Raw genomic sequence first — 115343 nt, forward strand, 5'->3', positions numbered from 1 at the left:
GAACTGCTGCAGACCCTCGTCCATCAACGCTACAAGCAACGCCGCAGCATCCTCGTCACGTCCAACCGCGTCGTCCAGGACTGGGGGCGCTACCTTCGCGACAGCACCATGGCTTCGACGATCCTTGACCGTCTGCTGCATCGCTCCAAACTCCTCGAGTTTGAAGGCAAGAGCTATCGTCTCCGTGAAGCCGCTGCCAGGCTTGCCGTCACTGAGGAATCCGACGCATAATCCGCTCGTCCTGCCTGGGGGAATTTAGCCGCCCACAAGTGGAGGAGTTTGAACTGCCCATCGGGGACTCTGGCTGGCGACAATTGCATCGGCAAGCGCATCGCGTTGCGCGTTCATGCAACCACCTGCTCGCCCGGGCGGGATGCGCGAACACGCGACTTGATGAGCGCATCGAGTTCGGACTCGATCCATCCGACTGTCAAGGCTTCGGCGGCGTCCGTACGCTTCTCGATCTTCGCGCTAGAGGGGGACACACCGCGCTCCAAGTCCCGGCGGGCGCGTTCCAACAGCGGGCGTGCCTCGCGCAACGAGACGGCCATGCCATATTGAAGTTGTTCGGGATCACGAGCAGCCTTGCGCGACGGGTCGGATTCGTGGCACCCGATCGTCAGCGTTTCACGGCGCCCGTTCAAGCGGTAATCGAAGCGGAAGGAGCGTTTGCCGGTCGGCAACACAGCTACGCAACCTTATAGGCCTTTTCGCGCGGTGCCAGACTGGATAGTTCTCGATCGGTAAGCAAATCAGCCTCACTCTGATTCGCCGTCCGATACCGTCAGCCCGTCTGACGGTATCGTGACCAGCGATTTCATCTGCCTCTAACGGTACCGTCACGACAACCGACACTGCGCGCGCTTGGATAATATCGGCCGAGACAACCTGAAATGTCTCGGCCCTTATGGCGCTTCGGTTAGACGTGAGTTTCGAGACCGCATGAGACGATGTGAGGCGATCCTAAATCACTCCCACTCGATCGTCGCCGGCGGCTTGCCCGAGATGTCGTACACCACACGGTTGATGCCGCGCACCTCATTGATGATGCGGTTCGACACGTGGCCCAGCAACTCGTGCGGCAGGTGCGCCCAGTGCGCCGTCATGAAGTCGAGCGTCTGCACCGCGCGCAGCGCTACGACATACTCGTAGGTGCGGCCATCGCCCATCACACCCACGCTCTTCACCGGCAGGAACACGGCGAACGCCTGGCTCGTGAGTTCGTACCACGACTTGCCCGTTTCCTTGTCGATCGTGTTCCGCAGCGTCTCGATGAAGATCGCATCTGCACGGCGCAGCAGATCCGCAAAATCACGCTTCACTTCGCCGAGAATGCGCACGCCGAGGCCCGGGCCCGGGAACGGATGGCGGTAGACCATTTCGTGCGGCAGGCCGAGCTTCACGCCCAGTTCGCGCACTTCGTCCTTGAAGAGTTCACGCAGCGGTTCGAGCAGCTTGAGATTGAGCGTTTCCGGCAGCCCGCCCACGTTGTGGTGGCTCTTGATCGTGTGCGCGGCCTTCTTGCCCTTGCCGGCCGACTCGATGACGTCCGGATAGATCGTGCCTTGCGCGAGCCATTTGGCGTCGGTGAGCTTGCCCGCTTCCGTCTGGAACACTTCGACGAACTCCGCGCCGATGATCTTGCGCTTCGCTTCCGGATCGGTTACGCCTGCGAGCTTCGACATGAACGCTTCGCTCGCGTCGACATGGATCACCTTCACGCCGAGGTTGTCGGCGAACATCGACATCACCTGCTCGGCTTCGTTCAGACGCAGGAGGCCGTGATCGACGAACACACAGGTCAGCTGGTCGCCAATCGCACGATGCAGCAGTGCCGCCGCGACCGACGAATCCACGCCGCCCGAGAGGCCGAGAATCACATGCTCGTTGCCCACCTGCTTGCGGATCGTCTCGACGGCTTCGTCGATGTAGTGGCCCATCTCCCAGTCGGCCTTCGCGCCGCAGATGCCGAGCACGAAACGCTCGAGCATCGCGCGACCCTGCACCGTGTGCGTGACTTCCGGGTGCCATTGCAGGCCGTAGAAGTGGCGCGCTTCATCGGCCATTGCCGCGATCGGGCACGATTCCGTCGATGCCATCAGCTGGAAGCCCGCCGGCATTTCCGTGACCTTGTCGCCGTGGCTCATCCACACCTTCAGCATGCCGTGGCCTTCGCTCGTGCGGAAGTCTTCGATGCCTTCGAGGAAGCTCGTGTGGTTGCGGGCGCGCACTTCGGCGTAACCGAATTCGCGCAGGTGGCCGCCGTCGACCTTGCCGCCAAGCTGCTCGGCCATCGTCTGCATGCCGTAGCAAATGCCGAGAACTGGCACGCCCAGTTCGAACACGGCTTGCGGTGCGCGCGGCGTATCGGTGTCGGTGACCGAGTTCGGGCCGCCGGAGAGGATGATGCCCTTCGGCGCGAATTCGCGCACGAATGCGTCGTCCACATCATACGGATGGATTTCCGAATAAACGTGGGCTTCGCGCACGCGGCGTGCGATGAGCTGGGTGACTTGCGAGCCGAAGTCGAGGATCAGGATTTTGTCGTGCATGGCTGCGGACGAGACCTAAAAAAGAACGGATACGGAAAGCCGCGCGACAGTTCAAACGCGCGCAGCGTGAATTCATCAGGACCGGAGCGCCGTGCTACGGCGGCACCGGGTGGCGCAAGTTCGGGTGTCTTTCGGGCGCACTGCGTCTGCTGTTTGGGAGGCCGGGTTTGCACGCGGCCTCAGCCACGCAGCGGCGGCCTCGGTGCGTCGGCCGCTTCGTCGCGAGCCGCCTGTCGAGCCTCTTGAGCTTGCACCGGACTGGCGGGCGGCGTAACCGGCGATGGACGGGGCGTAACCGGCGGAACGGCCGCGGGCGTCACGGTCGGGACTTCCACAACGGGTTCGACCGGCGCTGCCGGCCGTTTCGCCTCTTGCGCACCGCCCCACGCCGTTCGCGGAGCCCCGGGCTTCGCGTACGTCACCGGCTCCTCGCGCCGCGCCTTGGCGGTCTTGCGAGCCTCGCGTGCTTCGCGGCGTTGCGCGGCGGCTTCGGCCGGCGTGGTTCTTTCGCGCTTGCGCACCAAACCCGCCAGACGCGCACCGCCCAACCCGAGGACGATCAGCCAGACGCCCACCGCGCCAGCCACCAACTGGCCCAAGCCAGTGAGTTGCGGACTACGCACGCCGATCAGCCAGACCAGCATCAGCACGCCGGCAATCCAGTTGACGTGCCCCACGGTGCGGCCCACAGGCACGGTCATCTCGCCGTGGAAGGCCGCGCGCAGCGCAAGCCACGCGAAACCCAGCAGCACCACGCCAAACGCCTGCCCAACGAGCGCCGGCTGCGTTTGCACCAGTTGCAACGCGTTGTAGACGAGGCTCCAGGGCGTGAGAACGAACAGCACGCCGAATCCGAGCAACGTCAACGCATCGACAATCAGTAGCACGCGCAGCAGCGGCTTCATCGGGGTTTAGTCCACGTGATAGTTGGGCGCTTCCTTCGTGATCTGCACGTCGTGCACGTGCGACTCGTGCAGGCCGGCGCCGGTAATCTGCACAAACTCCGCTTTCGCATGCAGGTCTTCGATCGTACGGCAGCCGCAGTAGCCCATCGAAGCGCGCACGCCACCGATCAGCTGGAACAAGATCGCGTTGATCGGCCCCTTGTAGGCGACTCGGCCTTCGATGCCTTCCGGCACGAGCTTGTCGATGTTCGCCGAGTTGTCCTGGAAGTAGCGGTCCGCGGCGCCGTCCTTCATCGCGCCGACCGAGCCCATGCCGCGATACGACTTGTACTGGCGGCCCTGGTAGAGGAACACGTCGCCCGGCGACTCTTCGGTGCCCGCGAACATGCTGCCCATCATCACGGCGTTCGCGCCGGCTGCCAGCGCTTTCGACACGTCGCCCGAGTAGCGCACGCCGCCGTCGGCGATGCACGGCACGCCCGTCCCCTTGAGCGCTTCCGAGACATTGGAGATCGCGCTGATCTGCGGCACGCCCACGCCGGCCACGATACGCGTCGTGCAGATCGAGCCCGGGCCGATACCGACCTTCACGCCGTCCGCGCCGTACTCGACGAGTGCGCGCGCCGCGTCGGCCGTAGCGATGTTGCCGCCGATCACTTCGACGTGCGGGAAGTTCTTCTTGACCCAGCGAACGCGCTCGAGCACGCCCTTGCTATGGCCGTGCGCCGTATCCACGACGATCACGTCCACGCCGGCTTGCACCAGCAACTCGACGCGTTCTTCGTTGTCCGGACCCACACCGACTGCCGCGCCTGCGCGCAGCTTGCCGTGCTCGTCCTTACAGGCGGCCGGGTGCTCGGTCTGCTTGGTGATGTCCTTGACGGTCATGAGACCGCGCAGCTCGAACGAGTCATTCACGACCAGCACGCGCTCAAGGCGGTGGCTGTGCATGAGCGCCTTGGCTTCGACGAGCGGCGTGCCTTCCTTGACGGTGACGAGACGCTCGCGCGGCGTCATGATCGAGCGCACCGGCTCGTCCAGACGCGTTTCGAAACGCAGGTCGCGGTTCGTGACGATGCCGACGAGTTGTGCGCCTTCGACGACCGGGAAGCCCGAAATGCCATGCTGCTGCGAGAGCGCGATGACGTCGGCGACCTTCATTTGCGGCGGAATCGTGATCGGATCGCGCACGACGCCCGACTCGAAGCGCTTCACCTTCGCGACCTCTCGCGCCTGCTCGGCCGGCGTGAGGTTCTTGTGGACGATGCCGACGCCGCCCTGCTGCGCCATGGCAATTGCCAGACGGCCTTCCGTGACGGTATCCATAGCGGCCGACACGAGCGGAATGTTCAGGGAGATATTGCGGGTCAGCCGGGTCTTCAGGCTGGTGTCGCGCGGGAGAACGTCGGAAAAGGCGGGGACGAGGAGCACGTCATCGAACGTGAGTGCTTTCTGGATCAGACGCATGGCAAATCCTATAGGCGCAAAAGCAGATTATACGCGATAGCGCCCTGGAAATCATCAGCGCTAACAGTAGCTTAGCGCCGTTTTCGGGATTATTTCCACGCTCCGGCCCTGCCGGTGCGAGTCGTGCGGGCAAGGCTCGCCTCCGACCCGAATATCGGACGCCCGATGCAGGATTGAACAAGACGGGTGCGCACGCCTCCAGTTATGCTTCGGGCCGTCCTGTTAATACGGCCCGTCTGGGCCACCCGAAGTTTCTGGAGGCATTACAAATGCAGCGTGGTGTGTTGTACGGCATGCTCGCCGGCGCATTGTGGGGAACGGTGTTCGTCGTGCCCCGGCAACTGGCGGAGTTCTCGCCACTGCTCCTGAGCGCGGGCCGCTACGCGATGTACGGGCTCGTCTCGCTCGCCGCGCTTTTGCCCATGCTGCGCCGCGTCTGGCCGCGCATGACACGTGCCGATCTGGTCGCACTCGTGAAGCTCGCGCTGGTGGGCAACGTGCTCTATTACCTGTTTCTTGCGAGCGCCATCCATCTGGTGGGCATCGCGCCTGCCTCGCTGATCGTCGGCGTGCTGCCCGTCACGGTCACGCTGCTTGGCCGCCGCGACCATGGCGCCGTGCCCCTTTCACGTCTGGTCTGGCCGCTTGCGATGATCGCGGCCGGCATCGTCTGCATCAACGTGGACGTGTTCAGCGCAGCCAGCGAGGCAGGCGGCGCGAGCGTCCTCACGCGCATCGCGGGCATTGGCTGCGCCGTCGGCGCGCTCGTGTGCTGGACCTGGTTCGCGGTCGAGAACGCTCGCTATCTGCAGCGCAATGCGCACTTCAGCGGCAACGAATGGTCGGTGCTCTGGGGCGTGGTCACGGGCGCGCTCGGCGGCCTGCTCTGGCTCGGCATTCTCGTCGTGCCGTCGCACTGGGTGCAGGAAACCGTGGCCGCCGGCCGCTGGACTACGTTCTGGCAGTTGAATCTGGTGCTCGCGATCGGCGCCTCGTGGCTCGGCAACGGCCTCTGGAACGCCGCCGCCAAGCGCTTGCCGCTCACGCTCTCGGGTCAGATGATCGTGTTCGAGACGCTGTTCGCCCTGCTCTACGGCTTTATCTACGATCACCGGCTGCCGCGCGGGCTGGAAATCGCGGCGATCGTGCTGCTGGTGGCAGGCGTGAGCTGGTCGGTGCGCCAGCATTCGGGCGGCCCCGAAGACACCGCGCACGGCGACGGTATCGTGCCGGACGGCGATCTGCCAGGCATCGGCAACGAAAGCCGCCTCGCGCAACCGAACAACGACGCGAAGAAGCGTAGCGGCCGCACGACCACCGCCTGAGCGGGCCGGGCCGCAAAAAACCGAATGGGCGGGACAGCGTGCGCTGTCCCGCCCATTGCATTGGTGCGGCAAATCCTTGGCAACCTGGCTCGACGCTTACCGCGAATCCTTGGGCAGCCACTTGCGCCCTTCGATCGAGCCTTCCTTGCGGGTCTTGTCGACGCGGCGCTGGCGCGCCATCTTCGGGTCGACGATCAGCGGCCGATAGATCTCCACGCGGTCGTGGTCGGCGAGCACGGTGTCGAGCGGCTTGAGCTTGCCGTACACGCCTACCTTGAGCTTCGCCAGATCGATCTCGGGATGACGCGCGAGAATGCCGCTTGCGTCGATGGCCTGCTGGACGGTCGCGCCCGTCGGCAGTTCGATGCTGATGAGCGTCTGCGTATCCGGCAGCGCGTAGCAGACGTCGATGGAAAGATTCGCGCTCATGGCTTGCCGTAGCGCTGGTCGGCGCGCTTCACGAAGGAGTCGACGAAGGTGTTCGCGATGTGATGGAACACCGGCCCGATGAGTTTCTCGAGAATGATGTTTGAAAACTCGTAATGCAGCGCAAACTCGATCTTGCAGGCGTCGGCGCGCAGCGGCGTGAAACGCCAGTAGCCCGTGAACTTGCGGAACGGGCCATCGGCGAATTCCATGTCGATGCGCTCGGGCCGCTTTTGCGAGTTGCGCGTGGCGAAGTGTTGCTTGATGCCCTTGAAGTTGATGTCGATCTTCGCCTCCATGCCGCTCTCGTCCTGACGGCGAATCTCGATGCCGCCGCACCACGGCAGGAAGTTGGGGTAGTCGGCGACGTCGGTGACGAGGTCGAACATTTGTTCCGCCGAATGGCGAATCAACACGGTTTTCTGGACATCCGCCATAAATTGCGCAATGCGTGGCTAGGGTGAAAGCGCCACGGGCTTTCGGGAGCCCGCTTTGCTAAAATCGTAATTTTAAACGAGTTGGGCCAATCCCATTTTCCTATGAGCATCATCGACAACAGAAAAGCGTTCTTCGATTACTTCATCGAAGAGCGCCACGAGGCTGGGCTCGTGCTGGAAGGATGGGAAGTCAAGGCCATGCGCGCCGGGCGAGCCAACATCAAGGAGAGCTACGTCGTGATCAAGGACGGCGAGCTCTACCTGATCGGCACGCACATCAGCCCGCTGCCCGAGGCCTCGACGCACATCCAGCCGGACCCCACGCGCACCCGCAAGCTGCTGCTCCATCGCGAGGAAATCGACAAGCTGATCGGCAAGGTCGAGCAGCGCGGCTTCACGCTCGTGCCGCTGAACTTTCACTACAAGGGCGGCCGCGTGAAGTGTGAGATCGGCCTCGCCAAGGGCAAGAAGCTGCACGACAAGCGCGAAACCGAGAAGAAACGCGACTGGGAGCGCGAAAAGGCGCGCCTGATGCGCTCGCCCACCTGATTCTTCCGGAGAATCGTTTGGATGGAAAACGGGCCGCTCATGCGGCCCGTTGTCATTTGCAGCGGCCTGAGCGCTTATGCGCCCTTCGTCGCCCCGGCCCCACTGATCTGCCCCTCGCGCAGGCCCGCCCGGTTCACGATCGTCAGCGCCGAAGCGATCATCGAGCTCAAGTCGCCCATGTTGCCCGGCACGATCAGCGTATTGCCCTGCTTCGCCAGATTGGCAAAGGCATTCACGTACTGTTCGGCCACCTTGAGGTTGACGGCATCCATCCCGCCCTGCGCCTGGATCGAGTTGCCGATCTTCTGGATGGCCTGTGCGTTCGCCTCGGCCACCGCAAGAATGGCGGCCGCCTGACCCTGCGCCTGGTTGATCGCCGCCTGACGCTCGCCTTCCGACTTCTGGATTGCCGCCTCGCGCGCGCCGGCTGCGAGGTTGATCTGCTCCTGCTTGCGGCCTTCCGAGGCCGCGATGAGCGCGCGCTTTTCCCGCTCGGCGGTGATCTGCGCCTGCATGGCGTGCAGGATTTCCTTCGGCGGCGTGAGATCCTTGATTTCGTAGCGCAGCACCTTCACGCCCCAGTTCGATGCGGCTTCATCGAGCGCCGACACGACGCTATGGTTGATGAAGTCGCGTTCCTCGAAGGTCTTGTCGAGTTCGAGCTTGCCGATCACCGAGCGCAGCGTGGTCTGCGAAAGCTGCGTGATCGCGAACACGAAATTGCTCGAGCCGTACGACGCCTTCATCGGATCGGTCACCTGGAAGTACAGCACGCCATCCACCTGAAGCTGCGTGTTGTCGCGCGTGATGCAGACCTGGCTCGGCACGTCGAGCGGAATCTCCTTGAGCACGTGCTTGTAGGCCACGCGATCCACGAACGGCAGCACGATTGTCAGCCCCGGCGTGAGCGTGGCGTGGTAGCGTCCAAGCCGTTCGAGCACCCAGGCATGCTGCTGAGGCACGATCTTGATGGTCTGCGCGATCAGCACGACGACGATCACGAGCAGAATCAGGCCGACGACTGGGACTTGCATACGGGACCTCCGTTCGCTTCTGTGTGGTGTGTTGGTGTGATTTGAATTCGACCGGTCACGCGTGGCGCGCGTCGTCGCGAGCGGCACCGGGCGCATTGGCTTCGCGCCGCTCGCGCTTCGCCGCCACGACGAGGCAACTGCCGCGCACTGCCTTGATTTCATAGAGGGGCGCATCCTCGGGCTCGCCGGGCGCGAGTTCGACGTCCCATTCGGCGCCGCGATACATCGTGCGCGCGCGGCCGTCGCGCCATGCGGCGACGGCAAGCGTCGCGCCAATATCGAGGTTCACGCCCGGATCGGTCGACGCGTCGGTCATGCGCCGGCGGCGGCCAAAGCGCGAGCGCCGCAGCGTGACCACGGCCGCGAGCCCGACCGCCGCTGCGACGATCAACTGCACGTCGAGCGGCCAGCCAAGCTCATAGCTGAGCGCGCCGGCGAGAAAACCGAGCGCGATCATCAATAAGTAGAAGGTGCCGGTCATCAGCTCGGCGACGATGAGCACGCCGGCGGCAATCCACCAGAACAAACCATGCGGACCCACGACGACCCCCCAAAGTAAAACACCCCGGATAGACCGGGGTGTTATAGCACGAAGCTGACACTTTTTTCCGCCGCGTGTAATCACGCACGGTAAGCAGCATCAAACTCCGCATGCGCCGAAGATTGACACCCTCGGCACGGCGCTTACTTCGCCTGCGACTTCGCCAGCTGCTGCCAGGTTTCGACGACCGAGTCCGGGTTCAGCGAGATCGAAGCGATGCCTTCTTCCGCGAGCCACTGGGCGAAATCCGGGTGATCGGACGGGCCCTGACCGCAGATGCCGACGTACTTGTTCAGACGGCGGCAGGTTTCGATCGCGCGCTTGAGCATGAACTTCACGGCCGGATCGCGCTCGTCGAAGTCGACGGCCAGCAGTTCCATGCCCGAGTCCCGGTCGAGGCCGAGCGTGAGCTGCGTAAGGTCGTTCGAGCCGATCGAGAAACCGTCGAAGTACTGCAGGAACTCTTCGGCGAGAATCGCGTTCGACGGCACTTCGCACATCATGATCAGCTTGAGGTCGTTCACGCCGCGCTTCAGGCCAAACTTCTCGAGCAGGCCAACCACGCGCTCCGCCTGCTTGAGCGTACGCACGAACGGCACCATGATCTCGACGTTCGTGAGACCCATTTCTTCACGCACGCGCTTGAGCGCCAGGCACTCCATCTCGAACGCTTGCGCGAAGTCCTCGGCGATGTAGCGCGAAGCGCCGCGGAAACCCAGCATCGGGTTTTCTTCATCCGGCTCGTAGCGCGAACCGCCGATCAGCTTCTTGTACTCGTTCGACTTGAAGTCCGACAGACGCACGATCACGGGCTTCGGATAGAACGCCGCCGCGATCGTGGCGATACCTTCCGTGAGCTTGTCGACGTAGAACGCGCGCGGCGAGGCGTGCCCGCGTGCAACGCTTTCCACGGCCTTCTTCAGGTCCGCGTCGATGTTCGGGTACTCGAGGATCGCCTTCGGGTGCACACCGATGTTGTTGTTGATGATGAACTCGAGACGCGCGAGGCCAACACCTGCATTCGGCAGTTGCGAGAAGTCGAACGCGAGCTGCGGATTGCCGACGTTCATCATGATCTTGACCGGAATGGCCGGCAGCTCGCCACGCTGGACTTCGCTGACTTCCGTTTCCAGCAGACCGTCGTAGATGCGGCCTTCGTCGCCTTCCGCGCACGAAACCGTCACGAGCGCGCCGTCCTTCAGCACGTCGGTCGCGTCGCCGCAGCCCACCACGGCCGGCACGCCCAGCTCACGCGCGATGATCGCCGCGTGGCAGGTACGGCCGCCACGGTTCGTGACGATCGCCGAAGCGCGCTTCATCACCGGCTCCCAGTTCGGGTCGGTCATGTCGGCGACGAGCACGTCGCCCGGCTGCACGCGTTCCATTTCGGACGGATCGTGAATCACCTTCACGCGGCCTGCACCGATCTTCTGGCCGATAGCGCGGCCCGTTGCGAGCACCTGCGACTGGCCCTTGAGCTTGAAGCGCTGCTCGACCTTGCCGGCGGCCTGGCTCTTCACCGTCTCCGGACGCGCCTGGAGAATGAAGATCTTGCCGTCGAGACCGTCCTTGCCCCACTCGATGTCCATCGGACGCTGGTAGTGCTTCTCGATGATGACGGCGTACTTGGCCAGCTCGATCACATCTTCGTCGGTGATCGAGAAGCGGTTGCGCTGTTCGTGCGAGACGTCGACCGTCTTCACGCGGCCCGGTTCGCCCGGCTGCGTGAACTCCATCTTGATGAGCTTCGAGCCGATCGAGCGGCGGATGATCGGAGCCTTGCCCTGCGCGAGCGTGGTCTTGAAGACGTAGAACTCGTCCGGATTCACGGCGCCCTGCACGACCGTTTCACCGAGGCCATAGCTCGACGTGATGAAGACAGCGTCCTTGAAGCCCGATTCCGTGTCCAGCGTGAACATCACACCGGCGGCGCCGCGGTCCGAACGGACCATGCGCTGCACGCCGGCCGACAGCGCAACTTCGGCGTGGGTGAAGCCCTTGTGGACGCGATAGGAAATGGCGCGGTCGTTGTAGAGCGACGCGAACACGTGCTTGAGGCGATCGAGCACGTCTTCGATGCCGACCACGTTGAGGTAGCTTTCCTGCTGACCGGCAAACGATGCGTCGGGCAGGTCTTCCGCCGTTGCCGACGAACGTACGGCGAACGAGAGCTCAGACGGCGAACCGTTCTGCAGCGTCTCGAAACCGGCGCGGATGTCCGCTTCGAGTTTCGGCTGCAGCGGCGCGTCGATGATCCATTGACGGATCTCCTTGCCAGCTTCGGCCAACGCCTTCACGTCGTCGACGTCGAACGTCTCCAGACGGGCGGCGATCCGTTCGGTCAGGTTGTTATGTTTCAGGAAGTCGCGGAAGGCGACCGCAGTCGTCGCGAAGCCCGTGGGGACTCGCACGCCTGCCTCAGCCAACTGGCTGATCATTTCGCCGAGCGAGGCGTTCTTGCCGCCCACGATCTCGACATCGGTCATCCGCAACTGCTCGAAAGGCACTACATACGCCTGATCCTTGGCAACGGTGTTAGTCATACAAGCCCCTAAGTGTGAAAAAAATTCACGATTGCGCAAGTGGGCTCGAACGCGGTCCACCCATTGGAGGCGGATTCGCGTCTTGCGCAACCTGTTGGAGAAGCAATCGCTCAGGAGCCAAGCGAATTTCCATTCAATGGAAAAGCACGAAGATGCGCGCGATTACATGAAGTTAGACGGAATCGCTGCAAATTGACACCAGAATGCGCCGCGATAGGCGGCTGTTTGGCGCGGTTGCACTGCAATTGCTTATCCAACAGGTTGCCGCTATTCTACCGTGCCGACTCTGGAATTTGTGCCAGTCGGCGAGAATTGCCCCTCGGTCCCGCCGGACGGGGCTTTCCGGGCGCCCAAGCCTGTCCCGAGCGGCCCTGCAGCTCACGTACCCAGCCTCAACCGATGCCGCCTACCGTATTCATCGTCTCCGACGGTACCGGGATCACTGCCGAAACCTTCGCGCATTCGATCCTGTCGCAGTTCGACCAGAAATTCCGCCTCGTGCGCGTGCCCTTTGTCGATTCGTCCGAAAAGGCATACTCGACCGCCGAGAAGATCAACGAAGCCGCCGTGCAGGAAGGCCGCCGTCCGATCGTGTTCACGACCCTCGTGGACAGCAACTCGAACGAGATCGTCAAGCGCGCGAATGCGCTCGTGATGGACATGTTCCAGACCTTCGTGGAACCGCTCGAGCAGGAGCTGGAGCTCAAGTCGAGCCACGCCATGGGTCGCGGCCACCAGAACGCCGACACCGACGAATACAAGAACCGAATCGAGGCGATCAACTTCTCGCTCGCGCACGACGACGGCCAGTCCGACCGCAATCTCGCCGACGCCGACGTGATCCTCGTGGGCGTATCGCGCAGCGGCAAGACGCCTACGAGCCTGTATCTCGCGATGCAGTACGGTGTGAAGGCCGCGAACTACCCGCTCATCCCCGACGATTTCGAGCGCGGCAAGCTGCCGAATGCGCTGCTTTCGCATCGTACGAAGATATTCGGCCTCTCGATCGATCCGCAGCGCCTGACCGAGATCCGCAACGAGCGGCGCCCGGGCAGCAAGTACGCCGCGCTGGAAAATTGCCGCTATGAGGTCAACGAAGCCGAGGCGATGATGCGGCGCGAAGGCATCAAGTGGCTCTCGTCGACGCACAAGTCGATCGAGGAAATCGCCACCACGATCCTGCAGGAAATCCGCATCGACAAGCCGTCGTATTGAAGCACACCGCCTGAAACGAAAAAGCCCGCATCGCGCGGGCTTTTTTATTGCCCACTGGCGCGAGCGTCAACGTGCGTGACGCTGCTGCCGGCATTGCTCGAACACGCACACCGCCGCCGCTGCCGCAACGTTGAGCGACTCCATGCCGCCCGGCTGCGGAATCGTCACGCGCAGCGCGGCCGCGTCGCGCCATACCTGCGAGACGCCCGCGCCCTCGTTGCCGAACACCCACGCGACCTGGCCCGTGAGATCGGCCTCATCGATCGCCTGCGCGCCGTGCGAATCGGTGATGACCACTGGCACGCCGAGCAACTCGACGAGCGCTTCGGCCTCTACATCCTCGTACACCTGCAAGAGAAAATGCGCGCCCATTGCCGAGCGCAGCACCTTCGACGACCACACGTAGGCCGTGCCCGGCGTGCAGAACACCTTGTCGATGCCGGCCGCCGCCGCGCTGCGCAGGATCGACCCGACATTGCCGGCGTCCTGCAATCCGTCGAGGACGAGGCAAGTCGATGCGACACGCTCGGGCAACTGCGCTTCAGGCATATCGACGAGCAGCAGCAGCCCCACGCCGTGCACGACGTTCGAGAGCTGCCCGAAGAGCGCATCGGGCAGCGTGATCACGCGACGCTCTTCCACGCGGGCGACGATGGCCTGCGCTTCTTCATGCGCGAGCGCACCTTCGGTCACCACGCAGTATTCGGGCTGCGTGCCGCCGTCGAGCCACGCGCTCGCGAGATGGAAGCCTTCGAGCAAGGCCTGATGGCTGCGCCGCTGTTGATGCGTCGAGCCGGCGAGCGCCTTCAGGCGCTTGTAGAGCGGATTGTCGCGCGAGGTAATGGCTTTCACGGGCGGCTCAGGCGTGTCAAATGAGGATCGGGAGATAGAAAACGGCGGCGCCGGCACTATGCGAAACGGCGCCGGCTCGCGTGAGACGCAGTTAGCCGCGGCTCAAGAAAGCGGCGCGAAGGCGTCGCCTTCTTCGAGGCTGGCGACGTCGCTGACCACGGTCGATGCACCGGGCAGGACAATGCCGTGCAGCACGTAGGCCTCGCGCACCGGCGCGAACGTGCGCCGGTGATGCTCACAGGGACCATGCGCGCGCAACGCTTCGAGGTGCTGCGGCGTGCCGTAGCCCGCATGGGCGTCGAAACCGTAGTGCGGGTGCCGTTGGTGCAGATCGACCAGCATGCGGTCGCGCGTGACCTTGGCGATGATCGAAGCCGCCGAAATGCTCGGCACGAGCGCGTCGCCGCCGATCACCGCCTCGCTGCGCACAGGCATCACCGGACAGCGATTGCCGTCGATCTTCGCGAGCGTCGGCACGATGCTCAAGCCTTCGACCGCACGCCGCATCGCCAGCATCGTCGCGTGCAGGATGTTGAGCGAGTCGATTTCCTCGACGCTCGCCGACGCGACGCACCACGCGAGCGAGCGTTCGACGATGCGCTCGTAGAGCGATTCGCGCGCCTGCGCCGTCAGCACCTTTGAATCGTTGAGCCCGCGAATCGGCCGGGCCGGATCGAGAATCACGGCCGCCGCGACCACGGGCCCGGCGAGCGGCCCGCGGCCGGCCTCGTCCACGCCGCAGATCACGTCGTCCGGCGATCCGAACACCAGTCCGGCCTGCCGCGCCGCCTTGCGACGCGCGGCAAGCTTGAGCGCCGCCTGCGACGGCGGTTTTTTCTCCGCCGGCGCTGTCGTGCGCCTGGTCGCGCGCTTGATCGTGCCCTCGCTCATGCCCGCCCCTTTCGGCCTTCGACGATGCTCGCGACCACCTCGGCCGCGCGCTCCGCGGTGTTCTGGCGCAGGGTCAGATGCATCTGCGTGAACACCTCGGTCAGCGTGCGCCGGTTTGACTCGTCCTGCAACTGCGTGAGCGTCGCCTCGGCAAGCGCCTCCGGCGTCGCGAAGTGCTGCAGGATTTCCGGCACGACGAAGCGGCCCGCGAGAATGTTCGGCAGTCCCACGTACGGCAGATAGGCCTGGCGGCGCATGATCTGCCCCGTGAGCCAGGGCACCTTGTAGGAGATGACCATCGGCTTCTTGAGCAGCGCCGCTTCGAGCGTGACCGTGCCGCTTTTCACGAGGATCGCGTCGGCGGCCGTCATGGCGAGCTGCGACTGGCCGTCGATGATCGTGAGCCCGAGGCCCTGGTGCGCGTTCGCGAGCTCCTGCAGCTGCGCATGGATGGCCGGCGTTGCCGCCGGCATCACGAAGCGCAGCGCCGGCTCGCGCCGTTGCATGATCTGCATCGCGTCGAAGAAGGTCGGGCCGATCAGGTTGATTTCCGAGCGGCGGCTGCCCGGCAGCACCGCGATCACCGGGCCGCTTTCCGGCAGGCCCAGCGTGCGGCGCGCACCGGGCATGTCCGGTTCGAGCGGAATCTCGTCGGCGAGCGGATGGCCCACGTACGACGCCGCCACCCCGGACTTCTCGAGCAGTGCCGTTTCGAACGGAAACACGCAGAGCATGTGATCCACGGCCTTCTGGATCTTCTTGATACGACCGCCCCGCCACGCCCAGATCGACGGGCAGACGAAGTGGATCGTCGGAATGCCCGCATCGCGCAGCGCGTGCTCGAGGCCGAAGTTGAAGTCAGGCGCATCCACGCCGATGAACGCGTCAGGCGGTTCGGCCAGCAGCTGGTGCTTGAGCTCGTTGCGGATGCGCAGAATCTCAGGAATGTGCCGCAGCGCCTCGACGTAGCCGCGCACCGAGAGCTTTTCCATCGGCCAGTGCGCGTCGAAGCCGGCGGCCGTCATGCGCGGACCGCCGATTCCGTAGTACTGCGTAGTGTCGGGCAAGCGGGCTTTGAGGCCCGCGAGCAGCGATGACGCAAGCAGGTCGCCGGACGGCTCGCCGGCGACCATCGCGAGGCGCAGCGGACGCGTTTGCAGCGCCATCGATCAGCGAATGATGCCGCGTTGCGACTGCTCGACGAAGTCGAGCAGCGCCTTCACGTGCACGTCGCCGTCGCCGCCCGCCTGCGCGAGGTCGGCGAGCTGCACCTTCGCCTCTTCGAGCGAGAGCCCGTTCTTGTAGAGCGTGCGATACGCCGAGCGCAGCGCGGAAATCGCGTCAGCCGAAAAGCCGCGACGGCGCAGACCTTCGACGTTGATGCCGTGCGGCACCGCCTTGTTGCCGGCGGCGATCACGAACGGCGGCACGTCCTGCACGAGCGCCGAGGCGCCGCCGACCATCGAGTGCGCGCCAATGCGCACGAACTGGTGCACGCCGGTCATGCCGCCGACGATCGCGTGGTCTTCGACGAACACGTGGCCCGCGAGCTGCGCGTTGCTCGACATGATGACGTTGTTGCCCAGACGGCAGTCGTGGCCCACGTGCACGTAGGCCATGATCCAGTTGTCGTCGCCGATGATCGTGATGCCGGTGTCCTGCACCGTGCCCGTGTGCAGCGTCGTGAACTCGCGGATGGTGTTGCGGTTGCCGATCGTGAGCTTCGTGGGCTCGCCTTTGTACTTCATGTCCTGCGGACGGCCGCCGATCGACGCGTAGTGGCCGATCGTGTTGTCTTCGCCAATCGTCGTGTGGCCTTCCAGCACGCTATGCGAACCGACCTTCGTGCGTGCACCGATGGTGACGTTCGCACCGATGACCGCGAACGGCCCGATTTCGACCGATTCGTCGATCTGCGCGCCCGACTCGACGACCGCAGTGGGATGGATCCTGCTCATTCGTCCTCGCTCTCCGATTCTGTTTCCGTGCGCTGGCGCCTCGAGGTCAAGGCGCGCTGCGGCATGCGGCGGCGCTTCTTATTGCGCCGCGTCCATTTTCTTGACGGTGCACATGAGTTCCGCCTCGCAGGCCACGGAGCCTTCGACTTCGGCCACCGCCTTGAACTTCCAGATGCCGCGCATGTAGCGCTCGAACGTCACGTTGAGGATGAGCTGGTCGCCCGGCTCGACTACGCGCTTGAAGCGCGCGCCGTCGATGCCCACGAAGTAGTACAGCGTATTCTCGAAGTCCTGCTCTTCCTCCGAGAACGTGAGCAGCGCGGCGGTTTGCGCCAGCGCCTCGAGAATCATCACGCCGGGCATGACCGGACGCTGCGGGAAGTGTCCCGTGAAAAAGGGCTCGTTGACCGTCACGTTCTTCAACGCCTTGATGCTCTTGTGCGGCTCGAGCTCGATGACCCGGTCCACCATCAGGAACGGATAGCGGTGCGGCAGCAGCGTGAGAATCTTGTGGATGTCGAAGTTGAGTTTTTCGATGTTCATGGTGGTTCTGCTCACGCAGGAATTGCGCGTGTGACTTTCGATTTCGATATTCGAGGCGCCGGACCAAACTCGCCCGCGCTGACGCGAAGTATGCGCCACGCCCGGGCTCCCGTGCATGCGTATTGCCCCGGGCGGGTAGCCCCGGGCGGAGGCCCCCTGCGGGGAACCCCCAGGCGAGCGGCTTTGGCCGTCCGCTACGCAAAGCGGCGCGCCGCTCCCGCGACACGCCGCCCGCTACCTCGATACTGCTTTCTTATTCGCCCTGCGGCTTCTGGGCTACCGCCGCTTCGAGCGCCTTGATACGGTCGCGCAGCTTGTCGATGTTACGCAACAGCGCGGCGCTCTTGTTCCAGTCGGCGTGATCGACCGCCGGGAAAGCGCTCGTGTAGATGCCGGCCTTCGGCAACGACTTCGAGACACCCGACTTTGCCGTGACGATCACGTAGTCCCCCAGCGTGACGTGCCCCGCAATGCCCACTGCGCCGCCGATCATGCAATGGCGCCCGATCGTCGTACTGCCCGCAATGCCGGCGCAGCCCGCGATGACCGTGTACGCGCCGATCTTGCAGTTGTGGCCGATCTGCACGAGGTTATCGATCTTCACGCATTCTTCGATGATCGTATCGGCCATCGCGCCGCGGTCGATCGTGGTGTTCGCGCCGACCTCGACGTCCGGCCCGATGGCCACGCCGCCCACTTGCGGAATCTTGACCCAGCTACCCGTGCGCGCGTCACCCTCGCCCGTGAAATCGGGGGCGAAACCAAAGCCGTCCGAGCCGATCACGGCGCCGGCGTGCACAATCGCGCGCTGGCCAAGCTTGCAACTGTGGTAGACAGTCACGCCCGGATACAGGTGCGAGCCCTCGCCCACCTGGGTGCCGCGGCCGATGAAGACGTTCGCGTCGAGCCGCACGTTTTCCCCGATCACAGCGCCCGCTTCGATCGTGACGTTCGGGCCGATTACCGCGCTCGCGGCAACCTGCGCCTTCGCGTCGACGTGAGCGCTGGCGTGGATGCCCGGCTGCGCCTTCGGCGCGGCGAGGTCGATATACGCCTGCGCGACACGCGCGAAGTAAGCATACGGATTCGGTGTGACGATGAAGTTGCGTCCATCGCGCGATGCGAGCTTCTCGAGGTCGCCGGGGCTGATGAGCACCGCGCCCGCGCGGGTCGTCTCGACCTGCGCGAGATACTTCGGATTGGCGAGGAACGCGAGCTGTTGCGGACCGGCCTGGTCGAGCGGCGCCAGCGAACTGACGCGTTGCGTCGCATCGCCCACCACCTCGCCGCCGAACCGCCCGACGATGTCCTCAAGCGTAAATGCCATGCGCGTGCTGCTCCTGCCTTAGTTGCTTTTAGTTGCCTTAGTTGCTGCTACTGCCGCCCGCGCTATTCGCTGCGAGCGCCTTCAGTACCTGGTCGGTGATGTCGATGCGCGGGCTCACGTACACCGCTTCCTGCACGATCAGGTCGTAATGCTGCTGCTCGGCGATCTGCTTGATCACCTTGTTCGCCCGGTCGAGCACCGCCGCCAGTTCCTCATTGCGGCGCTGGTTCAGGTCTTCGCGGAATTCGCGCTGCTTGCGCTGAAAGTCGCTGTCGAGCGCGGAAAGGTCGCGCTGCTTCTGCGCGCGATCGGTCGGCGACATCGACGGGCCGTTCTTGTCGAGCGAATCGGACATCGACTTCAGGCGCTGAGCCATGTCCTGCAGATCCTTGTCGCGCTTGGCGAACTCGGCTTCGAGCTTGGTTTGCGCGGCCTTCGCGGGAACGGACTCGCGCAGGATACGGTCGGAATTCACCGCCGCGATCCTGGCTTCCTGCGCCTGCGCCACACCCATGCCAAAACCGAGGAGCGCCAGCGACACGGTCATCGCCCCGATCGTCCGTCTGGAAAACATACCCGTTAGCAAAGTCATCCTCTCGTTTCCTGGATTCCGGCGCTGTGCGCTGCGCGCGCAACAAACGCCGGGCAAAACATACGTCAGAATGCCGTCCCGATCTGGAACTGGAACTTCTGGTACTGGTCGCCCGTGTGCTTGGTAACCGGGAAGCCCAGGCTCAGCTTGAGCGGCCCGATCGGCGAAATCCACGCGAGACCGAAACCGTAGCTGTAACGCAGGCCGTTGGCGCCAATGCTGTTGCCTTCCGTGCCCCAGACGTTACCACCATCGACGAACGTGAAGACGCGCAGCGTGCGGTCATAGCCCGTGCCCGGCAGCGGGAAGGTCAGCTCGATGTTGCCGACCAGCATCTTCGAACCGCCGATCGGGTCGTTCGTCGTCTTGTCGCGCGGACCCAGCGAGCTCGGCTCGTAGCCACGCACAGAACCGATACCACCGGCGTAGTAGTTCTTGAAGATCGGGTACGGCTTGCCGCTGAGGCCGTTACCGTAGCCGCCCTGGAAGTTCAGCCCCAGCACGAAGCCGCGCGCGAACGAGTAGTAATACTGCGCCTGCACGTCGGCCTTGTAGTACTGCGTGCCGCCAACCGGCGTGCCGTACTCGGCATTCGCCTGCGTGAAGTAGCCCTTGCTCGGCACGAGCGCGCTGTCACGCGCGTCGCGCGACCAGCCCACCGTGAGCGGCACGTTGTTCGACACGCGGCCAAACTGGTTCACGTAGTCGATATAGCTCTGCGGCGTGTTCGAGTCGATGTCGAGCGTGTCCTGCTCGAAGCCGGCGCCGAAGTAGACCGTGTCGACTTCCGAGAACGGAATGCCGAACTTGAGGTCGCCGCCCATCGTGATGATGCGGAAGCTCGAATCGGTCGAGTAGTACAGCGGCTGGTACGTGCGGTAGTAGACGTCGGTAATGCGCTTGATGCCGTCCACCGTGAAGTACGGGTCCACCTGCGTGAGAGCCAGCGTGCGGTACGTCTTCGCGGTGTTCACGTTCAGCGAGAGCGAGGTGCCCGAACCGAACACGTTGTCCTGCGACACGCCCGCCGACAGCACCACCTTGTCCGTGGACGAGAAGCCCGCACCCAGCGTGATCGCGCCGGTCGGCTTTTCAGCGACCTTCACGTTCACGTCCACCTGGTCGGCCGTGCCTTCCACGGGCACCGTGGTCACGTCGACGTCGGTGAAGTAGCCCAGACGGTTGATACGGTCCTTCGAGAGCGCGAGGCGGTTCGAATCGAACCACGAGCTTTCGAGCTGGCGCATTTCGCGGCGCACGACTTCGTCGCGGGTACGCGTGTTGCCCACCACGTTGATGCGGCGCACGTACACGCGGCGGCTCGGATCGACCTGCAGCGTGAGGTTGACCGTGTGATTCGCCTGATCGATCTGCGGCAGCGCATTGACGGTCGCGAACGCGTAACCGTACTCGCCGAGCTTGTCGACGATGGCCTTGGTCGTGGCCTGCAGCTTCTCGGCCGAGAAGGTGTCGCCCGGCTTGATCTTGATGAGCTTCTTGAGCTCGGCCTCGCGGTCGAGCAGGTTGCCCGACAGCTGGATGCCCGACACCTTGTACGGCTCACCTTCGTGAATGCCGATGGTGAGGTACATGTCCTTCTTGTCGGGCGAGATCGAGACCTGCGTCGAGTCGATGTTGAACTCGAGGTAGCCGTGGTTCAGGTAGTACGAGCGCACGTTCTCGAGGTCGCCCGTGAGCTTTTCCTTCGAGTACAGGTCGTTCTTCGTGTACCACGAGAACCAGTTCGGCGTGGACAGCTGCATCTCCGAGAGGAGCGTGCCGCTGCTGTACGTCTTGTTGCCGATGAAGTTGATCTGGCGGATCTTCGCGCTCGGACCTTCGACCACCGAGAACAGCAGACCGACGCGGTTGCGGTCGATCGGCGTGACCGTGGTCGTCACCTCGGCGGCGTAGAAGCCGCGCGTGAGGTACTGGCGTTTGAGTTCCTGCTCGGCCTTGTCGACGAGCGCCTTGTCGTAGTAGCGGCCTTGCGAAAGACCGACTGCGCGCAGCGCCTTCGTGAGGTTGTCCTTGTCGAATTCCTTGATGCCCGCGAAGTCGATCGTGCCGATGGCCGGGCGCTCCTGCACCTGCACCACCACTACGCCGCCTTCGGTGGCGATCTTCACGTCGTTGAAGAAGCCCGTCGCATACAGTGCGCGGATGGCCTCGGACGCCTTGTCATCGGTGAACGTGTCGCCCTGCTTGATCGGCAGGTAGGCGAACACCGTGCCCGGCTCGACGCGTTGCAGCCCTTCGATGCGGATGTCCTGAACCACGAAAGGCGTCGTTGCTGCGTGGGCAACGAGTCCATGTGCGGCGATCGCCGCGGCCGCAACCGTTTTTGGAACCAAGCGATGAGGTCTAAACAACGTGCTTCCCCAATTATGTATAGCTGCATCAGGTCAGGCGGCCCGCCCACGGAAGCCGCCAGACATCTTTAAAAATGGATTAACCGAGCCAGATCGTTGAACAACGCGATCGCCGACAGTGCGACGATGCAGGCAAGTCCCGCGCGCTGCAGCACGAGCTGCCAGCGGTCCGAGACGGCTTTGCCCGTTACGGCTTCAACCGCATAATATAACAGATGCCCCCCGTCCAATACCGGAATTGGGAGCAGATTCAATACGCCGAGACTGATGCTCACGAGGGCGAGGAACGACAGGAACGCTGAAGGACCGAGTCTCGCGCTCTTGCCGGCGTAGTCAGCGATCGTCACCGGACCCGACAGATTCTTCAGCGAGGCTTCGCCCGTGATCATGCGGCCGAACATCCGCAGCGAATACACGGCGATGTCCCACGTGCGATACGCACCGAGCCGCACGCTCTCGAGCGGCCCGTAGCGCACGTCCACGGAAGGCGCCTGCGCCGAGAGCGCCGCACCGATTCGACCGACTTCCTCGCCCGTCTGCGCGTCGCGCTGCAGTGTCGGCGTGACCGTGAGCGTGAGCGTCTGCGGGTTCTGAGCAGCCTCGCCGCGCGCGACCGTGAGCCGCACGGGCTTGCCCGCATGCGCCTTCACCCAGGCGATGAAAGTGCTTGCGCTGTCCACGGCCCGACCATCGACGGCACGCAGTTGATCGCCCGCTTGCAGTCCGGCATGTTGCGCCGCACTACCCGCCTCCACGGCCGCCACCCTGAGCGTGTTGCCGCCCGCCTCGAGGCCGAGCTTCGCCATGAAGTCGTCGTCGAGATCCTTGCTGGTCAGTTGCGAGAGATCGAGCGGGAAATCGTAGGTGCCTTCGCCATCGCGCGCGGCAAGGACGACATGGCCCTGGTCGAACGCCGTGGCGAGCAGTTTCCAGCGCAGGTCAGACCACGAACGCACGGGCTCGGTGCGGCTGCCGTTTGCATCGCTCACCGAAAGAATCGTCTCGCCGCCCTGGAAGCCGGCACGCGCCGCCGCCGATTGCGCGGGCGGCGCCGCGACAATGGCCTTCTGCTCGGTCACGCCGCTCGCGTACACCACCGAAAAGAGCGCGACGGCCAGCACGAAGTTGGCGATCGGGCCCGCCGCGACGATTGCAATGCGCTTGCCGACCGACTGGCGGTTGAACGCGTGCGACAAATCGCTTGCGGGAATCTGGTCGGGCGACTCGCGCTCGTCGAGCATCTTCACGTAGCCGCCGAGGGGCAGCGCCGCGATGGTCCACTCGGTGCCGCTCTTCTTGCTGACCCACTGCACGAGCGGCCGGCCAAAGCCGATCGAGAAACGCAGGACCTTCACGCCGCACAGGCGCGCGACGCTGTAGTGCCCGTATTCGTGCACGACGACCAGCACGCCGATCGCCACAACGAATGCGACCAGTTCGGTAAGCAGGTTCATGAGCGCCTCCTGGGCTGGAAGCAGCGCACCGGTGCGGGATCGGCCCCGAGGTCAGGCTCGCGTGCCTGAGGGGCCGCACGGGCCCTTCCGCAAGCCCCTCGCTGACCTGTCAGGCCGGCACCGGCAGGCTGTCGATGATGGTGTGAGCCGCGCGGCGGGCCGCCGCGTCGGCTTCGAGCACGACTTCGAGACTCGACGCGTTGCGGTTCTCGAGCGCGTTCAGTACGGCATCCACCGTCTGGGCGATGGCCATGAAGCCGATGCGCCGGTTCAAAAATGCTTCGACTGCAACTTCGTTCGCCGCGTTGAGCGCCGCACTCGCCACGCCGCCGGCCGCCAAAGCCTGCATCGCGAGTGCGAGACACGGAAAGCGCGCGTAGTCGGGTTTCTCGAACGTGAGCGTCGCGATTTGTGCGAGATCGAGCTGCGCGACGCCGGAATCGACACGATCCGGGTACGCCAGCGCGTGCGCGATCGGCGTGCGCATGTCGGGGTTGCCTAGTTGCGCGAGCACCGAACCGTCGGCATACGAAACCATCGAGTGGATCACGCTCTGCGGGTGAATCAGCACGTCGATACGATCGCCCGGCAGGTCGAACAGGTAGTGCGCCTCGATCACTTCGAGGCCCTTGTTCATCATCGTGGCCGAATCGACGGAGATCTTGCGGCCCATCGACCAGTTCGGGTGCTTGCAGGCCTCGTCAGGCGTCACGTTCACGAGCGTCGAGGGCTCGCGGGTGCGGAACGGGCCGCCCGAGGCGGTCAGGATGATCTTCGTGACGCCATCGCGCTGCGCGTTTTCGCGCGGGAAGCACTGGAACACGGCGTTGTGCTCGCTGTCGAGCGGCAGCAGCACGGCGCCGCTGTCGCACACGGCGTCGATGAAGATGTCGCCCGACATCACGAGCGCTTCCTTGTTCGCGAGCAGGATCTGCTTGCCGGCCTTGGCCGCTGCGAGCGTGGGCGCGAGACCTGCCGCGCCGACAATCGCCGCGACCACGGTGTCACAGCCATCGCTCTTCGAGACTTCGACGAGCGCCTGCGGCCCGTAGGTCACGACGGTCTTCGAGCCGGCCGCGCGCAGCTTGCGCTCGACCTGTGCGGCGGTGTCGGCGTCGCCGACCACGGCCACTTCGGGGGCGAAGCGCAAGCATTGTTCGACGAGTTTCTCGCCGTTGCGATGCGCCGTGAGCGCATAGACCGAGAAGCGTTGCGGATGACGCGCGACGACGTCGAGCGTGCTGTCTCCAATCGAGCCCGTGGAACCGAGCAGTGTGAGTCGTTTTTGCATATTCAAATCTCTAACCTGGTGTCCTGGCCACGCGCCTTTAGCCGAGCAGCAGCATGGCGAGCGGCAGCACGGGCAGCAGTGCGTCGATGCGGTCGAGGACTCCGCCATGGCCCGGCAGGAGTCCGCTCGAATCCTTCACGCCGGCCTGGCGCTTCATCATCGACTCGAACAGATCGCCGATCACGCTGAACGCGACCAGCACGGTAAGTACGAAAAGCGCACGGCCGAGCCCGATCTGGGCGGCGAGCGCGGAATACAGCGTGGGTTCGAACGCGTGCAGCGCGATCGCCGCGCCTGACACCACCATCACGGCGGCCCAGCCGCCCACGGCGCCCTCCCAGGTCTTGCCGGGGCTGATCGAAAGCGCAAGCTTATGCTTTCCGAATGCCTTACCTGCAAAGTATGCGCCGATATCGGCCAGCCAGACCACGAGCAACAGGGACAAAACGAACGCAACGCCGGCCGTGCGCGCCGCAACGAGGGCGTGCCAGCAGGCCGCGAAAACGACGAGCCCGGCGGCCAGCAGAAAGGCTCGCCAGGCGCCTGCGGCTAGCACCGGCTTGCGCAGCAGCACGTAAGGGCCGGCAATGATCCAGAACACGCCCGCCGCCTGAAAGAGCGGCCGGGGCGCCGGCAGGCGCGTACTGAGCGCCACGGCGGCCGCCGCGATCACGGCGTAGACGATCGAGCCGGTCGCGCCCGCCTTCAGCAGACGCGCCCACTCCCATGCGGCGAAGACGACCACAACGCCGATCAGCGCGCCGAACGCCGCCACAGGCGCGAACAGCGTGATCGGCAGGAAGACTGCCAGCAGGACGAGCGCCGTAATGACGCGGGTCTTCAGCATGAAAGGGAATCGGCGTTCTGGGCGACGACCTGCGCGCTCGTGCGGCCGAAGCGGCGCTCGCGCTCGGCATACGACGCAATGGCGCGGCTGAGCGCTTCGGCGTCGAAATCCGGCCAGAACGTATCGGTGAAATAGAACTCGGCGTAGGCGAGTTGCCAGAGCAGGAAGTTGCTCACCCGCTGCTCGCCGCCCGTGCGAATGAAGAGATCCGGTTCGGGCGCGTAGGCCATGGCCAGATGCTGGGACAGCGTGTCTTCGGTGACGGGAACCGGCGTGCCCGTGGCCGCGGCTTCCTCGACCAGCTTGCGCGTGGCCTGGAGGATATCCCAGCGGCCGCCGTAGTTCGCGGCGATCGTAAGCGTGAGACGGGTGTTGCGCGCGGTTTTGGTTTCCGCGCGGCGAATCAGGTCCTGGATGCGTTCGTTGAACATCGACAGGTCGCCGACCACGCGCAGGCGGATGCCGTTCGCGTGCAGGCGCGCCACCTCGCGCTCAAGCGCGGTGACGAAAAGGCGCATCAGGAACGACACTTCGTCGGTCGGGCGACGCCAGTTCTCGGAACTGAAGGCGAAGAGCGTCACGTATTCGACGCCGCGCTCCACGCACGATTCGACGACCGAACGCACGGCGTCGACGCCGCGCGTGTGGCCCGCGACGCGCGGCAGACGCCGCTGGGTTGCCCAACGGCCATTGCCGTCCATGATGATCGCGATGTGGCGCGGTACGGCCGCCACGTCGGGCACGCGAACGGTTGAGCTGGTATAGGTCATGGCCGTCGGACTGTAACTGCGATAAAAAAGGGAAACCGCCTGAAATCTGGCGAATCTGGAGGCCCTGAGGCCTCAGACCGTCATGATCTCGGCTTCCTTCGTCTGGACGAGCTTTTCGATCTCCGTCACGAAGCGGTCGGTCAGCTTCTGGACTTCGTCGCCGCCGCGGCGCTCGTCGTCTTCGGAAATTTCCTTGTCCTTCACGAGCTTCTTGAGCTGCTCGTTGGCGTCGCGACGCAGGTTGCGCACGGCGACCTTCGCCGTTTCACCTTCGTTCTTGACGACCTTCGTGAGCTCCTTGCGGCGCTCTTCGGTCAGCGCGGGCATCGGCACGCGGATCAGGTCACCGTGCGTGGCCGGGTTCAGGCCGAGATCCGACTCGCGGATCGCCTTTTCGATGACCGGCACCATCTTCTTTTCCCATGCCTGCACGCCGATCGTGCGCGCGTCGACGAGCGTGAGGTTCGCGACCTGTGAGATGGGCACGGGCGAGCCATAGTAGTCGACCTGGATGTGGTCGAGCAAACCGGTATGGGCGCGGCCCGTGCGGATTTTCGCCAGATCGCTCTTGAACGCTTCGATCGAGCGCTGCATTTTCTGCTCGGCGCCCTTCTTGATGTCAGCCACAGCCATTTTGATACCTCCGAACCTTCATAACGGAACGGGCCCGCCGGCGCGCTGATGGGCGGCGCGGCCCGTGTTCGAACCTCTCGTGAGACGAGAGTTTACACGTGGACGAGCGTACCTTCGTCTTCGCCCAGAACAATGCGCTTGAGAGCGCCCGGCTTGACGATGGAAAAAACGCGGATCGGCAGCTTCTGGTCGCGGCACAGCGCGAACGCGGTGGCGTCCATCACCTGCAGGTTGCGACCAATTGCCTCATCGAAGCTGATGGTCGAGTAGCGCGTGGCGGTCGGGTCCTTCTTCGGGTCGGCCGAGTAGACACCGTCGACCTTGGTGGCCTTCAGGACGACTTCGGCGCCGACTTCCGAGCCGCGCAGCGCGGCAGCCGTGTCGGTGGTGAAGAACGGGTTGCCCGTGCCGGCGGCGAAGATCACGACCTTGCCTTCTTCGAGCTGGCGAATCGCGCGGGGGCGGATGTACGGCTCGACGACCTGGTCCATGCGCAGCGCCGACTGCACGCGCGCTTCGATGCCAGCGTGACGCATGGCGTCCTGCAGCGCGAGCGCGTTCATCATCGTAGCCAGCATACCCATGTAGTCGGCCGTTGCGCGGTCCATACCGGCCGCGCCGCCCGCGACGCCGCGGAAAATGTTGCCGCCGCCGATCACGACTGCGAGCTGGGTGCCCAGACGCACCACCTCGGCCACGTCTGCCACCATACGTTCGATCGTGGCGCGATTGATGCCGAAGGCATCATCGCCCATCAGGGCTTCGCCGGAAAGTTTGAGCAGGACGCGTTTATAGGCGGGTGTGGGCATGGAGGTATCCAGGATCGCGCGCAAAGGGCAATAACTTGAAACTGTAGGGGTGAAATACGGCTTCGGGCAAGCGCCGCCAGAAATAGCGAAGATTTCCGACGCCGCGCACAGCGGGGGACTACCATGCGCGTCGCCGCTACGCTGCCCGCCACGGCGGATTGCTCCGCCACGGCTTACAACTCAGCTAACTGCGGTGCTGCAACAACTGCGGTTGCCGCCTGCCGCGCAAGGCGCAGCGAGGCGGGCTTATCCGTCTTTATTGCTGCTTTGCAGCAGCGACTTGCGCGGCCACTTCGGCAGCGAAGTCGTCCTGGCGCTTCTCGATGCCTTCGCCGACCACGAAGAGGGCGAACTTCTGCACCGTCGTGCCAGCAGCCTTGAGCATCTGCTCGATCGTCTGCTTGTCGTTCTTAACGAACGGCTGGTTCAGCAGCGAGACTTCCTTCAGGTACTTCTGGACCGAACCTTCGACCATCTTCGCGACGATCTCAGCCGGCTTGCCCGATTCGGCAGCCTTCTGCTCGGCGATGCTGCGCTCCTTGGCGATCAGGTCGGCCGGCACGTCGTCCGACGACAGCGAGACCGGCTTCATCGCGGCGATGTGCATCGCGACGTCCTTGCCCACTTGCTCGTCCGCGCCCGTGTACTCGACCAGCACGCCGATACGCGTGCCGTGCAGGTACGCAGCCAGCTGGTTGGCGGTTTCGAAACGCGCGAAACGGCGGATCGACAGGTTTTCACCGATCTTGCCGACCAGTGCGAGACGCACTGCGTCGACCGTCGAGCCGTCCAGCGCCAGCGCCGACAGAGCGGCGACGTCAGCCGGGTTTTGCGTGGCGACGAGTTCGGCGATCTTCTTCGAGAAGCCGATGAAGTCATCGTTCTTCGAAACGAAGTCGGTTTCGCAGTTCAGTTCGACGATCGCACCAGCGCCGGCGCCGATGAACGACGAGATCACGCCTTCAGCCGTGACGCGCGAAGCGGCCTTGCTGGCCTTGTTGCCGAGCTTCACGCGCAGCAGTTCTTCGGCACGCGCCAGGTCGCCGTCGGCTTCCGTCAGCGCCTTCTTGCATTCCATCATCGGCGCGTCGGTCTTCGCGCGCAGTTCTGCCACCATGCTTGCGGTAATTGCCGCCATCATTCGCTCCTTGAGTCTGTCTGGTACACGCCGCCCGCCTTTCGACGCGGCCGGCAGAAATTCGTTTCCGTTTCCGCCTGCGGTGAAACGCTTTTTTACAGCTGCTTCTACAGGGCTACGGTGCCGCTCATATGACGCGGCGACGAAAGTCGCGGCTTAAAAAAAAGGGGCCTATGGAAAGCCCCCTTTTCTTGCCGGACACGGGGCAGCTTACGCCTCCGAGTTGACCTCGACGAACTCGTCGTCGCCGTCGTTGCCGCGCGCCGCGACAACCACGTCGTTGACCGCGTTCGCACGGCCTTCGAGGATCGCGTCAGCCACGCCTTGCGTGTAGAGCGCAACGGCCTTGCTCGCGTCGTCGTTGCCCGGGATCACGTAATCGATGCCTTCCGGCGAGTGGTTCGTATCGACCACGGCGATCACGGGGATGCCCAGCTTGTTCGCTTCCGTCACGGCAATCTTGTGGTAGCCGACGTCGACCACGAAGATCGCGTCCGGAATGCCGCCCATGTCCTTCACGCCGCCGATCGACTTTTGCAGCTTGGCGATTTCACGTTCGAACAGGAGCGCTTCCTTCTTGCTCATCTTCTCGAGCTCGCCCGCTTCCACGGCTGCTTCCATGTCCTTCAGGCGCTTGATCGAAACCTTCAGCGTCTTGAAGTTGGTCAGCATGCCGCCGAGCCAGCGTGCGTTCACGAACGGCATGCCAGCGCGTTGCGCTTCTTCAGCGATCGTGTCGCGCGATTGACGCTTCGTGCCGACGAACAGGATCGTGCCGCGGTTCGCTGCCAGTTGACGCACATACTTCAGCGCGTCGTTGTACATCGGCAGCGTCTTTTCGAGGTTGATGATGTGAATCTTGTTGCGATGACCGAAGATGAAGGGGGCCATCTTCGGGTTCCAGAAGCGCGTTTGGTGACCGAAGTGGACACCGGCTTCCAGCATTTGGCGCATGGTAACTGCCATGAGAAATTCTCCGCTAGGGTTGGGTCTGAAGCCGGCTGCCGTATCGGTGCGCCCTCCCATTTCCGGAGATCGACGCGCCCGACACCCTGGGTGCGCCGGCTTGCGAGTGTGCTGCCTGAAGAAGATGCTTCCGAATGTTCTTCGCGCACCCGCCAAAATTTGCTTTTGGCAAAGCGCTCCGCGGCAACGGCGGATTCAGTCACTTCCACGAACTCCGAACGCGAATCCGAAAGATATGGGAAGCGACTTAGCCGAAGAGTATAGCACGCAAACTGCCCCTTACTCAAGACAGCTATTACCCGCGGAATACGGCGCCGGGCAGGCGCGCCGGATCGCGACCTGCCTTTTCAAAAGTCAGCGACCACTGGCATTAGGTGCGATAATTCAATATTCGACTGCATTTTCGGGCGCATACCATGGCCATTTCGATCAAGAACGAACACGACATCGCGCAAATGCGCGTCGCCTGCCGTCTGGCGAGCGAGGTGCTCGACTACATCACGCCGTTCGTCACCGCGGGCGTGACGACGGGTGAACTCGACCGCCTGTGCCACGAATACATGACCAACGTGCAGGGCACAGTGCCCGCGCCGCTGAACTATCAGCCGCCTGGCTACCCGCCCTACCCGAAGGCGATCTGCACTTCTGTGAACGACGTGATCTGTCACGGTATTCCCGGCGACAAGGCGCTGAAGAACGGCGACGCGCTCAATATCGATATCACCGTCATCAAGGAAGGGTATTTCGGCGACACGAGCCGGATGTTCATCGTCGGCGAAGGCTCGATCCTCGCGAAGCGCCTCGTGCAGACCACCTATGAATGCATGTGGCTCGGCATCGACCAGGTGCGTCCCGGCGGCCATCTGGGCGACATCGGCCATGCCATCCAGCGCTACGCCGAAAGCCAGGGCTACAGCGTGGTGCGCGAATACTGCGGCCACGGCATCGGCACGGTGTTCCACGAAGACCCGCAGGTCCTGCACTACGGCCGCCCGGGCACCGGCATCGAGCTCGTGCCGGGCATGATCTTCACGGTCGAGCCGATGGTCAACGCCGGACGCCGCGACATTCGCACCATGCCGGACCAATGGACCGTCAAGACGAAGGACCGCAGCCTCTCGGCACAGTGGGAACACACGGTACTCGTGACGGAAACGGGCTACGAGGTCCTGACGGTCTCGGCGGGTACGCCCGCCAAACCGGCCATCGTCGCGCAGATGGCAGGCACGGCAGCCTGACCGACGAAAAAAGTGCCGGAAAGCGCCACATGGTGCGATCCGGCGCAAAATGGATGTGCTCGTAGCGAACGGCCTGCGCCTCGGGCCAAGCCACCCAACGCGAGCGACGCACTGCACGCGCACACCGCCCGGCGCCAGCAGCACGATGAGGCAGCTTACCGAGCAGCGGACGCACTAACCGACGAACCAACGCGACCCACCGCCGTCGCCAGGCCGGCCGCGCGCACGACCGGCCACCCGCCCAACCACGCCAGACACGACCCGAGCCCATGAGCGTTCCCGCTGTCGCCGTTCCCGATACGTCGTCGCTGAAGTCCGACTACAAGGCCGCCAAGGCCCAGTTGCTCGAGCGTTTCAAGACCGCGACCAATGTCGACTCGCTGATGCGCGCCCTCGCCCGCACCACCGACGACACGTTGCGCAGCGCCTGGAACCTGTGCGAGCTGCCGGCCACGCTGGCACTTGTGGCGGTGGGCGGTTTCGGGCGCGGCGAGCTTGCGCCCTGGTCCGACGTCGACATCCTCGTACTGCTGCCGGACGACGAGGCGCTCGCGCCGCTCGAAGAACGCATCGAGCGTTTTATCGGCCTTGCGTGGGATCTCGGACTCGATATCGGCAGCAGCGTGCGCAGCGTCTCGCAATGCCTCGAGGAAGCCGCCATCGACGTCACCGTGCGCACGTCGCTCCTCGAGGCGCGCCGCATCACGGGCAGCGCGACGCTCTTCGGCGACTTCGCGCAGCGCTATCGCGACGCCATGGACCCGCGTGCGTTCTTCCAGGCGAAAGTGCTCGAAATGCGCCAGCGCCACGCGCGCTTCCAGGACACGCCCTATTCACTCGAACCGAACGTCAAGGAAAGCCCCGGGGGCCTGCGCGATCTGCAGCTGATCCTCTGGATCACCGAGGCCGCCGCCTTCGGCAGCAGCTGGAAAGAGCTGGACCAGCGCGGCCTCATCACCGGGCGCGAAGCGCGCGAGCTGCGCCGCAACGAGGCATTTCTCAAGGCGCTGCGCGCGCGCCTGCATGTGATCGCAGGCCGCCGCCAGGACATCCTCGTGTTCGACCTGCAGACGGCCGTCGCCGAAAGCTTCGGCTACAAGGCGAGCAGCGCGCGGCGCGCGAGCGAGCAGCTCATGCGCCGCTATTACTGGGCGGCGAAAGCGGTCACGCAGCTATCCACCATCCTGATCCAGAACATCGAGGCGCAGCTCTTCCCGAGCACGAGCGGCATCACGCGTACGCTGTCCGAGCACTTCGTCGAGAAGCAGGGGATGCTGGAGATCGTCAGCGACGACGTGTTCGAACGCGAGCCGCACGCGATCCTGGAGGCGTTCCTGCTCTACGAGCAGGTGCCCGGTGTGAAGGGCCTGTCGGCGCGCACGCTGCGCGCGCTCTACAACGCGCGCGAGACCATGGACCAGAGCTGGCGACGCGACCCGGAGAACCGCCGGCTCTTCATGGAGATCCTCAAGCAGCCGGCCGGGATCACGCACGCCATGCGCCTCATGAACCAGACGAGCGTGCTCGGGCGCTATCTGCTGAACTTCCGCCGCATCGTCGGGCAGATGCAGCACGACCTCTATCACGTCTATACGGTCGATCAGCACATCCTGATGGTGCTGCGCAATATGCGCCGCTTCGCCGTGGCCGAGCATGCGCACGAGTATCCGTTCTGCAGCCAGCTGATCGCCAACTTCGAGCGTCCGTGGGTGCTCTACGTCGCGGCGCTGTTCCACGACATCGCCAAGGGCCGCGGCGGCGACCACTCGCAGCTCGGCATGGCCGACGCGCGGCGCTTTTGCCGCGAGCACGACATCACGGGCGACGATGCGGACCTGGTCGTCTGGCTCGTCCAGCAGCATCTGACGATGAGCCAGGTCGCCCAGAAGCAGGACATCACCGACCCCGAGGTCGTGAAGCGCTTCGCCGAACTCGTCGGTACGGAGCGGCGCCTGTCGGCGCTCTACCTGCTGACGGTCGCCGACATTCGCGGCACGAGCCCGAAGGTCTGGAACAACTGGAAAGGCAAGCTGCTCGAAGACCTTTACCGCTCGACGCTCGCTGTGCTCGGCGGCGCCAAGCCTGACGCGCACTCGGAACTCAAGACGCGCCAGGAGCTGGCGCTTGCGCTGCTGCGTCTCGAGACGGTGCCGGAGCACGCCCACCGCGCGCTCTGGGACAAGCTCGACGTCGGCTACTTCCTGCGCCACGACGCCGCCGACATCGCCTGGCAAACGCGTGTGCTCTACCGCCACGTCGAGGCGCCGGAGCCGGTCGTGCGGGCTCGCCCTTCACCGATCGGCGAGGCGCTGCAGGTGCTCGTCTACGCGCAGGACCGCCCCGACCTGTTCGCGACGATGTGCGCGTACTTCGACCGCAGCGGCCTTTCCGTGCTCGACGCACGCGTGAGTACCACGCGCCACGGCTACGCGCTCGACAACTTCATCGTCGCCCACACCGAGGGCGACGTGCATTACCGCGATATCGCGAACCTCGTCGAACAGGAACTCGCGGCGCGCCTGAAGGCGACGGGCAACGCACTGCCCGAGCCGTCGAAGGGCCGTCTCTCGCGCCTCTCACGCACCTTCCCGGTGACGCCGCGCGTCGACCTGCGGGCTGACGAGCGCGGCCAATACTACATCCTGTCCGTGTCGGCGAACGACCGGCCGGGCCTTCTTTATTCCATCGCGCGCGTGCTCGCGGAGCATCATGTCGGCGTCCATGCGGCGCGGATCAATACGCTCGGCGAACGTGTGGAAGACGTGTTTCTGCTCGACGGTTCGGGACTGTCCGACAACCGTCAGCAGATTCACGTCGAAACCGAATTGCTGCGCGCGATCGCAGTGTGAATGACCCAAGCGAAATACCCAGATCCATGCGAGCCAAACTGACAGCCAAACATCCGCGCCCGACCACTCCGGAACGCGCCCCCGTCCGCCGCGGCAGCACGACCGCGCGTAAGCCGGTGCGGCCGGCTGAGGTGCGGCCGGCGGACGCTCGGCCGGCATCGGCCGCAAAGACTTCCGCTGGGAAGCCTGCGCGCACTTCAGCCGGCCGCGCCACCGATACGCGCCCGGCGCGGCCGGCTCGCGAAGGCGGATTCGGCGACGCACGCCCGGCCCGTCGCTCCGGCGACGAGCCGCGTGGATTTGCGCGCGGCCGTGAAGAAGGTGGCGCACGCCCCTTCGCGCGTCGCGCCGAGGGTGATGACCGGCGCCCGCCACGTAGCCGTGACGAAGGCGGTGCACGCCCCTTCGCGCGCCGCCCCGAGGGCGATGACCGCCGTCCTCCGCGCAGCCGTGACGAAGGCGGTGCACGCCCCTTCGCGCGTCGCGCCGAGGGTGATGATCGCCGTCCGCCGCGCAGCCGGGAAGAAGGTGGTGCACGTTCGTTCCCGCGCCGCCCCGAGGGCGATGACCGGCGTCCGCCGCGCAGCCGTGAAGAAGGTGGCGAGCGCCGCTCCGAACGACGCACCGAAGGCGATGACCGCCGCCCGCCGCGCAGCCGCGACGAAGGCAGCGCACGCCCCTTCGCGCGCCGCCCCGAGGGTGATGATCGCCGTCCGCCGCGCAGCCGCGAGGAAGGTGGTGCACGCTCCTTCGCGCGCCGCCCCGAGGGTGAAGACCGCCGCCCGCCTCGCAGCCGTGAAGAAGGTGGCGAGCGCCGATTCGAACGACGCAGCGAAGGCGATGACCGCCGCCCCGCACGCGGCCGCGACGAAGGCGGTGCACGCCCCTTCGCGCGCCGCCCCGAGGGTGATGACCGCCGCCCGCCGCGCAGCCGCGAGGAAGGTGGCGAGCGTCGCTTCGAGCGACGCACCGAAGGCGACGATCGCCGTCCGCCGCGAAGCCGCAGCGAAGGCAGCGAAGGACGCTTCGCCCGCCGCACCGACAGTGACGAGCGCCGCCCCGCACGCGCACACGACGAGGGCACGGAGCGCCGTTTCGCGCGCCCGGTGAAATCCGCATGGAGCGACGACCGTGAAAGCGACGGCCGCAAGACCGCCCGCCCCGTCAAATCGGCCGAAAAGCCCGCACGCCGCACTGATGACGCCGAATCCGCGCCGCGCCGCGCACAGCGGGAAGAAGTCGACGGGGACAACACCCTACGCCTGTCCAAGCGCATGTCCGAACTGGGCCTGTGCTCGCGCCGCGAAGCCGACGAATGGATCGAAAAAGGCTGGGTGTATGTGGACGGTGAAGTCGTCGACACGCTCGGCGCCAAGGTCACACCGAATCAGCGCATCGAAGTCGATCCGGCCGCGCTTGCCGCGCAGGCTCGCCAGGTGACCATCCTGCTGCACAAGCCCGTGGGCTACGTGTCGGGCCAGGCCGAGGACGGCTATGAACCCGCCGCCACGCTCATCACCGGTGAGAATCACTGGGACGGCGACCACTCGGGTATCCGCTTCTCGGCCAAGCATCTGCGCACGCTCGCGCCGGCCGGCCGGCTCGACATCGACTCGACTGGCCTGCTCGTGCTGACCCAGGACGGCCGCGTGGCCAAGCAATTGATCGGCGAGAGCTCGGACATCGACAAGGAGTATCTCGTGCGTGTCACCTACAACGACATCGAGACCGAAATCGATCAGCACTTCCCGCCTGAGTTGCTCGCACAGCTGCGCCACGGCCTGTCGCTCGACGACGTGCCGCTGAAGCCCGCGCAGGTGAGCTGGCAGAACGGCGAGCAGCTGCGTTTCGTGCTGCGCGAAGGCAAGAAGCGCCAGATCCGCCGCATGTGCGAACTGGTCGGCCTCAAGGTCGTGGGCCTCAAGCGCGTGCGCATGGGCCGTGTATTGCTCGGCGCGCTGCCGCAAGGCCAATGGCGCTATCTGGCCGCCGACGAAGCGTTCTAACGCCACATCGGCGCCACGCGCCGCACTGAACGAAAAACGGGAGCCAGATGGCTCCCGTTTTTCTTGATGCTTCGACTTTCAGTCGTCGCGGTTCGGGTCGAGTTCCGGAAACAGAACCTCGGTAAAGCCGAACTTCGAGAAGTCGGTGATGCGCATGGGGTACAGCTTGCCGATCAGGTGATCGCATTCGTGCTGGACGACCCGCGCGTGAAAGCCCTCGGCCACACGCTCGATGGGCGTGCCGTACTGGTCGAAGCCGTCATAGCGGATCATCGAATAGCGGCTCACGGCTCCGCGCATGCCCGGCACCGAAAGACACCCCTCCCAGCCCTCTTCCATGTCGTGCGACAGCGGATGGATGACCGGGTTGATGAGCACCGTTTGCGGCACGGCCGGCGCCTCGGGATAGCGCTCATTCTGTTCGAAACCGAAGATCACCACCTGCAAGTCGACGCCGATCTGCGGGGCGGCAAGTCCTGCACCGTTCGCCGCGTGCATGGTGTCGAACATATCGGCAATGAGTTCGTGCAACTCGGGCGTATCGAAGTGATCGACTGGCCGCGCAATGCCAAGCAGGCGCGGATCACCCATTCTGAGAATTTCGCGAATCATGTCGTTTGCCCCTCCAGGAGCTTGCGCATTCCTTCTTCGTCGAGCACCGGCACGCCGAGTTCCTCGGCTTTCGCGAGCTTGCTGCCCGCGTCGGCGCCCGCCACCACATAGTCGGTCTTCTTCGACACCGAGCCGGCGACCTTCGCCCCGGCTGCTTCCAGCATCTCCTTCGCCTCGTCACGCGAGAGCGTGGGCAGCGTGCCGGTGAGCACCACCGTCTTGCCGGCCAGCACGCCCACCGGCGCCTTCGGCGCAGGCGGACCTTCCACCCATGTTACTTTGCCCGGCGCGCGCAGTTGCTCGATCACCGTGCGGTTGTGCTCTTCCGCAAAAAACTCGTGGATCGCGAGCGCGACGATAGGACCTACATCGTTGACTTCGAGCAATTCGTCGACCGACGCACTCATGATCGGATCGAGCGAGCCAAAGTGCTTGGCAAGATCCTTGGCCGTCGATTCGCCCACGTGCCGGATACCGAGCGCGTAGATGAAGCGCGCAAGCGTCGTGGATTTGGCCTTCTCGAGCGAGTCGAGCAGGTTCTGCGCCGACTTGTCCGCCATGCGATCGAGCTGCGCAAGCGTGCCGAAGCCGAGATTGAACAGATCGGCGGGCGTGCGCACGAGGTTCTGGTCGACCAGCTGGTCGATGATCTTCTCGCCCAGGCCGTCGATATCGAGCGCGCGGCGCTGCGCGAAGTGCCAGAGCGCCTGCTTGCGCTGGGCCGGACAGAACAGGCCGCCCGTGCAGCGTGCGATTGCCTCATCGGGCAGACGCTCGATGCGCGACCCGCAGACCGGGCATTCGGTCGGCATCACGAACTCGTGGGCATCGGCCGGGCGGCGGTCCATGAGCGCACTGACTACCTCGGGAATCACGTCGCCGGCGCGCCGCACGATCACCGTGTCGCCGATGCGGATGTCCTTGCGCCGCACTTCGTCTTCGTTGTGCAGCGTGGCGTTGGTCACCGTCGCGCCGCCGACGAACACCGGCTCGAGCCGCGCGACCGGCGTAATCGCGCCCGTGCGGCCCACCTGAACGTCGATCGCCAGCAGCTTCGTGAGCGCTTCCTGAGCCGGGAACTTGTGCGCGAGCGCGAAGCGCGGCGCACGCGAGACGAAACCGAGCGCGTCCTGCTCGTCGCGGCGATTCACCTTGTAGACCACGCCGTCGATGTCGTACGGCAGGCCATCGCGCTTCTCGCCCACGGCGCGGAAAAATTCCAGCAGACCTTGCGCGCCCTTCACGACCGCTCGCTCGGCATTGACCGGCAGGCCCATCTCCGCGTACCAGTCGAGCAGTTCGCTATGGGTGGCCGGCATCGGCTCGCCTTCGAGCACGCCAATGCCGTAAGCAAAAAACGAGAGCGGCCGCTGCGCCGTGATCTTCGGATCGAGCTGGCGCAGGCTGCCTGCCGCCGCGTTGCGCGGGTTCGCGAATTCCTTGTGGCCGGCGTCGCGCTGACGCTGGTTCATGCGCTCGAAATCGCGGCGAAACATCAGCACCTCGCCGCGCACGTCGAGCACTTTCGGCACACGCTTGCCCTTCAGGCGCAATGGCAGCGAGCGGATTGTGCGCACGTTCTCCGTGACGTTCTCGCCGGTCGCGCCGTCGCCGCGCGTGGACGCCTGGACGAACGCGCCGTCGACGTAGCGCAGCGAGATGGCGAGGCCGTCGAACTTGAGTTCAGCGGCATATTCGACCGCCGTGACTTCGGCGCCCTGGATCTTGCCGAGTGCATCGGCCACGCGCTTGTCGAACGCGACGATGTCCTCGTCGGCAAAGCCGTTGTTGAGCGACAGCATCGGCACGTCGTGGACCACGGGCTCGAAGCCTCCGGCGACTTCGCCACCCACACGCTGAGTGGGCGAATCGGGCGTGATGAGGTCGGGATGCTCGGCCTCGATCTGCTGAAGTTCGCCGAACAGCTTGTCGTATTCCGCGTCGGGCAGCTCCGGCTGGTCGAGCACGTAGTAGGCGTGATTCGCACGCTCGAGTTCGGCGCGCAACCACACCGCGCGCTGCGCAGCGGTGGCTTCTTCGGGAGGACGGGCGGGAGTACGGACCATGCCTTGGGCAACTCGCTGTTGAAAATGATTTCGGACGTCAGATTATCTCAGGAAGCCGCGCGTGTCGCATCGGGCGAGCGGCCATCTACGTGCGCCGCCGAACGGGCCTCGCCAGCGTCCTGGCCGAATGGCCAACACTGCGTGCGTCGCACTGATATCCAAGGCCAGCAGGGCGAGCTTGAATGCACTGCAACACGCGTGCCGATGTCCTCTGCGCTGTACCGCCCGCGCGTAAAAAAGGCGCGGCGCCCTTCCGGCGTCGCGCCTTGTCTGCTGGCCGCTTGCGGGCCTGCGGCGTTACTGGCTGAACAGTCGCCGCGTGGCCGGCGAGCCGGCCGGAATGCCGGCCTGCTCCAGCTTCGCGTAAAGCGTCATGAGTTGCTTGTCGATCGACTGCAGCACCGATTCCGGCAGAGGCCGGCGCTGGTCGTCGACCACGCGTCCGCCAATGCGCTCGGCAAGCGACTTCGCGTAATCGCACATCAGGCGGAACGGCAGGATGTCTTCGTCGGCCACGGGCACGTCGAGGATCAGCGTAATCAGCTCGCCGCCCTTGTAGGTAAGGTCGTCGCGCAGGAAGTTGGTGTCGCCGAACTGCAGCATGAAAACGGGGCTCTGCTTCGCGTCGAGCTTCACGAAACGCGTGCCGTCACGCGAAAGCAGCAAGCCGTCCTGCGCGGCCACGGCCTGCACGTAGTTTGCCGACCACGGCGCGCCATCCGACATCACGTTGACGGAAAGCTGTGCGTCGCATTGCGCCGCGAAGCCGTCCAGCTCGCGCGCCATGGCAACCGTCTCCATCATGTCCGGAAACTCGGGCGCGGCGTCGAGCGCGTCGGCGAATTGCTGCACGCCGGTCACGAATTCCGAGAACTCGAGTTCGTTCAGCGGGCCGTTGCGATTCGCGAGTTGCGCAGCCGCGCGCAGTTCTTCGTAGCGCACGCCGCTTTGGAGCAACTCCCAGCCGTCGCCCCCTTCGGGTTTGCCTTCGATGTGAACCGGCTTGCTGCCCGCGCGGCGCAGGCGCTGCGCAAACGGAATCACGCGCTCGCCCGCCACCGGCGCACCAAGCCGGATCGGCACGATGCAGTCGATCCGACGGTCGACCACAGCAGGCGGTGCCGAAGAGATCGTCGTCGCCGCCGGCATGACCGGCTCAATGCGCTCGGCTTCGTCGGCGTCGTCCTTCGCGGATTGCGGGGTACCCGCACTTACGGCCGGCGCCTTCTCAGCCGCCTCGTCCGCACCGGATTCGGCCTCCGGAAAGCCGTTGGGTGTCGTCGTTTCCGCCTGGATGTCGGCCGGCGTGTCGAGCGGCGCCGCGGTCCCGAAACCCGGCTCCACTCGCTCGGCTTCCGTGCTGCCCGCGAGCGATGGCTCGCGGCGCGACGGAGCATGCGCCGGTTCGATGAACGGACTCTGCTCCTGGAACTCGTCGCGCTGTGGCGCTTCGACCGCCTCTTCGGGCATCGGGCGCGGCATGCGCCGACGCACTCTCGCGCCCTGCCACGCGTTGTACACCACCACGCCCCCGACTACCACGGCGCCCGCGCCGATCAACCCGAGAGTCAACTCGTCCATGCATGCTCCATCAGCAATTCTTATTCGACGGCGCGCTCGTTGCATGCGCCGTTTCTCTGGCGAGCGCATTGCGCGCGGCGGCTGCCTCACTGATGGCGCCGCCGGCCGCGCAGCGCGCGCCGTCCGTTAGACCGTATAAATCGATTAGACCGTATTTTGGGCGAAACCCGCCGCAGTTTCCATGTCGACCGCGACGATGCGCGAAACGCCCTGCTCCTGCATCGTCACGCCAATGAGCTGCTGCGCCATCTCCATGGCGATCTTGTTGTGCGAAATGAACAGGAACTGTGTTTTGTCCGACATCGCGCGCACAAGGTTCGCGAAGCGCTCGGTGTTCGCGTCGTCGAGCGGCGCGTCCACTTCGTCGAGCAAACAGAACGGCGCCGGGTTGAGCTGGAACATCGCGAACACGAGGGCCGTGGCCGTGAGCGCTTTCTCGCCGCCAGATAGCAGGTGAATCGTCGAATTCTTCTTGCCAGGCGGTTGCGCCATCACCTGCACGCCGGCATCGAGAATCTCGTCGCCGGTCATGATGAGCTTCGCCTGCCCGCCACCGAAGAGGCGCGGGAACAGCTCGCCGAAATGACGGTTCACTTCGTCGAACGTGCCCTGCAGCAGCGTGCGCGTTTCCTGGTCGATCTTGCGGATCGCGTCTTCGAGCGTTTCGATCGCGCTCGTGAGGTCGGCCGACTGCGCGTCGAGGAAGGTCTTGCGTTCCTTCGCTGCAGCGAGTTCGTCGAGCGCGGCCATGTTCACGGGCCCAAGCGCCGCGATCGCATTGTTGATGCGCGTGACCTCGCCTTGCAGATACGACGGCTTCATATCGGCCGTGAGCTTTTCCTGCAGCGCGGCCTCGTCGACGCCTGCGGCCTGCAGTTGCTCCACGAACTGCTCACCGTTCAGGCGCGCGGCCTGTTCCTTCAGCTGAAGTTCGGTGATGCGGTCGCGCAATGGCTGCAGCGCGCGCTCCGCGGCGAGGCGCGTTTCATCGGCGGCCCGAAGCTTTGCGGTCAGGTCGTCGAGTTCGGCGCGCGCGGCGCGCAGCGTGTCTTCCTTCTGCGCGCGAATTTCCAGCGCGTCCTGCAGGCCCGTGTGCGCGGTCTGCTCGTTGATCGTTTCCAGTTCGGCGCGCGCGTCTTCGAGCGACGCGGCTACGCGTTCGCTCTGATCGTGCGCGACCTGAATGTTGCGCTTCAACTCTTCGATGCGGTTCGCCATGTTGCGCGCGGCAAAGCGCGCGTCGGCCGCCGCACGTTCGAGGTCGCGCGCCTGGTTGCGAGCCGCGCCGAGTTCCTCGTCGAGCGACTCGAAGGCGAGCTGGTTGTCCTCGAAGCGTGCCTGCAGTTCGGCGAGTTCCACGTCGTGGCGCTCGAAGTTCGCTTCCGATTCGGCCCGCAACGCGCGCTGCTCTTCGATCTGCGTGCGAATCTCGTCGAGCTCTTCGCGGATCTGCGTGCTGCGCGCCGTGTAGCGCTCATGCGCCTGGGTCAGCTTGAGCACATCCATCTGCAGCGCGTGCACGCGCTGGGTCGCGCGCTCGGCCTGCTGGCGCATGTCCGTGAGCACCTGGGCGGCCTGCGTGTGCGCCGCTTCCGCGCGCACGACAGCCGTGCGTGCCTCGTCGGCGAGCAGCGTCTGGGCGCGCACCTGGCGCTCGAGATTTTCGAGTTCCTGCTGGCGCGCGAGCATGCCGGCCTGCTCGGTGTCGGCGGCGTAGAGCTGCACACCCACGCGCGTCACCGTATGGCCAGCCTTCACGACGAACGCGCCGCTGCCTGGCAACTGCGCACGCTGGGCGAGCGCCTCGGCGAGATCGTTCGCGACGTAGGTCGAGCCGAGCCATTCGGTGAGCACCGCGCGCAAGCCCGCATCGTCGATACGCACGAGCGAGAGCAGCGGCGTGAGGCCCGCGGCCGCTGCAGGCGCCTGCCCCGCGGCCGGCGGCGAATAGAACGCGAGCTTGGCAGGCGGAGCATCGCTCGCGAATGCCTTCACCCAGTCGAGGTTCGACACTTCGAGCGCGGCGAGCCGCTCGCGCAACACCGATTCGAGCGCCGTTTCCCAACCGGCTTCGACGTGCAGCTTCTTCCACAGCCGCGGCAACGCGCCCAGTTCGTGACGTTCGAGCCACGGCTGGATCTTGCCTTCCGTCTGCACGTTTTCCTGCAGTTGCTTGAGTGCAGCGAGACGGGCTTCGAACTGGTGGATCTGTGCGTTTTCCGCCTGCACGCGCTCGTGCGCGGCGCGGCGTTCCGCGTCGAGGCGCGGCACCGTTTCCTGCGCGTCGGCGAGGCGCGCCTGCGCTTCGTGAAGGACTTCCTCCTGCTCGGCCAGCTGCATGCGCAGCTCTTCGAGCTGGGCTTCGTCCGGCGCGTCGAGGCCGCCTTCCTCCGACTTCAGACGCTCGTGGCGCTGCTGAAGCTGCTGAAGCATCTGGTCGGCGTTGCGTTGATGCGCGGCTTCGAGCTTGATGGCCTGCTCGGTGCGCGCGATGCCCGCGCGCTCGTCGTTCAGTTGCGCCTGTGCGTCGCGCCAGCGGTTTTCGAGCGCGGGCAGCGCTTCCTGCTTCGCCGCCGCATCTTCCTCGGCCAGCGCCGCCTTTTCCTCGGCGATCGCCAGTTGTTCTTCGGCGTCTTCGATATCGTCCTGCGCTTTCTGCGCCTGGACCTGCCATTGCTCGCGCTGCGCGGTCAGCGCGGCGATCTGCGCCTGCACGCGGTTGCGCGACTCGACGATGAACTTGATCTCGGCTTCGAGACGGCTCACCTCGGCGTTCGCCTCGTAAAGCCCGCCCTGCGCGCCCTGCATGGCGTCGCTTGCCGAGTAGTGAGCCACGCGCAGCGTTTCGAGCTGCGCTTCCACTTCGCGCAACTGCGCGGTATGGCGCTCCAGGTCGATCTGCGCCTGCTCGATCGCGCGTTGCTGACGTTGCTGCTCGCCCGCTGCCTCGTTCTTGCGCAAGAGCCACAGGAGGCGCTGCTTTTCCTCGCCCTCGGACTGCAGCTCGCGAAATTTTGTGGCAACGACCGCCTGACCCTCGAGCTTTTCGAGGTTGTTGGACAGCTCGCGCACGATGTCCTCGACGCGCGTGAGGTTCTCGCGCGTGTCGTGCAGACGGTTCTCGGTCTCGCGGCGGCGTTCCTTGTATTTCGAAACGCCCGCGGCTTCTTCGAGGAACACGCGCAGCTCTTCGGGCTTCGCCTCGATGATCCGCGCGATCATGCCCTGCCCGATGATCGCGTAGGCGCGCGGGCCGAGGCCCGTACCCAGGAAAATGTCCTGGATGTCGCGCCGGCGCGCCGGCAGGTTGTTGATGTAGTAGCTCGACGTGCCGTCGCGCGTGAGCACGCGCTTCACGGCGATCTCGGCATACTGGCCCCACTGCCCGGCGGCGCGGCCGTCCGCGTTGTCGAACACCAGTTCGACGCTCGCGCGGCTGCCGGGCTTGCGCGCGGTGGAACCGTTGAAGATGACGTCCTGCATCGACTCGCCGCGCAACTCGGACGCCCGGGATTCACCCAGCACCCAGCGCACCGCGTCGATGATGTTGGATTTCCCACAGCCGTTTGGCCCGACCACCCCGACGAGTTGGCCCGGAACCTGGAAATGCGTGGGATCGACGAATGATTTGAAGCCAGCGAGTTTAATCGAGGTCAGACGCACGGCGATATCGCTGTTTGAATAGTGGTGAACGGGACCGCCCGTGCCGTACGTCGCTTGCCGCCGCGCATCCGGTATCGATCGCGCGACGGCGGAGTGCGCACTGGGCAGCCGCCACGGCTCGCCGCACGAACGCGCATAGGCGCGTGCGGCCGGCGGGAATCAGCGGCAATCATACCATCGCACGCGCGCCATTCCGCGCGCGGGAAGGCCCTGGGCCCGTGCCGCCGCCTGCGTTGCCATTGCCGTTGCCGCCGCCGCCGTTGCCACCATTGCCATCGTCGCCGCCCGAGCCGTTGCTGTCGGCGTCGTCCGCGTCATCGGTACGGCTGGCGTCGGCGTGGGTCATGACGCTCGCATCGGCGCTCGCGTGCGCACCGCCCTTGCGCGCGTCCTGCGCCCGGTGCACCCAGCTCGACAGCAGGGAAGCTAGCACGATGCAGGCGCCGCCCGCCCATTCGCGCGGGCCCGGCGTCTCGCCGGCGAAGAGCCACGACGTGAGCGCCGTCACGACGATCTCGAACAGCATGATGATCGAGGCGCGGTTGGCCGGCACGCGGGCAAGCCCGTACTGGACGAGCATGTTGTTGCTGCCGAGCACGATGCCGAGCGCGAGCACGAGCAGCACGACGCGTGCGAGATGCTCGCCGGCCGGTGCGGCCGACATCGGCTCGAAACAGGAGGTCAGCAAGCCGAACAGCGCCGCGCCCGCGAAGATCACGGCGGTGCGCATCTCGGGCTTCATGTGCGGAAGCACGCGACTCGTCTTCACGACGAGAACGTTGCTCATCGCGAAACCCATGCCGCCGATGAGCCCCGCCCATTCGGCCGCGTTGGCCGGCAGCGGCACGCCGAGCCGCGGCGACCAGAGCATCAGCACCGCACCGAGCAGCGAAAGCGCCGCAAGCGCGCCGCCCGCCCAGTTCAGGCGCTCATGCAGGATGAAGTGCGCAAAGATCGCCGTCCACGCCGGGGTCAGATAAAAGAGCAGCAGCACGCGCATCACTTCGCCGTGGATCGCGCCCCACACGAAACCGACGTTGGTCACGCCCGCGGCGAGTCCGAGCATCGGCAGCACCCAGTGCCAGCGCACGGTCGCAAGCGAGCGCCAGCGCAGCACCAGCACGAAAAGACAGCCGGCCGCGCTCGTTGCAGCGCTCGAGGCCGTACCGGTGAGCCCGGCGGCCGCCAGCATGCGCAGTGGATACCAGACAAAACCCCATACGGACGCGCCAATCATGATGGCAAGCGTCGGCCAGGCGGCCCGCAAGCCCGTGCTCTGGCTCATTGCTCGCGCTTCCCTTGGCCCGGCCGCGCGTTCGCAGCGCCTGCGCTGTGGTTCGAAACGTCGTTCGAAAACTTCATGCTTTTCCTTTATTTCGTCGCCGGGCAAGCACCGGCGGCGCCAAGGCGGGATCCGGCCGGCGCCCGCACCAGCAGCGGCCCCACGCTATAATCGACCGGTTGCAGCCGCAAGGCCGCGCCGCGCATCCGTGTTTTTACGCCCAGCGCGGTGCAACCGGCTCGCCGGCCCGCTGTGGCCACCCGAATTCTGCGCGCCACGCCATCCGTCTTTCGCCCACGCCTGTCCAGCCCCAAGTGAATCCGCTACTCGACACCCTCCAGTCCTATCCCTTCGAAAAGCTGCGCGTGCTCTTCAAGGACGTCACGCCGAACGCCGGCCTGCGCCACATCAGCTTCGGGATCGGCGAGCCGAAACACCCCACGCCGGCGGTGATCCGCGACGCCATCGTCGCTTCGCTCGACGGCCTCTCGTCGTACCCGGCCACGGCGGGCACCCCGGCACTGCGCGAATCGATCGCGAACTGGGTGAAGGCGCGCTACGGGCTGCCGGCGATCGATGCGAACACGGAAATCCTGCCCGTCTCGGGCTCGCGCGAGGCGCTGTTCGCGCTCGCGCAGGCCGTGATCGACCCGACAGCGGGCGTGAAAGACCCGGCAAAGCGGGCGATCGTACTCTGCCCGAACCCTTTCTACCAGATCTACGAAGGCGCCGCGCTGCTCGGCGGCGGCGAGCCGTACTTCGTAAATAGCGATCCGGACCGCAACTTCGCCTGCGACTATTCGCAGGTTCCCGAAGAAGTCTGGGCGCGCACGCAACTGCTGTACGTGTGCTCGCCCGGCAATCCCACGGGTGCCGTGATCACGCTCGACGACTGGCGCGAGCTGTTCGCGCTCTCCGACCGCTACGGCTTCGTGATCGCCTCGGACGAGTGCTACTCGGAAATCTACTTCGACGAGGCCACGCCGCCGCTCGGCGGTCTCGAAGCGGCGCACAAGCTGGGCCGCGGCTTCGAGCGCCTCGTGATGCTGTCGAGCCTGTCGAAGCGCTCGAACGCGCCGGGCATGCGCTCGGGGTTCGTGGCCGGGGACGCCGCCATCCTCAAGCAGTTCCTGCTGTACCGCACCTATCACGGCGCGGCACTGTCGCCGGTCTGGCAATCCGCCAGCATCGCGGCCTGGGGCGACGAGGCGCACGTGCGCGAAAACCGCGCGAAATACGTGAAGAAGTTCTCGACCGTCACACCCATGCTCGCCGACGTGCTCGACGTGAAATTGCCCGACGCCGCGTTCTATCTCTGGGCCAACGTCGCGCGCACCGGCCTCACGGACACCGCGTTCGCCCAGCGTCTCTACGCCGACTATAATGTGACGGTTCTGCCCGGATCGTTCCTCGCGCGCGAGGCGCATGGCACGAATCCGGGTAAAGACTTCGTGCGCATGGCGCTCGTCGCCGACGTCGAGGAGTGCATCGAGGGCGCGCAGCGCATCGTCGAGTTCTGCCGCTCGCTCAAACCGTAAAGCCTTTTTCGTGCGCGCCGGGGTCCTGCACCTCGCGGCGCGCAACACCGCTTTCAACCATCAATCTCACGAAATCACCACCATGTCGCAACAACTTCAGCAGATCATCGACACCGCCTGGGAAAACCGCGCCGACTTCTCGCCCAAGTCGGCCCCGAACGACGTGCGCGAAGCCGTCGCCCACGTCATCGCCGAGCTGGACAAAGGCGCGCTGCGCTGCGCCGAGAAGAAGGACGGCGACTGGGTCGTCAACCAATGGGTGAAGAAGGCCGTGCTGCTGTCGTTCCGCCTGGAAGACAACGCACCGATGCCCGCCGGCGGCTACAGCCAGTTCTACGACAAGGTGCCCTCGAAGTTCGCCAACTACACGGCCGAAGACTTCGCCGCGGGCGGCTTCCGCGTGGTGCCGCCGGCCATCGCGCGCCGCGGCTCGTTCATCGCGAAGAACGTCGTGCTGATGCCGTCGTACACCAACATCGGCGCGTACGTCGATGAAGGCACGATGGTCGACACGTGGGCCACGGTCGGTTCGTGCGCGCAGATCGGCAAGAACGTGCACCTCTCGGGCGGCGTCGGCATCGGCGGCGTGCTGGAGCCGCTGCAGGCCAACCCGGTCATCATCGAAGACAACTGCTTCATCGGCGCGCGCTCGGAAGTCGTCGAAGGCGTGATCGTCGAAGAAAACTCGGTCATCTCGATGGGCGTGTACCTCGGCCAGTCGACCAAGATTTACGACCGCGAAACCGGTGAAGTCTCGTACGGCCGCATTCCGGCGGGCTCGGTCGTGGTCGCGGGCAACCTGCCCTCGAAGGACGGCTCGCACAGCCTCTACTGCGCCGTGATCGTCAAGAAGGTCGACGCCAAGACGCGCGCCAAGGTCGGCCTGAACGAGCTGCTGCGAGGCGACTGATGGCGAAGTCCGCCAAGACCGTTGTCTACGGCATTCCGAACTGCGACACCGTGAAGAAGGCGCGTGTGTGGCTCGAAGAGCACGGCGTCGAGTTCGAGTTTCACGACTTCAAGAAGGCGGGCGTCTCGAATGCGCTCGTCCAGGACTGGCTCAAGGACGTCTCGCTCGATCAGCTGATCAACAAGCGCGGCACGACCTGGCGCGGCCTGTCGGACGTGCACAAGGCCGAAGCCGACACGACCGCTGGAGCGATTGCGCTGATGATCCACAAGCCGTCGATCATCAAGCGGCCTGTCGTCGTGGTGAACGGCCGCGTGAAGACGCTCGGCTTTTCCGCCGACCAGTATGCGGAGCTGTTCGCTTGAGCGCCGCATGAGACCGGTGCGTCTGAACTGCTTTATGGCAGCTTGGGCGCACACGATCATGACAAGTTGTTGCCGGCCCCTGCTCCATCAGCGGCGCCGGCATTTTTATTGAAAGTGGTCTTTTTATGTCCGCCACCCTCGCCCTTACCGAAGCCCTGATCGCGCGCGCGTCCGTCACGCCCGACGACCAGCACTGCCAGCGCATCATGACCGAACGCCTTGGCGCGCTCGGCTTCGCGTGCGAAACGATCGAATCCAACGGCGTGACCAACCTGTGGGCCGTCAAACGCGGCACCGCGGGCGCGCAAGGTCCGCTGCTCGCCTTCGCGGGCCACACCGACGTCGTGCCCACCGGCCCCATCGAACAATGGAGCTCGCCGCCGTTCCAGCCCTCGCATCGCGACGGCGTTCTCTATGGCCGCGGCGCCGCCGACATGAAGACCTCGCTCGCGGCCTTCGTGGTGGCGAGCGAAGAGTTCGTGGCGGCGCATCCGCAGCATCGCGGCGCCATCGCATTTCTCATCACGAGCGACGAAGAAGGCCCGGCCACCGACGGCACCGTGAAGGTCGTCGAGGCGCTGCAGGCGCGCGGCGAGCGGATGGATTACTGCATCGTGGGCGAACCGACTTCGACGAATACGCTCGGCGACTGCGTGAAGAACGGCCGCCGCGGCTCGATGTCGGGCAAGCTCGTCGTGAAGGGTGTGCAGGGGCATATCGCCTATCCGCATCTCGCGAAGAACCCGGTGCATCTGCTGGCTCCCGCGCTCGCCGAACTCGTCGCCGAAAAATGGGACGACGGCAACGAGTACTTCCCGCCCACCACGTGGCAGGTGTCGAACATGCACAGCGGCACCGGCGCGAGCAACGTGATTCCGGGCCACGCCGATGTGATGTTCAACTTCCGCTTCTCGACCGCGAGCACGGTGGAGGGCCTGCAAAAGCGTGTTCACGCTATCCTCGACAAGCACGGCCTCGAGTACGACCTGCACTGGAGCGTGAGCGGCCTGCCCTTCCTCACGCCGCGCGGCGCACTCTCGAACGCGCTCGAAAAAGCGATCCACGACGAAACCGGCGTCACGACCGAGCTTTCGACCACGGGTGGTACATCCGACGGCCGCTTTATCGCGCGCATGTGCGAGCAAGTCGTGGAGTTCGGGCCGCCGAACGCCAGCATCCACAAGATCGATGAGCACATCGAAGTGAAATTCATCGATCCGCTCAAGAACGTGTACCGCCGCGTGCTCGAACAGCTGATCGCCTGACCGGCCAACAGAATACGCTCTGGAGTCCAGAACATGACCCATCCGCTAACCGCCACCTTCGCCACCGTGCGCGACCTGCTGCGCTACGGTGTCTCGCGCTTTTCGGCCGCGCAACTCGCGTTCGGCCACGGCTCGAACAACGCCTACGACGAAGCCGCGTACCTGATCCTGCACACGCTGCATTTGCCGCTCGACCTGCTCGACCCGTTTCTCGACGCGCGCCTCACGAGCGAGGAGATCGACAAGGTGCTCGCCGTGATCGAGCGCCGCGCGACCGACCGCGTCCCCGCCGCCTATATCACGCAGGAAGCGTGGATGCACGGCCTGCGCTTTTACGTGGATGAGCGCGTCATCGTGCCGCGCTCGTTCATTGGCGAGCTGCTCGCAGACGGCCTGCAGCCCTATGTGGAAGATCCCGAGCAGGTCACCGCGGTGCTGGAGTTGTGCACCGGCTCGGCGAGCCTTGCGATTCTCGCGGCGCACGCGTTTCCGAACGCCGACATCGATGCCGTCGATCTGTCCGCGCCCGCCCTCGAAGTCGCGCGGCGCAACGTGCACGAACACGATCTCGACGAGCGCATCGCCCTCTTCGAAGGCGACCTCTACGCGCCGCTGCCCGAGCGCCGCTACGACGTGATCATCACGAATCCGCCGTACGTCAACGCCGACTCGATGCAGGCGCTGCCGCCCGAGTACCGCCACGAGCCGGAAATGGCGCTCGCGGGCGGCGCGGACGGCATGGACATCGTGCGCCGCATCATCAAGGACGCACGCAACTGGCTCACCGACGACGGCGTGCTGGTGATCGAGATCGGCAACGAGCGCGAGAACGTGGAAGCGGCGTTCGGCGGCCTCGATCTCGTCTGGCTCTCGACGAGCGCCGGCGACGATCAGGTCTTCCTGATCCAGGCTTGCGACCTGCCGGTCTGATCGTCCTGCCCGTCGTATCCGCGCGAGCCGCGGCGCCCGTGCGCCGTGTCTCGCCGCGTGCAGGACCGGGACGATCGCCGTCGTCGCAGCGGGTTCGGTAAGATTGAGCCCTCCGGCCGTGCGCTTCCCGGCGCGGGCCGGTCCTGCGTCCGGCTGAAGGAGCGTCCCACGCATCTATGCGATTCGACTGGTCACACCTCGGCACGCTGCTCGCGATCATCCACCTGCTTGGACTGATCGCGGCGTGCCACGCCATCCTAAACACGCGCACCTCGCAAGGCGCGATTGCCTGGGCCGTCTCGCTCGCGACGATGCCCTACCTCACGCTCGTCCCGTATCTCTTTCTCGGCCGCAGCAAGTTCGCGGGCTATGCGGACGCGAGGCGCCTGCGCAATGAAACCTTGCGCTCGCGCGCCCACGCGCCCGACTGGGACAAGCTCGTCTCCGCGGGCGAATGGCCTGCCGACGAACTCGGCGTACGCGTGATCCGCACATTCGCGCGCCTGGGCGGCATGCCGCTCGTGCCGGGCAACGCCGTGCGCACGCTCGTGAATGGCGAAGCGACCTTCTCCGCCATCTTCGATGCGATCGAGCAAGCCCGGCACTACGTGATCGTGCAGTTCTTCATCGTGCGCGCCGATGCGCTCGGCGACATCCTCAAGGACCTGCTGCTCGACTGCACGAAACGCGGCGTACGCGTGTACTTCCTGTACGACAGCATCGGCTCGTTCGACCTGCCCGCCAGCTACGTGCACGAGTTGCAGGACGGCGGCGTGGAAGTGCACCCGTTCTCCACGAAGCGTCACTTCGTGAATCGCTTCCAGCTCAACTTCCGCAACCACCGCAAGATCGTCGTGGTGGACGGCCAGCATGCGTTCGTGGGCGGCCACAACGTGGGCATCGAATACCTGGGCGCGAATGCGCGCCTTTCACCGTGGCGCGACACGCATATCGAGTTGCGCGGACCGGCGGTCGCCAACGTGCAGTTCGCCTTCACCGAGGACTGGTACTGGGCCACCCAGCAGTTGCCCGGCTGCGAGCCGCCCACGGTCGTGCCGCGGGACGGCGACGACATGTACTGCCTTGTCTTGCCCACGGGGCCGGCGGACCGCCAGGAGACCTGCTCGCTCTTCTTCGTCGAGGCGATCAACGCCGCGAAAAAACGCCTGTGGATCACGACGCCCTACCTCGTGCCCGACGAAGCCGTGTTTTCGGCCCTACGCCTCGCAGCGCTGCGCGGCGTGGACGTGCGCATCATGATCCCGAGCCGGCGCGACCACTACGTGGTATTCGAGGCGTCGATGCTGTACGCCTTCGATGCGGTGCGCGCGGGCATCCGCATCTTTCGCTACAAGCCGGGCTTCTTGCACCAGAAGGTCGTGCTGATCGACGACGTGGCTGCGGCTATCGGCAGCGCGAATCTGGATAACCGGTCGTTTCGCCTGAACTTCGAGATCATGGTGCTGACCGTGCATCGCGGCTTCGCGTCCGAAGTCGAAGCGATGCTGCTGCGCGATTTCAACGAGGCATTCGAGATCGATCGCAGCGAGTATCGCGACGCGCCCGCGTGGCGCAAGATCACGATGCATCTCGCGCGGCTCTTCGCGCCGATTCTCTAGCGCGCCTGCGCCGCCAGGCTGCGCTCAGAGCTGCTTTTCGATGTCCGCTGCAATGGCCTCGGGCTTCGTCATGGGCGCATAGCGCTTCACCACATCGCCGTTGCGATCGACCAGAAACTTCGTGAAATTCCACTTGATGCCGCCGAGCCCGAGCAGCCCCGGCGCCTCGCCCGTGAGCCAGCGATACAGCGGATGCGCGTTCGCCCCTTTCACGTCGATCTTTTCGAACATCGGGAACGTAACCCCGAAGTTCTTTTCGCAGAAGCTGCCGATCTGCGCCGCGTCGCCGGGTTCCTGCTTGCCGAACTGGTTGCACGGAAAGCCGAGCACCGCGAGCCCGCGCGCAGCGTACTGGTCGTAGAGCGTTTGCAGGCCCGCATACTGCGGCGTGAATCCGCATTCGCTCGCGGTATTGACGATCAGGAGCACCTTGCCCGTATAGCGGTCGAGGCTCACCGGCTCGCCGCCGCCGAGCGGTTGCGCCGAAAACGAATAGATCGAAGTCATCTGGCTCTCCCGTGGAAAAGCGCCAGTCTACGTGAGAAAACGCACAATTAGCACTCGACCAGACGGCTAGCCGTTCGGCCAATGCCGGCCGAGGCACGCCACAGTTTAAAATAGCGCTTTCTTTCGTTTTCTTCCCGCCGGCGCCGTCGTGATCCGCTTCAACCAATTCAGTCTTGCCCGCGGCACCAAGCCGCTTTTCGAACAGACCTCGTTCACGCTGAACCCCGGCGAAAAAGTCGGTCTCATCGGCGCGAACGGCGCGGGCAAATCGACCCTGTTCGCCGTGCTGCGCGGCGAGCTGCACGCGGACGCCGGCGACTTCTCGCTGCCGCCGTCCTGGCGCATCGCGCACGTCGCGCAGGAAACCCCGGCGGTCGACCGCACCGCGCTCGACTACGCGCTGGACGGCGACGCCGCGCTGCGCGAAATCGAGGCCCGCATCGCCGCAGCCTCGGCGGCGCACGACGGCGCGGCCGAAGCCGAAGCGCACGGCGCCTTCGCCGACGCTGATGGCTACACCGCTCCCGCGCGAGCCGAAGCGCTGCTGCTCGGCCTCGGCTTCACGCTCGAGCAAACGCGCCAGCCGGTGGCGAGCTTCTCGGGCGGCTGGCGCATGCGCCTGAACCTCGCGCAGGCGCTCATGTGCCGCTCCGACCTGCTGCTGCTCGACGAGCCCACGAACCACCTGGATCTGGACGCGATCGTCTGGCTCGAAGACTGGCTGCACCGCTATCCCGGCACGCTCGTCGTGATCTCGCACGACCGCGAATTCCTCGACTCGATCTGCAACGTCACGCTGCATCTGGAGAACCAGCAGATCAAGCGCTACGGCGGCAATTACTCGCAGTTCGAAATCCTGCGCGCGCAACAACTGGCGCTCCAGCAAAGCGCGTATGAAAAGCAGCAGCGCACCGTCGCCCACCTGCAAAGCTTCATCGACCGCTTCAAGGCCAAGGCCACCAAGGCGCGCCAGGCGCAAAGCCGCGTGAAGGCGCTGGAAAAGATGGAGCTGATCGCACCGGCGCACGCCAGCTCGCCGTTCACGTTCGAATTCCGCACGCCCGACTCCGCGCCCAACCCCATGCTCGTGATGGAAGACGTGCGCTGCGGCTATCGGGCCGAGGACGGCCGCGAAACGCCGATCGTCGAGCGCGTCACGCTGTCGATCCAGAACGGCCAGCGCATCGGCCTGCTCGGTGCGAACGGCCAGGGCAAGTCCACGCTCATCAAGACACTCGCGGGCACGCTCGCAGCGCTCTCCGGCGAGCTGCGCACGGGCAAGGGCCTGCAAATCGGCTACTTCGCGCAGCACCAGCTCGAAACGCTGCGCCCGGACGACACGCCGCTCCAGCATCTCGCCCGTCTCGCGCCCGACACGCGCGAGCAGGAGCTGCGCGACTTCCTCGGCGGCTTCAACTTCCCTGGCGAGATGGCCACGGCGCCCATCGCGCCGTTCTCGGGCGGCGAGAAGGCGCGCCTCGCGCTCGCGCTCATCATCTGGCAAAAGCCCAACCTGCTGCTGCTCGACGAGCCGACCAACCACCTCGACCTCGAAACGCGCCATGCGCTGACCATGGCACTCGCGCAGTTCGAAGGCACGCTGATCCTCGTGTCGCACGACCGGCACTTGCTGCGCGCCACGACCGATCAATTCATGCTGGTGGCGAAGCACCGTCTGCAGCCGTTCGACGGCGACCTCGACGACTACCGCGACTGGCTGCTGCAACACGCGGCCGAGCAACGCGCGGCGCTCAAGGAGGCCGCTTCCGGCACGGCGGATGCGGCAAACGGCGCAAATGCTGCCGATGGCGTCAATCGCAAGGAGCAGCGTCGCCAGGAAGCGGAGCAGCGTCAGAAGGTTGCGCACCTGAAGAAGCCGTTACAGGCGAAAATCGGCAAGATCGAAAAAGAAATGGATACGCTCAATAGCGAAAAGAGCACGCTCGACGCTTTTGTCGCCGACCCGGCGAGCTACGAGCCTCAGCAGAAGAGCCGCCTGACCGATGCGATTCGCCGTCAGGCCGACGTCGCCTCGCGCCTCGAAACGCTCGAAGCCGAATGGCTCGATGCGCACGAGGAACTCGAGCAGCTCGGCTAAGGCTGCGTTTCGTTACCATCGCGCCGCTAACCGCGCTTTTCGCCAAGTCATTTCGCCAGGGAGCCACGAGTGTCGTCACCCGCCGCATTGCAGGGCCTTCGCGTACTGGATCTGACCCGCCTTCTGCCCGGGCCCGTGGCCACCTTGCGGCTCGCGGAAATGGGCGCCGATGTCCTGAAAATCGAGCCGCCCGGTGCGGGCGACGCGGCGCGCGTGATGATGCAAAGCGCGGTGGACGAAGTGGCCGCGCGCCCCGGTGCGTTCTATCGGCTCGTCAATCGCGGCAAGCGCGAAACGCGGGTCGATTTGAAGACCGAGAGCGGCCGCTCGGTGTTGTTCGCGCTCGCGCGCGACGCCGACGTGCTCGTCGAGAGTTTCCGGCCCGGTGTGATGGACCGCCTCGGCGTGGGTTACGAGGCCTTGCGCAAGATCAATCCGAAACTCGTCTACTGTGCGATCACGGGCTACGGTACGACCGGGCCGTTCGCCGGCCATCCGGGCCACGACATCAACTATGTCGCCTATTCGGGCGTGCTCGACCAATTGGCTACGCGCGACGGCGTGCCAGTGCTGCCCAATTTTCAGATCGCCGACCTGCTTGGCGGCGCACTCAGTGCGGTCACACAGATTCTCGCGGCGCTCTGGCATGTGGCGCGCGGTGGCGAGGGCCGTTTCGTCGATGTTTCGATGGCGCACGCGAGCTACGCGCACAACGTGGTCGCCCAGGTTGCGCTCGCCAACGACGACGCCGCGGCGCTGCAGCCGGGCGGCGGTCTGCTCAACGGCGGCGTGCCCTGCTACAACCTCTATCGCACGCAAGACGGGCGGTGGCTCGCCGTCGGCGCGCTCGAACTGAAGTTCTGGCAGACGCTGTGCCACGCCCTTGGCCGCGACGACTGGGCCGAGCGTCACTGGAGTCTCGGTCAGGCGATCGGCGGCGCGGATGCCGCCGCGCTCACGCGCGAGTTGGCGGCCATCATCGAGTCGGAGTCGCTGCAAACCTGGATCGACCGTCTCGAGGCGATCGACACCTGTGTTTCGCCCGTCCTCACGCCAGGCGAGGCTTCGCGCCATCCCCTCTTCAACGCCGAAGTGCTGCAAGCCATGATGGACGAAATGGCGGCGCGGCAAACGCAGCATCCCGCGCCCGGTATGCAGGCGGCGCCTTTTCAGCCAGGCGGTCAGCCGCAAGGCACGCATGCCGCTCAACCTGCCCGGCCGATCCAACCCGCCCAACCCGGCCAGGGTGCCGACACACCGGGTGCGCCTGGCGGCAAAAAACCCTTCACCTACGGACCCTGGGGCTAGCGCGCGGCGTATGCCGCATGACCGGTGAGCACAATGAAAAATGGGCGCTTTGCAGCGCCCATTTTTTGTTTAGCGGCGCGGCAGTGTTTGCCGCGGCGACCGCTCGTCGTCGTACATGACGTACTTGCGGCCTTCCACGTGGTGCGCAATGGTGCTGCGCACTTCGGCCGCCGTCACGTCTTCCGCCACGACGCGGCGCGAAATGCGCCCGTCGCCATCGATCCACTCGACGATGCGGCACGTGCTGCCCCAAGGTTGCATGAGCGGCTCTGACACCCGGCAGCCGCGCACGACGATCGAACGACCGCCGAAGGACGTATCAGTCTGTTTCAAGTCGCTATCCTTTCCGCTCGACACGGGTTGAACACCGCGCCAAGGATAGGGAAATCGCAGTCTGAAATGGTTACAGCCGGAACCAGGGTTGTTACTAATCATTACGCGCCAGTACAGGCCATTTGCACGGCCGCGGCGCGCTCAATCCAGCTCGCGTATCCGGTCGATCGCTTCCTCGAGGCGCTCCACCGCAATCACCTGTAAACCTTCGATCGGCTGTTTCGGCGCATTGGCGCGGGGAATCAGCGCGCATGAAAAACCGAGCTTCGCCGCTTCCTTCAGACGATCCTGGCCGCGCGGCGAGGGTCGGATCTCGCCCGCGAGGCCGACTTCGCCAAAAACGATCAGACCCTTGGGCAACGCCTTGTTACGCATCGAAGAGTGAATGGCGAGCAGCACGGCGAGATCCGCGGCCGGCTCCGTGATCTTCACGCCGCCCACGGCGTTGAGGAACACATCCTGATCGAAGCACGCGATGCCGGCATGGCGATGCAGCACCGCCAGCAGCATGGCAAGCCGGTTTTGTTCGAGGCCGACGGCGAGGCGCCGCGGATTCGGCACGTGCGCCGTGTCGACGAGCGCCTGCACCTCGACGAGCAGCGGCCGCGAGCCTTCCTGGGTCACGAGCACGCAGGAGCCCGGCACGCTCTGCTCGTGCTGCGAGAGAAACAGCGCCGAGGGATTCGCGACGCCGCGCAGGCCCTTCTCGGTCATCGCGAACACGCCCAGTTCGTTGACCGCGCCAAAGCGGTTCTTGAACGCGCGCACCAGCCGGAACGACGAATGCGTATCGCCTTCGAAATACAGCACGGTGTCGACGATGTGCTCCAGCACCCGCGGGCCCGCGAGGTTGCCCTCCTTCGTCACGTGGCCAACCATGATGATCGCCGTGCCCGACTGCTTGGCGATGCGCGTGAGCTGCGCCGCGCACTCGCGCACCTGCGCAACCGAGCCGGGCGCGGAAGTCAGCGCTTCGGAATAGATCGTCTGGATCGAATCGATGACCGCGACGTCGGGCTTCTCAGCTTCGATCGTCGCCTGGATCTTTTCGAGCTGGATCTCGGCGAGCAACTGCAGCTCGCTCGCCATGGAGCCCGGATCGAGCAGCGCCAATCGTTGCGCGCGCAACGCGATCTGCGCCGCCGATTCCTCACCGCTTACATATAGCGCGCGACGCTCGGCCGCGATCTGCGCGAGCGACTGCAAGAGCAGCGTCGATTTGCCGATGCCGGGGTCGCCGCCGATCAGCACCACGCCGCCCGCGACGAGGCCGCCGCCCAGCACGCGGTCGAACTCGCCCACGCCGGTCGTGAAGCGCGGCACGTCGGACGCCTCGATATCGGCAAGACGCCGCACCGGGGCGCTCTTCGCGAGCGACTGGAAGCGGTGACTGCTCGCCGTTTCGGCAACGCCTTCCACGAGCGTGTTCCACGCGCCGCACGCGGGGCACTGGCCCTGCCACTTGGGCGCCTGCCCGCCGCATTCGGTACACGTATACAGTGTCTTGACCTTCGCCATGCTCTTTGCCATGGCGTTATTCGGCCCGCACGGGAACACGCGGCGCAACGGCGCACATCAGCTCGTAGCCGATCGTGCCGCACGCTTTCGCGACGTCGTCGATCGGCAGATTGTTGCCCCACAGTTCCACGCGCGCGCCGACGCCCGCGCTGTGCACAGGCGTGAGATCGACAGTGAGCATGTCCATGGAGACGCGGCCCACCACATGCGTGAGCACGCCGTCGACGATCACGGGCGTGCCTTCGGGCGCGACGCGCGGATAGCCGTCGGCATAACCGCACGCCACCACGCCGATGCGCATGGGCTTGCGCGCCGTGAAGATCGAGCCGTAGCCAACGGTCTGCCCTTCAGCCACATGCTGTGTGGCGATGAGTTCAGACGCGAGCGTCATGGCCGGCTGCAAGCCTGTGCCTTCGAGCGCCGATGAGAAGCCCGAAGGCGAAGCGCCATAAAGAATGATGCCGGGACGCACCCAGTCGAAGTGCGTCGAAGGATGCCAGAGCGTGGCGGCGGAATTGGCGAGGCTGCGCGCGCCGGCAATGCCTTGCGCGCCGCGTTCGAACGTTTCCATCTGCTCGCCGACGCCGCGCGGCGTGTCGGCGTCCGCGAAGTGCGTCATCAGCGTGATCTGGCCGATACCGGCACAGGCACGTGCACGCTCCCATGCGGCGCGGTACTTCTCCGGCGTGTAGCCGAGCCGGTTCATGCCGCTATTCATTTTGAGCTGGACGTTGACCGGCTTCGAGAGACGCGCCATTTCGAGCATGCGCATCTGCTCATCGCTATGCACGACGGTCGTGAGGCTGTAGCGGTCGATCACGTCGATGTCGGTCGGCCGGAAAAAGCCTTCGAGCAGCAGGATCGGACCCGCCCAGCCGAGTTCGCGCAGCTTCACGGCCTCCTCGAGGTCGAGCAGGCCGAAACCGTCGGTTGCGCGCAGGCCGGGGAACGCGCGCGCAAGCCCGTGCCCGTAGGCGTTGGCCTTCACCACGGCCCAGATTTTCGACTTTGGCGCGTACTTGCGGACGACGGCGAGGTTATTGGCGAGTGCGGCGGTGTGAATCGTTGCTGAGAGGGGGCGCGGCATGGGAGATTTTTTCGCAAAGACGCTTTCGAATCAGGAGCTTACAGGGTGTTTTCAGCGCCCCGCAGGCCCGCCTGACGGGCGCTCAAGGATTGTGCTAGTCCGAATACACCTATTTTCGTGATATAAAGCCCTGCGCACAACCCATTTCGAACGTAATAAGCCCGGATGCCTCCCACCCGTCCGGGGCGGACGGACCGCAGCGAGGAAAGCATCGCATCAGATGAAAAAAGGCTTTTACACCATCATGGCCGCGCAGTTTTTTTCGTCGTTGGCCGACAATGCGCTCCTCATCGCTGCAATTGCACTGCTGAAAGATCTCCACGCCCCGAACTGGATGACGCCGCTGCTCAAGCTGTTCTTCGTCCTCTCCTACGTCGTTCTTGCCGCCTTCGTCGGCGCCTTCGCAGATTCCCGCCCCAAGGGCCGCGTGATGTTCATCACGAACACGATCAAGGTCGTGGGGTGCGCCATGATGCTGGCAGGCACCCATCCTTTGCTCGCCTATGGCGTAGTGGGTTTCGGCGCGGCGGCTTATTCGCCCGCCAAGTATGGCATCCTGACAGAACTGCTGCCGCCTGAGCGCCTCGTCGCCGCGAACGGCTGGATCGAGGGCACGACAGTCGGCTCGATCATCCTCGGTACCGTGCTCGGCGGCGCATTGATCAGCCCCCACATCGCCTCGCATGTGCTGCGCCATACGCCCGCCGCGATCAGCACACCCGCGGAAGCCGCGATGGTCGTCATCATGGTGATTTACGTGATCGCCGCCCTCTTCAATCTGCGCATTCCCGACACCGGCGCGCGCTATCCGCGCCAGCAGCATGGTGTCATCCGCCTCATCACCGATTTCGCCGACTGCTTCAACACGCTCTGGCGCGACAAGCTCGGCCAGATCTCGCTCGCGGTCACGACGCTCTTCTGGGGTGCGGGCGCGACGCTGCAATTCATCGTGCTCAAGTGGGCCGAAGTCTCGCTCGGCATGTCACTCTCCGAAGGCGCGGTGCTCCAGGCCGTGGTGGCCGTGGGCGTGGCGGCCGGCGCCATGATCGCGGCCGCGCGCGTGCCGCTCAAGAAGTCGCTCTCGGTGCTGCCGGTCGGCATCATCATGGGTCTTGCGGTCATGCTCATGGCGTTCTACACGCGCCATCTCTTTCCGCCGCATTGGGGGCTGCATATCGGCCACATGCGCGTTCCCGGCTACCTGATTTTTGCGTACATCTTCCTCATGGTCGTGGGCGGCCTTTCAGGCTTCTTCGTCGTGCCGATGAACGCGCTGCTCCAGCACCGCGGCCACGTGCTGCTCTCCGCCGGCCACTCCATCGCCGTGCAGAACTTCAACGAGAACCTCTCGGTGCTCGTGATGCTGTGCCTCTACGCCGTGCTCGTCTGGCTCGACGTGCCGGTGACCATCGTGATCGTGCTGTTCGGCACGTTCGTCTGCCTGATGATGTGGCTCGTGATGCGCCGCCACCAGGCGAATCAACGCTCATTCGACTCGGTCGCGCTGATCGGCGAAAATCACAGGCATTGATGGGCGTGCCTGTGCGCACATAATCCGGCCGCCACGTCTGCTGAATCGATCCTTTCCTGCGCACGCGCGGCACGTCTTGTCGACCCGGCCGCGCGCGACGCGCATCTGACGCTGCCATGACTTCACCGATTTTCAACGTTCTCACGATCGCCGGCTCCGACTCGGGCGGCGGTGCGGGCATTCAGGCCGACCTCAAGGCGTTCTCCGCGCTCGGCGCGTACGGCGCGAGCGTCATCACGGCGCTCACCGCGCAGAACACGCGCGGCGTCACCGCGATCCACGCGCCTGACGCGGCTTTCGTCACCGCGCAACTCGACGCCGTGTTCGACGACATCCGTATCGACGCCGTCAAGATCGGCATGCTCGCCAACGCGCAGATCGTGCGCGCCGTCGCCGACGCGCTGCGCCGCCATCAGCCGCTGCGTGTCGTGCTCGACACCGTGATGATCTCGAAGAGCAATCACGCCCTGCTCGCGCCCGAAGCCGTCGCTGCGCTGCGCGAGGAACTGCTGCCGCTAGCGGGTGTCGTCACACCGAATTTGCCGGAAGCCGCGGCGCTACTCGGCGTGCCGCCCGCCGCAGACGAGGCCGCGATGGTCGAGCAAGGCGAAGCGCTGCGCGCGCTCGGTGCGCAGGCTGTTCTGATGAAAGGCGGGCATCTGGGCAGCGCGGACAGCCCCGACTGGCTCATCGAAGCCGGCGGCTCGCTGCGCCTGGGCGGCCCACGCGTGCCGGTCACGAATACGCACGGCACGGGCTGTACCCTTTCTTCCGCGATTGCCGCATTGTGGCCGCAGCGCGGGGCGCTCGCCCCGGCCGTCGGCGAAGCCAAGCAGTATCTGACGGCGGCGCTCGAAGCCAGTGATCGGCTCGACGTCGGTCATGGCGTCGGACCCGTGCATCACTTCTGGCGCTGGTGGTGAGCGTGCTCTCGCGCGCCTATTGACGTGCAAATGCCGCGGCGCGCGCAGGCCAGTCGTCGGGAACGATGAAGCCGCGCGACTGTTCGCGGTAGCCGCCTGCGCTGTCGGCCGTGAATGCCGCGACCAGCACGGGGTCGTCTGGTCGGGCTAGCGCGTCGACTAGCGCATTGGGATCGATCGAGGGTGCAGCCGCCAGCCTGCGCGGCGCGAGCCACGCGAGCCGCGGTAACACGCTCCAGCCACCGGCCGCCTGTTGCGCGGCGAAGGCCGGCCAGTCCGAGCGCGTCACCCACCAGCCGCGCCCATGATCTGCGGCCAGCTCGGGGGCATCTTCCACTCGTGACGGCGCCGCCTCTCCGGCCCGGTAGAAAAGCCAGCCTTTCACGAACATCTGCGCGAGCCACTGGCCTTCGTAACCCAGCGAGGCGAATTCTTCGCGCGCGCTCAAACGCAGTTGACGGTCGCGCAGATGCGTGAGTTTCAGATCGAAGCGATCGCGCAAATTCGGCCCGACGAATTCGGCGAGCGATGCACGTGCGTCATCGCCCGGCCCTGCGTGCAGGTAGCACTTCACCGCCAGTTCCCAATGCAGGCGCTCTCCGGCGCGCGTGCGCACGAGAAAATCACATTCGCCGAGCGTGAGGCCCGCACGCCGCACCGGCACATTCTGAGCGACGAGCTGTGCCGCAGGGCCGTTCGCGAGAAACCATCCCAGCAAATTTTCGGCATAGCGGCCGAGGCGATGCGTCGGCGCGGCCATGAGCGCTTCATGCAGCCGCGCAGGATCACGATCGAGTTGCGCGAGCCAATCGCGCGTGGCGCGCGCTTCGTCGGCATCGGCGCACCATTGCGCCAATGGCGCGAGCGGTGGTTGCGCACGCAACAGATCGGCGCTGTAGAGCAGCCACGCGAGATCGCGCACGGCTGGATCGGCGAAACGATCGAATACGTCGTGGTTCATGCAAGTACCGGGCACGCGCTCTGATCCGGCATCAGCTTGCGGCCCGCCGTCGCCCCCGGCACATTTGGCGCCGGATACGTGCGCGGGCCGCGCGGCGTTCATCGCTCGCCGCCGGAGGCCGCACGCCAGGTGTCGCGAGCGAGACAGAGGTCGGTCCAGGCCTTCGCCTTGTCGTGCAGGCTGCGCAGCAAATAAGCGGGGTGATAGGTGACGATGACGGGCACGCCCTCGTACTCGTGGACGCGTCCGCGCAGCGATGCGATGCTGCCATCGGTCTTGAGCAGGCTCTGAGCCGCGAAACGCCCGAGCGCGACGATGATCTTCGGCTTCACGAGCGCCACCTGACGCTGCAGATACGGCTCGCAGCGCGCGACCTCGTCGGGCTCCGGATTGCGGTTGCCAGGCGGCCGGCACTTGATGACGTTCGCGATATAGACGTTCTCGCCACGGGCGAGCGAGAGCGCGCGCAGCATGTTGTCGAGCAGCTTGCCGGCCTGGCCGACGAAGGGCTCGCCCTGGCGGTCTTCGTTCTCGCCGGGCGCCTCGCCGATCAACATCCAGTCGGCCTCGCGATCCCCCACGCCGAACACGGTGTTGGTGCGCTTCTCGCATAGACGGCAGCGCGTGCACGAGGCCACGCGTTCGGCGAGCGCGTCCCAGTCGAGCGTCGCGACATCGTTGCGCGGTGCGCCGCCAGCCTCGGCCGGCTCGGCATCGTGTGGCGGCACCGGCTGAGCCACCGAGTCGAACCACGCGAAATCTTCGTCGGTGAGGGGCGGCGGTTCGTCGGATGAATGCGAAGCGGGCTTCGACGGCGAAGCGGCACGCGCGACGGGCTGCGGCGGTTGCGAGTGCTCCGCGGCTGCCGGTTGTGCTTCATGTGGCTGCGGCGCAGCGACCGGACGCGTCGATTGCACGACCGCGACCACCGACACCACCGGCGCTTCGGCTTCGGCTTCGGCTTCGGCGAGCGTCACCGCGGACGACGGCGCAACGGCCTCATCTTCGCGAGCCGCTTCGAGCGGCGCTGCGCCTCGCGCGGCTTTGCGCACCCAGCGCGGTGCGAGCCCAAGCTCCTCCAGCGCGATCTCATCGAGCGACATCCGCGCCCTCCCCTGCAAAAGAAAAACGCATCACGAGTGCGTCCTCGCGGCTGTGATGCCGGGCCGGATAGTAGTTCTTGCGACGGCCGATCGTGACGAAGCCGAACTGTTCGTAGAGCCGGATTGCCCGGTGATTCGAAGGCCGAACTTCGAGCAGCAAGCCTTCGAGACCCTGCGTGCGCGCAATACGCACCGCCTCGCGCAGCATGGCGAGCCCCGCGCCCGCCCCCTGCGCCTGAGGCGCGACACACAGATTCAGCAGATGCATCTCGTCGACCACGGGCATCAGCACGCAATAGCCGATCAGCGTGCCGGTGACGTGGCGCATGCACAGCCCGTAGTAGCCGTTGCGCAGCGAGTCCTCGAAGTTGCCGCGCGACCACGGAAACTCATAAGCGGAACGCTCGACGATTGCGACTTCGTCCAGGTCGCTTTCGGTCATCGGCGACAGGTAGCGGTCGGTCATGAGCACGCCGCTCATTGCGCGCCCTCTCCGCCTGCGCCACCGTGAGCGGCGGCCTTCGCGGCCAGGCGCTCGGCCGTGGTCTGCGCGACCTTGTTGCGCACGTATTCGGGCGCGGCCTGGTCGGCGGGTTGGGTGCGGCCCGCGCGGTACGCGCGCAACGCCGCGTGCGCCAGCGGCAGCGCATGTGGGAGCGCCTCGGCGTCGATCGTGCGCGCGGTGGCGGCGGCCGTCAGGCGCGCGCCAAACGCGGCGGCGGCGTTGCCCGCCAGCGTGAACGGTGTATCGGGCGCGGCGATATGCTCGGGCGAATCGAGCGATGCGGCCTGCAGCGTGCGCCAGTCGCCGGCTGCGGCATCCCACTCGTAGTCGGCCCAGTAGGCTTCGTCCATGCGCGCGTCGAGCGCGGCCAGCACGCGGGTCGCGGCGGGATCGCGCAGCCGCGCGCTCTCGGCGCACACGAGCAGCGTGCCGACCGGCACCACCGGGATATCGAGGCCGAACGCGAGGCCCTGGGCCACGCCCGTCGCCGTGCGCAGCCCCGTGAAGGAGCCCGGGCCCGCGCCGAATGCAATCGCGTCGCAGTCGGCGAGCGTGAGGCCGGCTTCGTCGAACAATTCGCCAATGGCGGGCAGCAGCCGCGTGCTGGAGACGGCGCCCGTGGCTTCGTGGCGAACCCAGACGCTGACTTCGGAGCGCGATGCGGGGGTGGTCTCGCCGCCAGTGGAGGGAGAACGATCTGCGCCGCCAGGGGCGACGCAAAGCAGCGCGACCGAGCAATATTCGGTCGAAGTATCGAGGGCAAGCAGCACGGTTTCGGTCATGAGCGCTATTGTAATGCCCCGCCCCTCCCGCGGGCCCACGGCTCTCGCCAACTGGCGGATGCGCGGGCTTCATGGCCGCTTTGGGCTCATCCGTGCCCGGCGCAAATGGAGGAATCGCTCCAGCTTTTCCGCGGTTTGCGCTGCTACCATCGGCGCGCTGACCTGAACCACTATGCGGAGGAAACAACGATGAGCGACGTGAACACCCAGTTCGCCCAAGCCCAGCAAGACGTGCAGCAGCTGCCGGAGCGTCCCGGCAATCTGACGCTGCTGCGCCTCTATGCACTCTTCAAGCAGGCCACCGAAGGCGACGTGCACGGCGACAAGCCCGGCTTCACCGATATCGTCGGCAAGTACAAGTACAAGTACGAAGCGTGGGCCGCGCTGCAAGGCACCACGCAGGAAACGGCGAGGCAGCAATACGTCGAACTCGTCGAATCGCTCAAGAGCGGCGCCACGAGCTGAACCCGCGCAACTGACAAGGCGCGCGTGACGCGTTGAGGCGCCCCGCCCACTGCGTCACCCTGCCGCACCCGTGCCCTCGCGGTGCGTCGCTCTGGCGCGCCGCAACAAAACGAGATATACTGCGTGCTGCGTTGCGCTCCGGTCGCTCGTTCGATCAGCACAACGCCACGTAGCGTTAAGCTCCAATCCAGTTTAGAACCTGTCCCCCCCTGCCATGGCCCTGTTTTTCGGGCCGTCAATATCAGGCTGGCGGCTGGCCAATCCCGGCCTGAGCCGCACCCAAAACAGCTTCTAACGAAAAATCCGCCATTGTGGGCGGATTGCCCCCGTTTTTCGATTTGTTCGCAAAATCCGACTACTTGGGTATGCCGATTGGCGCCGACGTTCTATTTCCTGTGTAACAAGGATTTTCATGACTTCGAGCAATACCCAAAGCCCCCTGGACGCAATCGCCGATCAGGCCCTCGGTCATTCCGCCGCCGCCGACGCTTCCGTTGAAGCCCCCGCGCAGGCCGGCGATGCTACCGACGGTGCGGCGTTCGCGGCACTCGGTCTGTCGCCGGAGATCGTCTCCGCGCTGATCGCAGCGGGCTACAAGGCTCCGACGCCGGTGCAGGAACGCGCCATTCCTGTCGCCATCGCCGGCCGTGACCTGCTGGTCTCGAGCCCGACCGGTTCGGGCAAAACCGCAGCGTTCATGCTGCCCGCCATCGAGCGCTTCGCGCAGCTCCAGAAGGCCCAGGCCGCGCAGCCGCGCGAGCCGCGCCCGCAAGGCGCAAACGGCCAGCAAGCTGATCGCCGCCAACGCCGTCCGCAACCCGTGGCACGCCCCGGTCTCCTCGTCCTCACGCCTACGCGTGAACTCGCGATGCAGGTGACCACGGCTGCTTCGACGTACGGCAAGCACCTGCGCCGCCTGCGCACGGTCAGCATTCTCGGCGGCGTGGCTTACGGCCAGCAGCTGATGCTGCTCGCGAAGAACCCCGAGATTCTCGTGGCGACCCCGGGCCGTCTGCTCGATCACCTCGAGCGCGGCCGCATCGACCTGTCCGAACTCAAGATGCTCGTGCTCGACGAAGCCGACCGCATGCTCGACATGGGCTTCATCGACGACATCGACACGATCGTCGCCGCCACGCCCGAAACGCGTCAGACGATGCTGTTCTCGGCCACGCTCGACGGCAAGATCGCTTCGATCACTGGCCGCCTGCTGAAGGACCCGGAGCGTATCGAGATCGTGCGCAAGGTCGAAGCGAACTCGAACATCGCGCAGACCGTGCACTACGTCGACGACCGCGATCACAAGGATCGTCTGCTCGACCACCTGCTGCGTGACGAAAGCCTCGACCAGGCCGTCGTGTTCACGGCCACCAAGATGGACGCCGACCAGCTCGCCGGCAAGCTCGCCGACGCCGGCTTCGAAAGCGCCGCGCTGCACGGCGACCTGCCGCAAGGCGCGCGTAACCGCACGATCCGTGCGCTGCGCGAGCGTCGTGTGCGCGTGCTCGTCGCGACGGACGTCGCGGCACGCGGTATCGACATCCCCGGCATCACGCACGTGTTCAACTACGACCTGCCGAAGTTCGCTGAAGACTACGTGCACCGTATCGGCCGTACCGGCCGTGCAGGCCGCTCGGGCACGGCAGTGAGCCTCGTGCATCACGCCGAACAAGGCGCGCTCAAGCGTATCGAGCGCTTCGTGCGCTCGCCGCTGCCGGTGAACGTCGTGGAAGGCTTCGAGCCGCGCAAGGCGCCGCCGGCCAACCGTGGCTTTGGCGGCCGCGGCCGTCCGGGTGGCGGCAATGGCGGTGGCCGTCGCTTCGGCAACGGTAACGGCAAGCCCGGTGGCTACGGCGCCCGTGGCGGCAACGGCGGCAACGGCGGCGATCGCAACGGCAACAGCTGGGGCAACAAGCCGGAAGGCTCGCGCGGCGGCTACGGTGCCCGCGAAGGCGGCTACAACTCGGGTTCGCGTGAAGGCGGCTTCGGCGGCGGCAACCGCGGCGGCGAAGGCAACCGCGGCGGCTACGGCCAGCAACGCGAAGGCTACGGCCGCTCGCGCGAAGGCGGTGGCGGTTACGGCGCGCGCCGTAACGACGGCCCGCGTGGCGCACGTCGCGACAGCTAAATACGTTCAAAACGGCGCGCGGCGCGGCTTTCGAGCCGCCCCGCCGCTGCAGCGAAATACCCAGGACCGGTGCTCAGGCACCGGTCTTTTTTTATCTCCGCGCAGATTTCACAATACGAAAAATTTTTTTGCTTCGTAAAAAATCGTGCTGCGTGGCACAAAGGGACCAATTGCAAGATGGAAAATAGCGTTTCACATCTCAAAACAAATTGCATAACACATTGATTTTATTTAAATAAAAAACCTGGAAAAAGCCCATTGCTCGCCTGTTGCCGGTCGATCGATTTGCCTAGACTCTTATATAAGAGTTCGCGAAACGAAACGCTCAAACGCAAAACCCGGCGCTTTCGTTTCGAGACATCCATCGGTTCAGCGGTTTCGTTTCAGCGATCCACTTATCAGGCAAACGAAGGAGCACACCATGTCGACCCGTCAACAGCAAGCTCAGCAACTCCAACAGCAATGGGAAACCGATCCGCGCTGGGAGGGCATCAAGCGCAACTACACCGCTGACGACGTGGTGCGCCTGCGCGGCTCGATCCAGCCGGAGCACACGCTCGCGAAGCACGGCGCAGAAAAGCTCTGGAAAGGCGTGAACACCGAGCCGTTCATCAACGCACTGGGCGCGCTCACGGGCAATCAGGCCATGCAGCAAGTGAAGGCCGGTCTCAAAGCGATCTATCTCTCGGGCTGGCAGGTCGCGGGCGACGCCAACCTCGCCGGCGAAATGTACCCGGACCAGTCGCTCTACCCGGCCAACTCGGTGCCGCAGGTCGTCAAGCGCATCAACAACACGCTCACGCGCGCCGACCAGATCCAGTGGTCCGAAGGCAAGAACCCCGGCGACGAAGGCTATGTCGATTACTTCCAGCCGATCGTGGCCGACGCTGAAGCCGGCTTCGGCGGCGTGCTCAACGCGTTCGAACTGATGAAGGCGATGATCGAAGCGGGCGCCGCAGGCGTGCACTTCGAAGACCAGCTCGCCTCGGTGAAGAAGTGCGGCCACATGGGCGGCAAGGTGCTGGTGCCGACGCGCGAGAACATCGCGAAGCTCACGGCCGCGCGACTGGCCGCCGACGTCTGCGGCGTGCCGACCGTGCTGCTCGCCCGTACGGACGCGGAAGCCGCCGACCTCGTGACCTCGGACATCGACGACAACGACCGCCCGTTCCTCACCGGCGAGCGCACCGTGGAAGGCTTCTTCCGTACGAAGAACGGCCTGGAGCAGGCCATCTCGCGCGGTCTCGCCTACGCGCCGTACGCCGACATGATCTGGTGCGAAACGGGCAAGCCGGATCTGGAGTTCGCGAAGAAGTTCGCGGAAGCAATCCACAAGCAGTTCCCGGGCAAGCTGCTCTCGTACAACTGCTCGCCATCGTTCAACTGGAAGAAGAACCTCGACGACGCGACGATCGCCAGGTTCCAGCGCGAGCTGGGCGCGATGGGCTACAAGTTCCAGTTCATCACGCTCGCAGGCTTCCACTCGCTCAACTACTCGATGTTCAACCTCGCGCACGGCTATGCACGCCAGAACATGAGCGCGTTCGTGGAACTCCAGCAGGCCGAGTTCGCCGCCGCCGAGAAGGGCTTCACCGCCGTGAAGCACCAGCGCGAAGTGGGCACCGGTTACTTCGACGCCGTGACGCAGACGGTCGAGCGCGAAGCCTCCACCACGGCGCTGCACGGTTCGACGGAAGACGAACAGTTCTTCGACAAGAAGGTGGCGTAAGACCACCGGCAGCAACGGCGGCGCGAGCCGTCGCGCTCGAACAGGCAGCCGGCACGCGTACCTTGGCGGGGCGCGCCGGCCGCCTGCCGGCGCGGCACGAGCGCATGCCGCAGGACGTTCAGGGAGGAAGCGGTAGAGGACACAGGCCGCGCGTGCTGGACAGAATCCGGCCCGTGGCTCGCCCAGCCAACGCACCGGGCGGGCATGGCCTTGTGCTTCATCGCAAATCCGCAGGAAAGCGCCCGCCTCGATCGCCGCGTGTCACCCTGGCGCGCGAGGGGCTAGCGATACACGATCACCGGAATTTTCGTATGGGTAAGCACGCGCTGCGTCTCGCTGCCGATCAGCAGGCTGCCGAGCCCGCGACGCCCGTGCGAGGCCATGAAGATGACATCGCAGCCGCCCGACTCGGCGGCTTCGATGATGCCGAGATACGGCGATGGATGCACGCTCGTCCGGCTGTCGCAGACCACGCCAGCGCTGCGCGCCGCCGCCTCGATTTCGTCCAGATGCACTCGCGCCTCTCGCTCACTGCGCGTCTGGAAGTCGCCGGGCGGCTCGATCACCACATCGGCGTAAGGCGAGTACGGATATTGCGGCAGGCATGCGTAGGCCGTGACGCGCGCGCCCACTGTGCGCGCGAGATCGATCGCGCCGTTGATCGCTTTCTTCGACAGTTCCGAGCCGTCCGTCGGAACGAGGATGTGCTTGAACATGGCGCCCTCCGTGGTCTATCGGATTACGGGCAAGGCTAGGATCAAAGTCAAGGTTCGAAACGCGGGGCAAAGACTCAGCAGGCGTCTCGCGCGGGCGAGCGCCTGGGCCCTCAGGTCGATTGTAGTGCGCGATAAATCGCTGCAAGCCATGCGTGCGGGTCATCCCGGATATCGGAAACACGCACTGCGCCCTATCCCCAGTAACCGGGTTGACCGTAGGTATGCTTGAGATAGTCGAGAAAGAGGCGCACGCGCAGCGGCAAATGGCGGCGCTGCGGAAACACGGCGTGAATGCCGATGGGCGGCGCGGCGAAAGCGTCGAGCACGGTCACGAGCCGGCCCGCCGCGATGTCCTCGCCGACTTCCCACCACGAGCGCCACGCCAGACCGTGGCCCGCGAGACACCACTCATGCAGCACCGCGCCGTCCGAGCACTCCATCGTGCCCGCTACGCGGATCGACACCAGTTTGCCGTCCTGCTGGAATGCCCAGCCGCGCTGCTGATTCAAACTCGCGCCGAAGGCGAGGCAGTTATGGCGCGCGAGGTCGGCGGGCGTTTCGGGCTCGCCGCGGCGCGACAGATACGCGGGCGCAGCCACGCACACGCGCCGGTTTTCACCGAGCTTGAGCGACACGAGGGACGAATCGGGCAATTCGCCCAGGCGCACGGCGCAGTCGAAGCCTTCGTTGACGAGATCGACGAGCCGATCCGAAAGATCGAGCGCGATGCTCACGTCCGGATGCGCGACCGTGAAATCGGGCACGAGCGGCGCGACATGGCGACGCCCAAAACCTGCCGGAGCGGACACGCGCAGGTGCCCGCTCGCCTTCACGCCGCCCTCCGACACACTCGCCTCGGCATTCTGCATGTCGTGAATGATGCGCTGGCAGTCCTCGAGGAACGCCGATCCTTCGAACGTGAGCGTAATGCGCCGCGTGGTGCGCACGAGCAGCTTCACGCCGAGGCGCTCTTCGAGCGCATCGATGCGCCGGCCGATGATGGCGGGCGCCACGCCCTCGGCTTGGGCGGCGGCGGAAAGGCTGCCCTTGGCGGCCACGGTGACGAAGGTCTCGATTTGTTTGAAGCGGTCCATCGGCTGGCACGGCGCGCACTGGGCGACAGAAACAGTGGAAAAGAGAAGACAGACCGACAGATTAGGTGGGTAAAAGTAAAAGATCAAGTGATCAATCCCGCCTTTTTCAGTGATACGACTCATGAATACAATCGACCTCGACCTCTGAAGATGGAGTGCAAGGCTATGTCGGCCACAACGACACCCTCAACGACACGTTTTCCCAAGGCAGTGATCTTCGACGCGTACGGCACGCTTTTCGACGTGCATTCGGTCGTCGCTGCCGCCGAGCAGATGTTCCCCGGCCAGGGCGAAGCGCTCTCGCAGCTGTGGCGCCTCAAGCAGATCGAGTACACGCAGCTGCGCACGCTCTCCGACCCGGCCGGCGCACGCTACCGCCCGTTCTGGGACATCACGCTCGACGCCCTGCGTTACGCCGCGCGCCGCCTGAACCTGTCGCTCACGGGCGCGGGCGAAAAGCGTCTCATGGACGAATACGCGTGCCTGTCGGCTTTCCCCGACGTGCTCCCCGTGCTGCGCCGCCTGCGTGAGCCACGCGAAGACGGCACGCGCATGGGCCTTGCGATCCTCTCGAACGGCAACCCGCAGATGCTCGACATCGCGGTGAAGAGCGCCGGCATGAGCGGTCTCTTCGACCACGTGCTTTCGATCGATGCCGTGCGCGCCTACAAGCCGGCCGCCGCCTCATATTCGCTCGGCACGGCCGCCTTCGACGCCGCACCGCGCGAGCTGGTGTTCGTGTCGTCGAACGGCTGGGACGCTGCGGGCGCCGGCTGGTTCGGCTACACCACGTTCTGGATCAACCGCCAGCGCTTGCCCGCCGAAGAGCTCGGCGTGGCGCCGCATGGCACCGGCGGCGGCATGACAGAACTCGCCGCCTTTCTCGAAACCGCTGCTCCCGAGAGGCAAAGCCGCCCTCGCCCCAGCCCGGGCGCGTGACGGACGAGCCGCTCGCCGCAGCCACAACAACCACACATTCACAATCTGACCGACCAAGGAGCAAGAAAATGGCGAACACGTTGCAACTGCCGCAAGGCATGCAGATCACAGCTGACATCCAGCCCGGCTTCGAAACGATCCTCACGCCCGAAGCGCTCGAACTCGTCGCGAAGCTGCACCGCGCGTTCGAGCCGCGCCGCCAGGAACTGCTGAAGGCACGCGTCGAGCGCACGAAGCGCCTCGACGCCGGCGAGCGCCCCGACTTTCTTGCCGACACGAAATCGATCCGCGAAGGCGACTGGAAGATCGCAGCGCTGCCGAAGGATCTCGAATGCCGCCGTGTGGAAATCACGGGCCCGGTCGAGCGCAAGATGATCATCAACGCGCTGAACTCGGGCGCGGACTCGTACATGACCGACTTCGAGGACTCGAACTCGCCGAACTGGGAAAACCAGATCGTCGGCCAGCTCAACCTCAAGGACGCAGTGCGCCGCACGATCTCGCTGGAACAGAACGGCAAGACCTACAAGCTCAACGACAAGACCGCCACGTTGATCGTGCGCCCGCGCGGCTGGCACCTCGACGAAAAGCACGTGACGGTAGACGGTCAGCGCGTGTCGGGAGGCATCTTCGATTTCGCGCTCTACCTCTTCCACAACGCGAAGGAACTGATCTCGCGCGGCAGCGGCCCGTACTTCTATCTGCCGAAGATGGAAAGCCACCTCGAAGCGCGCCTGTGGAACGACATCTTCGTCGCGGCGCAGGAAGGCGTGGGCATCCCGCGCGGCACGATCCGCGCGACGGTGCTGGTCGAGACGATCCTCGCCGCGTTCGAGATGGACGAAATCCTCTATGAACTGCGCGAGCACAGCTCGGGCCTGAACGCCGGCCGCTGGGACTATATCTTCTCGGCGATCAAGAAGTTCAAGAACGACAAGGACTTCTGTCTTGCCGACCGCGCGCAGATCACGATGACCGTGCCGTTCATGCGCGCCTACGCGCTCGAACTGCTCAAGACCTGCCACAAGCGCAACGCACCGGCGATCGGCGGCATGAGCGCACTCATCCCGATCAAGAACGACGCGGCCGCGAACGACAAGGCCATGGGCGGCGTGCGCTCGGACAAGGCGCGTGACGCGACGGATGGCTACGACGGCGGCTGGGTTGCCCACCCGGGCCTCGTGCCCATCGCGATGGAAGAGTTCGTGAAGGTGCTCGGCGACAAGCCGAACCAGATCAGCAAGCAGCGCGCAGACGTCAACGTCGCCGGCAAGGATCTGCTCGACTTCCGTCCGGAAGCGCCGATCACCGAGACGGGCCTGCGCAACAACATCAACGTGGGCATCCACTACCTCGGCTCGTGGCTCGCGGGCAATGGCTGCGTGCCGATCCACAACCTGATGGAAGACGCCGCGACCGCCGAAATCTCGCGCTCTCAGGTGTGGCAGTGGATCCGCTCGCCCAAGGGCAAGCTCGAAGACGGCCGCAAGGTCACGGCCGAACTCGTGCGCGAACTGATCCCTCAGGAACTGGACAAGGTGAAGGCGTCGGTCGGCGGCGACACAAAGCCGTACGAGCGCGCCGCGCAGATCTTCGAGCAGATGTCGACGTCGGAAAACTTCGTCGAGTTCCTGACGCTGCCGCTGTACGAAGAGATCTAATCGTTCGGTACGTCTAACGACTAGCCGATGAAAAAGGCCCGGCGGGTGTGAACCCGTCGGGCCTTCGTGTTTGCATGCGCCGTGTCTTGAACGATCAGCGCGCGCGCCGATGCGCGACCCAGTCGCCGCCTGCGATCTCGGGGCGTCCTGCAATGGCGGCCGACGCAACCGGATAGTAGAGGCAAGCGATGCGTTCGCCCTGCACCTCGATATCCACTTCCTGCGAAACGAACAGATTGTCGACACCCGGATAAACCTGCTCGATTTCGTCGAGCACGGCGAGGAGCGCGTCGTCGATCTCGTAGACGTCGCCGACGACCGTCGATTGCGCATCGGGCGACCCGGCCACCATTCCAGGGTAGCTGCCGAAGTCGAAGAGCCGGCCGGCGAGCGTGGTAAGCCCGAGGTGACGTGGGCGTGCGATCGCGTTGCGATCCGCCGCGAGGTTGATGTCGTTGATCTCGCCCGCGCGCAGCGTGCCGTAGACGAACACGTATTTCATGGCTTTTCTCTCCTTCAGGGCGGCTCGCGCCACACGAGCGCGCTGTCGATTCGCCCACATTATGCACGGCCATAAATACGTGCGGCCCAAGCCCTCGGGCGCGAGACGTCTACAATGGGTGCGCTACTTGCCAAACCCGTCGCAAAACTCGACGGCGAACCCGCCGCCCTGCCCGTCATGCCCGAGGATCTGCCCCACTTCACAGCCAGCGACGCACGCAACGTGGCGCAGCCGCGCGCCGAACTCGTCGATATCCCGCCCGAGTTCGCGCCGACACCCACGCATCCTATCCGCGTGCGCTCGCGGCCCATGCCGGCCGGTGTGTGCATCGCCCAGCACACGCATGCGTGGGCGCAGCTCGCCTACTCGTCGCGCGGCGTGCTGCGCATGGCAACGCCCGGCACGACGTGGATGGTGCCGCCCTCGCGCGCGATCTGGGTGCCGCCTCACATCACGCACGAAGTGGCGATCGTCGAGGACGCGTTCCTGCGCACGCTCTACGTAGACGAATCGGTGATTCCGCCCGGCCTCGACGCGTGCCGCGTGGTCGAAGTCTCGGGCCTCCTGCGCGAGACGATCGCGGCACTCGACGAGCGCGGCATCCCCACCGCGCGCGAGCGCCTGCTCGGCGCGCTGGCGCTCGACGAGATCACCCGCTCGGCGCCGCTGCCGCTCGCCGTGCCGATGCCTGAGGAAAAGCGCCTGCGCGCGCTATGCGAAGCGCTGATTGCCGACCCGGCGGGACCCAGCTCGCTCGAATACTGGGCCGCACACGTGGGCGCGAGCACACGCACGATCGCGCGGCTCTTTCGCCAGGAACTTGGGGTGAGCTTTTCGCAGTGGCGCCAGCAGGCGATTCTCGCGCGCGCGATCCCGCTGCTCAATCAAGGACGCCCAATGGCCGTCGTGGCACAGGAACTCGGGTATCAGAGCCAGAGTGCGTTTTCGGCGATGTTTCGCCGCGCCTTCGGCGAGAGTCCGCGTGCCTTCATCGCGCGGGGCACGGGCGATCGCGACGAGGACGAACCCGAAGATTCCGTGGCCGCCGTGCGCGACGACAACGTGGGTTGAGTGAGGGACTGGCCAGGTTCAGACGAGCCGCGTCATGTGGCGAATCGAGCCGAGGCGCGCAAGCCTCGGACCCGCCACGCGATAGCCCATGCGCAGATAGAGACGCGCGGCCGGATTATCGACGAACACGCGCAGTTGCAGCTCGCGCAGGCCGCGCTCGCGGGCCCATTGGTGTGAGATGTCGAGCAAGAACGTGCCGGCACCATTGCCGCGATACCCCTGAGCGATCTGCACGTCGCGAATGTGCAGCGAGTCGCCCTCCTGCGTCACGCGCAGCACGCCAATGGCCTCGCCGTCGAGTTCGAGGATGAAATTCTCCGACTCGCGATAGCTCGCCAGAAAGAGATCACCGCGCCAGACGAGGTGATGCCGCAGGTAGTAGCCACCCATGTTGTTGCGCGTGAGCGTCTCCGCGAACTCGAAATCGTCCATGGTGGCGCGGCGCAGCTGAAACGGCGACGCAATGTCGTTCGGTGCGAACATGTCGGCAAGCGGGGAAACCAGATTTCGACAACGCTACGATAACGCGCGGCCGTCGGCAATCGCAGATTGTCCGTACAGCAAACGAAATGACGCCTGGGGAGAGGATGGGGAAGAAACCGTCTGCGGAAAAAGAAAAAGCCCGTTGGACGTATCCAACGGGCTTCGTTCTGGCGGAGCGGACGGGACTCGAACCCGCGACCCCCGGCGTGACAGGCCGGTATTCTAACCGACTGAACTACCGCTCCAGCTTGCTGCTCACCGGCGGGCGTCGGTCGATTCCCGCTGGCGGCGTCGCCGCATTACTCTTTGGCGCCGCATTTTGATTTGGCGTCCCCTAGGGGATTCGAACCCCTGTACTCACCGTGAAAGGGTGATGTCCTAGGCCTCTAGACGAAGGGGACAACACGGGTATAAGCGTTGACTTACACCTTTGAACTTCAGCAGTTCGCAATCACCGAAGCAACTGCGGAACAGCTTTGAATCTGGCGGAGCGGACGGGACTCGAACCCGCGACCCCCGGCGTGACAGGCCGGTATTCTAACCGACTGAACTACCGCTCCAGCTTACTGCTCACACCGGCGGGCGTCGGTCGATTCCCGCTGGCGGCGTCGCCACATTACTCTTTGGCGCCGCATATTGATTTGGCGTCCCCTAGGGGATTCGAACCCCTGTACTCACCGTGAAAGGGTGATGTCCTAGGCCTCTAGACGAAGGGGACAACACGGGCTTTCGCCTGTAATCGTCACTTTAACTAAAAAGCCCGCTCACAGTTTCTGAACGGGCTCGATCTGGCGGAGCGGACGGGACTCGAACCCGCGACCCCCGGCGTGACAGGCCGGTATTCTAACCGACTGAACTACCGCTCCAGTTCGACACAGTCAGGTGGATGTCGGTTGATTTCCACCTGATGCTTCGCCAATCTCATTGACGACGCTCATGTCTGGCGTCCCCTAGGGGATTCGAACCCCTGTACTCACCGTGAAAGGGTGATGTCCTAGGCCTCTAGACGAAGGGGACATGATCTTTTCAGATAATGCCTTTACCACACTCTACTGCTTACTACTTGTTCTGTTGGTGGAGGTAAGCGGGATCGAACCGCTGACCTCTTGCATGCCATGCAAGCGCTCTCCCAGCTGAGCTATACCCCCTTGCAGAACAGAAGCGAGATTTTAAACATCAATTTCGCTTTCGTCAAGAGCTTTTGAATCGTTTTTTGAAGCGCTTCGAGGTTTCCTTGAAACATCGTTGCCCGATTCTGCGGCTCTTTGCGTGAGATTTGCTGCTTATTTGCCGCTCTCTCGCGCTCCGTATTCAACGGAGCCCGAATACTACAAGAACTGCCGCCCGGCCGCTAGGGTCCGGGCGAAAAATTCTTCAAAATTTTTACTTTGCAGCCGAAATACCCTTCTCGATGCGGCTCACCACCGCATCGCGGCCAAACAGCACGAGCACCGCATCGACCGACGGCGTGTGCGTCGTCCCTGCCACGAGCAAGCGGGCCGGCATTGCGAGCTGCGGCATCTTGAGCTTGTGCGTGGCGAGCGTGGCCTTGAGCGCGGCCGAGACACCCTCCTTCGTCCACTCCGCGCCCTTGAGCGCGACGGCGAGATCGGCGAGCGCGGGGCGCACGGCTTCCGTGATGTGCTGTGCGAGCGCTTCGGCTTCCGGCTGCGGCTCGCGATAGAACATCATCGCGCTCTCGGCGATCTCCTTGATCGTGTTCGCACGGTCCTTGAAAAGCGCGACCACGCCTTCGAGCGACGGCCCCTTGGCGAGCGCCGCTTCGTCCACGCCGAGCGCAGCGAAGAACGGCTTCGAAAGCTCGGCAAGACGCGCGTTGTCCACTTCCTTCAGGTAGTGGTTGTTGAGCCAGTTGAGCTTGTTGTGGTCGTACTGCGCGGGCGACTTGCCGAGATGCTCGAGATCGAACCACTCCACGAACTGCTCGCACGTGAACACTTCGGCGTCGCCGTGCGACCAGCCCAGGCGCGCGAGATAGTTGAGCACCGCTTCGGGCAGATAGCCTACGTCGCGATAACCGATCACGCTCATCGCGCCGTGGCGCTTGCTCATCTTTTCGCCCTGCTCGTTGAGCACGGTAGGCAGGTGCGCGTAGACCGGCGGCTCGCCGCCGAGCGCGCGCAGGATGTTGATCTGGCGCGGCGTGTTGTTCACGTGGTCGTCGCCGCGGATCACGTGCGTGATCTTCATGTCGAGGTCGTCCACGACCACGCAGAAGTTGTAGGTCGGCGTGCCGTCCGGGCGCGCGATCACGAGGTCGTCGAGCTCTTCGTTCGAGATCTCCACGCGGCCCTTGACGGCGTCGTCCCATGCCACCACGCCCGTGAGCGGGTTGCGAAAGCGCAGCACCGGCTCAACGCCTTCCGGCGGGGTGGGCAGCACCTTGCCCGGCTCCGGGCGCCACGTGCCGTCGTAGCGCGGCTTTTCGCCTGCCGCGCGCTGGCGCTCGCGCAGCGCATCGAGCTCTTCCGTCGACATGTAGCACGGGTACACGAGCCCCTGCTCCTGCATCTCTTTGAGCACTTCGCGATAACGGTCCATGCGCTGCATCTGGTAGAACGGACCTTCGTCGAAATTCAGGCCGAGCCATTCCATGCCTTCGAGGATCGCATCGACCGATTCCGACGTCGAACGCTCGAGGTCGGTGTCTTCGATCCGCAGCACGAAGACGCCCTTATTGTGGCGCGCGAACGCCCACGGATAAAGCGCGGAACGGATGTTGCCGAGGTGGATGAAGCCGGTCGGGCTCGGCGCGAAGCGGGTACGGACGACAGAGGTAGTCATGGTCGATTACTCGAAGGCGATGCCATCCGGAGCGCGTCGCTGGCGATAGAAGCAGCGACGGCGGCGGACAGCCAGGGTTCGCGGCGCGTTCGGCCCGCGCGGCTAGCGCGGGAGCGCCGGGGCGCGCGCAGCCTCGCGCACACGAACGGGAATCCGGAAAATTAGAGACGGGATTATACCCGCCATGCACCGCTTCGGCCTGGGGGCGAGGCCCGCAGCGCGCGCGGGCACGCCGCTTCTCTGATGTATGCGTCCGCGCGCTCGCAAACCGTCGACCGCGTTGTCATCTGCCGTCACATCGCGGACACATCGCGTTACATGCACGCCTGCTAAACCGGCCGCGCTTTGCCTTATGATGTCGGCGCGCCGCCACCACGATGCGGCGTCGCGCGCGCAAATACAGATACTCGGCCGCCCGCGCGAGCAGACCGGGGTACCGCGTCGTTCCTTGCCGGACACGCACGCGGACCGCATGGAGAACCTTCTTGAAGCAGTCATCGCCCTCGTTGAGCCGCCGGCACTTTTCGCTTGCGGCCGCCTCCACCGTCCTTGCCGCCTGCACGACCACGGGCACGCAAACGGCGAGCGTCCCGCCGCCCGTCACCACCGCGCCCCTGCCGCCAGTCGCCAGGCCGACGCGCCCGATTCGCGTGGGCCTCGCGCTCGGCGGCGGCGCGGCGCGCGGCTTCGCGCATATCGGCGTGATCAAGGGGCTCGAGGCGCGCAACGTGCAGGTCGACTTCGTTGTCGGCACGAGTGCAGGCTCGGTCGTCGCGGCGCTCTACGCGTCGGGTATGAACGGTTTCGCGCTCAACAAGCTCGCGCTGACGATGGACGAAGCCTCGATCAGCGACTGGGCGATGCCGTTTCGCACGCGCGGCCTCCTGCAAGGCGTGGCGCTCCAGAACTATCTGAACACCACGCTGCATGACCGCCCCATCGAGAAGATGGCGAAGCCGCTCGGCGTCGTCGCGACCGACCTGCGCACGGGCCAGCCCATCCTGTTCCAACGCGGCAACACGGGCATCGCAGTGCGTGCGTCCTGCAGCATTCCGTCGATTTTCGAGCCCGTGAAGATTGCGGGCCATGAATACGTGGACGGTGGCCTCGTGAGTCCGGTGCCGGCCTCGTTCGCACGCCGGATGGGCGCCGACTTCGTGATCGCCGTGGACATCTCCGCGCGTCCGGAAACGGCCTCGACATTGAGCCAGTTCGACGTGCTGATGCAGACCTTCACGATCATGGGCCAGACGATCAAGACCTACGAGCTCGACAAGTACGCCGACGTCGTGATCCGCCCGAACCTCAACGCGATGTCGAGCAGCGACTTCACGCAGCGCAACGCGGCGATCCTCGCGGGCGAAGAAGCGGCGGCGCGCATCATGCCCGAACTCGAGCGCAAGCTCGCCGCGGCGCGCCTGACGGCCTGATCGCTAGACCTGTGCGCCCTCCCAGCGGGCGCACAAACACAAAAAGCCTGCTTCGCAAGAAGCAGGCTTTTTGTTCGCTACAAAACCTCGATCAGTTGCCGCCGTTGGCGTTGAACTGCGCGCTCACGCGCTTGAGGCTTTGCTGCTGGTCCGGCGTGAACGACGTTTCGATACGGCGTGCACCCGTGAAGCGCTTTTCCCAGTAGCCGTCATCAAGGTCGTCGACACGGATCGTGCTGCCGGTGGACGGCGAATGCACGAACTTGTTGTCACCGATGTAGATGCCCACGTGCGAGAACGTGCGGCGCATCGTGTTGAAGAACACGAGGTCGCCTGGCTTCAGGTTGCTCATGCTGACCTTCTCACCCACGCGGCTCATTTCCTCGGCGCGACGCGGGAGCGACATGCCGAGCGTGTCCTGGAACACGTAGCGCACGAAGCCGCTGCAGTCAAGGCCGGAGTCAGGTGTGTTGCCGCCCCAGCGGTAACGCACGCCAATCATATTGAGTGCGCCGACAACCACGTCGCCCGCTTTGCCGGCCATGCCGGAAAGAAACGCCTTGGCGCCGCCTTCGGTCGGGGCCGGAGCCGCTGCCGGGGTCGCCTGGTTGGCATTCTGGAGTGCGCTCTGCACTGCGGGGATGGACTGCGGATTCGCCGAATTGCTCGGCGAAAATGAGGCATTCTGGTTAAAGCTGCTTACTTCGTCGGCGAACGCGCCGGGAGCTGCGGCCATCAGTACGCCGATGAACATCCCGGCGACGACGCGCGTGCAAGCCTGGGTCAAGTATCGGTGCTGCATTGGTCGGTAGAAATTGCCCGTAAATCAGGGAGTTAGTAGAAAAGTTTGGACGATACTAGCCAGTAAGTATTTGTGTGTCAAAACAAATAGAAAAATTCAATCGCGACATTCACCTCATTGGTGAATTTCACCGAAATTCACCCTAAAGTTCCGCCAAAGCCTAGTGATCGAACGCGGCTTTCAACAATTTTCGGGTGTAAGGATGGGCTGGGCTATCGAAGATATTCGAGACCTCTCCCGACTCGACGATCGCCCCGTCCTGCATCACCACCACCCGGTGCGCCATCGCGCCGATCACTTCCAGGTCGTGGCTGATGAACACGTAGCCCAGGTTGTACTTGCGTTGCAGATCCGTCAACAATCTCAACACCTGTTGCTGGATCGAAACGTCGAGCGCGCTGGTCGGTTCGTCGAGCACGATCACGCGCGGCTCCAGCACGAGCGTACGCGCAATGGCGATACGCTGACGCTGGCCGCCCGAAAACTCGTGCGGGTATCGTTGCAAAGCGGTGCGATCGAGGCCCACTTCGCGCAGCACACCGACGACGCGCTTGCGCCGCTCCTCGGTGGAAAGATCGGGCCGATGCAGCGCGAGCCCCTCCCCGACGATGCGCTCGATGGTCTGGCGCGGAGAAAGCGAACTGAACGGGTCCTGAAAGACAACCTGCAGATGCGAGCGCAACGACAGCCTTTCTCGCCCCCGATAACTCGCGATCGGCCGCCCCTGGAACTCGACGATACCGCCTGCCGTTCGCTGCAATCCCAACATCGCCATCGCAAGCGTCGTTTTGCCCGATCCGGACTCGCCGACGATGCCGAGCGTCTCGCCCTGGCGCACCGCAAGGTTCGCGTCATTCACGGCGCGATAACGCCCCTTTTGCCACCAGCCGCGAAAACCCGGCAACTTCGTTGCGAAGTCGACGATCACGTCCTTCGCCTGCAAGAGAACCGGCGCGATCGGCAGGACAGGCAGCACGTGGCGCTCGGGCCGGCTCGCGATGAGCCGTTGCGTGTACGGGTGTTGCGGCGCCTCGAAAATCTGCTCGACGGTGCCCGACTCCACGAGCCTGCCCTTCTCCATCACGGCCACGCGTTGCGCGAAGCGGCGCACGAGGTTCAGGTCGTGCGTGATGAGCAAGACCGACATGCCGCGCCGTGCCGCCTCCTCGCGCTGCAACTCGAGCAGCAGATCGACGATCTGGCCGCGGATCGTCACATCGAGCGCCGTGGTCGGCTCGTCAGCGAGCAACAGGCGCGGACGGCACGCGAGCGCCATCGCGATCATCACGCGCTGGCGCTGGCCGCCAGAGAGCTGATGCGGATAACTCGACACGCGCCGCCGTGCCTCGGTAATGCCCGTGCGCTCGAGCAGCCCCACCGCCTGCTCGTAGGCCGCTTTCTTCGAGACGCCGTCGTGCAGCACGATGGTTTCCGCGATCTGCTCGCCGATCGTGTAGAGCGGATTGAGCGCCGTCATCGGCTCCTGGAAGATCATCGCGACGTCGTTGCCGCGCAGACCGCGCATTGCGCGCTCGCTCTTCGCGAGCAGATCGTCGCCGTCGAGGCGGATGCTTCCGCTGATCTGCGCGTCTTGCAGCAGGCGCAGAACCGCGAGCGCGGTGACGGTCTTACCCGAGCCCGATTCGCCGACGAGCGCCACGCGTTCGCCGCGCCCGATTGCGAGCGTCACGTCATCGACGGCGAGCGTCTCGTCGAAACGCACGCTCAAGTGCTCGATCGAGAGGAGCGGCGCGGTGTTGTCCTGAGGCACGGCGCTCACTGGTTGCCTCCGGCCTTCATGGCGTCGGAAATGCGCGTGTCGAGTGCGTTGCGCAGCGCGTCGCCGATGAAGGTGAGCAGCAGCAGCGTCGCCACGAGCACGCCGAAAGTCGAGAGCGCGATCCACCATGCGTCGAGATTGCGCTTGCCCTGCGCGAGCAGCTCGCCAAGGCTCGGCGTGGGTGCGGGCACGCCAAGGCCGAGGAAGTCGAGACTGGTAAGCGCGAGAATCGCGCCGCTCATGCGAAACGGCAAGAACGTGATGACGGGCGTGAGGCTATTGGGCAGCACGTGATGCCAGATGATCTGCCAGTTCGACAGGCCCATTGCGCGTGCGGCAAGCACATAGTCCTGGTTGCGGTTGCGCAGGAATTCGGCGCGAACGTAGTCGGACAATCCGATCCAGCCGAATAGCGAAAGCAGCACGATCAGCAGCACGAAGCCCGGCTCGAAGATCGCCGCGAAAATGATCAGCAGATAAAGCTCGGGGAGCGAACTCCAGATCTCGATGAGACGCTGTCCAAAGATATCGACCTTGCCGCCGAAGTACCCTTGTACCGCGCCCGCCAGCACGCCGAGGAGCGTGCCGATGGCAGTCAGCACGAGCGCGAACTCCACCGACACGCGAAAGCCATAGAGCAGGCGGGCAAACAGATCGCGGCCGCTCTCGTCGGTGCCGAGCCAGTTCTGGCGCGACGGCGGCGCGGGGTTCGGCACTTTCGCGAAATAGTTGAGTGTGTCGTAGTAGTACGGGTTCGGCGGATAGATCGCGAAGTTGCCCGGCGCGTCGAAGCGGTGGCGAATATACGGATCGAGATAGTCGGCGGGCGTCGGGAAATCGCCGCCGAACGCGGTTTCCGGATAGTCCTTGAACAAGGGGAAATACAGGTGCCCGTCGTAGCGCACGACGATCGGCTTGTCGTTGCACCAGAGCGGACCCGCGAGACTCGCCGCAAACGCGACGAGAAACACGATCAGGCTCCAGTAGCCGAGGCGCTGCTGCTTGAAGCGCAGCCACACGCGGCGGGCGGGCGTGGGCGACTTGAAGGCGCGCACGCTCTCGGTACGCAGTTCGGGCTCGGCGCCGGCGCGGACTCGGTTCAACTCAGCGCTCCAGTTGTTCGAATTGGATGCGGGGATCGACCCACACGTAGCACAGATCGGAAATCAGTTTGGTTAGCAGTCCGATCAACGTGAAGAGGTACAACGTGCCGAGCACGACCGGATAGTCGCGCCGCACGACGGATTCATACGAAAGCAGACCGAGCCCGTCGAGCGAGAACAACGTTTCGATCAGCAGGCTGCCGGTGAAGAACGCGCCGATGAACGCCGCCGGGAACCCCACCACGAGCGGCAGCAGCGCGTTGCGAAATACATGCTTCCAGAGCACGGTGCGCTCCGAGAGCCCTTTCGCGCGCGCGGTCAGCACGTATTGGCGGCGGATCTCTTCGAGAAAGGCGTTCTTGGTCAGCATGGTCGTGACGGCGAAACTTCCCACTACCGACGCCGTCACGGGCAGCGTGATGTGCCAGAGATAATCGAGAATCTTGCCGCCGAGCGAGAGCGTGTCCCAGTTGTCAGACGTGAGATTGCGCAGCGGGAAGAGCTGCAGGAACGAGCCGCCGCCGAACAGCACGAGCAGCAGCACGCCCAGCACGAAGCCCGGAATCGCGTAACCGACGAGCACGACGAGACTCGTCACGAGGTCGAACCGCGAGCCGTTGCGCACCGCCTTCGCGATGCCCAACGGCACCGATATCAGATACGTGAGAAAGAAGGTCCAGAGGCCGATACTGATCGAAACCGGCAGCTTGGAAATAATCAGCGACCACACGCTCTGGTGATGGAAATAGCTCTGCCCGAGATCGAAGCGCGCAAAGCGCCCGAGCATCAGGAAATAGCGTTGCAGCGGCGGCTTGTCGAAGCCGTAAAGCTGCTTGAGCTGCGCGATCTGCTGCGCGTCCACGCCCGAGTGCGCGCGCATGCCGAATGGCATGCCCTGCTCCGCGCCCCGCCGCAATTCGCGTACCGCCTGTTCGACGGGGCCGCCCGGCACGAACTGGATCACACCGAAGGTCAGCGTAAGCACGCCGAGCAACGTCGGGATCATCAGCAGCAGGCGTTTGACGATGTAGCTCCACATGATTTCGATGCTTTCCGTCGTGTCCGTCGTTAATGACCCGCCGCCTGTGGCGCGGACTGCGGCTTGAACCACCACGTCGAGATGATCCAGTCGTTCGCGCCATAGTACAGCGGCAATTTCGCCGGATAGGCCAGCGTGTTCTTGAACGCCACACGGTGCGTCGCGCTGTACCACTGCGGCACCACATAGTAGCCGTGCATCAGCACGCGGTCGAGCGCATGCGTGGCGTCGAGCAGTTGCTGGAGCGTCTGCGCCTGCGTGAGCGCCTTGAGGATCGCATCGACGGCTGGCGACTTCAGGCCGAGCAGATTGCCCGAACCCGGCTCGTCGGCGGCCTTGCTGCCGAAGCGGTCGACCTGTTCCGCGCCCGGCACCTGAACGTCGGGGAACTTGATGGTCGTCATGTCGAAGTCGAAGGCGTCGAGCCGCTTCTGGTAGAGCGCGAAATCGACCGAGCGATAGTTCACCTGGATGCCAAGGCGCCTGAGCGCCTGCGTGTATTGCGCCATGATCGGCGCCCACTGCGCCGAAGCGCTCGTGTCGTCGAGCACCTCGAACGTGAACGGCTCGCCCTTCTCGTTGCGCAGCGCGCCGTCGCGATAGGTCCAGCCGGCTTCAGCGAGCAGCGCGCGCGCCTTGAGCAGATTCGCGCGCAGCGATCCCGGCGGGGTCGTATCGGGCTGCAAGGGCGGCGGCCCGAACACGGCGGGATCGAGCGACTTGCGCCACGGCTCGAGCAAGGCAAGTTCGCCAGGCGATGGCAGCCCCTTTGCCTGCAGCTGCGTGTTCGCGAACCAGCTGTCGATGCGACGATACTGGCTATAGAACAGCATGCGGTTGAGCCACGGGAAGTCGAGCGCGAGATCGAGGGCACGGCGCACGCGCACGTCCTGGAACACGGGCTTGCGCAGATTCATGACGAAGCCCTGCATGCCGGTGCCGTTGTGCTGCGGGAACTCGCGCTTGATCAGTTCGCCGCTGTCGAAGCGCTTGCCGACATCGCGCCGCACCCAGTTGCGCGCAACGTATTCGACGAGCGCGTCGTACTCGCCCGCCTTGAAGGCCTCGAGGCGCGCCACGTCATCCGAATAGAGCTTGTAGGTCACGCGCTCGAAGTTGTTGGTGCCCACGCGCACCGGCAGGTCCTTGCCCCAATAGTTGGGGTCGAGTTTGTAAGTGATCGTGCGGCCGTTCGAGTAGCGGTCGATCACATACGGGCCGCTGCCGATCGGTTGCTCGAACGCGAGCTGATCGAAGGCGATGCGGCTGCCGTCCGGGCGCAAACCCCATTTGTGCGAGAACACCGGCATGCCGCCCGCGATGAGCGGCAGCTCGCGATTATTGCTGCGGAACTCGAAGCGGATCGTCGCGGGATCGACCACCACCGCGCGCGTGATCTCGCTGAAATACGCCTGCATCGAGGGCGCGGCCTGGCGGCTTTTGAGCGTGTCGAGCGAGAACTTCACGTCTTCAGCCGTTACCGGATCGCCGTTCGAAAAACGCGCCTTCGGATTGATGTGGAATGTCACCGAAAGCGCGTCGGGCGCGATGCGGATATCGTCGGCGAGCAAGCCGTAGGCCGAGGCCACTTCGTCGAGGCTCCCCGTCGTGAGGCTCTCGAACAGCATGCCGAGCCCCGGCGCCGCGTTGCCGCGCAGCGTGAACGGGTTGAACTTGTCGAAGCTCGTGAGGCGGTCGGGATTGGCGAGGACGAGCGTGCCACCCTTGGGCGCATCCGGATTCACATAGTCGAAGTGTGCGAATCCCTGCGGATATTTGGGTTCGCCGTACTGCGCAATGGCGTAGACCGCGTGCGCGCCCGGCATGGCCAGCAGCCCGAATCCGAGCGCAAGACACATCGCCGCCAGCCTTTTGCCAAGTGCGAGCCGTGCCGCAGGAACGGTTGCCCCAAGCGCGCCGAGCGCCGTCCTGCCTCGCGTTCCTGTCGTCATAGATCGGTAATTGTCCGGGCTGGCTTGTCAGTTGTGAGAGAATTCTACCCAAACCACGCGGCGCCGCCCCCACAGGCGCTGGCGCATTGACCTGATTTAGGAGAATTCATGGGCTTCCTCGCTGGCAAACGCATCCTGTTGACCGGCCTGTTGTCGAACCGTTCGATCGCGTACGGCATCGCGCAGGCATGCAAGCGCGAAGGCGCGGAACTGGCGTTCACGTACGTCGGCGACCGCTTCAAGGACCGTATCACCGAGTTCGCACAAGAATTCGGCAGCGACCTCGTGTTCCCCTGCGATGTGGCCGACGACGCGCAAATCGAAGCGCTCTTCACGGACCTCAAGAAGCACTGGGATACGCTCGACGGCCTCGTCCACTCGATCGGCTTTGCGCCGCGCGAGGCGATCGCGGGTGACTTCCTCGACGGCATGACGCGCGAGAACTTCCGCATCGCCCACGATATTTCGGCATACAGCTTCCCGGCGCTCGCCAAGGCCGCCAAGCCGATGCTCGCCCAGAACGCTTCACTGCTGACGCTGACCTATCTCGGCGCAGAGCGCGCCATCCCGAACTACAACACGATGGGCGTCGCGAAAGCCGCACTCGAAGCGAGCGTGCGTTATCTCGCGGTGGCGCTCGGTGCGCAAGGCGTACGCGTGAACGGCATCTCCGCCGGCCCGATCAAGACGCTTGCCGCAAGCGGCATCAAGGGCTTTGGCAAGATTCTCGAGTTTGTCGAGAACAACGCCCCGCTGCAGCGTAACGTGACCATCGAGCAGGTCGGCAATTCCGCCGCGTTCCTGCTCTCCGATCTGGCAGCCGGGGTGACCGCCGAGATCATGCACGTCGACTCGGGCTTCAACGCCGTGGTCGGCGGCATGGCCGGCCTCGAGTAAGCCTCTGTTTGCGTTGCGTGCGCGTCGTTGCGCGCGCAACGGCAAGAATGCAAAAGCCGCCCACTGGGCGGCTTTTCTTTTGGCGTGGCGCTTGATGTGCCATGCGCGCCGTGTCACGCGCATCACGCCGGCAACGAGCCTCGCGGCTTAGTGCCAGTGTCCCGGAGGACCACCGTGGTCGCGATCATAGTGGCCGCGGCCCGGGCCGTCATAGCCGCCATGGTGGCGATACCAGTCGTCGCGCCCCCAGTAGCGGCGGCCATCCCAGTAACGGTCACCGTGCCAGCCGATGACGATGGCCGGCGGCGCGGCATAAACAGGAGCCGGCTGATAGACGACCGGCGGCGGAGGCGGCGGCGCGTAGACCGGTTGCGGAGCGACATAAACCGGGGCCGGAATACCGATGTTGACACCAACGCTCACGCCAGCCATAGCAGCGCTCGATGCGCCGATAGCCACGCCCCCGAGCAGCATTGCAACAACACGTGGGAACTTCATGGACTCACCTTTCGGGTTTGATGTTTTGTTGAAGCCAATATAACGCAGGGCTTTCGCCCGCGTATTTCAAACTTGTAATAACTGATGCACAAACCTGGCCTGCGTTCGATGTCGTTACGTCTCGTTACACTGGGCGGCGGATGGCCAACAGCGCCGGGGAGAATAGCACCGCTTGCGAGGGTGTGCAGGAGACTCCGCACGACTCACGAAGCCCATTCCATTTATCGGCGCCTCAATGCAAAACCTTTGCGCTCGAGTGCGCCATCGCAATTTGCCTGGCATTCCTGACGATCCTTGCAGCGCCTCTTCCCTGCCTTCGAGCGACGACTGATTGCCTCCTCACATCGAGCAATTTGCGACCCAAAAAAACAAAAACCCCGCAAGCCGAGACTTGCGGGGTTCCGCCGCCATTACTGGCGGAGACGGAGGGATTCGAACCCTCGATCCAGGTTTTGGCCCAGATGCTCCCTTAGCAGGGGAGTGCCTTCGACCTCTCGGCCACGTCTCCCGAAAACTTCGTTCGCGCCAGGGAGGCAGCGCAACGAAGCCAAGATAATAGCGGGTTAGCGCCTTCCGGTCAATTCATACGACGCTTTTTTGCAAAGTTTTTTCTGCAAGCGCACAACGGACGTCGTGCGCGGCATCGCGGATCAGAATCGAGCGGAAAAACCGCGTCACACCCTCGTCACATAGCGATAACGCAGCGATTTACGCGTGCTCGAGGTCGAACGCCTTGTGCAGCGCGCGCACCGCCAGCTCCATGTACTTCTCGTCGATCAGCACCGAGATCTTGATTTCCGAGGTCGAGATCATCTGGATGTTGATGCCCTCTTCCGAGAGCGTGCGGAACATCTTGCTCGCCACGCCCACGTGCGAGCGCATACCCACGCCGACCACCGAAACCTTCGATACCTTCGCGTCGCCGAGCACCTGCTCCGCGCTCACGTGGCCTTTCACCTGGTTGTTGAGGACGTCGATGGCGCGCTGATAGTCGCCGCGCGGCACCGTGAACGTGAAGTCGGTCTTGCCGGCCACGCTCTGGTTCTGGATGATCATGTCGACGTCGATATTCGCGTCCGCCACCGGGCCGAGGATCTGATACGCAATGCCCGGCTTGTCAGGCACGCCCATGACGATGATGCGGGCCTCGTCGCGCTGGAACGCGATACCCGAGATGACTGCTTTTTCCATGGTCTCGTCTTCTTCAAAAGTAATCAGGGTGCCCGAGGACATTTCCTCGTCGAGGTTCATCATCGGGTCGGTCAGGCTGGAGAGCACACGCGTCTTCACCTGATACTTGCCCGCGAATTCCACCGAGCGGATCTGCAGCACTTTCGAGCCGAGGCTGGCCATTTCCAGCATCTCTTCGAACGTAATGCGGTCGAGACGGCGTGCGTCGTCGACCACACGCGGGTCGGTCGTGTAGACGCCGTCGACGTCCGTATAGATCAGGCATTCGTCGGCCTTCAGCGCCGCGGCGACTGCAACCGCCGACGTGTCCGAGCCGCCGCGGCCGAGCGTGGTGATATGGCCTTCCGGGTCGATGCCCTGGAAGCCCGTGATCACGACCACCTTGCCGTCGTCGAGATCGGCCAGCACGCGCTCGCCGTCGATGTCGTTGATGCGGGCCTTGGTGAACGAGCTGTCGGTTTTGACCGGCACTTGCCAGCCGGTGTAGCTGATGGCGTCGACGCCTGCTTCCTGCAGGGCGATCGACAAAAGGCCGACGCTCACCTGCTCACCGGTCGACGCAATCATGTCGAGCTCGCGCGGGCTGGGCTGCGGCGAAATTTCTTTCGCGAGACCGAGCAGACGATTGGTTTCGCCGGACATCGCCGAAGGCACGACGACCATCTTGTGGCCAGCCTTGTGCCATTTGGCGACGCGCTTGGCGACGTTCTTGATGCGCTCGACCGAGCCCATCGAGGTGCCGCCGTATTTGTGTACGATGAGTGCCATTGTCGTTCTGAACTGGAGATGTTACCGCGCTGGCGCACTGAAGGATTGGGCCGCCCGGACGCTTGGGGCCACGGCGGCGGCTTCAGCGCGTGCAGCACGCGCGGGTTTTGCCTCAGGGGCGCGAAGGCCGGCGCATCGGATCCACATCGTGTCGATACGTATCGATGCGCGCTGGTGCCTTGCACTCGCGCCCTGCCCGCATGCCGCTACGACGTCCCTGCAACCGTCGGATACCGCTCGAAGGAAAAATCGCGCCTTCACAGCACACGCCGCTTTTGACGGCGTCCGTGAACGCGAAAAAGCGGGCTGGACAAACGACTTACACTACCCGATTGACGTCCAAATTACAAGACGGAACAAGCTTGCGGATGCCGAAAAAGGCTTGCGCCGCAAGGATTTGCGGGGGAACGATCGCAATTCCATCGGCGAATTGGACTGGCTTCGAACGCGACTTCAAGCGATCAGCACATCTTCTCGCCATTCGATGCGGCGCCAGGCATCACCAGGCTCGACCGGTGTCGCGCCGAACGCTGAACGGTTCACGCCGATACGGGGCACGAACAGCAGCGTCTCACCCACGAAGAGCAGCGGCACGTCGCGCTCCCATGCAGGGACGCCGCGCGTCTGGAACAGGTTCTTGAGCGTGCGGCTCACGTTCGCGGCTTCGTCGCGCAAGCGCTCGCCGCCGCTGCGCTCGCGCGCGATGAGCGGCGCGCTCGCGAGCACGTGCTCGGGAACGGCGTCGGCATCGTCGGGGCCGGCGGGCGCGAAAACGTAGGTCCCGCTCCATGTTGGCAGGCGCCAGATTTCCTCTCCGCGCCAGGTCAACGACACCGGCGCGCGCGAACGAGCGGCGCCCTCGCCTGCGCGCTCGTCGCGCGAAGATGAGGCGTCCCACGAGACGATGCCGCGATACGCGCGCAAGCGACGTCCGGCGTGATCGACGCGCAATGCGTGATCGCTCACATCATCGAGCGCAACCTCGCGCAACTGCCGCAACATATCCGCAAGCCGCGCCGCCGATGCCGCCGGCATGCCAAGTGAACGCATCCAGTAACGCAGCACATTGAGCGCACGCGCATCGTCGAGCGCGAGCAGCGCGGTGTGTGAGAGCGCGCGATCGCCCTCGCGTCCAACATCGCGCAAATCGATGCGCGCGAGATCGTCGAGCAGACGCTGCGAAGCAGCCGCATGCGACGCCGTGCGTGCGAGCGCATCGCGATAACCGGGGAAATGGGCGGAGAGCGCCGGCATCACGTCGTGACGCAAGGCATTGCGTGCGTAGCGCGTGTCGTCGTTCGATTCGTCGTCGATCCAGTGCAGCCCGTGCGCGCGCGCATAGCGCTCCAGTTGCGTGCGCAACAGCGCGAGCAGTGGCCGCATGCGCGCCACGCCATTCGCGCTCGCACGTGCCGGCGCCATCGCCGCGAGCCCTGCGAGCCCGGCGCCGCGCAGCAACTGCAGCAGCACCGTTTCCGCCTGATCGTCCGCATGCTGCGCGAGCCACAGCGCCTGCACGCCGTGCGCCGCGCACATCGCGTCGAGCGCGCGGTAGCGGGCGTCGCGGGCAGCCGCCTCGACGCCGGCCGCGTCGTCGCGCGCCAATTCCACACGCATCGCGTCGAACGTCACGCCGTACGCGCGCGCAGTCGCCTCGCAATGGGCGAGCCACGCATCGGCATTCGGGCTCAGGCCGTGATGCACATGCAGTGCGACGAGACGCGCCGGCCCGGCCACCCGCACCGCGGCGTCCAGCAGCACGGACGAGTCGAGCCCGCCGCTATACGCGATCGCGATGCGTGCGTCGTCGGCAAGCGTGGAAAGCACAACGCCGAGCGCATCGAGAACGATGCGCCCGGCGTCGGATTCGGGAAGGTCGGTCACAGCACGACCGCAGACGTGGAGGAGCGTTGACGTCGCGCGCCTTACGCGCCCGGCGTCGTTTCCTTGAACTTGCCGTAGGCCATCAGGCGCTCGAAACGGCGCTGCTTCAGGTCGGCGATGCTCATGCCCTGGAACTGGCGCAGCGAGTCGGCAAGCGCGCGGCGCAGCAGCGCAGCCATGCCCTTCGGATCGCGATGCGCGCCGCCGAGCGGCTCGTTCACGATCTTGTCGATGAGGCCCAGCGCCTTCAGGCGGTGCGCCGTGAGGCCCAGCGCTTCCGCGGCTTCCGGCGCCTTCGCGGCGCTCTTCCAGAGAATCGACGCGCAGCCTTCCGGCGAAATCACCGAGTAGGTCGAGAACTGCAGCATCATGACGGTATCGGCCACGGCCACGGCGAGCGCGCCGCCCGAACCGCCTTCACCGATGATCGTCGTGATGATCGGCGTCTTGAGTTCGGCCATCACATAGAGATTGCGGCCGATGGCTTCCGACTGGCCGCGCTCTTCCGCGCCGATGCCCGGGTACGCACCCGGCGTGTCGACGAACGTGAAGATGGGCAGGCCGAACTTCTCGGCGAGACGCATCAGGCGCTCGGCCTTGCGATAGCCTTCCGGACGCGGCATGCCGAAGTTGCGCGCGGCGCGCTCCTTCGTGTCACGGCCCTTCTGATGGCCGATCACCATGCAGGCCTGGCCGTTGAAGCGCGCAAGGCCGCCGACGACCGAGAGGTCGTCCGCGAACGAGCGATCGCCATGGAGTTCGTGAAAATCGGTAAAAAGCTCGTGCACGTAGTCGAGCGTGTACGGACGCTGCGGATGACGCGCGATCTGCGAAACCTGCCACGGGCTCAGGTTCGCATAGAGGTCCTTCGTGAGCTGCTGGCTCTTCTTCGACAGCCGCTCGATTTCTTCCGAAATATCGACGGCCGAATCGTCCTGAACGAAGCGCAGTTCTTCGATCTTCGCTTCCAGTTCAGCGATCGGCTGTTCGAAATCCAGAAACGTGGTCTTCATGTGTGGGAATCCTTCACTTTGCGGCAGCGCGTATTCTAACCGCGCCAGCCCGCGCCGAAATCGGCTCAGAACTATCGATTTCTTGGATCGATAGAATTTTTCTCAACAACTGACGACTGCCCCGGGCCTCACGACGGCTCGAGGCTGCGCCACATATACCAGGTCGCGACGGTACGCCACGGCTCCCAGTTGGCCGCGACTTCGCGCGCTTCGCTGCGCGTGACCGGCTCGCCACTGAAATAGTTGACGCTGATCGCGCGGATCAGACCGAGGTCGTCGAGCGGCAGCACATTCGGACGCGCGAGATTGAAGATCAGGAACATCTCGGCGGTCCAGCGGCCAATGCCGCGAATCGCTGTGAGCTCCGCGATGACGTCTTCGTCGTCCATCGAGATCCACTTGCCAACGTGCAGCGCACCCGAGACGAAATGCTGCGCGAGATCGAGGATGTATTCCGTCTTGCGTTTCGAGAGGCCGCACGCGGCGAGCTTTTCGTGACCGAGTTTCAGGAACTGCTGCGGCACGAGCTTCGGGCACGCGGCTTCCACACGCTGCCAAAGCGCTTGCGCCGCCGCTGTCGAAATCTGCTGGCCGACCACCGAGCGTGCGAGCGTGACGAACGGATCGTCGCGGCTCAACAAATGCACGGGGCCGAACTTCGGAATCAGCTTCTTGAGAATACGGTCGCGCTTGACGAGGTCCGCGCAGGCCTTATCCCAATAGTCGGGACGCTGCACTTCGAATTCGAGATCGCCCAGCGCATTCGCCGCGGGCTCCACGGCTTCGAGCGCCGCCGGACCATTGGAGAGCACGGCATCGATTGCCGCGCCGTCGAGCACCTCGTGCGATGCGGACGCGCCGTTGGTTTTTCCACGCGCCTTTTTCGCAGACGGTTTTGCCGCTGCCTTGCCGCCCGCTCCATTGAGCGCACGCTTTGCACCTGCGGGTGCACCCGCAGTTCCGCCCGTTAGCGACGCAGACCGCCTGGTCTGCGTCTTCGTGGCCGTTGCCATCCTGCCTCCTGCCTCGCGAATCGATCAGTGGAAACTGGACAGCCCGCTTACACGCGGCGCCACTCGGTCAACCCGCCCGGTTTGTCTTCGAGCGCGACACCGGCATCGAGCAGTTCGGCCCGAATCCGGTCCGCCTCCGCATACTGCTTCGCCTGCTTCGCCGCCGTGCGCGCCGCGATCTTCGCTTCGATCGCTGCCACGTCGAGCGCGCCTGCATCTTGTGCGCCCGCGGCCTGTTGCAGGAACACGCGCGGCTCGCGCACGAGCAGCCCGATCACACGTGCGAGGCGCTGCAACTGACGCGCGAGCACCGCGTCGCGCGTACGGTTCACCTCGCTCGCGAGTTCGAACAGCACGGCGATCGCCACCGGCGTGTTGAAGTCGTCGTTCATCGCCGCACGAAAACGCTGCGCGTACGATTCATTCCAGTCAAGCTCACCCGCGTCCGGCGTCACATCTTTCAACGCCGTGTAAAGACGCGTGAGCGCGTTGCGCGCGTCGTCGAGATGCGCGTCGCTGTGATTCAGCGGCGAGCGGTAATGCGCGCGCGCCATGAAGAAGCGCACCACTTCTGCATCGTACTTCGCCAGCACTTCGCGGATCGTGAAGAAGTTGCCGAGCGACTTCGACATCTTCTCGTTGTCGATATTCACGAAGCCGTTATGCATCCACGTATTGACGAACGTCTTGCCGGTCGCGCCTTCGCTCTGTGCGATCTCGTTCTCGTGGTGCGGAAACTGCAGGTCCTGGCCGCCGCCATGAATGTCGAAGTGCTCGCCGAGCAACGTGCAGCCCATGGCCGAGCATTCGATATGCCAGCCCGGACGCCCGCGACCATACTTCGAGTCCCAGCTCGTGTCGGCCGGCTCTTGCGGTTTTGCCTGTTTCCACAGCACGAAGTCAAGCGGATCCTGCTTGGCATCGTTCGTCGCCACACGTTCGCCCGCGCGCAGGTCTTCGATCGACTTGCCGGAGAGCGCGCCATAGTTCGCGAACTTGCGCACCGCGTAGTTCACGTCGCCGTCCGCACCCTGGTACGCGTAGCCGTTGCGCTCGAGCTTGCCGATCATGTCGAGCATCTGCGGGATGTACTGCGTCGCGCGCGGCTCATGATCGGGCCGCTCGATGCCGAGCGCGTCTGCGTCTTCGTGCAGCGCCGCGATGAAACGGTCGGTAAGTTGCTTGATCGTCTCGCCGTTTTCTACCGCACGACGAATGATCTTGTCGTCGATATCGGTAATGTTGCGCACGTAAGTCACGCTGTAGCCGAGCGCGCGCAGCCAGCGTTGCACGATATCGAACACCACCATCACACGCGCATGGCCAACGTGACAATAGTCGTACACCGTCATCCCGCAGACGTACATACGCACGACGCCGGGCTCGAGTGGCACGAAATTTTGCTTGTCACGCGCGAGCGTGTTGTAGATGCGCAGTGATTCCATAAAGGCGATGGATACGTGGGTCGAAAGAAATCCGCGGCGGCGCCGACCGCAGCCAGCGGGTGACGGCCCGCATTGCTCAGGCTGCTGTCTGTCGGCGTCCGGACTGCAACCAGGTTGCTATCGGGGCGGAGACGACCACGAGTGGCGTTGGAAAGCCCGGCGACTCGCGCAGCGCGCCCGGAATACGAATGAAACGGGCGAGGGACAAAGCGCGCGACGAAACGCACAGACCTTTTGTTAGAATGGCTCGGAGTATAACACCGCGACCTCACCCTATGAAACCTTCCAGCGGCCGCGCGCCCCGTGCTGCGACCCTTGCCGCGTCGGCTCTCTCGAGCGTCGCGATCGTGCTGTGCAGTGTCAGCATCGCGCATGCCGCGCCCCCGGCGACATCCGACGCGACGCCCGGCGCCGACGCCGCGATCAGCCAGCACGACTGGGCTGGCGCGCTCAGCCAGCTCGACGCGCGCATCAAGACGAACCCGCGCGACGTGCAGGCGAAGTTCAAGCGCGCGACGATTCTCGCGCGCCTGAACCGCGACGACGATGCGATCGAGGCGTTCACCGAACTCACGCAGCTCTACCCCGAATTGCCCGAGCCTTACAACAATCTCGCAGCGCTTTACGCGAAGCACGGCCGCTACGACGAAGCGCGCGTCGCGCTCGAAACCGCGGTGAAGGCGAACCCGTCGTACGGACTCGCGTGGGAAAATCTCGGCGACCTTTACCTGCGTCTGGCCGACGCGTCATACCGCCGCGCGCAAACGCTTGGCCATGCAAGCGCCACCACGCAGCAGCGCCAGGCCGACCTCGCGAAGATCATCTCGCCGCCGCCCGCGCAAAAGAAGTCGGCCGCCGCAGCAGCAGAAGGCGCATCGGCAGCGAGCCCGTCGGCCATCGTGCCCGCGCTCAGCAATCCCGCGTACCAGTTCGGCGGTTCGACGGGGTCGCTCGCGATGCCGCCTTTCGTGGCGCCGTCGAACTAACATCTGGCGTGCACCTGCGCGCCGCGACACGTTTTTCCCGCACTTCCGAGGATACTCATGAAATGGTTGATGTTGGCGCTCGGCAGCGCCGCCCTGATCGCGAACGCACCCGCCTTTGCGCAAAACGGCCAGCCGGCCGCCGCGCATCCGCAAGTGCTCTTCAAGACCAGTGAAGGCGACATTCGCGTCGAGCTCTATCCGGAGAAGGCGCCGAAGACCGTCGACAATTTCCTGCAGTATGTGAAGGCCGGGCAATACAACGGCACGATCTTTCATCGCGTGATTCGCGGCTTCATGATCCAGGGCGGCGGCTACACGCAAAGCTTCGTCGAGAAGCCCACGCGCGCACCGATCGCGCTCGAAAGCAAGAACGGCCTGAAGAATCTCACGGGCACGATCGCGATGGCGCGCACGAGCGACCCGAATTCGGCCACCGCGCAGTTCTTCATCAACACGGTCGACAACGCCGGCCTCGACTATCCGAACCCGGACGGCAACGGCTATGCCGTGTTCGGCAAGGTCACGCAAGGTATGGACGTCGTGAAGAAGATCGAAGCGGCGCCCACGGCCTCGCGCGGCCCGATGGCCGACGTGCCGCAAAAGGAAATCGTGATCGAGTCGGCTACCGTCGTCGGCAAGTAAAAACGCCGGCAACGCGCCAGTTAATCATCGACTAACCGGGCGGCAGCGCCGCCCTCACCCGTCGCACGTCGCGGCGCCGGCACACGCGTTGGGCAATACGCCCCGCCTCTTGTCGATGCAGCGACGTTCATTCCCCCTGCCACAGGCAAAGGATCCCATCATGGTCGAACTGCACACGAACCACGGCGTCATCAAGCTCGAACTGAACGCCGAGAAGGCCCCGAAGACGGTCGCCAACTTCCTCAACTATGTGAAGAGCGGCCACTATGACGGCACGGTGTTTCACCGCGTCATCGACGGGTTCATGATCCAGGGCGGCGGCTTCGACGCCGCCATGAAGCAAAAGCCGACCGAAGCGCCGATCGAAAACGAAGCGAACAACGGCCTGAAGAACGAGCGCGGCTCGATCGCCATGGCGCGCACCAACGACCCGCATTCGGCATCGGCACAGTTCTTCATCAACGTCGCCGACAACGACTTCCTGAACCACTCGTCGCCGACGCCGCAAGGCTGGGGCTACGCCGTGTTCGGCAAGGTCGTGGAAGGCCTCGAAGTGGTCGACAAGATCAAGAAGGTCAAGACGGGCTCGAAGGGCTTCCATCAGGACGTGCCCGTTGACGACGTCGTGATCGAGAAGGCTGTCGTCGTCGAATAAGCTTCATACAACTCTCACGCACACCCTTCATCGATGCTGCAGGAAAAGGCTTTACGACACGCTGCCGCGGGCGTGCCCGGCGAGGGCAAGCGCCCGCACGCGGCTCGTCCGTTTCTGTTCATTTCCGATGTGCATCTGAACGAAGGGATTCCGCGTACGGTCGCCGCGTTCGAGCGCTTCATCCGGGTCACGGCCGATCAGGCCGACTCGGTGTTCATACTCGGCGACCTCTTCGAATACTGGATCGGTGACGACATGCTCACCGATCCGTTCCCCGCGCGCATGGCTGCGCTGATGCATACGCTCTCCGAGCGCGGCATCGCGCTCTACATCATGCACGGCAACCGCGACTTTCTGATGGGCAAGCGCTTCATGAAAGCCGCGGGCGCGATCTGGCTGCCCGACCCCATCGCGATCACTGCGTTCGGCACGCGCCTCGCACTCGCGCACGGCGACGCGATGTGCACCGACGATCACGGCTATCAGGTCTTCCGCAAGCTCGCGCGCAACCGGCTCGTGCAGCTGCTGTTTCTTGCGTGGCCGTTTCGCTGGCGGCGAGCGATCGCCGAGCGGGCGCGCCGAGCGAGCGAAAACAAACGCAGCGGCCCACGCCTGCCGAAGTACGACGTCACGGCCAAAGGCGTCGCGTCGCTTTTCAAGCGCGCGCGTGCGAACACGATCGTGCATGGGCACACACACAGGCCGGCGCGCCACCAGGAGCCCGGCGGCACGCGTTGGGTCTTGCCCGACTGGGATCTCGATCACGGCAAGCCGCGCGGCGGCTATCTGCGCGTGGACGCCGAAGGGTTCAGGGTCTTGCCGCTGGACTGAGGTGCGTCGCTTTTGGCGACTGGCTTTTTAGCGCCTCGCCTTTAGCGACTTCCTTGCGCCACGCCTCAAACGCGCGCAGGCGCCTTCTCTTCTTCGCGGCTCGCTGCCTCGGCTTGTGGCCCGCTGCATTCCAGCCCCTCGGACAGACGCCGCAATTCGGCGAGCGCCGCATCGGCGCCATGCAGCGCCTCGAGTCGCGCGCCGAGCCGTTCGAGCGCGACGACGATCGCATCGACGCGCTGCGTCTGTGTCGCCGCGTGGTCGATCAAGCCATGGATCGCGAGCGAAACCGGGTCGTCGGCATTGGGCGTGATGCCATACGCGCAAAAGCCTTCGCGCGCCGAAGCCGGCTTGGCCTGCACCGGTGCGGTCTTCGCGGGCGCGACGACGCGCGCGGGGTTGCCCACCGCCGTCGTGCCTTCCGGCACCGGCTTCACGACCACGGCGTTCGAGCCGATCTTCGCCCCGGCGCCCACCATGAAGCCGCCGAGCACCTTTGCGCCCGCACCGACGATCACGCCCGGACCCAGCGTCGGGTGGCGTTTCGCGCCGCGCGTGAGCGACGTGCCGCCAAGCGTCACGCCCTGATAGATCGTGCAGTCGTCGCCGACCTCGGCCGTCTCGCCGATCACGACGCCCATGCCGTGATCGATGAACACGCGCCTGCCGATGGTCGCGCCCGGATGGATCTCGATGCCCGTCAGAAAACGCGCGATCTGCGAAACGTAGCGCGCGAGCCAGCGGCGCTTCGCGAGCCAGCACGCATGCGCGAAGCGATGCAGCACGAGCGCGTGCAGACCCGGATAACAGGTCAGGACCTCCCACGCGCTGCGGGCGGCGGGATCGCGCTCGCGGATCGTGGCAATGTCTTCGCGAAGTCTCTTGAACATGGCAGTCACGCTAAAAACGGGTGAAACATGGGGATTGGCGGCCGCGCGACGCCGCAGCGTGCGCGCAAGCGGCGCAGCGGCTATTGCAGCCGCGCGCATTTGCTTATGAATTTTTCGCCGGTTTTCAGCCGATTGTAGGCGCAAAGCCGATTCGAGGTCGGAAGCCCCCGTCGGCGGCAAGGTTGGACGCCGGCGCGCGCGCAGCCGCGCTGGCGCAGAGGATCAGCGGTTCTCGCCCTTGCCTTCGCCTTTGCCCTTGAGCATGAGGATGTGCTTGGCGATGCCGCGCACGATATTGACCTCCTCGCGCTCGAGCCCCGAACGGGCGAAGAGCCGCCGCAGCCGCGACATCAGCTTCTTCGGATTGGCGGGGTCGAGGAATTCGAGCGCGATGAGGGCGTTCTCGAGGTGCACATACATGCGCTCGATGTCGTCGCTCGTCGCGAGCGGCGACCCGCCCCCTGGTTGGGCTGTACCGCCCGTACCACCTGCCGCGGGCAAAGCGGCGGCGGGCGCGCTCTCGCCGAGGTACGCGAGGCGCAGCTCGTAGGAGAGCACCTGTACCGCCTGGGCAAGATTGAGCGAGCTATAGGCGGGATTGGCCGGGATATGAGCCAGCGCGCTGCAGCGCTCGACGTCGTCGTTCGACAGGCCCGTGCGCTCGTTGCCGAACACGAGCGCAATGTCGCCGCCGTGCACCGCCTGGCGGCAGGCGTCCTGCACCGCCTGGCGCGGCGCGGCGGGCGGCGGCCCGTACTCGCGCGTGCGCGCCGTGAGCGCGAGCGACCATTGCACGCCCGCCAGCGCGTCGGCAAGCGTCGGCACGATGTGGGCGGCCGCGAGCACGTCGTCGGCGCCGCTCGCCATGGCCACGGCCTCCGGATCGCAGTGGACCTGCGGCACGCGCGGCGCGACCAGCACGAGGCGCGAGAATCCCATGGTCTTCAGCGCGCGCGCTGCCGCGCCGACATTGCCGGGGTGGCTAGGCTCGACGAGCACGAATCGGGTGGACGTGAAGCCGCCGCGCAGCGGCTCATGAGCGTCGCCGGAAGCCGGCGCCGTTGCGTGGGAAATTGCGTGCGAATCAGGTGAATCGGGGTGCGCCAAGATGGTTCTCTAACCGCGAAAAGGATATTGAAATGTCTATGTTAGCGCGCCTCGCGCCGCGGCGAGCGCGCTGGCCGAACGTCATATCCATAGAAATCCCGATATCCTGCCCGAGAGAAGCCATGGAAACGCCGATACTCGGGTAAAATGGCGGTTTCGCGCGCGTCGGGCGAATCGTGCAGCCGTTCTGCTGCCCGCCAGACGCCCGGCAAGTCGCTGGCAAACAGCGCCGCCGCGCTCCGCTCTTATCCAATTCGTCTCCGTTGACGGGACAGGTTCCGCAGGTCCGATCGAGGCCCGCGCCCTGTCCAATCGTTAGACGCTTTTATCTTTTGCACCACCGGCGCGCATTCAGCCTTCGCGAGCGCCGGACAACAAGGATCCTGGCTCATGCATCCCATGCTCAACATCGCTGTCAAGGCCGCGCGCCGCGCCGGACAGATCATCAACCGCGCGTCGCTCGATCTCGACCTCGTGCAGGTCGCGAAGAAGCAGCACAACGATTTCGTCACGGAAGTCGACAAGGCGGCCGAAGCCGCCATCATCGAAACGCTCAAGACCGCCTACCCCGACCACGCCATCCTCGCCGAGGAATCGGGCCAGTCGGATAACGAGTCCGAGTACCAGTGGATTATCGATCCGCTCGACGGCACCACCAACTTCATCCACGGCTTCCAGTACTACTGCGTCTCGATCGCGCTCGCACACAAGGGCCTCGTCACGCAGGCCGTGGTCTATGACCCGACGCGTAACGATCTCTTCACCGCATCGCGTGGCCGCGGCGCGTTCCTGAACGACCGCCGCATCCGCGTGGGCCGCCGCGACCGCCTCGCCGACGGCCTGATCGGCACCGGCTTCCCGTTCCGCGAGAAGGACGGCCTCGACAGCTACTGCGAACTGTTCGCCGAAATGACCAACGCGTGCGCGGGTCTGCGCCGCCCGGGCGCGGCCGCGCTCGATCTGGCCAACGTCGCCGCCGGCCGCATGGACGGCTTCTTCGAGCAGGGCCTCAATCCGTGGGATGTCGCCGCGGGCGGCCTGCTCGTGACGGAAGCCGGCGGTCTGATCGGCAACTACACGGGCGATTCGGACTTCCTGCACGTGGGCGAAGTCGTCGCGGGCAACCCGAAGATCTACGCACAGATGGTGCCGATCCTCTCGAAGTACACGCGCGTCACCAAGGCGGCGTAAGCGCCCATGCGCGTCGCGGTGCACGCGTTGTTCCACCGCGACGCATGCAGAGCGCGCGCCAGGTCAGGCCTGGCCCCCGCATGCGCATCGAGCGGCTTCGGCCGCTTTTTTGTTTCGGCCGTCGCCCTGCTGCAAGAGGACCACGCACGCATCCGATGAAAAAAGGCTTCTACACGATCATCGCCGCGCAGTTCGTGTCGTCGCTCGCCGACAACGCGCTCCTCATCGCGGCGATTGCGCTGCTCACGGTGATTGCTTCGCCCGCCTGGGTCACGCCGCTCCTGCAGATCTTTTTCACGATCTCGTATGTGTTGCTCGCGCCTTTCGTGGGCGCGTTTGCCGACGCCCTGCAAAAGCGCCACGTGATGTTCGTCTCGAACGCGCTCAAGGCGTGCGGCTGTCTGCTGATGATCGCGGGCGTGCATCCGATGATCGCGTATGGCGTGGTCGGCTTCGGCGCGGCGGCTTACTCGCCTGCAAAGTACGGAATCCTGACGGAATTGCTGCCGGCCGAAAAGCTCATCGCCGCCAATGCGTGGCTCGAATCGGCCACGGTGCTTTCCACCATCGTCGGCACGATGATGGGCGGCGCACTCGTTTCGACTTACGCCGACCGTTTCGTCACGCGCCATCCGTGGCCGGCAATCCATTCGGCCGCCGACCTCGCGATGCTCGCCGTGATGATCACGTACGTGTTCGCCGCGATCATCAACATCGGCATTCCCGACACGGGCGCGCGCTACGAGAACCGGCTCAGGGAGCCGGCTCGTCTCATGGGCGATTTCACGCATAGCTTCAACGTGCTCTGGACCGACAAGCTCGCGCAGATCGCACTCTGGGTCACGACCCTGATGTGGGGCGCCGCTGTCACGCTGCAACTGCTCGTGCTCAAGTGGGCCGACGCGAATCTCGGTCTCTCGCTCTCGAAAGCCGCGGTGATGCAGGGTGTGACGGGACTCGGCATCGCGCTCGGCGCGGGAGCGGCCGCCGCATGGGTGTCGCTGCGCGCCTCACTGCGCGTGCTGCCCGTGGGCGTGCTGTGCGGCGCGGTGGCGATAGGCATGGCGTTCTATAGCAAAGGCCTCTTTCCGCAAGGCGTTGGCGTGCGCTTCGGCACGTTCATCGTGCCCTTCTATCTGCTTTTCGCGTACCCGCTGATGGTGCTGCTCGGCGTGCTCGCCGGTTTCTTCATCGTGCCGATGAACGCCCTGCTCCAGCATCGCGGCGCGACGCTGCTTTCGGCGGGCCATTCGATCGCGGTGCAGAATTTCAATCAGAATCTCGCGGTGCTGCTCATGCTCGGCGCGTATGCGCTGCTGCTCACCGCGAAGGTCCCCGTGCAGTGGATCATCGTCGTGTTCGGCCTGTTCGTTTCCACGATGATCTGGCTCGCCATGCGGCACAGTGCGGCAAACGCGCGCACCGTCGACATGCAGGCGCTGGTGGACGAATGACGGAAGCACTGGTGACGGCGTTAGCCGAAAGGCTGACTTTACATGCAATCGGCGCGCGTTAAACTCACGCCCTGAACCCCTAGCAAGACACCGAGGATGGCTACACACACCGCAGGCGCAGCCGACATCGCGCAACACACTCCCATGATGCAGCAGTACCTGCGCATCAAGGCCGATCATCCGGGCACGCTCGTGTTCTACCGGATGGGCGACTTCTACGAGCTCTTCTTCGAAGACGCCGAGAAGGCCGCGCGCCTGCTCGACCTCACGCTCACGCAGCGCGGGGCCTCGGCGGGCAATCCGATCAAGATGGCGGGCGTGCCGCATCACGCGGTCGAGCAATATCTCGCGAAGCTCGTGAAACTGGGCGAGTCGGTCGCGATCTGCGAGCAGATCGGCGACCCGGCCACCTCCAAGGGTCCGGTCGAGCGCAAGGTCGTGCGCGTGGTGACACCCGGCACGCTGACCGACGCAGCCCTCCTTTCCGACAAGAACGACGTCTACCTGATGGCCGTTTGCCCCGGCCACAACCGGCGCGGCGTGACCGTCAACGTGGGCCTCGCGTGGCTCAATCTCGCCAGCGGCGCATTGCGCCTCGCGGAAGTCGCGCCGGAACAGGTCGCCACGGCATTCGAGCGCATTCGGCCCGCGGAAATTCTCGTCGCGGAAATGCCGGCGGAAACCGCCGCCTGGGCGCCACCCGCTGGATCGGGTGCGCTTACACGCGTGCCGGCATGGCACTTCGACGTCGGCTCGGGCAAACAGCGCCTGTGCGACCAACTCGACGTGGCGAGCCTCGACGGCTTCGGCGCGCAAACGCTCACGAGCGCGTGTGGCGCGGCGGGCGCGCTGCTGCTCTATGCGGCGGCCACGCAGGGCCAGCAACTGCGCCACGTGCGCAGCCTGAAGGTCGAAGCCGAATCGGAATACATCGGGCTCGATCCGGCCACGCGCCGCAATCTCGAACTCACGGAAACGTTGCGCGGTACCGAATCGCCCACACTCTGCTCGCTGCTCGACACGTGCAGTACGGCCATGGGCAGCCGCTTGCTGCGTCACTGGCTCCATCACCCGCCGCGCGAAGCCGCGATCGCGCAAATGCGCCAGCAGGCCATCGGCGCATTGCTCGAGGCGCCGCCACAAGCGAGCGTCGATACCTTGCGCAGCGCCTTGCGCCAGATCGCCGACGTAGAACGCATTACCGGGCGCCTCGCGCTGCTTTCCGCGCGCCCGCGCGATCTGTCGAGCCTGCGCGACACCTTTGCGGCCCTGCCCGCGCTACGCGAACAGGTCGCAGCCGCAAGCGGCGCGGCCACGTCGCTTGCGCACATTGCCGAGGCGCTCGAACCGCCCGCCGAGTGCGCGGCGCTCTTGCAGCGCGCGGTCGCGCCGGAACCGGCAGCGATGGTCCGCGACGGCGGCGTGATCGCACGTGGCTACGATGCGGATCTCGACGAACTGCGCGACATCTCCGAGAACTGCGGTCAGTTCCTGCTCGACCTCGAAACGCGCGAGCGTACACGCACCGGCATCGGCAATCTGCGCGTCGAGTACAACAAGGTGCACGGCTTCTATATCGAAGTCACACGCGGCCAGACCGACAAGGTTCCCGACGACTATCGCCGTCGCCAGACGCTCAAGAACGCCGAGCGTTACATCACGCCGGAGCTGAAAACATTCGAGGACAAGGCGCTCTCGGCGCAGGAACGTGCGCTTTCGCGCGAAAAGGCGCTCTACGACGCGCTGCTGCAGTCGCTGCTGCCATTCATTCCCGACTGCCAGCGCGTGGCCGCTGCACTCGCGGAACTCGACCTGCTCGCCGCGTTCGCGGAACGCGCCCGCGCGCTCGACTGGAATGCGCCCACGTTTACGGAAACGCCCGGCATCGAAATCGAGCAAGGCCGTCATCCCGTGGTCGAAGCGCAGGTCGAGCAGTTCATCGCCAACGACTGTCTGCTTTCGGCCGAGCGCAAGCTGCTGCTCATCACCGGCCCGAACATGGGCGGTAAATCGACCTTCATGCGCCAGACCGCGCTCATCGCCTTGCTCGCTTACGTGGGCAGCTACGTGCCGGCAAAGCGCGCCAGCTTCGGGCCGATCGACCGCATCTTCACGCGTATCGGCGCCGCCGACGATCTCGCGGGCGGCCGCTCGACCTTCATGGTCGAGATGACCGAAGCCGCAGCCATTCTCAACGACGCCACGCCGCAAAGCCTCGTGCTCATGGATGAGATCGGGCGCGGCACTTCGACGTTCGACGGACTCGCGCTCGCGTGGGCCATCGCGCGGCATCTGCTCGCGCACAACGGTTGCCACACACTCTTCGCCACGCACTACTTCGAGCTCACGCAACTGCCGGCCGAATTTGCGCAGGCGGCGAACGTGCATCTTTCAGCCGTCGAGCACGGCCATGGCATCGTCTTCCTCCATGCGGTGCAGGAAGGCCCGGCGAACCAGAGCTACGGCCTGCAAGTCGCGCAACTCGCGGGTGTGCCCACGGCCGTGATCCGCGCCGCGCGCAAGCATCTCGTGCATCTGGAACAGCAATCGGCGGGGCAGCCCACGCCGCAGCTCGACCTGTTCGCGGCGCCCGCGGCCGAGTACGAAGACGAGGCGCCATTTGTGGAAGATCGCGCCGCGCCGGTTGAAGAGGATCGTGGCGCGTCGCTCGTCGCACAGCGGCTGCGCGAACTCGATCCAAACGAACTGCGCCCGCGCGACGCGCTCGACCTGTTGTACGAACTGCATGAGCTGGCCACGGCGCCGGACGCCAAACGCTAAGCGTCGCCTCGCGACGCCGCCGCGGCCATCGCAACCAGCGGGCCGCGGCAGTCCCCGCTCGCGCTATCTGAACATGATGCGCCGTGCGTCGTGCGTGTTGATGCTGGCTTCGTCACTGGGTTCGCCGCTCGCGGCGTTCGCACAGGCGCCTCGCTATGCCTTCGCGGTCGTGGCGAACGCGCTCACCTCGCAGTCCGAGGAAGCGTCGGCGCAGCGGCTCATCGATGCCATCGGGCGCGATCCGCAAATCGCTTTCACGGTCTACGACGGCAATCTCAAAGGCGCACACGAAACCTGTGCCGACCACCTTTACGAGCAACGTCACGACATTCTCGATGCGTCACGTGCGCCGCTCGTGTTCGTGCCCGGCGAACGGGACTGGGTCACCTGCGGCATGAACGGCTCGGGCGCCTACGATCCCGCCGAGCGGCTCGACTTCCTGCGCCAGAACTTCTTCTCCGATCCCAACGCGCTCGGCCAAACTCCCTTGACGCTCACGCGCGAGAGCGAAGTCTCACGCTTCCGGCCGTACCGGGAAAACGTGCGCTGGCAACTTGGCGACACCGTGTTCATCGGCCTGAACGTGCCGGACGGCAACAATCACTATCTCAATGCGGGTGGGCGCAATGGCGAGTTCGAAGACCGCGTGATCGCCAACGGCTTCTGGCTCGAACATGCGGCCGAGTTTGCGAAGCGCCGCAACGCGCGCGCGATCGTCATCTTCATGCAAGGCAACGCGATGCCCGAGCACTATGAGCGTCCAGACCGCTTCGCGTGGCTGCGCTTTCATCGTGCACCGCGCGACGGTTACCTCGAATTGCGCCGCAGCCTTGTGAAGCTCGCCGAGATTTTCCGTGGCCAGATAATCGTCGTGAACGCGGACGACTCGAAGCTCGCACATGGCTTCACGATCGACCAGCCGCTGCGTAACGACAAGGGCGCAAAGATAGAGAACGTTACGCGCATCGCGTTCTCACTGCGCGATCCGCTCACGCAATGGCTGCAGGTGGACGCCGACATGGCGCGCCGCACGCCGCTGCGCGTGAGCGTGCGCGATGTACCGAAACATCTGCCGCTGTTGCCCGCGCAGCCGTCGCCGTACACGCCGGGCGTGGGTTCGTCGCCCGCGATGCCGGAAATGCCTGAAGTATCGTCGATGCCGGATGTGACCGAGATTCCCGGCATGCCGCAGTCGCCCGACGTCGCGCCCGTGACGCCTGGCGCATCGGGAACCGCCGTGCCTCCCGGCTTGCCGCCGGCCGGCAACGGCGTGCTGATGCCCGCCTGGCCCACGCAGGGTGGCCAGAATGGCTTAAACGGTCGGAATGATGCGAACGGCCAGAACGGCCTGGGTGGTGGAAACAGCGGCGGAAGCAATGGCAGCAATGGCCAGCCGCCTGACCGGCTGCAGCCGCCCGGCGCACCGGCGTCAGGCGGCTTCGTGCAGTGATCTGCGATTAGTGCAGGGTGGGTTTCGAGGCGCCTTCGTCGTCGCCGTCTTCTTCGTCTTCGTCGATGATTTCGAGGCCGTCCGCGCCATGCGCGTGCTCATGTTCGATTTCGTCTTCGGTGGCCGTGCGCACTTCCTTGACCGTGAGCGCGAAACGCAGCGCCATGCCCGCTAGCGGATGGTTGCCGTCGAGCACGACCTTGTCTTCCGCGACGTCCGTGACCGTATAGATCAGCGTGTCGAGGTCTTCGTCGCCTTCTTCGGGCGTGCCTTCGAACTGCATGCCGACTTCGAGCGGCTCCGGGAAGCGGTTGCGCGGCTCGATCTTCACGAGCTCGGGATCGTATTCCCCGAAAGCGTCCTGCGGCTCAAGCTGGATCTGGGTCTCGAAGCCCGGCTCCTGCCCGTCCAGCACTTCCTCGATCTTGGGGAACGTGCCATCATAGCCGCCGTGCAGATAGACCATCGGCTCGTCGCTTTCCTCAATCAGATTGCCCTGCGCATCCGATAGCTTGTAAGCGACCGACACGACGGTGTCCTTTGCAATTTTCATTCGATCCTCCAGATTACAGACCACATTATACGATGCCGAAGCGGTCCCCAGACCACCCGGTGGACGCGCGCAAGCAGCGCTCCTCCCTCCCCCTGGCATGCCCCGCGCCCGATGTTGCCACGCCGCTTCTGGGCGGCCTGACCCCGGCGCAGTTCATGCGCAAATACTGGCAGAAAAAGCCGCTCTTGATCCGCCAGGCGATTCCCGACATCGAAGCGCCGCTCTCACGTGAAGCCCTCTTCGCGCTCGCAGACAGCGACGATGTCGAGTCGCGTCTCATCACGCATTTTCGCCGCCGCTGGGCGCTCGAACACGGCCCGTTCTCGCCGGACGAACTACCCTCGCCGAAGACCCGCCAGTGGACGCTCCTCGTGCAGGGCGCCGACCTGCACGACGACCGCGCGCGTGCCCTCCTCGAGCGCTTTCGCTTCGCGCCCGACGCTCGGCTCGACGACCTCATGATCTCCTACGCATCGGACGGCGGCGGTGTCGGCCCGCACTTCGATTCGTATGATGTCTTCTTGCTGCAGGTGCACGGCAAGCGCCGCTGGCGCTTTGGCGCACAGCGCGACCTGTCGCTGCAGGAAGGCCTGCCGCTCAAGATTCTCGCGAACTTCCAGCCTGAAGAAGAGTGGGTGCTTGAGCCGGGCGACATGCTGTACCTGCCGCCGCACATTGCGCACGACGGCATCGCCGAAGGCGAATGCATGACCTGCTCGATCGGCTTTCGTTCTCCTTCCACGAACGAATTGACGAGCCAGTTTCTTTACTGGCTCGCCGAGCGCGGCGCCGATAGCGGAAACGGCAAGCCCACGCTTTACCGCGACCCCAACCAGCCGGCCGTGGCGCATCCCGCGCAGCTTCCTCCGGCACTCGTAGAGCGTGTTGGCGACGTGCTTGCTAAAGTGCGCTGGAGCGACGCCGACGTCTCCTCGTTCGTGGGCTCCTGGCTGTCGGAACCGAAAGCAAATGTCGTGTTCGACGCCCCCGAAAAACCGCTCGACGAAGCGCGTTTCGTTGCGCGAGCGGTAAAAGATGGGATAACACTCGACCGCAGGACAATCCTGCTTTACGATTCGCGGTCGTATTACCTGAACGGGGAACAGTACTTGCTCAAAGAGGCAAGAAAGTGGCTGCCGGCACTGGCCGACAGGCGCTCTATGGACGGGAAACGCTTTGTAACACTCTCACACGATTCGTGTGTGACAGCGTTGCTACACGAGTGGTATCGTGCGGGCTGGATTCGGACCGGGGTGCTTGCCTAAGCGCTTCGGACTGTTATACCGTACTAAAATAGTGCTTGTATGAGAAAGACAACGTATTGTCCCCGGATTTGTCGACGGTCGATACGAAAGTGCCTATAATTTCCGGCCAGGCCGTAGGGAAGATTCACGCTCTTGCAGTGCGTCTCCACCAGCGGCTCAGGTCGGTGTTGGGGCACATTTACCGGTATTATTTTGCGCTGTTGCTTACCTTTAACCATAAAAGGACGTGATCATGAAGAAATCCCTCCTCGTAGCATCCCTGCTGGCAGCTGTTGCACTCGCTGCGTGCAACAAGAGCAGCGACCAAGCTGCTGCGCCGGCTAGCGATGCTGCTGCTGCTTCGGCACCGGCTGCTGCTGCTTCGGATTCGGCAGCTGCTGCTTCGGGCGCTGCTGCTGCTGCGAGCGACGCTGCTGCTTCGGCTACCGCCGCTGCTTCGGACGCTGGCGCTGCTGCTTCGGACGCAGGCGCTTCGGCTCCGGCTGCTGCTTCGGGCGCAAGCCAGTAAGTTGCGTTCGCGCGACGCTCACCCGGGGCCTCGGTCCCGGTGGGCATCGCAGCGAATCGCCGTACGGTCTGCTGCTTGCGTCAAACGCGCTACAGACATCCGGCGGGCAAGCAAAAAAGCCACGAACTCACGTTCGTGGCTTTTTTGTTATGCGGCGCGCATGAAGCTGCATGAGACTTAACGCGCTTCGCCAGACTCCCCTGCCTCCTCGCTCTTCTCTTCGAAGAACGCCTGCACCACTTCGATCTCCCGGGTCCGCTTGAACGGCGGCAGGCTTTGCCAGATTCGTCGTCCATACGGTTTGTCGACGAGACGGGTGTCGCAAATCATCAACACGCCGCGGTCGGTTTCCGCGCGAATCAGTCGCCCCGCGCCCTGCTTGAGCGTGATCACCGCCTGCGGAAGCTGATGGACCGCGAACGGGCTTAGACCTTTCTTCGCCAGCGCGTCGAGGCGCGCCGCCAGCACCGGATCGTCGGGCGGCGCGAACGGCAGCTTGTCGATCACCACGAGCGACAGCGCATCGCCGCGCACGTCCACGCCTTCCCAGAAGCTCTGGCTGCCCACGAGGATCGCATTCCCATAGGCTCGGAAGCGCTCGAGCAGTTCCGTGCGGCTCGCGTCGCCCTGCACGAGCAGCGGCGTGTTCCAGCCGCGCGCTTCGATCGTGTCGCGCAGTTTCTGGGCTATGCGGTCAACGGCACGCAACGTCGTGCACAGCATGAAGACACCGCCGCCCGACGCCTCGATCGCCGGCAGCGCCGCGTCGAACACGGCGTCGGTGAACTGCGGCGACGACGGCTGCGGCATGTTGCGCGGCACGTAAAGCAGCCCTTGCGTCGGATAGTCGAACGGGCTCGGCAGCGTCATCGAGCGGCGCGAACTCAGGCCCATCTGCGCCGCGTAGTGCGTGAAGTCGCCACGCACCGAAAGCGTGGCCGAGGTGAAGACCCACGTGCGTGGCACACCGGCACGCTGCTTGGCGAAGATCGGCGCCACGGAGAGCGGGGTTTCGTGCAACTGCACCGTGTGCGAGAACACCTCGACCCAGCGGACTTTCTCGTCAGCGTCGTCCGATGCGTGAGCGTTTTCGTCCTGCCCATCCGCATCGGCCTTGCGTGTTTCACGCGATGGCGCGGCGCCCTGGGGCGCGGTCCAGCCCGCGAGGATGCCCTGGAGCTCGCGCGCGCGGCGCAGGCACGCGCCGATCGATTCGGCACGCTCGGCCTGCCCCGCGAGCGCCGTGGCCAGCACGCCCAGTTCGGTTTGCAGCGCGTCGAGCGCATCGAAGAGCGGGTGATCCTCGGGCAACTGCGTAATCGACAGCCGCAGCGAATCTTCCTTGAACGCGAGCCGCACGTCACGCGCTGCGCGCTCCAGCGCCGCGCCGAGCTTGACCCACTCCACCGCGTCGCGCGCGTGGCTCAGACCTTCGGCCACGCAATCGCGCGCGAGCTCGAGGAACTGCGCGGTCGAGAGCGTTTCGCCGAAAAAGAGCGTTGCCGTTTCGGGCAGCTGGTGCGCTTCGTCGAAGATGATCGTATTCGCGCTCGGCAGCAGTTCGGCCATGCCGGTGTCGCGCAGCATGATGTCGGCGAAGAACAGATGGTGATTCACCACCACGATGTCGGCCTGCTGCGCCTCGCGGCGCGCCTGCATCACGAAGCAGTCCTTGTAATGCGGACACTCCTGGCCAAGACAGTTATCGCGCGTCGATGTGACCATCGACCACACGGCCGCCGTCTCGGGCACGCTCGCGAGCTCGGCTTTGTCGCCCGAGCGCGTGATCTTCGCGAAGCGCACGATTTCCTGCAGATACGCGGTTTCCTGGCGCGACGGCAGCCGGCCGTTGTCGGCCGTGCGCTGCAGGTAGTAGTGGCACAGATAGTTGGCGCGGCCCTTGAGCATCGCAACACTTACGGGCACCGCCAGGGCGTCGCGCACGGTGGGAATATCGCGCGCAAAGAGCTGGTCCTGCAAGTGCTTCGTGCCCGTCGAGACGACCACCTTGCCGCCCCACAGCATGGCTGGCACGAGGTACGCATAGGTCTTGCCCGTGCCCGTGCCCGCCTCGACGATCAGCGTGTTGTCGCCGTTCTCGGCTGCGGCGCGCGCCGCTTCCTCGGCGGCGGGCTGCGCCGGTGCACCACGTTCGACGCGCCGCGCCGGGCGCGACTGGAGTTCGAACGCCGCGGGATCGGGCAGGGATTGCGCGGCAGCTTCCATCGCGGCCGCGACCGCACGCGCCATTTCGATCTGCGCAGCGCGTGGGCGATAGCCGTCGATCTCGCGAGCGAGCAAGCCGTCGGCCGCGAAGAGCTCTTCGAGCTCGGCGGCGCGGCGCGCGCTCAACACGGGTGCAGCGGCTGTTTGTGTCGCACGCGCGTCGGCCTCCGGCGCGCCGCCTTCGCGCGCGGGCCGGGATCGGGAAACGGTCGTTGAATTCAAGGCAAGCGGTTCCTGCTCGGTCCGGAAGGGCGCAACGCGCCGACTGCCGCGCCCCGGCGCCTGCCAGGACCCGGAATCAGGCGTGCCCGTCCGAAGTCTTCGTTGAATCGGGGTCCAGCTGCAGTTGCAGCAGGAGGATGTTGTCCTTGACCTTGAGCTTGCGCTTCTTCAGCCTCTGCAGCTCGAGATCGTCATAGTCCGGGGTGTCGGACATCCTGTCTATCAGGCGGTCCAGATCGCCATGTTCCGATTCCAGTTGCAGAATGCGGTCACGAAGGACCTCGGTCTTGACTTCACGATGCTCGCGCATGCTCGCCTCCTCGACATATGCGGCGCGCGCTTGCGAAGGACGACGCGCCTGAGGTTGCAGTCCGGCTGAAAAAGCGTGCTACTCGTGCTACTGGTCCTGCTGTTCTTCCTGCTGCTGCTTTTCCTGTTGCTTCTGCTGATCTTCTTGTTGCTGCTTTTGCTGCGCCTTCTCGGCCGCCTGTTTCTGACGCTCTTCGACATCGGCCTTGTGCTTCGCCGCGTCTTCCTGCTTCTGCTGGTAGCGCTGGGCCTTATCGGCGCGTTCTTGAGCCTTTTGTTCGCCCTGGCGGCGCGCTTCGTCAAGCTGGTTCTGGTAATTCGCCTGCTTCTGGTCGTACGCCGCCTGGTTCGCGTTGCGCTGCGATTGCTCGCCCTGGCGCTGTGCCTGGGCCAGCGCATGCTGCCGCTGCTTTTCCTCGTACGCCTGCTCGTTCGCCGCACGCTGCGGCGCTTCGGCCTGGCGTTGCGCCTGATCGAGCGCGTGTTGCTGCTGCTTCTGTTCGTACGCCTGTGCGCTTGCCGCTTCGTTGGCGGCGCGCTGCGGCGCATTCGCTTCGTCCTGCGCGCGTTGCAAGGCGGCCTGCTGGTCGCGCTGCTGCGCATGCGCGGCACGTTTTTCGTCGTCGAGCGCCAGTTGCTCGCGGCGGATATCGGCCTGCACGACACGCATCTTGTCGCGCGCGTTGCCGATGCAATGATTCACGAAGAACGTGCTGTAGCAGTTGTGCTGCGCGACTGCATACTGATAGTCGTTCTCCGCGGTACGACGGTCCAGCACCTGCTGCCGTGCGTCGAAGTCGCTCTGCTGCGACTGTGCCGTGCCGGCGACCCCAGCCACGTCAGACGCCGCGAGCGGCGCGTTGCCCGATGCCGACGGCTGCATCGGCACAGTTGGCGCGCCTTGCTGCTGCAGCGGCCCTGTCACTCCGACCGCCTGCGCGAGGGCCGGAACGCTCGCACCGAGGCTCAACGCTACGGCACAAATTGCCCCAAGAGCGGGGAACCGCCGCGTGACGCCATGAGGCGTGCGAAACCGGGCAAGGGGCAAATCAGGAGAGAAGCGGGAGGTCGTCAACGTCTTCTGTGGGCAGCGGAACATGGGGGAAATTCTAACACCCCCCGGGTTGAGCGCTCGGCCATTTATGGCAAAATGCCCCGCTCCACCGGCCGGCGGGCGCACCCGGCAACGTGCCTTTTTGCACACCGGGCGCGCCGGGCGCTCAAGCCCGCGCCGGCCGCCGGAGCGCAACTCCGGACCGCAAACCGATCCTCGCAGGAATATCCAGACCCTATGACGGAAACCGTAGCACTCAAGATCGTCCAGCGTATCGCCACTGAACTGAGCGTGCAGCCGCGCCAGGTCGCAGCCGCCGTGCAGCTTCTCGACGAAGGCTCGACCGTTCCGTTCATCGCCCGTTACCGCAAGGAAGTCACGGACAATCTCGACGATACGCAGCTGCGTACGCTCGAAGAACGCCTGCTCTATCTGCGCGAACTCGAAGACCGCCGCGCGACGATCCTCGCGAGCATCGAGGAACAAGGCAAGCTCACCGACGAACTGCGCAGCGCGATCGAAGCCGCCGACAGCAAGCAGGTTCTCGAAGACCTCTATCTGCCCTACAAGCCCAAGCGCCGTACGCGCGCGCAGATCGCACGCGAAGCCGGCCTGCAGCCGCTCGCCGACGCGCTGCTCGCGAACCCGCTGCTCGACCCGCAAACGGAAGCCGCACAGTACGTCGATGCCGAAAAGGGCGTCGCCGACGTCAAGGCCGCGCTCGACGGCGCACGCGACATCCTCTCCGAACAGTTTGGCGAAACGGCCGAACTGCTGGGCAAACTGCGCGACTGGCTGCACAACCAGGGCGTGGTGATGTCGAGCGTGGTCGAGGGCAAGGAAAACGAGGAAGGCGAGAAGTTCCGCGACTACTACGACTATTCCGAGACGATCAAGACCGTGCCGTCGCACCGTGCGCTCGCGCTGTTCCGCGGCCGCAACGCCGGTGTGCTGATGGTCAAGCTCGGCCTTGGCGGCGAACTGGACACGCAGGTGCCGCATCCGGGCGAAGCGATGATCGCGCGCCACTTCGGCATTGCGAACCAGAATCGCCCGGCCGACAAATGGCTCTCCGATGTCTGCCGCTGGTGCTGGCGCGTGAAGGTGCAGCCGCATATCGAAAACGAGCTGCTGACCAACCTGCGCGAGCAGGCGGAAAACGAAGCGATCCGCGTGTTCGCGCGCAATCTCAAGGATCTGCTGCTTGCCGCGCCGGCCGGCCCCAAGGCCGTGATCGGCCTCGATCCGGGCCTGCGCACCGGCGTGAAGGTCGCCGTGGTCGACCGCACGGGCAAGCTGCTCGCCACCGACACGATCTACCCGCACGAGCCGCGCCGCGACTGGGACGGCTCGCTCGCGAAGCTCGCGCGCATCGCCGCGCAGACGCAAGCGGAACTCATCAGCATCGGCAACGGCACGGCCTCGCGTGAAACCGACAAGCTCGCGAGCGAGCTGATCTCGAAGCATCCCGAACTGAAGCTTCAGAAGATCGTGGTTTCCGAAGCCGGAGCGTCGGTTTATTCGGCGTCCGAACTGGCTGCGAAGGAATTCCCCGAGCTCGACGTGTCGCTGCGCGGCGCCGTTTCCATTGCGCGCCGTTTGCAAGACCCGCTCGCCGAACTCGTGAAGATCGAGCCGAAAGCGATTGGCGTGGGCCAATACCAGCACGACGTGAACCAGCGCGAACTCGCGCGCTCGCTCGACGCCGTGGTCGAGGACTGCGTGAACGCCGTGGGTGTCGATGCGAACACGGCCTCCGTCGCCCTGCTCGCCCGCGTGTCGGGCCTGAACTCGACGCTCGCGCGCAATATCGTCGATTTCCGCGATGCGAACGGCCCGTTCCCCTCGCGTGAGCATCTGAAGAAGGTGCCGCGCCTGGGCGACAAGACCTTCGAGCAGGCCGCCGGCTTCCTGCGCATCAACGGCGGCGACAATCCGCTCGATCGCTCGTCGGTGCACCCGGAAGCGTACCCCGTCGTCGAACGCATGCTCGCGAAGATCAAGCGTACGATCGGCGACGTGCTCGGCAGCCGCGAAGCGCTTTCGGGCCTCGCGCCCACCGAGTTCGTGGATGAACGTTTCGGTCTGCCGACGGTGCGTGACATCCTGAGCGAACTGGAAAAGCCGGGCCGCGATCCGCGCCCCGAGTTCAAAACGGCAACGTTCCGCGATGGCGTCGAGAAAGTGTCCGACCTCGTGCCGGGCATGCTGCTCGAAGGCGTCGTGACGAATGTGGCCGCGTTCGGCGCATTCATCGACGTGGGTGTGCATCAGGACGGGCTCGTGCACGTCTCGGCGATGTCGACGAAGTTCATCAAGGACCCGCACGAAGTCGTCAAGGCAGGCCAGGTCGTGAAGGTGAAGGTGCTCGACGTCGACGTGAAACGTCAGCGCATCGCGCTCACGATGCGTCTGGACGACGAGCCCGCGAGCGCCGGTGCGCCGCGCAGTGGCGGCGGCGGGGGCCAATCGGGCAACCGCGACAATCGCGGCGGCGGTAATCGCGACAACCGCGGCGGCCAGCGTTCGCGCGATGCGGAACCGGCGGGCGCGATGGCGGCGGCATTCGCGAAGCTCAAGCGCTGATGTCGGCATGACGCAATGTGGGGCCGCAACGGCTCACGTTGCGTGCGCAACAAAAAAGGCACCCCACAGGGTGCCTTTTTTACTGGTCGAAACGACGCAATCAGATCTCGATCTTCGTGCCGAGTTCGACCACGCGGTTCGCAGGAATGCTGAAGAAGTCGGTGGGCTTCGCGGCGTTCTGATGCATCCACGCGAACACGCGTTCGCG

Annotated in this window: 98 protein-coding genes and 8 tRNA genes (1 of these 106 running past the window's edge); 36 read left to right on the top strand and 70 right to left on the bottom strand. The window is 65.0% G+C overall.

Annotated features, from left to right (window positions below; all coding sequences use genetic code 11):
* Nucleotides 1–231: ATP-binding protein (locus E1N52_RS06310; RefSeq protein ID WP_165979344.1), on the top strand; the 231-nt coding region annotated here is incomplete at its 5' end.
* Between the two features lie 113 nt (nt 232–344).
* On the opposite strand, the gene E1N52_RS06315 is transcribed toward E1N52_RS06310, so the two are convergent.
* The 4 genes from E1N52_RS06315 to guaB all read right to left on the bottom strand — a co-directional run bounded on the left by E1N52_RS06315 (nt 345) and on the right by guaB (nt 4924).
* Nucleotides 345–686 (bottom strand): Arm DNA-binding domain-containing protein, encoded by a 342-nt coding sequence (locus E1N52_RS06315; protein WP_205965584.1) that lies wholly within the window; start codon nt 684–686, stop codon nt 345–347.
* Nucleotides 687–968: 282 nt separating this feature from the next.
* Nucleotides 969–2552 carry a glutamine-hydrolyzing GMP synthase gene (guaA, locus tag E1N52_RS06320; RefSeq protein WP_133181242.1) on the bottom strand — a complete coding sequence of 528 codons (1584 nt, stop codon included), beginning with the start codon at nt 2550–2552 and terminating at the stop codon, nt 969–971.
* Between the two features lie 179 nt (nt 2553–2731).
* Complete coding sequence (locus tag E1N52_RS06325) at nt 2732–3457, bottom strand: hypothetical protein (RefSeq protein WP_133181244.1); 726 nt, start codon at nt 3455–3457, stop codon at nt 2732–2734.
* A gap of 6 nt (nt 3458–3463) precedes the next feature.
* Nucleotides 3464–4924 (bottom strand): IMP dehydrogenase, encoded by a 1461-nt coding sequence (gene guaB / locus E1N52_RS06330; protein WP_133181245.1) that lies wholly within the window; start codon nt 4922–4924, stop codon nt 3464–3466.
* Between the two features lie 269 nt (nt 4925–5193).
* On the opposite strand from guaB, the gene E1N52_RS06335 reads away from it, so the two are divergent.
* Nucleotides 5194–6249 carry a DMT family transporter gene (locus E1N52_RS06335; RefSeq protein WP_133181247.1) on the top strand — a complete coding sequence of 352 codons (1056 nt, stop codon included), beginning with the start codon at nt 5194–5196 and terminating at the stop codon, nt 6247–6249.
* Nucleotides 6250–6345: 96 nt separating this feature from the next.
* On the opposite strand, the gene E1N52_RS06340 is transcribed toward E1N52_RS06335, so the two are convergent.
* Both E1N52_RS06340 and E1N52_RS06345 read right to left on the bottom strand, forming a co-directional pair.
* Nucleotides 6346–6678: an RnfH family protein gene (locus E1N52_RS06340; protein WP_133181249.1), complete on the bottom strand. Its 333-nt coding sequence runs from the start codon at nt 6676–6678 to the stop codon at nt 6346–6348.
* Complete coding sequence (locus E1N52_RS06345) at nt 6675–7112, bottom strand: type II toxin-antitoxin system RatA family toxin (RefSeq protein WP_133181251.1); 438 nt, start codon at nt 7110–7112, stop codon at nt 6675–6677. Before E1N52_RS06345 ends, E1N52_RS06340 begins: the two co-directional genes overlap by 4 nt.
* A 102-nt stretch (nt 7113–7214) precedes the next feature.
* Here E1N52_RS06345 and smpB point away from each other — a divergent pair, with 102 nt between their 5' ends.
* Nucleotides 7215–7661, top strand: a complete 447-nt coding sequence (gene smpB / locus E1N52_RS06350) for an SsrA-binding protein SmpB (protein WP_069265630.1) — start codon at nt 7215–7217, stop codon at nt 7659–7661.
* Nucleotides 7662–7735: 74 nt separating this feature from the next.
* On the opposite strand, the gene E1N52_RS06355 is transcribed toward smpB, so the two are convergent.
* The 3 genes from E1N52_RS06355 to ppsA all read right to left on the bottom strand — a co-directional run bounded on the left by E1N52_RS06355 (nt 7736) and on the right by ppsA (nt 11779).
* Nucleotides 7736–8695, bottom strand: coding sequence for an SPFH domain-containing protein (locus E1N52_RS06355; RefSeq protein ID WP_133181252.1), 960 nt, complete (start codon nt 8693–8695; stop codon nt 7736–7738).
* 55 nt (nt 8696–8750) lie between these two features.
* Nucleotides 8751–9236, bottom strand: a complete 486-nt coding sequence (locus E1N52_RS06360) for an NfeD family protein (protein WP_133181254.1) — start codon at nt 9234–9236, stop codon at nt 8751–8753.
* A gap of 143 nt (nt 9237–9379) precedes the next feature.
* The gene (ppsA, locus tag E1N52_RS06365) at nt 9380–11779 is read right to left on the bottom strand and encodes a phosphoenolpyruvate synthase (RefSeq protein ID WP_133181256.1); all 2400 of its coding nucleotides are present in this window, start codon (nt 11777–11779) and stop codon (nt 9380–9382) included.
* Nucleotides 11780–12178: 399 nt separating this feature from the next.
* Between ppsA and ppsR the strand changes: the two genes are divergently transcribed.
* Entirely contained in the window at nt 12179–12994 is an 816-nt protein-coding gene (gene ppsR / locus E1N52_RS06370) for a posphoenolpyruvate synthetase regulatory kinase/phosphorylase PpsR (RefSeq protein ID WP_028204047.1), read from the top strand.
* A gap of 66 nt (nt 12995–13060) precedes the next feature.
* On the opposite strand, the gene E1N52_RS06375 is transcribed toward ppsR, so the two are convergent.
* The 16 genes from E1N52_RS06375 to rpsB form a co-directional block, all read right to left on the bottom strand.
* Nucleotides 13061–13846 carry a TrmH family RNA methyltransferase gene (locus E1N52_RS06375; RefSeq protein ID WP_133181258.1) on the bottom strand — a complete coding sequence of 262 codons (786 nt, stop codon included), beginning with the start codon at nt 13844–13846 and terminating at the stop codon, nt 13061–13063.
* Between the two features lie 102 nt (nt 13847–13948).
* The gene (gene rnhB, locus E1N52_RS06380) at nt 13949–14737 is read right to left on the bottom strand and encodes a ribonuclease HII (protein ID WP_133181260.1); all 789 of its coding nucleotides are present in this window, start codon (nt 14735–14737) and stop codon (nt 13949–13951) included.
* Nucleotides 14734–15903 carry a lipid-A-disaccharide synthase gene (gene lpxB, locus E1N52_RS06385; RefSeq protein ID WP_133181262.1) on the bottom strand — a complete coding sequence of 390 codons (1170 nt, stop codon included), beginning with the start codon at nt 15901–15903 and terminating at the stop codon, nt 14734–14736. The genes rnhB and lpxB overlap by 4 nt, the downstream gene beginning before the upstream one ends.
* Nucleotides 15904–15906: 3 nt before the next feature.
* Entirely contained in the window at nt 15907–16695 is a 789-nt protein-coding gene (gene lpxA / locus E1N52_RS06390) for an acyl-ACP--UDP-N-acetylglucosamine O-acyltransferase (RefSeq protein WP_133181263.1), read from the bottom strand.
* 78 nt (nt 16696–16773) lie between these two features.
* Nucleotides 16774–17238 (bottom strand): 3-hydroxyacyl-ACP dehydratase FabZ, encoded by a 465-nt coding sequence (gene fabZ, locus E1N52_RS06395; protein ID WP_028204052.1) that lies wholly within the window; start codon nt 17236–17238, stop codon nt 16774–16776.
* A 253-nt stretch (nt 17239–17491) separates the two neighbouring features.
* Nucleotides 17492–18565: a UDP-3-O-(3-hydroxymyristoyl)glucosamine N-acyltransferase gene (lpxD, locus tag E1N52_RS06400; RefSeq protein WP_133181265.1), complete on the bottom strand. Its 1074-nt coding sequence runs from the start codon at nt 18563–18565 to the stop codon at nt 17492–17494.
* A gap of 37 nt (nt 18566–18602) precedes the next feature.
* Entirely contained in the window at nt 18603–19151 is a 549-nt protein-coding gene (locus E1N52_RS06405; RefSeq protein ID WP_133181681.1) for an OmpH/Skp family outer membrane protein, read from the bottom strand.
* Nucleotides 19152–19222: 71 nt separating this feature from the next.
* Entirely contained in the window at nt 19223–21529 is a 2307-nt protein-coding gene (gene bamA / locus E1N52_RS06410) for an outer membrane protein assembly factor BamA (protein ID WP_133181267.1), read from the bottom strand.
* Between the two features lie 68 nt (nt 21530–21597).
* Nucleotides 21598–22983 (bottom strand): RIP metalloprotease RseP, encoded by a 1386-nt coding sequence (rseP, locus tag E1N52_RS06415; RefSeq protein ID WP_133181269.1) that lies wholly within the window; start codon nt 22981–22983, stop codon nt 21598–21600.
* Between the two features lie 109 nt (nt 22984–23092).
* Nucleotides 23093–24274: a 1-deoxy-D-xylulose-5-phosphate reductoisomerase gene (locus E1N52_RS06420; protein ID WP_133181270.1), complete on the bottom strand. Its 1182-nt coding sequence runs from the start codon at nt 24272–24274 to the stop codon at nt 23093–23095.
* A 37-nt stretch (nt 24275–24311) separates the two neighbouring features.
* Complete coding sequence (locus E1N52_RS06425; protein WP_133181272.1) at nt 24312–25121, bottom strand: phosphatidate cytidylyltransferase; 810 nt, start codon at nt 25119–25121, stop codon at nt 24312–24314.
* A complete protein-coding gene (locus E1N52_RS06430; protein WP_133181274.1) occupies nt 25115–25891 on the bottom strand; it encodes an undecaprenyl pyrophosphate synthase in 777 nt (258 codons plus the stop codon). Before E1N52_RS06430 ends, E1N52_RS06425 begins: the two co-directional genes overlap by 7 nt.
* 72 nt (nt 25892–25963) lie before the next feature.
* Entirely contained in the window at nt 25964–26524 is a 561-nt protein-coding gene (gene frr, locus E1N52_RS06435; protein ID WP_069265618.1) for a ribosome recycling factor, read from the bottom strand.
* A 92-nt stretch (nt 26525–26616) separates the two neighbouring features.
* Nucleotides 26617–27333 (bottom strand): UMP kinase, encoded by a 717-nt coding sequence (gene pyrH / locus E1N52_RS06440; protein ID WP_028204061.1) that lies wholly within the window; start codon nt 27331–27333, stop codon nt 26617–26619.
* Nucleotides 27334–27589: 256 nt separating this feature from the next.
* Nucleotides 27590–28471 carry a translation elongation factor Ts gene (tsf, locus tag E1N52_RS06445; RefSeq protein ID WP_133181276.1) on the bottom strand — a complete coding sequence of 294 codons (882 nt, stop codon included), beginning with the start codon at nt 28469–28471 and terminating at the stop codon, nt 27590–27592.
* 210 nt (nt 28472–28681) lie between these two features.
* Nucleotides 28682–29437 (bottom strand): 30S ribosomal protein S2, encoded by a 756-nt coding sequence (gene rpsB, locus E1N52_RS06450; protein ID WP_133181278.1) that lies wholly within the window; start codon nt 29435–29437, stop codon nt 28682–28684.
* A gap of 416 nt (nt 29438–29853) precedes the next feature.
* On the opposite strand from rpsB, the gene map reads away from it, so the two are divergent.
* Together map and E1N52_RS06460 are read left to right on the top strand one after the other, a co-directional pair.
* Nucleotides 29854–30675 (top strand): type I methionyl aminopeptidase, encoded by an 822-nt coding sequence (gene map, locus E1N52_RS06455; RefSeq protein WP_133181280.1) that lies wholly within the window; start codon nt 29854–29856, stop codon nt 30673–30675.
* Between the two features lie 269 nt (nt 30676–30944).
* Nucleotides 30945–33524, top strand: coding sequence for a [protein-PII] uridylyltransferase (locus tag E1N52_RS06460; protein WP_133181281.1), 2580 nt, complete (start codon nt 30945–30947; stop codon nt 33522–33524).
* A gap of 197 nt (nt 33525–33721) precedes the next feature.
* On the opposite strand, the gene E1N52_RS45425 is transcribed toward E1N52_RS06460, so the two are convergent.
* A complete protein-coding gene (locus E1N52_RS45425; protein ID WP_342777827.1) occupies nt 33722–34597 on the bottom strand; it encodes a hypothetical protein in 876 nt (291 codons plus the stop codon).
* Nucleotides 34598–34630: 33 nt separating this feature from the next.
* On the opposite strand from E1N52_RS45425, the gene E1N52_RS45430 reads away from it, so the two are divergent.
* A complete protein-coding gene (locus E1N52_RS45430) occupies nt 34631–35530 on the top strand; it encodes a pseudouridine synthase (protein WP_342777828.1) in 900 nt (299 codons plus the stop codon).
* 78 nt (nt 35531–35608) lie between these two features.
* Here the strand turns inward: E1N52_RS45430 and def are convergent, their stop codons facing one another.
* The 5 genes from def to E1N52_RS06490 form a co-directional block, all read right to left on the bottom strand.
* On the bottom strand, nt 35609–36142 hold the full coding sequence (gene def / locus E1N52_RS06470) for a peptide deformylase (RefSeq protein ID WP_133181285.1): 534 nt from the start codon (nt 36140–36142) through the stop codon (nt 35609–35611).
* Nucleotides 36139–38208 carry an NAD-dependent DNA ligase LigA gene (gene ligA, locus E1N52_RS06475; protein WP_133181287.1) on the bottom strand — a complete coding sequence of 690 codons (2070 nt, stop codon included), beginning with the start codon at nt 38206–38208 and terminating at the stop codon, nt 36139–36141. Before ligA ends, def begins: the two co-directional genes overlap by 4 nt.
* A gap of 297 nt (nt 38209–38505) precedes the next feature.
* Entirely contained in the window at nt 38506–39789 is a 1284-nt protein-coding gene (locus tag E1N52_RS06480; RefSeq protein WP_133181289.1) for a cell division protein ZipA C-terminal FtsZ-binding domain-containing protein, read from the bottom strand.
* 144 nt (nt 39790–39933) lie between these two features.
* Nucleotides 39934–43452 (bottom strand): chromosome segregation protein SMC, encoded by a 3519-nt coding sequence (gene smc / locus E1N52_RS06485; protein WP_133181291.1) that lies wholly within the window; start codon nt 43450–43452, stop codon nt 39934–39936.
* A 169-nt stretch (nt 43453–43621) separates the two neighbouring features.
* A complete protein-coding gene (locus tag E1N52_RS06490; RefSeq protein ID WP_133181293.1) occupies nt 43622–44737 on the bottom strand; it encodes a DMT family transporter in 1116 nt (371 codons plus the stop codon).
* Nucleotides 44738–45048: 311 nt separating this feature from the next.
* Between E1N52_RS06490 and dapC the strand changes: the two genes are divergently transcribed.
* The 6 genes from dapC to cls all read left to right on the top strand — a co-directional run bounded on the left by dapC (nt 45049) and on the right by cls (nt 51361).
* Nucleotides 45049–46272, top strand: a complete 1224-nt coding sequence (dapC, locus tag E1N52_RS06495) for a succinyldiaminopimelate transaminase (RefSeq protein WP_133181295.1) — start codon at nt 45049–45051, stop codon at nt 46270–46272.
* An 82-nt stretch (nt 46273–46354) separates the two neighbouring features.
* On the top strand, nt 46355–47182 hold the full coding sequence (gene dapD, locus E1N52_RS06500) for a 2,3,4,5-tetrahydropyridine-2,6-dicarboxylate N-succinyltransferase (RefSeq protein ID WP_028204072.1): 828 nt from the start codon (nt 46355–46357) through the stop codon (nt 47180–47182).
* Complete coding sequence (locus E1N52_RS06505; protein WP_028204073.1) at nt 47182–47547, top strand: ArsC family reductase; 366 nt, start codon at nt 47182–47184, stop codon at nt 47545–47547. The genes dapD and E1N52_RS06505 overlap by 1 nt, the downstream gene beginning before the upstream one ends.
* Nucleotides 47548–47672: 125 nt before the next feature.
* Entirely contained in the window at nt 47673–48812 is a 1140-nt protein-coding gene (dapE, locus tag E1N52_RS06510; protein ID WP_133181297.1) for a succinyl-diaminopimelate desuccinylase, read from the top strand.
* 33 nt (nt 48813–48845) lie between these two features.
* Complete coding sequence (gene prmB, locus E1N52_RS06515) at nt 48846–49742, top strand: 50S ribosomal protein L3 N(5)-glutamine methyltransferase (RefSeq protein ID WP_133181299.1); 897 nt, start codon at nt 48846–48848, stop codon at nt 49740–49742.
* A 176-nt stretch (nt 49743–49918) separates the two neighbouring features.
* Complete coding sequence (cls, locus tag E1N52_RS06520; protein ID WP_133181301.1) at nt 49919–51361, top strand: cardiolipin synthase; 1443 nt, start codon at nt 49919–49921, stop codon at nt 51359–51361.
* A gap of 24 nt (nt 51362–51385) precedes the next feature.
* Here cls and E1N52_RS06525 read toward each other — a convergent pair whose 3' ends face one another.
* Nucleotides 51386–51868, bottom strand: coding sequence for a glutathione peroxidase (locus tag E1N52_RS06525; RefSeq protein ID WP_133181303.1), 483 nt, complete (start codon nt 51866–51868; stop codon nt 51386–51388).
* 148 nt (nt 51869–52016) lie between these two features.
* Here E1N52_RS06525 and E1N52_RS06530 point away from each other — a divergent pair, with 148 nt between their 5' ends.
* Nucleotides 52017–53966 carry an ATP-binding cassette domain-containing protein gene (locus E1N52_RS06530; RefSeq protein WP_133181304.1) on the top strand — a complete coding sequence of 650 codons (1950 nt, stop codon included), beginning with the start codon at nt 52017–52019 and terminating at the stop codon, nt 53964–53966.
* A 69-nt stretch (nt 53967–54035) separates the two neighbouring features.
* Nucleotides 54036–55274, top strand: coding sequence for a CaiB/BaiF CoA transferase family protein (locus E1N52_RS06535; RefSeq protein ID WP_133181306.1), 1239 nt, complete (start codon nt 54036–54038; stop codon nt 55272–55274).
* A 69-nt stretch (nt 55275–55343) separates the two neighbouring features.
* Here E1N52_RS06535 and E1N52_RS06540 read toward each other — a convergent pair whose 3' ends face one another.
* From E1N52_RS06540 to alr, 3 genes are all read right to left on the bottom strand, one after another.
* Complete coding sequence (locus tag E1N52_RS06540; protein WP_042265827.1) at nt 55344–55607, bottom strand: DUF2866 domain-containing protein; 264 nt, start codon at nt 55605–55607, stop codon at nt 55344–55346.
* A gap of 141 nt (nt 55608–55748) precedes the next feature.
* A complete protein-coding gene (radA, locus tag E1N52_RS06545) occupies nt 55749–57125 on the bottom strand; it encodes a DNA repair protein RadA (protein ID WP_069265603.1) in 1377 nt (458 codons plus the stop codon).
* Between the two features lie 16 nt (nt 57126–57141).
* Complete coding sequence (gene alr / locus E1N52_RS06550) at nt 57142–58212, bottom strand: alanine racemase (protein WP_133181310.1); 1071 nt, start codon at nt 58210–58212, stop codon at nt 57142–57144.
* Nucleotides 58213–58432: 220 nt separating this feature from the next.
* Between alr and lplT (E1N52_RS06555) the strand changes: the two genes are divergently transcribed.
* Entirely contained in the window at nt 58433–59743 is a 1311-nt protein-coding gene (gene lplT, locus E1N52_RS06555; RefSeq protein WP_133181312.1) for a lysophospholipid transporter LplT, read from the top strand.
* A gap of 116 nt (nt 59744–59859) precedes the next feature.
* On the top strand, nt 59860–60666 hold the full coding sequence (gene thiD / locus E1N52_RS06560) for a bifunctional hydroxymethylpyrimidine kinase/phosphomethylpyrimidine kinase (RefSeq protein WP_133181314.1): 807 nt from the start codon (nt 59860–59862) through the stop codon (nt 60664–60666).
* Between the two features lie 16 nt (nt 60667–60682).
* Here thiD and E1N52_RS06565 read toward each other — a convergent pair whose 3' ends face one another.
* The 4 genes from E1N52_RS06565 to tsaB form a co-directional block, all read right to left on the bottom strand.
* Nucleotides 60683–61627, bottom strand: coding sequence for a DUF1853 family protein (locus tag E1N52_RS06565; RefSeq protein ID WP_133181316.1), 945 nt, complete (start codon nt 61625–61627; stop codon nt 60683–60685).
* A 98-nt stretch (nt 61628–61725) separates the two neighbouring features.
* Nucleotides 61726–62730, bottom strand: a complete 1005-nt coding sequence (locus E1N52_RS06570) for a uracil-DNA glycosylase (protein WP_133181318.1) — start codon at nt 62728–62730, stop codon at nt 61726–61728.
* Complete coding sequence (rimI, locus tag E1N52_RS06575; protein ID WP_069265597.1) at nt 62717–63211, bottom strand: ribosomal protein S18-alanine N-acetyltransferase; 495 nt, start codon at nt 63209–63211, stop codon at nt 62717–62719. Before rimI ends, E1N52_RS06570 begins: the two co-directional genes overlap by 14 nt.
* Entirely contained in the window at nt 63208–64017 is an 810-nt protein-coding gene (gene tsaB / locus E1N52_RS06580; protein ID WP_133181320.1) for a tRNA (adenosine(37)-N6)-threonylcarbamoyltransferase complex dimerization subunit type 1 TsaB, read from the bottom strand. The genes rimI and tsaB overlap by 4 nt, the downstream gene beginning before the upstream one ends.
* Before the next feature lie 189 nt (nt 64018–64206).
* On the opposite strand from tsaB, the gene E1N52_RS06585 reads away from it, so the two are divergent.
* The 3 genes from E1N52_RS06585 to aceA all read left to right on the top strand — a co-directional run bounded on the left by E1N52_RS06585 (nt 64207) and on the right by aceA (nt 68339).
* Nucleotides 64207–64482 (top strand): acyl-CoA-binding protein, encoded by a 276-nt coding sequence (locus E1N52_RS06585; protein ID WP_133181322.1) that lies wholly within the window; start codon nt 64207–64209, stop codon nt 64480–64482.
* 412 nt (nt 64483–64894) lie between these two features.
* Nucleotides 64895–66610 carry a DEAD/DEAH box helicase gene (locus E1N52_RS06590; protein WP_133181324.1) on the top strand — a complete coding sequence of 572 codons (1716 nt, stop codon included), beginning with the start codon at nt 64895–64897 and terminating at the stop codon, nt 66608–66610.
* A 421-nt stretch (nt 66611–67031) separates the two neighbouring features.
* Nucleotides 67032–68339, top strand: a complete 1308-nt coding sequence (gene aceA / locus E1N52_RS06595) for an isocitrate lyase (RefSeq protein ID WP_133181326.1) — start codon at nt 67032–67034, stop codon at nt 68337–68339.
* Nucleotides 68340–68620: 281 nt separating this feature from the next.
* Here the strand turns inward: aceA and E1N52_RS06600 are convergent, their stop codons facing one another.
* A complete protein-coding gene (locus E1N52_RS06600) occupies nt 68621–69055 on the bottom strand; it encodes a universal stress protein (RefSeq protein WP_133181328.1) in 435 nt (144 codons plus the stop codon).
* 191 nt (nt 69056–69246) lie between these two features.
* Nucleotides 69247–70149, bottom strand: coding sequence for a LysR family transcriptional regulator (locus E1N52_RS06605; RefSeq protein ID WP_133181329.1), 903 nt, complete (start codon nt 70147–70149; stop codon nt 69247–69249).
* Nucleotides 70150–70314: 165 nt separating this feature from the next.
* Here E1N52_RS06605 and E1N52_RS06610 point away from each other — a divergent pair, with 165 nt between their 5' ends.
* Together E1N52_RS06610 and aceB are read left to right on the top strand one after the other, a co-directional pair.
* On the top strand, nt 70315–71088 hold the full coding sequence (locus E1N52_RS06610) for a haloacid dehalogenase type II (protein WP_133181331.1): 774 nt from the start codon (nt 70315–70317) through the stop codon (nt 71086–71088).
* A gap of 68 nt (nt 71089–71156) precedes the next feature.
* Nucleotides 71157–72749, top strand: a complete 1593-nt coding sequence (gene aceB, locus E1N52_RS06615) for a malate synthase A (RefSeq protein ID WP_133181333.1) — start codon at nt 71157–71159, stop codon at nt 72747–72749.
* Nucleotides 72750–72843: 94 nt separating this feature from the next.
* On the opposite strand, the gene E1N52_RS06620 is transcribed toward aceB, so the two are convergent.
* The gene (locus E1N52_RS06620; protein ID WP_133181335.1) at nt 72844–73251 is read right to left on the bottom strand and encodes a gamma-glutamylcyclotransferase family protein; all 408 of its coding nucleotides are present in this window, start codon (nt 73249–73251) and stop codon (nt 72844–72846) included.
* A 177-nt stretch (nt 73252–73428) separates the two neighbouring features.
* On the opposite strand from E1N52_RS06620, the gene E1N52_RS06625 reads away from it, so the two are divergent.
* On the top strand, nt 73429–74322 hold the full coding sequence (locus tag E1N52_RS06625) for an AraC family transcriptional regulator (RefSeq protein WP_133181683.1): 894 nt from the start codon (nt 73429–73431) through the stop codon (nt 74320–74322).
* An 18-nt stretch (nt 74323–74340) separates the two neighbouring features.
* Here the strand turns inward: E1N52_RS06625 and E1N52_RS06630 are convergent, their stop codons facing one another.
* The 9 genes from E1N52_RS06630 to gltX all read right to left on the bottom strand — a co-directional run bounded on the left by E1N52_RS06630 (nt 74341) and on the right by gltX (nt 77610).
* Nucleotides 74341–74805 (bottom strand): GNAT family N-acetyltransferase, encoded by a 465-nt coding sequence (locus E1N52_RS06630; RefSeq protein ID WP_133181337.1) that lies wholly within the window; start codon nt 74803–74805, stop codon nt 74341–74343.
* A gap of 168 nt (nt 74806–74973) precedes the next feature.
* A tRNA-Asp gene (locus E1N52_RS06635) sits at nt 74974–75050 on the bottom strand.
* An 80-nt stretch (nt 75051–75130) separates the two neighbouring features.
* Nucleotides 75131–75206 (bottom strand) — tRNA-Glu (locus tag E1N52_RS06640).
* Between the two features lie 82 nt (nt 75207–75288).
* A tRNA-Asp gene (locus E1N52_RS06645) sits at nt 75289–75365 on the bottom strand.
* Nucleotides 75366–75447: 82 nt separating this feature from the next.
* Nucleotides 75448–75523 (bottom strand) — tRNA-Glu (locus E1N52_RS06650).
* 71 nt (nt 75524–75594) lie between these two features.
* A tRNA-Asp gene (locus E1N52_RS06655) sits at nt 75595–75671 on the bottom strand.
* 75 nt (nt 75672–75746) lie between these two features.
* Nucleotides 75747–75822, bottom strand: a tRNA-Glu gene (locus E1N52_RS06660).
* 55 nt (nt 75823–75877) lie between these two features.
* Nucleotides 75878–75953: transfer RNA gene (locus E1N52_RS06665), tRNA-Ala, on the bottom strand.
* Between the two features lie 235 nt (nt 75954–76188).
* Nucleotides 76189–77610, bottom strand: coding sequence for a glutamate--tRNA ligase (gltX, locus tag E1N52_RS06670; protein ID WP_133181339.1), 1422 nt, complete (start codon nt 77608–77610; stop codon nt 76189–76191).
* 485 nt (nt 77611–78095) lie between these two features.
* Between gltX and E1N52_RS06675 the strand changes: the two genes are divergently transcribed.
* The gene (locus tag E1N52_RS06675; RefSeq protein WP_246088979.1) at nt 78096–79040 is read left to right on the top strand and encodes a patatin-like phospholipase family protein; all 945 of its coding nucleotides are present in this window, start codon (nt 78096–78098) and stop codon (nt 79038–79040) included.
* A gap of 91 nt (nt 79041–79131) precedes the next feature.
* Here E1N52_RS06675 and E1N52_RS06680 read toward each other — a convergent pair whose 3' ends face one another.
* From E1N52_RS06680 to E1N52_RS06700, 5 genes are all read right to left on the bottom strand, one after another.
* Entirely contained in the window at nt 79132–79842 is a 711-nt protein-coding gene (locus tag E1N52_RS06680; protein ID WP_133181343.1) for a C40 family peptidase, read from the bottom strand.
* Nucleotides 79843–80002: 160 nt separating this feature from the next.
* A complete protein-coding gene (locus E1N52_RS06685; RefSeq protein ID WP_246088980.1) occupies nt 80003–81622 on the bottom strand; it encodes an ABC transporter ATP-binding protein in 1620 nt (539 codons plus the stop codon).
* Entirely contained in the window at nt 81619–82725 is a 1107-nt protein-coding gene (locus E1N52_RS06690; RefSeq protein ID WP_425468014.1) for an ABC transporter permease, read from the bottom strand. Before E1N52_RS06690 ends, E1N52_RS06685 begins: the two co-directional genes overlap by 4 nt.
* Nucleotide 82726: 1 nt before the next feature.
* Complete coding sequence (locus E1N52_RS06695) at nt 82727–83764, bottom strand: microcin C ABC transporter permease YejB (protein WP_028204101.1); 1038 nt, start codon at nt 83762–83764, stop codon at nt 82727–82729.
* Between the two features lie 29 nt (nt 83765–83793).
* Entirely contained in the window at nt 83794–85716 is a 1923-nt protein-coding gene (locus E1N52_RS06700; RefSeq protein WP_133181347.1) for an extracellular solute-binding protein, read from the bottom strand.
* A 108-nt stretch (nt 85717–85824) separates the two neighbouring features.
* Here E1N52_RS06700 and fabI point away from each other — a divergent pair, with 108 nt between their 5' ends.
* Complete coding sequence (gene fabI, locus E1N52_RS06705) at nt 85825–86613, top strand: enoyl-ACP reductase FabI (RefSeq protein ID WP_133181348.1); 789 nt, start codon at nt 85825–85827, stop codon at nt 86611–86613.
* 147 nt (nt 86614–86760) lie between these two features.
* On the opposite strand, the gene E1N52_RS06710 is transcribed toward fabI, so the two are convergent.
* The 7 genes from E1N52_RS06710 to cysS form a co-directional block, all read right to left on the bottom strand.
* Complete coding sequence (locus tag E1N52_RS06710) at nt 86761–87111, bottom strand: hypothetical protein (RefSeq protein ID WP_133181350.1); 351 nt, start codon at nt 87109–87111, stop codon at nt 86761–86763.
* Nucleotides 87112–87525: 414 nt separating this feature from the next.
* Nucleotides 87526–87619: transfer RNA gene (locus E1N52_RS06715), tRNA-Ser, on the bottom strand.
* Nucleotides 87620–87819: 200 nt separating this feature from the next.
* Nucleotides 87820–89070 carry an aspartate kinase gene (locus E1N52_RS06720; RefSeq protein ID WP_028204105.1) on the bottom strand — a complete coding sequence of 417 codons (1251 nt, stop codon included), beginning with the start codon at nt 89068–89070 and terminating at the stop codon, nt 87820–87822.
* 453 nt (nt 89071–89523) lie between these two features.
* The gene (tilS, locus tag E1N52_RS06725) at nt 89524–90954 is read right to left on the bottom strand and encodes a tRNA lysidine(34) synthetase TilS (RefSeq protein WP_133181352.1); all 1431 of its coding nucleotides are present in this window, start codon (nt 90952–90954) and stop codon (nt 89524–89526) included.
* 41 nt (nt 90955–90995) lie between these two features.
* Nucleotides 90996–91967 carry an acetyl-CoA carboxylase carboxyltransferase subunit alpha gene (locus tag E1N52_RS06730; protein WP_028204107.1) on the bottom strand — a complete coding sequence of 324 codons (972 nt, stop codon included), beginning with the start codon at nt 91965–91967 and terminating at the stop codon, nt 90996–90998.
* A gap of 128 nt (nt 91968–92095) precedes the next feature.
* The gene (locus E1N52_RS06735) at nt 92096–92980 is read right to left on the bottom strand and encodes a DNA-3-methyladenine glycosylase family protein (RefSeq protein ID WP_133181354.1); all 885 of its coding nucleotides are present in this window, start codon (nt 92978–92980) and stop codon (nt 92096–92098) included.
* Nucleotides 92981–93027: 47 nt separating this feature from the next.
* A complete protein-coding gene (gene cysS, locus E1N52_RS06740) occupies nt 93028–94425 on the bottom strand; it encodes a cysteine--tRNA ligase (protein WP_133181356.1) in 1398 nt (465 codons plus the stop codon).
* Nucleotides 94426–94700: 275 nt separating this feature from the next.
* On the opposite strand from cysS, the gene E1N52_RS06745 reads away from it, so the two are divergent.
* The 4 genes from E1N52_RS06745 (at nt 94701) to E1N52_RS06760 (ending at nt 97539) form a co-directional block, all read left to right on the top strand.
* A complete protein-coding gene (locus E1N52_RS06745) occupies nt 94701–95411 on the top strand; it encodes a tetratricopeptide repeat protein (RefSeq protein WP_133181357.1) in 711 nt (236 codons plus the stop codon).
* A 57-nt stretch (nt 95412–95468) separates the two neighbouring features.
* On the top strand, nt 95469–96053 hold the full coding sequence (locus tag E1N52_RS06750; protein WP_133181359.1) for a peptidylprolyl isomerase: 585 nt from the start codon (nt 95469–95471) through the stop codon (nt 96051–96053).
* 160 nt (nt 96054–96213) lie between these two features.
* On the top strand, nt 96214–96708 hold the full coding sequence (locus tag E1N52_RS06755) for a peptidylprolyl isomerase (protein ID WP_133181361.1): 495 nt from the start codon (nt 96214–96216) through the stop codon (nt 96706–96708).
* A 33-nt stretch (nt 96709–96741) separates the two neighbouring features.
* Nucleotides 96742–97539, top strand: coding sequence for a UDP-2,3-diacylglucosamine diphosphatase (locus tag E1N52_RS06760; RefSeq protein ID WP_133181363.1), 798 nt, complete (start codon nt 96742–96744; stop codon nt 97537–97539).
* A gap of 65 nt (nt 97540–97604) precedes the next feature.
* Here E1N52_RS06760 and cysE read toward each other — a convergent pair whose 3' ends face one another.
* Entirely contained in the window at nt 97605–98429 is an 825-nt protein-coding gene (gene cysE / locus E1N52_RS06765; protein ID WP_342777829.1) for a serine O-acetyltransferase, read from the bottom strand.
* A 222-nt stretch (nt 98430–98651) separates the two neighbouring features.
* Nucleotides 98652–99503, bottom strand: a complete 852-nt coding sequence (locus E1N52_RS06770) for an RNA methyltransferase (RefSeq protein WP_133181685.1) — start codon at nt 99501–99503, stop codon at nt 98652–98654.
* Between the two features lie 423 nt (nt 99504–99926).
* On the opposite strand from E1N52_RS06770, the gene E1N52_RS06775 reads away from it, so the two are divergent.
* The 4 genes from E1N52_RS06775 to E1N52_RS06790 all read left to right on the top strand — a co-directional run bounded on the left by E1N52_RS06775 (nt 99927) and on the right by E1N52_RS06790 (nt 106412).
* A complete protein-coding gene (locus tag E1N52_RS06775) occupies nt 99927–100727 on the top strand; it encodes an inositol monophosphatase family protein (RefSeq protein ID WP_133181367.1) in 801 nt (266 codons plus the stop codon).
* A gap of 155 nt (nt 100728–100882) precedes the next feature.
* Complete coding sequence (gene lplT, locus E1N52_RS06780) at nt 100883–102181, top strand: lysophospholipid transporter LplT (RefSeq protein ID WP_133181368.1); 1299 nt, start codon at nt 100883–100885, stop codon at nt 102179–102181.
* Between the two features lie 96 nt (nt 102182–102277).
* A complete protein-coding gene (gene mutS / locus E1N52_RS06785; protein ID WP_133181370.1) occupies nt 102278–104962 on the top strand; it encodes a DNA mismatch repair protein MutS in 2685 nt (894 codons plus the stop codon).
* 73 nt (nt 104963–105035) lie between these two features.
* A complete protein-coding gene (locus E1N52_RS06790) occupies nt 105036–106412 on the top strand; it encodes a hypothetical protein (protein ID WP_205965585.1) in 1377 nt (458 codons plus the stop codon).
* A gap of 7 nt (nt 106413–106419) precedes the next feature.
* Here E1N52_RS06790 and E1N52_RS06795 read toward each other — a convergent pair whose 3' ends face one another.
* A complete protein-coding gene (locus tag E1N52_RS06795; protein WP_133181372.1) occupies nt 106420–106965 on the bottom strand; it encodes an FKBP-type peptidyl-prolyl cis-trans isomerase in 546 nt (181 codons plus the stop codon).
* Between the two features lie 32 nt (nt 106966–106997).
* Here E1N52_RS06795 and E1N52_RS06800 point away from each other — a divergent pair, with 32 nt between their 5' ends.
* Entirely contained in the window at nt 106998–108230 is a 1233-nt protein-coding gene (locus tag E1N52_RS06800; protein ID WP_133181374.1) for a ribosomal protein uL16 3-hydroxylase, read from the top strand.
* A 232-nt stretch (nt 108231–108462) separates the two neighbouring features.
* Entirely contained in the window at nt 108463–108738 is a 276-nt protein-coding gene (locus tag E1N52_RS06810) for a hypothetical protein (protein ID WP_081771656.1), read from the top strand.
* A 177-nt stretch (nt 108739–108915) separates the two neighbouring features.
* Here the strand turns inward: E1N52_RS06810 and yoaA are convergent, their stop codons facing one another.
* The 3 genes from yoaA to E1N52_RS06825 all read right to left on the bottom strand — a co-directional run bounded on the left by yoaA (nt 108916) and on the right by E1N52_RS06825 (nt 112594).
* Nucleotides 108916–111186, bottom strand: coding sequence for a DNA repair helicase YoaA (yoaA, locus tag E1N52_RS06815; RefSeq protein WP_133181376.1), 2271 nt, complete (start codon nt 111184–111186; stop codon nt 108916–108918).
* Between the two features lie 76 nt (nt 111187–111262).
* Nucleotides 111263–111496, bottom strand: a complete 234-nt coding sequence (locus E1N52_RS06820) for a DUF465 domain-containing protein (RefSeq protein ID WP_028204122.1) — start codon at nt 111494–111496, stop codon at nt 111263–111265.
* An 87-nt stretch (nt 111497–111583) separates the two neighbouring features.
* Nucleotides 111584–112594, bottom strand: a complete 1011-nt coding sequence (locus tag E1N52_RS06825) for a colicin transporter (RefSeq protein WP_425468018.1) — start codon at nt 112592–112594, stop codon at nt 111584–111586.
* Nucleotides 112595–112786: 192 nt separating this feature from the next.
* Here E1N52_RS06825 and E1N52_RS06830 point away from each other — a divergent pair, with 192 nt between their 5' ends.
* On the top strand, nt 112787–115135 hold the full coding sequence (locus E1N52_RS06830) for a Tex family protein (protein ID WP_133181378.1): 2349 nt from the start codon (nt 112787–112789) through the stop codon (nt 115133–115135).
* 100 nt (nt 115136–115235) lie between these two features.
* Here E1N52_RS06830 and E1N52_RS06835 read toward each other — a convergent pair whose 3' ends face one another.
* Nucleotides 115236–115343, bottom strand: partial view of a potassium transporter Kup gene (locus tag E1N52_RS06835; protein WP_133181380.1) — the 3' end only. The gene runs 1779 nt beyond the window's last position; only the last 108 of its 1887 coding nucleotides appear in the window; its start codon lies off the right edge, out of view; its stop codon occupies nt 115236–115238.

This window comes from Paraburkholderia guartelaensis, from assembly GCF_004353905.1.
Lineage (GTDB): Bacteria > Pseudomonadota > Gammaproteobacteria > Burkholderiales > Burkholderiaceae > Paraburkholderia > Paraburkholderia guartelaensis.

Bases quoted from the DNA above. Each gene is read 5' to 3' on its own strand.
- guaA (WP_133181242.1), bottom strand. From the start codon at position 2,552: ATGCACGACAAAATCCTGATCCTCGACTTCGGCTCGCAAGTCACCCAG.
- E1N52_RS06325 (WP_133181244.1), bottom strand. From the start codon at position 3,457: ATGAAGCCGCTGCTGCGCGTGCTACTGATTGTCGATGCGTTGACGTTG.
- guaB (WP_133181245.1), bottom strand. From the start codon at position 4,924: ATGCGTCTGATCCAGAAAGCACTCACGTTCGATGACGTGCTCCTCGTC.
- E1N52_RS06335 (WP_133181247.1), top strand. From the start codon at position 5,194: ATGCAGCGTGGTGTGTTGTACGGCATGCTCGCCGGCGCATTGTGGGGA.
- E1N52_RS06340 (WP_133181249.1), bottom strand. From the start codon at position 6,678: ATGAGCGCGAATCTTTCCATCGACGTCTGCTACGCGCTGCCGGATACG.
- E1N52_RS06345 (WP_133181251.1), bottom strand. From the start codon at position 7,112: ATGGCGGATGTCCAGAAAACCGTGTTGATTCGCCATTCGGCGGAACAA.
- smpB (WP_069265630.1), top strand. From the start codon at position 7,215: ATGAGCATCATCGACAACAGAAAAGCGTTCTTCGATTACTTCATCGAA.
- E1N52_RS06355 (WP_133181252.1), bottom strand. From the start codon at position 8,695: ATGCAAGTCCCAGTCGTCGGCCTGATTCTGCTCGTGATCGTCGTCGTG.
- ppsA (WP_133181256.1), bottom strand. From the start codon at position 11,779: ATGACTAACACCGTTGCCAAGGATCAGGCGTATGTAGTGCCTTTCGAG.
- ppsR (WP_028204047.1), top strand. From the start codon at position 12,179: ATGCCGCCTACCGTATTCATCGTCTCCGACGGTACCGGGATCACTGCC.
- rnhB (WP_133181260.1), bottom strand. From the start codon at position 14,737: ATGAGCGAGGGCACGATCAAGCGCGCGACCAGGCGCACGACAGCGCCG.
- lpxB (WP_133181262.1), bottom strand. From the start codon at position 15,903: ATGGCGCTGCAAACGCGTCCGCTGCGCCTCGCGATGGTCGCCGGCGAG.
- lpxA (WP_133181263.1), bottom strand. From the start codon at position 16,695: ATGAGCAGGATCCATCCCACTGCGGTCGTCGAGTCGGGCGCGCAGATC.
- fabZ (WP_028204052.1), bottom strand. From the start codon at position 17,238: ATGAACATCGAAAAACTCAACTTCGACATCCACAAGATTCTCACGCTG.
- lpxD (WP_133181265.1), bottom strand. From the start codon at position 18,565: ATGGCATTTACGCTTGAGGACATCGTCGGGCGGTTCGGCGGCGAGGTG.
- rseP (WP_133181269.1), bottom strand. From the start codon at position 22,983: ATGAACCTGCTTACCGAACTGGTCGCATTCGTTGTGGCGATCGGCGTG.
- E1N52_RS06420 (WP_133181270.1), bottom strand. From the start codon at position 24,274: ATGCAAAAACGACTCACACTGCTCGGTTCCACGGGCTCGATTGGAGAC.
- E1N52_RS06425 (WP_133181272.1), bottom strand. From the start codon at position 25,121: ATGCTGAAGACCCGCGTCATTACGGCGCTCGTCCTGCTGGCAGTCTTC.
- E1N52_RS06430 (WP_133181274.1), bottom strand. From the start codon at position 25,891: ATGACCTATACCAGCTCAACCGTTCGCGTGCCCGACGTGGCGGCCGTA.
- frr (WP_069265618.1), bottom strand. From the start codon at position 26,524: ATGGCTGTGGCTGACATCAAGAAGGGCGCCGAGCAGAAAATGCAGCGC.
- pyrH (WP_028204061.1), bottom strand. From the start codon at position 27,333: ATGCCCACACCCGCCTATAAACGCGTCCTGCTCAAACTTTCCGGCGAA.
- tsf (WP_133181276.1), bottom strand. From the start codon at position 28,471: ATGGCGGCAATTACCGCAAGCATGGTGGCAGAACTGCGCGCGAAGACC.
- rpsB (WP_133181278.1), bottom strand. From the start codon at position 29,437: ATGGCAGTTACCATGCGCCAAATGCTGGAAGCCGGTGTCCACTTCGGT.
- map (WP_133181280.1), top strand. From the start codon at position 29,854: ATGGCCATTTCGATCAAGAACGAACACGACATCGCGCAAATGCGCGTC.
- E1N52_RS06460 (WP_133181281.1), top strand. From the start codon at position 30,945: ATGAGCGTTCCCGCTGTCGCCGTTCCCGATACGTCGTCGCTGAAGTCC.
- def (WP_133181285.1), bottom strand. From the start codon at position 36,142: ATGATTCGCGAAATTCTCAGAATGGGTGATCCGCGCCTGCTTGGCATT.
- ligA (WP_133181287.1), bottom strand. From the start codon at position 38,208: ATGGTCCGTACTCCCGCCCGTCCTCCCGAAGAAGCCACCGCTGCGCAG.
- E1N52_RS06480 (WP_133181289.1), bottom strand. From the start codon at position 39,789: ATGGACGAGTTGACTCTCGGGTTGATCGGCGCGGGCGCCGTGGTAGTC.
- E1N52_RS06490 (WP_133181293.1), bottom strand. From the start codon at position 44,737: ATGAGCCAGAGCACGGGCTTGCGGGCCGCCTGGCCGACGCTTGCCATC.
- dapD (WP_028204072.1), top strand. From the start codon at position 46,355: ATGTCGCAACAACTTCAGCAGATCATCGACACCGCCTGGGAAAACCGC.
- E1N52_RS06505 (WP_028204073.1), top strand. From the start codon at position 47,182: ATGGCGAAGTCCGCCAAGACCGTTGTCTACGGCATTCCGAACTGCGAC.
- dapE (WP_133181297.1), top strand. From the start codon at position 47,673: ATGTCCGCCACCCTCGCCCTTACCGAAGCCCTGATCGCGCGCGCGTCC.
- prmB (WP_133181299.1), top strand. From the start codon at position 48,846: ATGACCCATCCGCTAACCGCCACCTTCGCCACCGTGCGCGACCTGCTG.
- cls (WP_133181301.1), top strand. From the start codon at position 49,919: ATGCGATTCGACTGGTCACACCTCGGCACGCTGCTCGCGATCATCCAC.
- E1N52_RS06525 (WP_133181303.1), bottom strand. From the start codon at position 51,868: ATGACTTCGATCTATTCGTTTTCGGCGCAACCGCTCGGCGGCGGCGAG.
- radA (WP_069265603.1), bottom strand. From the start codon at position 57,125: ATGGCGAAGGTCAAGACACTGTATACGTGTACCGAATGCGGCGGGCAG.
- alr (WP_133181310.1), bottom strand. From the start codon at position 58,212: ATGCCGCGCCCCCTCTCAGCAACGATTCACACCGCCGCACTCGCCAAT.
- lplT (WP_133181312.1), top strand. From the start codon at position 58,433: ATGAAAAAAGGCTTTTACACCATCATGGCCGCGCAGTTTTTTTCGTCG.
- thiD (WP_133181314.1), top strand. From the start codon at position 59,860: ATGACTTCACCGATTTTCAACGTTCTCACGATCGCCGGCTCCGACTCG.
- E1N52_RS06565 (WP_133181316.1), bottom strand. From the start codon at position 61,627: ATGAACCACGACGTATTCGATCGTTTCGCCGATCCAGCCGTGCGCGAT.
- E1N52_RS06570 (WP_133181318.1), bottom strand. From the start codon at position 62,730: ATGTCGCTCGATGAGATCGCGCTGGAGGAGCTTGGGCTCGCACCGCGC.
- rimI (WP_069265597.1), bottom strand. From the start codon at position 63,211: ATGAGCGGCGTGCTCATGACCGACCGCTACCTGTCGCCGATGACCGAA.
- tsaB (WP_133181320.1), bottom strand. From the start codon at position 64,017: ATGACCGAAACCGTGCTGCTTGCCCTCGATACTTCGACCGAATATTGC.
- E1N52_RS06585 (WP_133181322.1), top strand. From the start codon at position 64,207: ATGAGCGACGTGAACACCCAGTTCGCCCAAGCCCAGCAAGACGTGCAG.
- E1N52_RS06590 (WP_133181324.1), top strand. From the start codon at position 64,895: ATGACTTCGAGCAATACCCAAAGCCCCCTGGACGCAATCGCCGATCAG.
- aceA (WP_133181326.1), top strand. From the start codon at position 67,032: ATGTCGACCCGTCAACAGCAAGCTCAGCAACTCCAACAGCAATGGGAA.
- E1N52_RS06600 (WP_133181328.1), bottom strand. From the start codon at position 69,055: ATGTTCAAGCACATCCTCGTTCCGACGGACGGCTCGGAACTGTCGAAG.
- E1N52_RS06605 (WP_133181329.1), bottom strand. From the start codon at position 70,149: ATGGACCGCTTCAAACAAATCGAGACCTTCGTCACCGTGGCCGCCAAG.
- E1N52_RS06610 (WP_133181331.1), top strand. From the start codon at position 70,315: ATGTCGGCCACAACGACACCCTCAACGACACGTTTTCCCAAGGCAGTG.
- aceB (WP_133181333.1), top strand. From the start codon at position 71,157: ATGGCGAACACGTTGCAACTGCCGCAAGGCATGCAGATCACAGCTGAC.
- E1N52_RS06620 (WP_133181335.1), bottom strand. From the start codon at position 73,251: ATGAAATACGTGTTCGTCTACGGCACGCTGCGCGCGGGCGAGATCAAC.
- E1N52_RS06625 (WP_133181683.1), top strand. From the start codon at position 73,429: ATGCCCGAGGATCTGCCCCACTTCACAGCCAGCGACGCACGCAACGTG.
- E1N52_RS06630 (WP_133181337.1), bottom strand. From the start codon at position 74,805: ATGTTCGCACCGAACGACATTGCGTCGCCGTTTCAGCTGCGCCGCGCC.
- gltX (WP_133181339.1), bottom strand. From the start codon at position 77,610: ATGACTACCTCTGTCGTCCGTACCCGCTTCGCGCCGAGCCCGACCGGC.
- E1N52_RS06680 (WP_133181343.1), bottom strand. From the start codon at position 79,842: ATGCAGCACCGATACTTGACCCAGGCTTGCACGCGCGTCGTCGCCGGG.
- E1N52_RS06695 (WP_028204101.1), bottom strand. From the start codon at position 83,764: ATGTGGAGCTACATCGTCAAACGCCTGCTGCTGATGATCCCGACGTTG.
- E1N52_RS06700 (WP_133181347.1), bottom strand. From the start codon at position 85,716: ATGACGACAGGAACGCGAGGCAGGACGGCGCTCGGCGCGCTTGGGGCA.
- fabI (WP_133181348.1), top strand. From the start codon at position 85,825: ATGGGCTTCCTCGCTGGCAAACGCATCCTGTTGACCGGCCTGTTGTCG.
- E1N52_RS06710 (WP_133181350.1), bottom strand. From the start codon at position 87,111: ATGAAGTTCCCACGTGTTGTTGCAATGCTGCTCGGGGGCGTGGCTATC.
- E1N52_RS06720 (WP_028204105.1), bottom strand. From the start codon at position 89,070: ATGGCACTCATCGTACACAAATACGGCGGCACCTCGATGGGCTCGGTC.
- E1N52_RS06730 (WP_028204107.1), bottom strand. From the start codon at position 91,967: ATGAAGACCACGTTTCTGGATTTCGAACAGCCGATCGCTGAACTGGAA.
- E1N52_RS06735 (WP_133181354.1), bottom strand. From the start codon at position 92,980: ATGGCAACGGCCACGAAGACGCAGACCAGGCGGTCTGCGTCGCTAACG.
- cysS (WP_133181356.1), bottom strand. From the start codon at position 94,425: ATGGAATCACTGCGCATCTACAACACGCTCGCGCGTGACAAGCAAAAT.
- E1N52_RS06745 (WP_133181357.1), top strand. From the start codon at position 94,701: ATGAAACCTTCCAGCGGCCGCGCGCCCCGTGCTGCGACCCTTGCCGCG.
- E1N52_RS06750 (WP_133181359.1), top strand. From the start codon at position 95,469: ATGAAATGGTTGATGTTGGCGCTCGGCAGCGCCGCCCTGATCGCGAAC.
- E1N52_RS06755 (WP_133181361.1), top strand. From the start codon at position 96,214: ATGGTCGAACTGCACACGAACCACGGCGTCATCAAGCTCGAACTGAAC.
- E1N52_RS06760 (WP_133181363.1), top strand. From the start codon at position 96,742: ATGCTGCAGGAAAAGGCTTTACGACACGCTGCCGCGGGCGTGCCCGGC.
- cysE (WP_342777829.1), bottom strand. From the start codon at position 98,429: ATGTTCAAGAGACTTCGCGAAGACATTGCCACGATCCGCGAGCGCGAT.
- E1N52_RS06775 (WP_133181367.1), top strand. From the start codon at position 99,927: ATGCATCCCATGCTCAACATCGCTGTCAAGGCCGCGCGCCGCGCCGGA.
- lplT (WP_133181368.1), top strand. From the start codon at position 100,883: ATGAAAAAAGGCTTCTACACGATCATCGCCGCGCAGTTCGTGTCGTCG.
- mutS (WP_133181370.1), top strand. From the start codon at position 102,278: ATGGCTACACACACCGCAGGCGCAGCCGACATCGCGCAACACACTCCC.
- E1N52_RS06790 (WP_205965585.1), top strand. From the start codon at position 105,036: ATGATGCGCCGTGCGTCGTGCGTGTTGATGCTGGCTTCGTCACTGGGT.
- E1N52_RS06795 (WP_133181372.1), bottom strand. From the start codon at position 106,965: ATGAAAATTGCAAAGGACACCGTCGTGTCGGTCGCTTACAAGCTATCG.
- E1N52_RS06800 (WP_133181374.1), top strand. From the start codon at position 106,998: ATGCCGAAGCGGTCCCCAGACCACCCGGTGGACGCGCGCAAGCAGCGC.
- E1N52_RS06810 (WP_081771656.1), top strand. From the start codon at position 108,463: ATGAAGAAATCCCTCCTCGTAGCATCCCTGCTGGCAGCTGTTGCACTC.
- E1N52_RS06820 (WP_028204122.1), bottom strand. From the start codon at position 111,496: ATGCGCGAGCATCGTGAAGTCAAGACCGAGGTCCTTCGTGACCGCATT.
- E1N52_RS06825 (WP_425468018.1), bottom strand. From the start codon at position 112,594: ATGTTCCGCTGCCCACAGAAGACGTTGACGACCTCCCGCTTCTCTCCT.
- E1N52_RS06830 (WP_133181378.1), top strand. From the start codon at position 112,787: ATGACGGAAACCGTAGCACTCAAGATCGTCCAGCGTATCGCCACTGAA.